This is a genomic window from Myxococcales bacterium (assembly GCA_012517325.1).
Classification (GTDB): domain Bacteria; phylum Lernaellota; class Lernaellaia; order Lernaellales; family Lernaellaceae; genus JAAYVF01.
On the sequence record JAAYVF010000025.1, the window covers coordinates 1 to 115,343 of the forward strand.

95 protein-coding genes and 2 pseudogenes (1 of these 97 running past the window's edge) are annotated in these 115,343 nt (G+C 63.2%); 61 read left to right on the forward strand and 36 right to left on the reverse strand.

All coding sequences use genetic code 11. The annotated features are described in order from the left end of the window. The 3 genes from GX444_04820 to GX444_04830 all read left to right on the forward strand — a co-directional run. Positions 1 to 846: hypothetical protein (locus GX444_04820; protein ID NLH47911.1), on the forward strand; the 846-nt coding region annotated here is incomplete at its 5' end. 20 nt (positions 847 to 866) lie between these two features. Beyond that, the gene (locus tag GX444_04825; GenBank protein NLH47912.1) at positions 867 to 1,850 is read left to right on the forward strand and encodes a peptidylprolyl isomerase; all 984 of its coding nucleotides are present in this window, start codon (positions 867 to 869) and stop codon (positions 1,848 to 1,850) included. A 9-nt stretch (positions 1,851 to 1,859) separates the two neighbouring features. Next, on the forward strand, positions 1,860 to 2,855 hold the full coding sequence (locus GX444_04830; GenBank protein NLH47913.1) for a hypothetical protein: 996 nt from the start codon (positions 1,860 to 1,862) through the stop codon (positions 2,853 to 2,855). 21 nt (positions 2,856 to 2,876) lie between these two features. Here GX444_04830 and GX444_04835 read toward each other — a convergent pair whose 3' ends face one another. After that, positions 2,877 to 4,331 (reverse strand): B12-binding domain-containing radical SAM protein, encoded by a 1,455-nt coding sequence (locus GX444_04835; protein NLH47914.1) that lies wholly within the window; start codon positions 4,329 to 4,331, stop codon positions 2,877 to 2,879. Positions 4,332 to 4,413: 82 nt separating this feature from the next. Between GX444_04835 and GX444_04840 the strand changes: the two genes are divergently transcribed. Next, the gene (locus GX444_04840; GenBank protein ID NLH47915.1) at positions 4,414 to 5,730 is read left to right on the forward strand and encodes an SGNH/GDSL hydrolase family protein; all 1,317 of its coding nucleotides are present in this window, start codon (positions 4,414 to 4,416) and stop codon (positions 5,728 to 5,730) included. Between the two features lie 158 nt (positions 5,731 to 5,888). Here GX444_04840 and GX444_04845 read toward each other — a convergent pair whose 3' ends face one another. Genes GX444_04845 through GX444_04865 form a run of 5 tightly spaced genes read right to left on the reverse strand, consistent with a single transcriptional unit; the run spans position 5,889 to position 12,887 of the window. Beyond that, complete coding sequence (locus GX444_04845; GenBank protein NLH47916.1) at positions 5,889 to 7,481, reverse strand: WD40 repeat domain-containing protein; 1,593 nt, start codon at positions 7,479 to 7,481, stop codon at positions 5,889 to 5,891. Positions 7,482 to 7,501: 20 nt separating this feature from the next. Beyond that, positions 7,502 to 8,890, reverse strand: a complete 1,389-nt coding sequence (locus GX444_04850; GenBank protein NLH47917.1) for a B12-binding domain-containing radical SAM protein — start codon at positions 8,888 to 8,890, stop codon at positions 7,502 to 7,504. Positions 8,891 to 8,929: 39 nt separating this feature from the next. Further along, positions 8,930 to 10,324 carry a B12-binding domain-containing radical SAM protein gene (locus GX444_04855; GenBank protein ID NLH47918.1) on the reverse strand — a complete coding sequence of 465 codons (1,395 nt, stop codon included), beginning with the start codon at positions 10,322 to 10,324 and terminating at the stop codon, positions 8,930 to 8,932. 23 nt (positions 10,325 to 10,347) lie between these two features. Continuing rightward, a complete protein-coding gene (locus GX444_04860; protein ID NLH47919.1) occupies positions 10,348 to 11,391 on the reverse strand; it encodes a radical SAM protein in 1,044 nt (347 codons plus the stop codon). Next, positions 11,388 to 12,887, reverse strand: a complete 1,500-nt coding sequence (locus GX444_04865; GenBank protein ID NLH47920.1) for a B12-binding domain-containing radical SAM protein — start codon at positions 12,885 to 12,887, stop codon at positions 11,388 to 11,390. The genes GX444_04860 and GX444_04865 overlap by 4 nt, the downstream gene beginning before the upstream one ends. A gap of 248 nt (positions 12,888 to 13,135) precedes the next feature. Here GX444_04865 and GX444_04870 point away from each other — a divergent pair, with 248 nt between their 5' ends. The 7 genes from GX444_04870 to GX444_04900 all read left to right on the forward strand — a co-directional run bounded on the left by GX444_04870 (position 13,136) and on the right by GX444_04900 (position 21,764). Beyond that, complete coding sequence (locus GX444_04870) at positions 13,136 to 14,524, forward strand: hypothetical protein (protein NLH47921.1); 1,389 nt, start codon at positions 13,136 to 13,138, stop codon at positions 14,522 to 14,524. Between the two features lie 176 nt (positions 14,525 to 14,700). Next, positions 14,701 to 16,422 (forward strand): hypothetical protein, encoded by a 1,722-nt coding sequence (locus tag GX444_04875; GenBank protein NLH47922.1) that lies wholly within the window; start codon positions 14,701 to 14,703, stop codon positions 16,420 to 16,422. 121 nt (positions 16,423 to 16,543) lie between these two features. Next, a complete protein-coding gene (locus GX444_04880; GenBank protein ID NLH47923.1) occupies positions 16,544 to 17,878 on the forward strand; it encodes a sodium:alanine symporter family protein in 1,335 nt (444 codons plus the stop codon). A 223-nt stretch (positions 17,879 to 18,101) separates the two neighbouring features. After that, on the forward strand, positions 18,102 to 19,133 hold the full coding sequence (locus tag GX444_04885; protein NLH47924.1) for a hypothetical protein: 1,032 nt from the start codon (positions 18,102 to 18,104) through the stop codon (positions 19,131 to 19,133). Positions 19,134 to 19,202: 69 nt separating this feature from the next. Further along, on the forward strand, positions 19,203 to 20,300 hold the full coding sequence (locus GX444_04890; protein ID NLH47925.1) for a S8 family peptidase: 1,098 nt from the start codon (positions 19,203 to 19,205) through the stop codon (positions 20,298 to 20,300). An 18-nt stretch (positions 20,301 to 20,318) separates the two neighbouring features. Further along, positions 20,319 to 21,020 (forward strand): hypothetical protein, encoded by a 702-nt coding sequence (locus GX444_04895; protein ID NLH47926.1) that lies wholly within the window; start codon positions 20,319 to 20,321, stop codon positions 21,018 to 21,020. Between the two features lie 534 nt (positions 21,021 to 21,554). Continuing rightward, entirely contained in the window at positions 21,555 to 21,764 is a 210-nt protein-coding gene (locus GX444_04900; protein ID NLH47927.1) for a hypothetical protein, read from the forward strand. A gap of 6 nt (positions 21,765 to 21,770) precedes the next feature. On the opposite strand, the gene GX444_04905 is transcribed toward GX444_04900, so the two are convergent. Further along, positions 21,771 to 23,207: a radical SAM protein gene (locus tag GX444_04905; GenBank protein ID NLH47928.1), complete on the reverse strand. Its 1,437-nt coding sequence runs from the start codon at positions 23,205 to 23,207 to the stop codon at positions 21,771 to 21,773. A gap of 138 nt (positions 23,208 to 23,345) precedes the next feature. Between GX444_04905 and GX444_04910 the strand changes: the two genes are divergently transcribed. Together GX444_04910 and GX444_04915 are read left to right on the forward strand one after the other, a co-directional pair. Next, entirely contained in the window at positions 23,346 to 24,737 is a 1,392-nt protein-coding gene (locus GX444_04910; GenBank protein NLH47929.1) for a B12-binding domain-containing radical SAM protein, read from the forward strand. Positions 24,738 to 24,800: 63 nt separating this feature from the next. After that, positions 24,801 to 26,222: a hypothetical protein gene (locus GX444_04915; protein ID NLH47930.1), complete on the forward strand. Its 1,422-nt coding sequence runs from the start codon at positions 24,801 to 24,803 to the stop codon at positions 26,220 to 26,222. A 7-nt stretch (positions 26,223 to 26,229) separates the two neighbouring features. On the opposite strand, the gene GX444_04920 is transcribed toward GX444_04915, so the two are convergent. Further along, positions 26,230 to 26,805 carry a hypothetical protein gene (locus tag GX444_04920; GenBank protein ID NLH47931.1) on the reverse strand — a complete coding sequence of 192 codons (576 nt, stop codon included), beginning with the start codon at positions 26,803 to 26,805 and terminating at the stop codon, positions 26,230 to 26,232. Positions 26,806 to 26,998: 193 nt separating this feature from the next. Between GX444_04920 and GX444_04925 the strand changes: the two genes are divergently transcribed. Then, complete coding sequence (locus tag GX444_04925) at positions 26,999 to 27,451, forward strand: Hsp20/alpha crystallin family protein (GenBank protein ID NLH47932.1); 453 nt, start codon at positions 26,999 to 27,001, stop codon at positions 27,449 to 27,451. A 441-nt stretch (positions 27,452 to 27,892) separates the two neighbouring features. Here the strand turns inward: GX444_04925 and GX444_04930 are convergent, their stop codons facing one another. The 9 genes and pseudogenes from GX444_04930 to GX444_04970 all read right to left on the reverse strand — a co-directional run bounded on the left by GX444_04930 (position 27,893) and on the right by GX444_04970 (position 40,053). Then, complete coding sequence (locus GX444_04930; GenBank protein NLH47933.1) at positions 27,893 to 28,651, reverse strand: KH domain-containing protein; 759 nt, start codon at positions 28,649 to 28,651, stop codon at positions 27,893 to 27,895. Continuing rightward, on the reverse strand, positions 28,644 to 30,464 hold the full coding sequence (yidC, locus tag GX444_04935) for a membrane protein insertase YidC (GenBank protein NLH47934.1): 1,821 nt from the start codon (positions 30,462 to 30,464) through the stop codon (positions 28,644 to 28,646). Before yidC ends, GX444_04930 begins: the two co-directional genes overlap by 8 nt. Before the next feature lie 9 nt (positions 30,465 to 30,473). Continuing rightward, on the reverse strand, positions 30,474 to 30,725 hold the full coding sequence (yidD, locus tag GX444_04940; GenBank protein NLH47935.1) for a membrane protein insertion efficiency factor YidD: 252 nt from the start codon (positions 30,723 to 30,725) through the stop codon (positions 30,474 to 30,476). A gap of 5 nt (positions 30,726 to 30,730) precedes the next feature. After that, positions 30,731 to 31,159: a ribonuclease P protein component gene (rnpA, locus tag GX444_04945; protein NLH47936.1), complete on the reverse strand. Its 429-nt coding sequence runs from the start codon at positions 31,157 to 31,159 to the stop codon at positions 30,731 to 30,733. Further along, complete coding sequence (rpmH, locus tag GX444_04950) at positions 31,099 to 31,248, reverse strand: 50S ribosomal protein L34 (protein ID NLH47937.1); 150 nt, start codon at positions 31,246 to 31,248, stop codon at positions 31,099 to 31,101. Before rpmH ends, rnpA begins: the two co-directional genes overlap by 61 nt. An 805-nt stretch (positions 31,249 to 32,053) precedes the next feature. Next, a pseudogene (locus GX444_04955) lies at positions 32,054 to 32,266 on the reverse strand (hypothetical protein). Positions 32,267 to 32,424: 158 nt separating this feature from the next. Then, entirely contained in the window at positions 32,425 to 34,023 is a 1,599-nt protein-coding gene (locus GX444_04960) for an alpha/beta hydrolase (protein ID NLH47938.1), read from the reverse strand. 117 nt (positions 34,024 to 34,140) lie between these two features. After that, positions 34,141 to 38,352: a PKD domain-containing protein gene (locus tag GX444_04965; GenBank protein NLH47939.1), complete on the reverse strand. Its 4,212-nt coding sequence runs from the start codon at positions 38,350 to 38,352 to the stop codon at positions 34,141 to 34,143. A 228-nt stretch (positions 38,353 to 38,580) separates the two neighbouring features. Further along, on the reverse strand, positions 38,581 to 40,053 hold the full coding sequence (locus tag GX444_04970; GenBank protein NLH47940.1) for an MFS transporter: 1,473 nt from the start codon (positions 40,051 to 40,053) through the stop codon (positions 38,581 to 38,583). A 210-nt stretch (positions 40,054 to 40,263) separates the two neighbouring features. Here GX444_04970 and GX444_04975 point away from each other — a divergent pair, with 210 nt between their 5' ends. Continuing rightward, positions 40,264 to 41,307: a DUF4325 domain-containing protein gene (locus GX444_04975; protein ID NLH47941.1), complete on the forward strand. Its 1,044-nt coding sequence runs from the start codon at positions 40,264 to 40,266 to the stop codon at positions 41,305 to 41,307. Here GX444_04975 and GX444_04980 read toward each other — a convergent pair. The 3 genes from GX444_04980 to GX444_04990 form a co-directional block, all read right to left on the reverse strand. Next, on the reverse strand, positions 41,304 to 43,406 hold the full coding sequence (locus tag GX444_04980; GenBank protein NLH47942.1) for a TonB-dependent receptor: 2,103 nt from the start codon (positions 43,404 to 43,406) through the stop codon (positions 41,304 to 41,306). The genes GX444_04975 and GX444_04980 overlap by 4 nt on opposite strands. Before the next feature lie 194 nt (positions 43,407 to 43,600). Further along, positions 43,601 to 44,458 (reverse strand): hypothetical protein, encoded by an 858-nt coding sequence (locus GX444_04985; GenBank protein ID NLH47943.1) that lies wholly within the window; start codon positions 44,456 to 44,458, stop codon positions 43,601 to 43,603. Positions 44,459 to 44,495: 37 nt separating this feature from the next. Continuing rightward, complete coding sequence (locus tag GX444_04990) at positions 44,496 to 45,008, reverse strand: hypothetical protein (protein NLH47944.1); 513 nt, start codon at positions 45,006 to 45,008, stop codon at positions 44,496 to 44,498. A 266-nt stretch (positions 45,009 to 45,274) separates the two neighbouring features. On the opposite strand from GX444_04990, the gene GX444_04995 reads away from it, so the two are divergent. Next, complete coding sequence (locus tag GX444_04995) at positions 45,275 to 46,564, forward strand: hypothetical protein (GenBank protein ID NLH47945.1); 1,290 nt, start codon at positions 45,275 to 45,277, stop codon at positions 46,562 to 46,564. Between the two features lie 78 nt (positions 46,565 to 46,642). Here the strand turns inward: GX444_04995 and mnmE are convergent, their stop codons facing one another. Next, entirely contained in the window at positions 46,643 to 48,001 is a 1,359-nt protein-coding gene (gene mnmE, locus GX444_05000) for a tRNA uridine-5-carboxymethylaminomethyl(34) synthesis GTPase MnmE (GenBank protein NLH47946.1), read from the reverse strand. 312 nt (positions 48,002 to 48,313) lie between these two features. On the opposite strand from mnmE, the gene rsmG reads away from it, so the two are divergent. The 13 genes from rsmG to GX444_05065 all read left to right on the forward strand — a co-directional run bounded on the left by rsmG (position 48,314) and on the right by GX444_05065 (position 59,403). Continuing rightward, complete coding sequence (gene rsmG, locus GX444_05005) at positions 48,314 to 48,958, forward strand: 16S rRNA (guanine(527)-N(7))-methyltransferase RsmG (protein NLH47947.1); 645 nt, start codon at positions 48,314 to 48,316, stop codon at positions 48,956 to 48,958. Positions 48,959 to 49,087: 129 nt separating this feature from the next. Next, on the forward strand, positions 49,088 to 49,897 hold the full coding sequence (locus tag GX444_05010) for a ParA family protein (protein ID NLH47948.1): 810 nt from the start codon (positions 49,088 to 49,090) through the stop codon (positions 49,895 to 49,897). After that, a complete protein-coding gene (locus GX444_05015) occupies positions 49,887 to 50,771 on the forward strand; it encodes a ParB/RepB/Spo0J family partition protein (GenBank protein ID NLH47949.1) in 885 nt (294 codons plus the stop codon). Before GX444_05010 ends, GX444_05015 begins: the two co-directional genes overlap by 11 nt. 180 nt (positions 50,772 to 50,951) lie before the next feature. Further along, positions 50,952 to 51,380: a polymer-forming cytoskeletal protein gene (locus GX444_05020; GenBank protein NLH47950.1), complete on the forward strand. Its 429-nt coding sequence runs from the start codon at positions 50,952 to 50,954 to the stop codon at positions 51,378 to 51,380. A gap of 181 nt (positions 51,381 to 51,561) precedes the next feature. Then, positions 51,562 to 52,983: a sodium:proton antiporter gene (locus GX444_05025; protein NLH47951.1), complete on the forward strand. Its 1,422-nt coding sequence runs from the start codon at positions 51,562 to 51,564 to the stop codon at positions 52,981 to 52,983. 10 nt (positions 52,984 to 52,993) lie between these two features. Continuing rightward, positions 52,994 to 53,563: a hypothetical protein gene (locus tag GX444_05030; GenBank protein ID NLH47952.1), complete on the forward strand. Its 570-nt coding sequence runs from the start codon at positions 52,994 to 52,996 to the stop codon at positions 53,561 to 53,563. Between the two features lie 19 nt (positions 53,564 to 53,582). Beyond that, entirely contained in the window at positions 53,583 to 54,014 is a 432-nt protein-coding gene (locus tag GX444_05035) for an ATP synthase F0 subunit B (GenBank protein ID NLH47953.1), read from the forward strand. After that, positions 54,011 to 54,589: an ATP synthase F0 subunit B gene (locus tag GX444_05040; GenBank protein ID NLH47954.1), complete on the forward strand. Its 579-nt coding sequence runs from the start codon at positions 54,011 to 54,013 to the stop codon at positions 54,587 to 54,589. The genes GX444_05035 and GX444_05040 overlap by 4 nt, the downstream gene beginning before the upstream one ends. Next, positions 54,586 to 55,131, forward strand: coding sequence for an ATP synthase F1 subunit delta (gene atpH / locus GX444_05045; GenBank protein ID NLH47955.1), 546 nt, complete (start codon positions 54,586 to 54,588; stop codon positions 55,129 to 55,131). The genes GX444_05040 and atpH overlap by 4 nt, the downstream gene beginning before the upstream one ends. 12 nt (positions 55,132 to 55,143) lie before the next feature. After that, the gene (locus GX444_05050; GenBank protein ID NLH47956.1) at positions 55,144 to 56,661 is read left to right on the forward strand and encodes a F0F1 ATP synthase subunit alpha; all 1,518 of its coding nucleotides are present in this window, start codon (positions 55,144 to 55,146) and stop codon (positions 56,659 to 56,661) included. A gap of 9 nt (positions 56,662 to 56,670) precedes the next feature. Continuing rightward, positions 56,671 to 57,546 carry an ATP synthase F1 subunit gamma gene (atpG, locus tag GX444_05055; protein ID NLH47957.1) on the forward strand — a complete coding sequence of 292 codons (876 nt, stop codon included), beginning with the start codon at positions 56,671 to 56,673 and terminating at the stop codon, positions 57,544 to 57,546. A gap of 18 nt (positions 57,547 to 57,564) precedes the next feature. After that, positions 57,565 to 58,974 carry a F0F1 ATP synthase subunit beta gene (gene atpD / locus GX444_05060; GenBank protein NLH47958.1) on the forward strand — a complete coding sequence of 470 codons (1,410 nt, stop codon included), beginning with the start codon at positions 57,565 to 57,567 and terminating at the stop codon, positions 58,972 to 58,974. A gap of 15 nt (positions 58,975 to 58,989) precedes the next feature. After that, positions 58,990 to 59,403 (forward strand): F0F1 ATP synthase subunit epsilon, encoded by a 414-nt coding sequence (locus GX444_05065; protein NLH47959.1) that lies wholly within the window; start codon positions 58,990 to 58,992, stop codon positions 59,401 to 59,403. Between the two features lie 160 nt (positions 59,404 to 59,563). Here the strand turns inward: GX444_05065 and GX444_05070 are convergent, their stop codons facing one another. From GX444_05070 to GX444_05085, 4 genes are all read right to left on the reverse strand, one after another. Beyond that, the gene (locus GX444_05070) at positions 59,564 to 60,481 is read right to left on the reverse strand and encodes a HEAT repeat domain-containing protein (protein ID NLH47960.1); all 918 of its coding nucleotides are present in this window, start codon (positions 60,479 to 60,481) and stop codon (positions 59,564 to 59,566) included. 161 nt (positions 60,482 to 60,642) lie between these two features. Then, positions 60,643 to 61,707 carry a hypothetical protein gene (locus GX444_05075; GenBank protein ID NLH47961.1) on the reverse strand — a complete coding sequence of 355 codons (1,065 nt, stop codon included), beginning with the start codon at positions 61,705 to 61,707 and terminating at the stop codon, positions 60,643 to 60,645. Between the two features lie 83 nt (positions 61,708 to 61,790). Beyond that, positions 61,791 to 62,672 carry an isoaspartyl peptidase/L-asparaginase gene (locus tag GX444_05080; protein ID NLH47962.1) on the reverse strand — a complete coding sequence of 294 codons (882 nt, stop codon included), beginning with the start codon at positions 62,670 to 62,672 and terminating at the stop codon, positions 61,791 to 61,793. A 17-nt stretch (positions 62,673 to 62,689) separates the two neighbouring features. Further along, positions 62,690 to 63,532 (reverse strand): hypothetical protein, encoded by an 843-nt coding sequence (locus tag GX444_05085; GenBank protein ID NLH47963.1) that lies wholly within the window; start codon positions 63,530 to 63,532, stop codon positions 62,690 to 62,692. 180 nt (positions 63,533 to 63,712) lie between these two features. Between GX444_05085 and GX444_05090 the strand changes: the two genes are divergently transcribed. The 6 genes and pseudogenes from GX444_05090 to GX444_05115 all read left to right on the forward strand — a co-directional run bounded on the left by GX444_05090 (position 63,713) and on the right by GX444_05115 (position 72,316). Then, entirely contained in the window at positions 63,713 to 64,069 is a 357-nt protein-coding gene (locus GX444_05090) for a LysR family transcriptional regulator (protein NLH47964.1), read from the forward strand. 26 nt (positions 64,070 to 64,095) lie between these two features. Continuing rightward, the gene (polA, locus tag GX444_05095) at positions 64,096 to 66,780 is read left to right on the forward strand and encodes a DNA polymerase I (GenBank protein NLH47965.1); all 2,685 of its coding nucleotides are present in this window, start codon (positions 64,096 to 64,098) and stop codon (positions 66,778 to 66,780) included. Next, a complete protein-coding gene (locus tag GX444_05100; GenBank protein NLH47966.1) occupies positions 66,781 to 67,746 on the forward strand; it encodes a hypothetical protein in 966 nt (321 codons plus the stop codon). Between the two features lie 9 nt (positions 67,747 to 67,755). Continuing rightward, positions 67,756 to 68,385, forward strand: coding sequence for a hypothetical protein (locus GX444_05105; protein ID NLH47967.1), 630 nt, complete (start codon positions 67,756 to 67,758; stop codon positions 68,383 to 68,385). Between the two features lie 411 nt (positions 68,386 to 68,796). Beyond that, positions 68,797 to 68,919 (forward strand): annotated as a pseudogene (locus GX444_05110) (ATPase). Positions 68,920 to 70,618: 1,699 nt separating this feature from the next. Next, positions 70,619 to 72,316: a S8 family serine peptidase gene (locus GX444_05115; protein NLH47968.1), complete on the forward strand. Its 1,698-nt coding sequence runs from the start codon at positions 70,619 to 70,621 to the stop codon at positions 72,314 to 72,316. On the opposite strand, the gene GX444_05120 is transcribed toward GX444_05115, so the two are convergent. After that, positions 72,234 to 73,001 (reverse strand): glycosyltransferase family 2 protein, encoded by a 768-nt coding sequence (locus GX444_05120; GenBank protein ID NLH47969.1) that lies wholly within the window; start codon positions 72,999 to 73,001, stop codon positions 72,234 to 72,236. The genes GX444_05115 and GX444_05120 overlap by 83 nt on opposite strands. A gap of 220 nt (positions 73,002 to 73,221) precedes the next feature. On the opposite strand from GX444_05120, the gene pilB reads away from it, so the two are divergent. The 11 genes from pilB (at position 73,222) to GX444_05175 (ending at position 85,346) form a co-directional block, all read left to right on the forward strand. After that, the gene (gene pilB / locus GX444_05125) at positions 73,222 to 74,961 is read left to right on the forward strand and encodes a type IV-A pilus assembly ATPase PilB (GenBank protein NLH47970.1); all 1,740 of its coding nucleotides are present in this window, start codon (positions 73,222 to 73,224) and stop codon (positions 74,959 to 74,961) included. 126 nt (positions 74,962 to 75,087) lie between these two features. Further along, complete coding sequence (locus GX444_05130; GenBank protein ID NLH47971.1) at positions 75,088 to 76,170, forward strand: type IV pilus twitching motility protein PilT; 1,083 nt, start codon at positions 75,088 to 75,090, stop codon at positions 76,168 to 76,170. Positions 76,171 to 76,215: 45 nt separating this feature from the next. After that, the gene (locus tag GX444_05135) at positions 76,216 to 77,421 is read left to right on the forward strand and encodes a type II secretion system F family protein (GenBank protein ID NLH47972.1); all 1,206 of its coding nucleotides are present in this window, start codon (positions 76,216 to 76,218) and stop codon (positions 77,419 to 77,421) included. Beyond that, positions 77,414 to 79,060 (forward strand): PAS domain-containing protein, encoded by a 1,647-nt coding sequence (locus tag GX444_05140; protein NLH47973.1) that lies wholly within the window; start codon positions 77,414 to 77,416, stop codon positions 79,058 to 79,060. Before GX444_05135 ends, GX444_05140 begins: the two co-directional genes overlap by 8 nt. A 191-nt stretch (positions 79,061 to 79,251) precedes the next feature. Then, positions 79,252 to 79,806, forward strand: coding sequence for a pyruvate synthase (locus tag GX444_05145; GenBank protein NLH47974.1), 555 nt, complete (start codon positions 79,252 to 79,254; stop codon positions 79,804 to 79,806). Further along, positions 79,803 to 80,123, forward strand: coding sequence for a 4Fe-4S binding protein (locus tag GX444_05150; protein NLH47975.1), 321 nt, complete (start codon positions 79,803 to 79,805; stop codon positions 80,121 to 80,123). The genes GX444_05145 and GX444_05150 overlap by 4 nt, the downstream gene beginning before the upstream one ends. An 11-nt stretch (positions 80,124 to 80,134) precedes the next feature. Beyond that, positions 80,135 to 81,316 carry a pyruvate ferredoxin oxidoreductase gene (gene porA, locus GX444_05155; GenBank protein NLH47976.1) on the forward strand — a complete coding sequence of 394 codons (1,182 nt, stop codon included), beginning with the start codon at positions 80,135 to 80,137 and terminating at the stop codon, positions 81,314 to 81,316. Further along, positions 81,313 to 82,281, forward strand: a complete 969-nt coding sequence (locus GX444_05160) for a pyruvate ferredoxin oxidoreductase (protein NLH47977.1) — start codon at positions 81,313 to 81,315, stop codon at positions 82,279 to 82,281. The genes porA and GX444_05160 overlap by 4 nt, the downstream gene beginning before the upstream one ends. Before the next feature lies 1 nt (position 82,282). Continuing rightward, positions 82,283 to 82,759 carry an NAD(P)H-dependent oxidoreductase subunit E gene (locus GX444_05165; protein ID NLH47978.1) on the forward strand — a complete coding sequence of 159 codons (477 nt, stop codon included), beginning with the start codon at positions 82,283 to 82,285 and terminating at the stop codon, positions 82,757 to 82,759. 4 nt (positions 82,760 to 82,763) lie between these two features. Beyond that, positions 82,764 to 84,617 carry a 4Fe-4S binding protein gene (locus GX444_05170; protein NLH47979.1) on the forward strand — a complete coding sequence of 618 codons (1,854 nt, stop codon included), beginning with the start codon at positions 82,764 to 82,766 and terminating at the stop codon, positions 84,615 to 84,617. A gap of 3 nt (positions 84,618 to 84,620) precedes the next feature. Continuing rightward, positions 84,621 to 85,346 (forward strand): 2Fe-2S iron-sulfur cluster binding domain-containing protein, encoded by a 726-nt coding sequence (locus GX444_05175; protein ID NLH47980.1) that lies wholly within the window; start codon positions 84,621 to 84,623, stop codon positions 85,344 to 85,346. 388 nt (positions 85,347 to 85,734) lie between these two features. Here the strand turns inward: GX444_05175 and GX444_05180 are convergent, their stop codons facing one another. The 5 genes from GX444_05180 to GX444_05200 all read right to left on the reverse strand — a co-directional run bounded on the left by GX444_05180 (position 85,735) and on the right by GX444_05200 (position 88,930). After that, positions 85,735 to 86,757 carry a flippase-like domain-containing protein gene (locus tag GX444_05180; protein ID NLH47981.1) on the reverse strand — a complete coding sequence of 341 codons (1,023 nt, stop codon included), beginning with the start codon at positions 86,755 to 86,757 and terminating at the stop codon, positions 85,735 to 85,737. Positions 86,758 to 86,787: 30 nt separating this feature from the next. Then, positions 86,788 to 87,651 carry a methyltransferase domain-containing protein gene (locus GX444_05185; protein ID NLH47982.1) on the reverse strand — a complete coding sequence of 288 codons (864 nt, stop codon included), beginning with the start codon at positions 87,649 to 87,651 and terminating at the stop codon, positions 86,788 to 86,790. 325 nt (positions 87,652 to 87,976) lie between these two features. Continuing rightward, positions 87,977 to 88,234 (reverse strand): hypothetical protein, encoded by a 258-nt coding sequence (locus GX444_05190; GenBank protein ID NLH47983.1) that lies wholly within the window; start codon positions 88,232 to 88,234, stop codon positions 87,977 to 87,979. Positions 88,235 to 88,241: 7 nt separating this feature from the next. Further along, positions 88,242 to 88,625, reverse strand: a complete 384-nt coding sequence (locus tag GX444_05195) for a hypothetical protein (GenBank protein ID NLH47984.1) — start codon at positions 88,623 to 88,625, stop codon at positions 88,242 to 88,244. 74 nt (positions 88,626 to 88,699) lie between these two features. Beyond that, complete coding sequence (locus tag GX444_05200; protein ID NLH47985.1) at positions 88,700 to 88,930, reverse strand: hypothetical protein; 231 nt, start codon at positions 88,928 to 88,930, stop codon at positions 88,700 to 88,702. A 125-nt stretch (positions 88,931 to 89,055) separates the two neighbouring features. On the opposite strand from GX444_05200, the gene GX444_05205 reads away from it, so the two are divergent. Further along, positions 89,056 to 89,796, forward strand: coding sequence for a hypothetical protein (locus GX444_05205; GenBank protein NLH47986.1), 741 nt, complete (start codon positions 89,056 to 89,058; stop codon positions 89,794 to 89,796). A gap of 104 nt (positions 89,797 to 89,900) precedes the next feature. Here the strand turns inward: GX444_05205 and GX444_05210 are convergent, their stop codons facing one another. Next, positions 89,901 to 90,866 carry a P1 family peptidase gene (locus tag GX444_05210; protein NLH47987.1) on the reverse strand — a complete coding sequence of 322 codons (966 nt, stop codon included), beginning with the start codon at positions 90,864 to 90,866 and terminating at the stop codon, positions 89,901 to 89,903. 50 nt (positions 90,867 to 90,916) lie between these two features. Here GX444_05210 and GX444_05215 point away from each other — a divergent pair, with 50 nt between their 5' ends. Next, entirely contained in the window at positions 90,917 to 92,356 is a 1,440-nt protein-coding gene (locus GX444_05215) for a hypothetical protein (GenBank protein ID NLH47988.1), read from the forward strand. 69 nt (positions 92,357 to 92,425) lie between these two features. Continuing rightward, positions 92,426 to 93,355, forward strand: coding sequence for a DUF4349 domain-containing protein (locus GX444_05220; GenBank protein ID NLH47989.1), 930 nt, complete (start codon positions 92,426 to 92,428; stop codon positions 93,353 to 93,355). Positions 93,356 to 93,997: 642 nt separating this feature from the next. On the opposite strand, the gene GX444_05225 is transcribed toward GX444_05220, so the two are convergent. Continuing rightward, entirely contained in the window at positions 93,998 to 95,713 is a 1,716-nt protein-coding gene (locus GX444_05225; protein NLH47990.1) for a TldD/PmbA family protein, read from the reverse strand. A gap of 141 nt (positions 95,714 to 95,854) precedes the next feature. Between GX444_05225 and GX444_05230 the strand changes: the two genes are divergently transcribed. The 4 genes from GX444_05230 (at position 95,855) to GX444_05245 (ending at position 100,954) form a co-directional block, all read left to right on the forward strand. Continuing rightward, positions 95,855 to 97,501, forward strand: coding sequence for a glycerol-3-phosphate dehydrogenase/oxidase (locus tag GX444_05230; protein NLH47991.1), 1,647 nt, complete (start codon positions 95,855 to 95,857; stop codon positions 97,499 to 97,501). 45 nt (positions 97,502 to 97,546) lie between these two features. Further along, positions 97,547 to 99,001 carry a hypothetical protein gene (locus GX444_05235; protein NLH47992.1) on the forward strand — a complete coding sequence of 485 codons (1,455 nt, stop codon included), beginning with the start codon at positions 97,547 to 97,549 and terminating at the stop codon, positions 98,999 to 99,001. Positions 99,002 to 99,100: 99 nt separating this feature from the next. Beyond that, entirely contained in the window at positions 99,101 to 99,694 is a 594-nt protein-coding gene (locus GX444_05240; GenBank protein ID NLH47993.1) for a hypothetical protein, read from the forward strand. A gap of 45 nt (positions 99,695 to 99,739) precedes the next feature. After that, complete coding sequence (locus GX444_05245) at positions 99,740 to 100,954, forward strand: aminopeptidase P family protein (GenBank protein NLH47994.1); 1,215 nt, start codon at positions 99,740 to 99,742, stop codon at positions 100,952 to 100,954. A 221-nt stretch (positions 100,955 to 101,175) separates the two neighbouring features. Here the strand turns inward: GX444_05245 and GX444_05250 are convergent, their stop codons facing one another. Continuing rightward, positions 101,176 to 103,302: a S8 family serine peptidase gene (locus GX444_05250; protein ID NLH47995.1), complete on the reverse strand. Its 2,127-nt coding sequence runs from the start codon at positions 103,300 to 103,302 to the stop codon at positions 101,176 to 101,178. Between the two features lie 153 nt (positions 103,303 to 103,455). On the opposite strand from GX444_05250, the gene GX444_05255 reads away from it, so the two are divergent. Then, positions 103,456 to 104,838, forward strand: a complete 1,383-nt coding sequence (locus tag GX444_05255; GenBank protein ID NLH47996.1) for a tryptophanase — start codon at positions 103,456 to 103,458, stop codon at positions 104,836 to 104,838. A 253-nt stretch (positions 104,839 to 105,091) separates the two neighbouring features. Beyond that, positions 105,092 to 106,351: a hypothetical protein gene (locus GX444_05260; protein ID NLH47997.1), complete on the forward strand. Its 1,260-nt coding sequence runs from the start codon at positions 105,092 to 105,094 to the stop codon at positions 106,349 to 106,351. Between the two features lie 130 nt (positions 106,352 to 106,481). On the opposite strand, the gene GX444_05265 is transcribed toward GX444_05260, so the two are convergent. Next, positions 106,482 to 107,849 (reverse strand): NAD(P)/FAD-dependent oxidoreductase, encoded by a 1,368-nt coding sequence (locus GX444_05265; protein NLH47998.1) that lies wholly within the window; start codon positions 107,847 to 107,849, stop codon positions 106,482 to 106,484. A gap of 194 nt (positions 107,850 to 108,043) precedes the next feature. Between GX444_05265 and GX444_05270 the strand changes: the two genes are divergently transcribed. The 4 genes from GX444_05270 to GX444_05285 all read left to right on the forward strand — a co-directional run bounded on the left by GX444_05270 (position 108,044) and on the right by GX444_05285 (position 112,033). Continuing rightward, positions 108,044 to 109,588 (forward strand): glycoside hydrolase family 5 protein, encoded by a 1,545-nt coding sequence (locus GX444_05270; GenBank protein ID NLH47999.1) that lies wholly within the window; start codon positions 108,044 to 108,046, stop codon positions 109,586 to 109,588. A gap of 85 nt (positions 109,589 to 109,673) precedes the next feature. After that, positions 109,674 to 109,898, forward strand: coding sequence for a type II toxin-antitoxin system Phd/YefM family antitoxin (locus GX444_05275; GenBank protein NLH48000.1), 225 nt, complete (start codon positions 109,674 to 109,676; stop codon positions 109,896 to 109,898). Beyond that, positions 109,886 to 110,269: a type II toxin-antitoxin system VapC family toxin gene (locus GX444_05280; GenBank protein NLH48001.1), complete on the forward strand. Its 384-nt coding sequence runs from the start codon at positions 109,886 to 109,888 to the stop codon at positions 110,267 to 110,269. The genes GX444_05275 and GX444_05280 overlap by 13 nt, the downstream gene beginning before the upstream one ends. Before the next feature lie 129 nt (positions 110,270 to 110,398). After that, positions 110,399 to 112,033, forward strand: a complete 1,635-nt coding sequence (locus tag GX444_05285) for a sodium:proton exchanger (protein NLH48002.1) — start codon at positions 110,399 to 110,401, stop codon at positions 112,031 to 112,033. Between the two features lie 13 nt (positions 112,034 to 112,046). Here the strand turns inward: GX444_05285 and corA are convergent, their stop codons facing one another. After that, on the reverse strand, positions 112,047 to 113,228 hold the full coding sequence (corA, locus tag GX444_05290; GenBank protein NLH48003.1) for a magnesium/cobalt transporter CorA: 1,182 nt from the start codon (positions 113,226 to 113,228) through the stop codon (positions 112,047 to 112,049). Positions 113,229 to 113,400: 172 nt separating this feature from the next. Between corA and GX444_05295 the strand changes: the two genes are divergently transcribed. Together GX444_05295 and GX444_05300 are read left to right on the forward strand one after the other, a co-directional pair. Beyond that, a complete protein-coding gene (locus GX444_05295; GenBank protein NLH48004.1) occupies positions 113,401 to 114,615 on the forward strand; it encodes an aminotransferase class V-fold PLP-dependent enzyme in 1,215 nt (404 codons plus the stop codon). Positions 114,616 to 114,676: 61 nt separating this feature from the next. Continuing rightward, positions 114,677 to 115,343 carry the 5' portion of a hypothetical protein gene (locus GX444_05300; protein ID NLH48005.1) on the forward strand. 908 nt of this gene lie beyond the right edge of the window, so only the first 667 of its 1,575 coding nucleotides appear in the window; it begins with the start codon at positions 114,677 to 114,679; its stop codon lies beyond the right edge, outside the window.

Below are 115,343 nucleotides of genomic sequence, written 5' to 3' on the forward strand. Positions count from 1 at the left end.
CTCGACAAGCTGGTCGAGGAAGATCTGTTCTACCAGGAAGCCCTGCGCCGCGGCCTGGACAAGGACGCCGAATTCACCAAACGGATCGAGCAGATCCGCCAGGGCATTCTCGCCAGCATGGTCAAAAAAGAGCTGTACGAGCAGGAATTTTCCGTCACCGAAAACGAGGTCAAGGACTACTACGAGAAGAACAAAGACAAGTTCATGACCCCGGAAACGGTGAAGGTGAAGCTGCTCCTGGTCCGCGTGAAGCGCAACGCCACGCCGGAAGAGGAAAAGCAGGCCAAGGCCAAGGCCGATCAGGCCGCGAAGGAACTGAAGTCCGGCGGCAACTGGGATAAGATCGTCGACAAATATTCCGACGACCGCGCCTCGAAGAAAAAGGGCGGCTTGCTGCCGAAAGTGCGCAAGGGTCTGCGGGGCGAGGAATTCGACGCCGTGGCGTTCGCCATGACCAAGCCGGGTCAGATCAGCGACGTTTTCCGCGATAAGCGCGGCTTCAACATCATCCAGTTCGAGGAAAAAGAAGACGCCAAGGTGAAGGACTTCGAGGAAGTTAAAAGCACCATCGACCGTCGCCTGAAGCAGGAAAAGCTGAAGGAAAAGATGGATTCCACGATGGCCGGTCTGCGTTCCAAGGCCAACGTGAAAATCAATGAAAACGTGCTGGACAGCATCCAGGTCGACGTGGGTCCGGAAGGCGCCGAAGGCGCCGGTGGCATGCCGGGCTTGCCGCAGATGGGCGGCCCGCAGGGCGCTCCGGCGGCTCCGGGCGCCATGCCCCCCGCTCCGCCGGCGGGCGGCGCTCCGGCTCCGGCTCCGGCTCCGGAATCCGAGGAGGAATAGTCATCGGATCCCAGGTTCGTTTGTCACGGGGTGGCGGCCGGCGACGGCGCCACCCCTTTTTCATCGGCCGCCGCGCCTTCCGGCTGGGTGGCTGGTGGCTTTTGTGTCTCTTGCTGGCCGCCTGTCGCGAGGATTTGACGTTGCCGGAAGGCACGTTGGCCCGGGTCAACGGAACGACGATCGCCGTCGCCGATTTCAACGCGCGCTTCGCGGCCGCCGGCCAGGCCGCGCTCTCGCCCCTGCCCGCGGATCGCGCGCCGCGGTTGGCGGTCGAACGCGCCTACCTCGATTCGCTGATCGATCAGGTGCTGCTTTATCAGGAAGCCGCCCGGCGCGGTTTGAAAGTCGACGAGGCGGCGGCCGCCGCCGAACTGCAGGCGATGCGCCAGGGTTGGCCGCGCGATTCGTTCGACCGCGAATTGTCCCGGCGGCCGGAAAGCGGCAATTGGCTGGCCGAGGAACTGCGCACCGCCGCGCTGGCCAAACAATTGCTCGCCCAGGTCGTCGAACCCGCCGTGGCGCTGACCGAGAACGAGCTGCAAGCCTACTATCAAAGCCACGCCGATCAATTCCGCCACGCCGAACAGGTGCACCTGCGGCAGATCGTCTGCCGCGACGGGATTCAGGCGACGATCGCCCTGACCCAGGTGCTGACCGGCGGCGACTTCGCGGCGGCGGCGCGGGAATATTCCATTGCTCCCGAGGCGGGGCGCGGCGGCGACCTGGGATTCATTTCGCGCGGCGAATTGCCGCCGGAGGTCGAGGAAGCGGCCTTCCGGTTGCCGGTCGGCGAGGTCAGCTCGATGGTCGAGACGCCGTTCGGGGTGCACATTTTGCAGGTGCTCGAGCAGTTGCCCGCTTCCGCCTTGACCTTCGCGCAGGCGCGGCCCACAATCGAGCGCACGCTGCGTCGGCAGCGGGCCGACGCGCGGTGGCGCGACTGGCTCGGCGAACTGCGGCGCGGCGCGAAAATCGACATCGACCTCCACCGTTTGCCGGGTTAGGAGAATAGGTTGCGCAAGGTTTTCCTTCTTTTGTTGGTGCTGTTGGCCCTGGCGGTTAACGCCGGCGCGGGCGAAACCGTGAACCGGATCGCCGCCGTCGTCGACAACCAGGTCATCACCGTCTTCGAAATCGAACAGATGGCCCTCCCGGTCATCGCCCAGGCCGCGCAGCAAAAACCCAACATGAGCGAGGCCGAAAAGCAGATCACCGCCGCGCAGATCAAACAGCAGCTTCTCGACACGATCATCGAGCAGAAACTGATCGAAAACGAGGTCGCCCGCCTGGGCATCGAGGTCACCGACCAGGAAATCGACACCTACGCCGAGCGGGTGAAGAAGGAAAACAGCCTCACCGACGAAACCCTGAAAATCGCCCTGTCGCGGCAGGGCCTGACGATGCAGGATTTCCGCGACCGCCTGAAAAAGGAAATCATGCGCGAGCAGTACGTCTCGTTCCGCATGCGCGACAAGCTGCGCGTCCGCGACGAGGACGTGCGGTCCTACTACAAGCTGCACCCCGACGAGTTCGCCGCCGAGCCCGTGGTGAAGATCGCCGAACTGCGCCTCAACGTGCCGCCCGACGCCGACGAAGCCGCGCTGCAGGCGGCCTTCGCCCGCATCAACGGCCTGTACGAGCGCCTGCTGGCCGGCGCCGACTTCGCCGAACTGGCGCGCGAAAACAGCCAGGGGCCGACCGCGGCCGACGGCGGCATGCTCGGCGAGTTCAAGCTCGACACCGAGCTGCAGGACGTCTACCGCAAGGCCGTGCTGCCCCTCGAACCGGGCCAGGTCTCGACCATCTACCGCGACCGCAACGGCTTCGCGATTCTCAAGCTGGTCGAAAAGAAAATGGGCAACGTGCTGCCCTATTCGCAAGTGAAGGAAAAAATCCGCTCGATTCTGCGCCGCGAACAGGCCGATCGCGAAATGGAGCGCCTGGCCGCGGAACTGCGCCGCAAATCCTTCGTCGACATCCGCGTCAATTTTCAAAAGGCAAGCGAATAGCCGATCGGCAAAAGCGCCGGCTTACGAAACGTCGAACAGGCGGCGGAAAAGCGCGGCCTCGGGCAGCAGCGCCAGACGGCCGCGCCGCAGGCGCCAGCGCGCGTAAGGGCGATAGCAACGGGCAAGGACGCGGTAAAGCGGGTTGGTATCGTACTGTTCGAGCTTGCGGTCGGCGAAGATGCTCAGGAAGTACAGCCGGCGGTGGCGTTCGCGGGTCGCCTCATCCTGCCAGGGCGTCGCGGCGGCACCGGAATGGAAATCGCGCCAGCCGTCGAGCCGGGCCGGCGGCGTAAAGCCCAACTTCACGGCCCGCGCGAATAATGCGGTGCCCGGATACGGCACTACCTGATAAAACGGCGACACCAGCGCGGCCGGGTTTTCATCCAGCAATTGCAGCGCCAGGTGGCGCGTCGCCGCGGTGTCCGCCGCGGTTTCATCCGGAAACCCCACCATGAAGTTGTACCACGGGCGAATGCCGATCGCGCCGAGCCGGCGGTTGAGGGCGACCACGCGGTCCAGGTCCAGCCGCTTGCCCATCGCTTCCAGGAGACGCGGCGAGCCGCTTTCGACGCCCATGTCCAGGCGCACGCAGCCGCTGCGGCGCAGCAACCGCAGATCCTCGTCGGCCAGTTGCGAAATCACCTGCCCGTGCGCCCCCTGCACCTGGTAGGTGAGCGCGCCGCCCGCCGCGGCGAGCCCCGCGGCAATTTCCAGCGCCCGTTCCACCCGGCCGAAATAGTTGTCGTCCACCAGCGACAGGTGGCCGACTTCCGGCCGCTCGCGCCGCAGCCGCGCCACCCGGTCGAGCACCGTCGCCGCCGACTGCCCGCGCCAGTGGTGTTGGTGGTAGACGGCGTTGTAGCAATAAGCGCATTGCGAAAAGCAGCCGCGCGAGGTTTCGAGGTAGAGGGTCGGCCGGCCGTTGGTGAGGAAGTAGGGCGCGGGGCCGGCCGCCGCGTATGGCACCTCGGGCAGCGCGTCGAGAGCGGCGAACGGCCGCTCCGGGTTGTGGACAATTTGCCCGTCGCGCTTGAAGCTCAGCCCCGCGATGCCGCCGGGATCGCCGCCGTCCGCCAGGCGGTCGGCCAACTCGGCGAGGGTGTGCTCGCCTTCACGGCGCACCACGTAGTCGATCGCCGGTTCGGCCAACACCTGATCGGGAAACAAGGTGGCGTGGATGCCGCCCCAGACGATCGGCGCGGGCGAGAGTTCGCGGGCGAAGCGTGTCGCCTCCAACGCGGAAAACAGTTGATTGCCGGTGATCGACGTGACGCCGATCAGCAGCGGCTGCTCGCGGATGAGAGCCCGCAGCGTATCGCGCCAGCCGCGGTCGGCGCGCTGATCCACCAGCCGTAGCGGATGGCGCGCGGCCGCCAGCCGCGCCGCGCTGAGCAGCGACAACGGCAGGGTCGGCCGCGTCTTGCCGCTGTCGAAGACGTTGGTGCGCGGCTGGATCAGAATCACCGGTCGTTCCATGCCGTCATCCTAGCACAAACGCGCTAGCCGCCCGAATGTCTCCTTTGTTGCATCGAGGGGTGGTTTTGCAATAATAGCCGCCATGCCTACCCATGGGCCGAACACCAGCCGCGGCGCCTTGATCATCACCGGCAGCTACCGGCTGCTGACGCTGTTTTTTCTGCCCTATGCCTTTCTCTATCTGACGATGTCACTCTGGGATTGGCACGCCTACGCCAAATGGCCGGCGCCCTTGCTGGTGACAGCCGCTTGGGCGCTGCTGATTTGGACGCACGCGGCGGGGTTTCGGCAAAGCCGCTACCTGTTTTTTCCGGCGCCGCCCGCCTGGTGGCCGGCGTGGCCGATCCGGGCCCGCGTGCCGCTCTTTCTGCTGGTCGGCGCGTTGATGGTGTTCTCGCTGCCGATCTCGGGCTACCTGACGTTCTTTTTCGCCTGCCTGCTGCAATTCTATCTGTTGTCGTCGCTGACGGCGGCGTGGTTTCCGCGCGCCGACCGCCGATCGCGCGGCGTTCCGGTTCGCGGCGCCGGGTTGTTGCTGGCGATCGGCCTGTTGTTGCTGACGGCCGAGGGAATGAATCGCACTTGGTGGTTCGGCATCTTTCGGCCCGACGCGACGGCGGGCGTCGCGTTGCGGCAAAACGATTGGTACGGCGTCAATGCGGACGGCTATCGCGGCCCGCGGCTAACCGCCGCGCCGGCCCCGGGTGTCCGCCGCCTGTTGTTTCTGGGCGATTCGTCCACGTTCGGCTTCGGCCTTCCCGCCGATCAGGCTTTCGCCCGCCTGACGGCCGCCTGCCTCGCGCGAAGCGGCGCGGGGAAATTCGAGGAGATCAACGGCGGCATTCCCGGCTACAACCTGCTGCAGACCGAGATCGCCTGGCAGCGGTTGCGCGGGCTCGCGCCGCGCGCGGTGGTGGCGATGGTCGGCTACCATCACGAGTCGCTGGGGCGGTTTCTCGCGCGGCAATCGTCGGCCGCGCAAGGCGCCGGTTGGCTGGCGCGGCTTTTTGCCGGTTCCGAAAAAATCGGCCTGACCCTGCCGACGACCGTCGGCATGTTGTCGCAATCCTGGCGGATCTGGGGCAGCGAATCGCCGGACCAGGCCGCCGACCGCGAAATTTTCCGGCAGACGCTCGAACGGTTGATCGCCACGATCGCCGGCGAGGGATTGCCGCTGGTGCTGGTGGCCTACCCGTCGCCGCAGATCGATCCGGAGGTCGCGCAGCAAATCGAGGAAACGGCCGCGGCGCACCAACTGCCCTGGATCGACTTGCGGCCGGAATTTTTCAACGCCGCGCCGCCGCTGTTGCAGCAAGACGAACTGCACCCCAACGCCGCCGGCCATCGGGCGATCGCCGCCGCGCTTTGCCGCCATTTCCAGGCACACCCGATTCCCTAGTTTTTCGGAACCACGAATGAACACGAAGTGGATTTTTTTAAGACCCTCATTCGCGGTGATTGTCCTCTCCCGGTGTGCCACACTTTCAACCGAGGAACGAGGTTGAAGGTGTGGTGAAAAGTTCTCTACCAATTCTGTCTTATTCGTGGTTTCTTTTTTTATTTATTCGCGTCGATTCGCGGCGGCAGTGCGTTGCCGAGCGCCTTTTCCGGATCGACGGCGAAGCCGCCTACGGCGCTCGTCGCGTACCATTGGCCGCTTTCGGCGTCGACCTGCACCCAGCGCAAACGCGGGCCGAGAAAGATTTTGCCGATCACTTTGCCTTGCGCGGGCGAATAGACGAACAGGTTGCCGCGGAAGTAGCTGCTGATCAGCACCAGCCGGCGGACCGGATCGAAGGCGAGGTTGCGCAGGCCGACTTCCAGTTGAACGTCGCCGAGCGGCTGCAGGGTGTCGAGGTCGAGCACGCGCATTTTGCCGCTGGTCGTCGAGCCCAGGTAAGCCCGGCGGCCCCACGGATCGATCGTGCTGAAGTGGAAGCCGATGTCGCCGAACCAACGATAGGTGCGGCGCGGCGCGAGCGAGGTCTTGTCATACGTCATCACCTGCCAGCCGACGGCGTAGGTGCCGCTGACGAAAATCTGGTCGCCGAGCGGGTCCGGCCAGACGTCGTCGGTCACCATGCCCGGTGCGGCCAGGCGCGACTTCGCCTTGAGCGAATGCCGTTCCGCCACGAAGACGTTCGGGCCGTAATCCTGCGAAACCAGCAACCGGTCGCTGAGCGGGTCGTAGTGGATGAAATTCAGATTGCGCGCGGTTTGGTGCAGCGGCCGGCTTTCGAGCCGGCAAGGCGGATCGAGCGACACCTTGACCAGATCGGTGACGGTGCCCACGTAGGCGACGTTCGGATCGTCGGGGTCGAACGCGAGGTTGTCGGTGGAGCGCGAATCCAGATCCAGCGACGCGGCGAGTTCCGGCGCGGCGGGCGAAAAAACGTTCAGCCGGCGGCAGGGATTCTGCGGTCCGGTGACGTACAGTTCGCGGCCCGGCACCTTGGCCAGATACATGACCTGCGAGCAGAACGTCTCGCGCGCCCGCGGGGTAAGGTAATCGTACAGCGCCCGAACGCCGGGTTGCGCCGTGACGCGCGGCAGCAGTTCGGGAAAGACGAAACTGTATTGAACGAACCCATAGGGATAAATCATCGCCGCGAACGCGGCGACGGCGACGGCCAAACGCGAAAAAGATTCCAGCCGCCGTTTGCGCGCCAGCCAAAACAGGCCCGCGCCGAGCGGCGGCCAGAGCGCCGCGCCGGCGATCGCCGCGATCCACGAATAGTGCCGCAAGGTCGCCGCGGCGAAGATCGCCGCCAGCAGGGTCGCCGCCGCCAGAACCGCGGCCAGCCGTTTTTCGCGATCGCCCAGCGGTAAAAACGCCGCCAGGCCGACGAGCACCGCCAGCCAGAAATAGGGCGGATTCGCCCAGCGGGCCATGTAGCCGAAAAGCAGGTGGGTCGTCAGCAGGACGATCCAGTACGGTACCGCCAGCACCCGGCCGAGCGGCGGCAGCCGGCGGTGAAGGCACAAGCCCAGCCAGCAGGCCGCCAGGCCCGCGCCGCCGATCAGCGCGGCGTTGAGACGCTGGTTGACGAGCCACTGGCCGAACCACGGCGCCCAGGCCGCGCCATAGATGGCCAGCGCCGCGCCGTAAAGCAGCGTCCGTTCCCAGGGCGGGCGTTTGGGGAAGAGCATGGCCGGATTATAACCCGCCGCTATTTCGATACCAGCTTCTTGAAGAAAAACATCGTCAAAAACAACAACAGGCGGGGACGGCCCGCGAAGCGCCGCAGCAGCCGCCAGAGGCGGCCCAGCCGCAGGTAGAAGTAGGGATAAGACCAGCGTCGCGCGCGATTGAGCACCTCCAGGGGGATCGGGCTGACGTTCAAATGCGTGTCCCAGAACGAATAGGCCGTCTCGCCGTCTGGCAGAACGACGCCGGATTTTTTGGCCATTTCGTAGAGCGTTGTGCCCTTGAACGGTGTGGCGCGGTAGAGGCCGAAGGTATCCAGGCGCGAGCGCGCGGCGAAGCGGATGGTGGCGCGCATCTCCGGTTCGGTTTCGGTCGGCAGGCCGATCATGAAATTGCCGTGGACCGAGATGCCCAGGTCGGTCGCCTTGGCGATCACCCGCCGCGCCTTCTCCAGGTCGAGGTTCTTGCCCATTTCCTTTTGCAGGCGCGGCGACGCGGTTTCCACGGCGATCATGATGCGGTAGACCCCGGCGTCGCGCATCAGGCGCAAAAGGCGGTCGTCGAGAAAATCGGCGCGCAGGCCGTTGGGGATGGCCAGGTCCAGCCGCAGATCCCGTTCCAGCACGCCGGTGAGAATTTCCTCGACCCGTTCCGGCCGGAAGTTGAACAGGTCGTCGATGATCATCAGGTCGGCCACCTGAAAGTCGCGCCGCAGCCGGGCGAACATCTCCACGACGTTGTCCGCCGAGCGCGCGCGGAATTTGTCGCCCATCGAGTGGTGGCACCAGGCGCACGAAAACGGGCAGCCGCGCGCCGTCTCTACCGCCATGTAGCGGTTCCGCTTCCCGATGACGCCGATGCGCGGCAGCCGCCCGTAGGCGTCCAGGTCGATCAGATCCCACGCCGGGTAGGGAAAGCGGTCCAGGTGTGGCTGCAATTCGCGCGGCGCGCTGCGCTCGATCCGGCCGTCGCGGCGAAACGCCAGCCCGGGCACCGCCTCCGGCACGCCGCCGGCCAGCGCGTCGAGCCACTCGCGCAGCGTGTTTTCGCCTTCACCGATCGCCGCGTAATCCACCGCCTGGTCGGCCAGGATTTCCTTCCACGATAAGGTGCTGTGAATGCCGCCGGCGATGACGGGTGTTTGCGGCGCAATGGCCTTGATCGCTTGCGCCAGCCGGTGCAGCGCGGGCGCGTCGACGCTGTGCGCGCCGATGCCGACGGCGTCGGGCTGGAATTCCCGAAACGCTTGCAGGGCCAGGTCGAGCCGCTGCCAATCCAGGCGCTGGTCGTAAAGGCGCACCTCGTCGCCCCGCGTCGCGCGTAGGTAAGCCGCCAGACACATCAAGCCCAGCGGCTGCGCCCGCTCGAGGTGCGTGTCGTGAACGGCCGCCTGGATCAGCAGAACCCGCATGAGGACCGCCGCCTTTCCGCCGGTTGCCGGCGGTTCAGGTTACCACAAGAAGGCCTTGCGAATCCAAATCGCGAACAGGCCCGGCAGTAGCCGGAAACGGTTGGGCAGCGCCCGCCAGATCGCCCACAGGCGGCGCGGCGACAGGTAGAACCGGCGGTAGGCCGCGCGCTTGAGCCGGTTGAGCGCGCCGTCGGGAATCCGCGAGACGTTGACGACGTTCGCCTTGTGAAATTCGTAGGTTTTCGGATCGTCGATGAGCCGCGCCCCGGCCTCCTTCGCCAGTCGGTACAGCTCGGTGCCGCGAAAGGGAATCACGCGGTAGAACGCCGCCGTGTGCAGCGCCGAGGCGACCGCCCAGTCCACCGTGGCGCGGGCCTCGGCCTCGACCTCGGTCGGAAAGCCCAGCATGAACGAGCCGTGCACCATGACGCCCTGGGCGCGGGTGAATTCGATGATGTGCCGCAGCTTCTCCAAGTTGTTGTTTTTGCCGATCAGCTCCTGCAGGCGCGGCGAGGCCGTTTCGACGGCGTACATGCAGCGGAACATACCGGCGCGTTGCAGCCAGCGCACGCCGTCCTCGGTCATCAGGTCGCCGCGCAGGCCGATCGGGAAACTCAGGCCGATCTTCAGCCCGCGCTCCAGGATCGCCTCGGCCAGTTGCCGCAGCCGCGCCTCGCTGGCGTTGAACAGGTCGTCCATGATCACGAAATCGCCGATGCCGAATCGGCGGACGAGGTCGGCCATTTCCTCGGCGACGTTCGCCGCGCTTCGCGCCCGCCAGCGCTTGCCGTGCACCTGGTGGCAATAGGCGCAGCGGTAGGGGCAGCCGCGGCTGGTGACGATCGCCGCGTAGCGCCGGTGGCGGTAGATGACGCCGCAGCGCGGCAGCCGGTAATAGGCTTCGAGGTCGAGCAGGTCGTACGCGGGGAAGGGCAGCGCGTCCAGGTCGTCGAGATACGGCGCGGCGTTGGTGTGCGCGAATTCGCCGTGCCGCGAAAAAACCAGGTTGGGAACGTCGGCCAGGGGCCGGTCGCCGCGCAGGTATTCGACGAAGCCGCCCAGCGCCGTTTCACCCTCGTGGATCACCAGGTAGTCGGCCGCCGTGCGCGCCAGCAATTCCTGTGGGTAGTGCGTCGCGTGCGGCCCGCCGATGAGCAGCGGCACCCCCGGCAGGGCCGTTTTCAAGGCCGCCGCCAACGCCTCGAGCGCCGGGGCGTCGGGCGTCATGCCGCTGATGCCGATCAGGTCGGGGCCGAACTCGCGCGCCGCCGCCACCACCGGCGCCGGCGACTGGATCCTGAGCTGCATGTCGAACAGACGCACGGTGCAGCCGTGGTGATGCCGCAGGTAGGCCGCCAGGTAGAGGATGCCCAGCGGCATGCTGCGTTCGGTTTCCGGCGCGTAGCCGGAGGCGTAAACCAGAAAAACCTTCACTTCGTCACTCCGGAGCGCCGTGTTCAGAACCGGGGAATCCGGGCGACCGGACACTCGCGGCAAAATTCGTGCAACTCGCCGGCGCGGAAACCCGCGCGGATCGCCTGCAGCGCCTCGCCGTTCCAGACCGCTTCCGCGTCGGCGCCGGCGGCCGCGAGGGCGAAGTCGCCCGGAAAGGCGCAGCAGGGAAAGTACCGGCCGTCCGCCAACAGCGTCAGATTCGTCCACGGCTGGGCGCAGGAAATCCGGCCCGGCGGATTTTGCATCAGGTGATGGCGGCGATCGAGCGGCAGCCAGGAGTCGTCCGGCAGAAAGCCGGTCGGCTTCAGATCGAGGTAGTCGGCCCCCCAACGCCGGGCCAGATCGCGCAAAACCGGCAGCTCCGGCTCGTTGAACCGCGTCACCAGCACTTGAAAAACCAGGTGCGGCGGCCGCCGGAGCGTCCGGCGTTTGGCGACGATCCGCTCGATGTTGCGCCGCAGGCGGTCGAAATCGGCGCGGGGTTTCATCCGGCGATAGGTTTCCGGCGTGGCCGCGTCGAGGTTGATCGTCAACAGGTCGAGCCCCGAGGAGAGCAGGTCCGCGTGATAGGCGTCGTCGTCGCGCTGCAGGTTCGTCGACAGGTAGGTGGCCGACCGCGCGCGGTGGGCGTGCGCGATCATCGCCGGCAGCTCGTCGTTCCAGGTCGGCTCGCCGAAGAAGTGAAAAAAGGTCAGCAGCAGGCGGTCGGCGAACGGGTCGAACCCGGCGCGAAACGCGGCCAGGCTGAGCTTCGCCGGGGCGCGGGGCGGCGCCAGGGTCTGCCAGCAGTAGGGACAGTTGACGTCGCACTCGCTGTCGGGATCGGCGCGAAACAGGTACGGGCGCGCCGCCGGCCGAACCGCGCGGCGACGATAGTCCCGTTCGGCGGCGAACAGGTTGGCGAACTTTTTCGCGCCGCCGTAGCGCCACGCCAATTCGGCCAGACGCGGTAGGCGGCGCAGATTGAACAGCGGCAGCGGCGCGTACGGCCGCGTCGTCGGCGTCAACGCGCCGGGATACGGCCGGCGGGGTGATGCGGGACTCATCGCCCGGCTCCCGGGCCGCCGTTGCGGACGCTCGGATAGCGGGCGAGCAGCAGGCCCGGCCAACGGCGGCGCAAGCGCCGCAACGCGACCAGGCGCAGCGTGAGCAGCGTCGTGCCGACCTGCCGCAGCGCGTAGCCCGGCAGGAATCGGAGCGACAGCCAGACGCGCCAGCGGCGCGGATTCAGGTAGAACGCGCGGTAGAGCCGGCCGGTCCAGCGGCCGAGTTCCGCCAGGCTCAGTTCGTTTTCGGCCGAGCGGAATTCCTCGGGCGAGGGATAGCAGCCGTGGCCGATTTCGCGCCAGATGTCGATGCCCCGGGCCTGCCGCGCCTGATCCAGCACGGCGGAGTCGATGATCGGCAGCGTCTGGATGAACTGCGCGAAGTCCAGCGGCAATTCCTTGACGAAGGCCAGGGTGCGGCCCAGGCTGGCGGCGGTTTCGCCGCGGTTGCCCACCATGAAAAAGCCGAAAACCATGATGTTCCGGGCGCGGATCCAGGCGACCGCCTGGCGCATCGTTTCCAGTTTCATCGGGCGCTGCAGGCCGGCGAGAATTTCCGGATCGCCGGATTCCAGGCCCAGGCTGATGCGCACGCAGCCGGCCCGCGCCAGCAGGTCGATCAGTTCGGGATCCACCAGGTCGGGCCGCGTCCGGATGGTGAAGGTCAGGTCCAGGCGGCGGCCGGCGAGCCGGCGGCAGAGGTCGAGGGCCCAGTCGCGTTTCGCCGTGAAGGTCGGGTCGAGGAAGGTGACCTCGCGGATGCCGTGGCGATGGACGCATTCGTCCAGTTCGTTCAGCACGCTGTCGACGCTGCGCCGGCGATACGGCACGTTCCGGTCCTGGCAATAGACGCATTGGTAGGGGCAGCCGTAGCTGGCGAACATCGTGGTGAACGGCCGGCGGTAGCTCAGGCTGGTCGAATAGAGCGCCGGATCGACCAGGTCGCGGGCCGGAAACGGCAGGGAATCCAGATCGCTCACCGGCGGCTCGTCCGGCGTCCGGCACACCCGGACGCCCTCGCGGTACAACAGGCCCGGCACCGCGTCAAACCCCGTGCCCCGCGCGAAGGCCGCGACCAGCGGCACGAGCGCCGCGTTGCCCTTGCCCGTCATCGCCGCGTCCACCGCGGGCTGCGCCATGGCGTCGTCGGGGTAGTGGCTGGGGAAATGGCCGCGCACGACCAGCGGCGCGCCCAGGCGGCGCTTCAATTCGCTCAAATCCGCGAAATTCCGGTACGAATTGTAGACGTTGACGCTGCCGACGATCAGTTCGGGCGCGAAGGCGGCCAGCCGCACGGCCGCCGACTCGATTTCCAGTTCCTCGGCCTCGGCGTCGAGCAGCGCGACCTCGTGGCCGGCTTGGCGCAATTGGGCGGCCAGCACCATCAGGCCATGCGGCGGGTAACGGGTCAGAAACGACGAATAAAAGCCGAGCGGAATGACGCCCAGCGAAAAGCGGACATAATGGATCGGCGGGCGGATCAGCAGCACCCTCATGACGGTCGGCCCCGGCGATGCACGATTTTCGTTCCCTCCCGAATTCGGCTCCAACTCCGGAAAAAACCGTACACGCGGGCGTCAGGCCAGGCAAGGCCTCGAAGAAAGTTCGGGGTGAGGGAACAACAGAATTGTTCCTCCCGGAATCCTTCGATCGCCCCCTGGATGCCAACGGATACAATCTGTGCTATTAAAGACGGTCGGTCGGCGGTGAGGAAGGCAAAAAACCTAGCGTTGGAGTGAAAACCATGAAACGTTCGCTCATCATCCTGGCCTTGTTCGCACTCGCTTTGCTGACGGCCATGCCGGCTTTCGCGGTCGATATTCAAGCCGTGCAAGCGGCGATTCGCGCCTCCGGCGCCCGCTGGACCGCCGGCGAAACCTCCGTTTCGCACCTGAGCGCGGCTGAAATGGCTGAAATCGCGAACCTGCCGCTCGAATCCCCCGAGATCGAGGGCGAGTACATCAGCGAATACCCGGGCCCGAAAAAAGCCGACGTGCCCCGCCACCTCGACTGGCGCGACAAGGACGGCAAGAATTTCATCACCGGCATCAAGGATCAGCACCCCTGCGGCTCCTGCGCCACCTTCAGCACCGTCGGTTTGGTCGAATCGTGGATGAAGCTGCTCAACGACAACGAGTTCATCGAGCCCGATCTGGCGGAACAGATCGTCTGGTCCTGCGCCGGCAAGGTGATGCCCCCGGCCACCTTCTTCCATACCCTGACCTGGTTGAAAAAGAGCGGCACCGCCGACGAGGCCTGCTATCCGTACCAGCAGTCGCAATGCGACGACAGCTCGCTGGGCCGGATGCCTTGCGACGACCGCTGCTCCGACTGGCAACAGCGCGTGACCAAGATCGGCGATTACCGCTTCTACATGTGGCCCAAACCCGACGCCTACGTGCAGGAACTGCAGAACGGCCCGATCGTCGCCGGCTTCATGGTGTTCGAGGATTTTGAAGCCTACACCGGCGGCATCTACGAGCACACCTACGGCTCGATGCTCGGCGGCCACGCCATCCAGATCGTCGGCTACGACTTGGACGAGGAATACTGGATCTGCAAAAACTCCTGGGGGGAGGACTGGGGCGAGAACGGCTTCTTCCGCGCCAAGTTCGACAGCGGTTTCCTGGGCTTCGGCTACCAGGGCGCGGCGATCACCGCCACCTACGACACCATCTGCGGCCAGGATCAGGCGCCGGAAATCGCCAACCTGCAGTTGACCGCGGCCTCGCTGCCCGAGAACGGCGACCTGGAAATCAGCTTCGGCTACTCCGATCACGAGGCCAATCTGGCCGGCGGCGAACTGTTCTACGCGGTGGATGAAGGCGACGCGACCCGCTACGTCGATCCGTTGCTCGACCTGACCGGCACGGTTTCGAAAGCGCCGGCGACGTTCACGCTGGCCGGGCCGTTCGCGCCGGGCGAGCACACGCTGACGGTTTACGTCGCCGACCTGTGCGGCGTGGCCAGCAACGAATTGAACGCCACCTTCACCGTCGCCGGCGAAATCGACGACGACAGCGCGGATGACGACGCGGCCGACGACGACGCGGCGGGCGACGATGACGGCGCGGGCGACGACGAGGCGACGGGCGACGACGACGATGACGACAACGGCGGCTGCGGCGCGTAAGCGCGGCCGTTCAGGCGAACCGAACCGGGAGGCGACGCGGGTCGCCTCCTTTTCTTTAAGGCGCCCGCTGGGTTGGATCACCTCTTTCCTTTTTCTTCGGGCGAGGATATGAAAAGAACCGAGTGGCGATAAACGGCAATCACGGCCGGGTCCGCCGGTCAAGGAACAGGAGAGGAATGATCGGTAACCCACCACGCACCAGGCTGCCGCGCGAGGCCGCTTTTCGGCGGTCGCTTCGCCGGAACATCCTGCTGCTGGGTTTGATCGTCCTCTCCCTGCTCTGGCGTGGCTATTTGGTTTTTCACTTGTCCTACAACCCCGACGAATTTTTTTCGGCGGGCGGCGCCGCTCGCCTGCAGCAGCGCCAGTTGCCGCTGCTCGACTATCCCGAAGGCAATCCACCGCTGTTTTACGGCGTTTTTTCACTGGCCTATCACTTTCTTCCCCTCGACGAGCGCCTGCTCGACCGGCTGCGGATAATCAATTGGTTCGTGGTCGTTTTTTGGTATCTGCTTTTCTTTCGGCTGGCTCGCCGGTTGTGGAACGACGAGGTCGCCTTTTGGTCGCTGGGCCTGCTGAGTTGCTTCGTTTTCATCACCTGGCGCACGGTTTTGTTTCGCCCCGATTCTTTCGGATTCCTGCTGTTGTGGCTTTCTTTTCTGGTTCTGTTGAACGATCGGCGGCCGTCGCGCCTGAGGCTTTTCCTGGCCGCCGGTTTGCAGGGATTGGCCGCGATGGCCTATCTGCCGCTGGCGTTCGCGATTCCAGCGACGGCGCTCTGGTTGTTTCGCCGGCGGGACGGCCGGTGGGAATGGGCGGCGGCCGGGCGCGCCGGATTTCTTTTTTTCTTCGGAGCGGCCGTCGGCGCGCTCGTCAGTTACGGGATCATTTTGAGAAGCCGGACGTTTGCCGGCTTGTCCGCGCAGCTAGCCGATTTTCGTTTCGATTCCGTTTACCAGCAGTCATTGACCGTTGATACCCGGGAAATTTTCCTGCAGGTTTTATTCGGCAATCCCCTGGCCTGGTTGTTGGTGCTGGCGGCTTTCGCGGCCGCCCTTTACGCCCGGGTCCGCGGCCGGGACGACGATCCGTTTCTGCTCTTTTTCCTGTTGCAGTTCGCGACGAGCCTGGCGGTTTTCCCCCTGCGGCGGCACGTTTACGAACAGCATTACTTCGGCCCAGCGGTTTACGGGTCGGTGCTGGCCGGAGTCGGGCTCGCGAAGGCTTTCCGGTTCTGGCAAAAGTCGGTTCATCCGGCGCGGGTTCTGTTCGCCGCGCCGGTCGTCGCCGTGTTGCTCGCGGCAACGGCGCTGGCCGGCACCTGGCGGGAATTCGACGGCTGGCGAAAGCTGGATGCGCAAGCGACGGCCGCCCGGGCGGAAGACCGGAAAACGGCCGCCGCGCAAGGCGACCGGTTCACCGTCGAACAGGCCCGCGACCTGTTGGCGCGGCGAGCGAACGCGTTTCATCCGTTTTATTATTTTTCGCGGACGGCTCGTCAGGCGCAGTTGCGTTTTATCCTGGCTCATTCCCGGCCGGACCATTTCGTTTTGACCGATTGGTATACCCCACCCTTCGGGAGGCTGCCGGTGGGGCAACATCATGGGCTGCTGATCGGCATCATTTACCGCCTGCCGAACACCGCCGCCGATCCGGCGTTGCTGGCGCTGATCCGGCGATACGACCCGACCTACGATCCGGCCGACCCCGACGAGGCGGCGCATTACCTCCGCTTGTTCGCGAGTCGACCGCCACGGGTCATCCTGCTGGAAGGCTCGCTGGCGCGGTTGTTCGTCGAGGCGGAACCCTTTCGCGCCTGGTTGGGCGCGCGGTACCAATTCATTTACGAGCCGGAAAGCGGCTCGCTCTTCGCGCTCGCCGCGGCGAATCCGGCCTGAGGCATCGCCGCGACACGCTTTTTCTTGTTTTTTCCCCTCGCCGCGGGTAATCTGACGCGAACGATTTCCCGATCAAAAACGTCCTTTTTCCGCCGCTTGGCGCGACCGTCGCGAGGGCCGCATGGATCAGATCAACGCCGCGTTGCAATGGCTCAACGGTTACCTGTGGGGCCCGCCGATGTTGGTGCTGCTGTTGGGCACCCATCTTTTCCTGACCGTCCGCTTGCGGTTCATCCAGCGGTATTTGGGTCTGGCCATCAAGCTGTCGTTCGCCAGGGACGAGGGCGGCGAGGGCGACGTCAGCCATTTCGGCGCGCTGACCACCGCGCTGGCGGCGACCATCGGCACGGGGAACATCGTCGGTGTGGCGACGGCCGTGTCGCTGGGCGGGCCGGGCGCCGTGTTGTGGTGCTGGCTGACGGGCGTGTTCGGCATCGCGACGAAATACGCCGAGGCGCTGTTGGCGGTCAAATACCGCGTGCGGACAGCCGACGGCACGATGCTCGGCGGCCCGATGTACGCGCTGGAAAAAGGCCTGGGCCAGAAGTGGCTGGCCGTGCTGTTTTCGGTATTCACCGCGATCGCCGCGTTCGGCATCGGCAACATGGTGCAGGCCAATTCGATTGCCGAATTGCTGCACGAGTCGACCGGCGTATCGCCGTGGCTGACCGGCGTCGTCATGACCCTGCTGGTCGGCGTCGTGATTCTCGGCGGCATCCGCTCGATCGCCCGCGTCTGCGAAAAGCTGGTGCCGTTCATGGCGATCGGCTATTTCATCGGTTGCCTGGCGATTCTCGCCCTGACCTATTCGACGGTGCCGGCTTCACTGGCGCTGATCTTCCGTTCGGCGTTCACCGGCCAGGCGGCGGCGGGCGGGTTCGCGGGGGCGACGGTGATGATGGCGGCGCGCTTCGGCGTGGCGCGCGGCCTGTTTTCCAACGAGGCCGGCCTCGGCTCGGCGCCGATCGTCGCGGCGGCGGCGCAGACGAGCCACCACGTGCGGCAGGCGCTGGTTTCCTCGACCGGCACGTTCTGGGACACCGTGGTGGTTTGCGCGATGACCGGCCTGGTGATCGTCAACTCGGGCGACTGGACCGGCGGCCTGAACGGCGCGCGGCTGACCAAGACCGCCTTTTCCCACATCCCCTACCTCGGCCCGGCGATCCTCACCTTCGGCCTGCTGACCTTCGTGTTCACCACGATCATCGGCTGGGAATACTACGGCGAGCGGGCGATGGAATACCTCTTCGGCAAAAAATCCATCCGGCCCTACCGCGTGGCGTGGGTTGTCGCGGTGCTGGTCGGCGCGGTCGCCACGCTGCCGGTCGTCTGGAACTTCGCCGACGCCGCCAACGCCCTGATGGCGATCCCCAACCTCGTCGCCCTGCTGCTGCTCAACGGCGTGATCCTCGCCGACACGCGGGATTACCTCTGGACGCACAAGAAGGAGCTGTAGGGGTGGCTCAATGGTTTAAGCTTTCCATTCCAAATATTTGCGGGCGAGGGGATGCCAATTTGTGTTTTAGATTCAAATAAATATGAATAGCAAAAATAAAACTATTGAAATAAATCGCAGATGAGGATAATATTCCATCAGAACCATTTGGAGGTGCCACCGATGATCCGTATTCATTCATTCATTCATTCGGCTGATTCTTCTTCTCCTGTTTGTTGCCGCGATGGCCTTCTTTGATCCGAAGGTTGCTTCCGCCCGTATGGTGCCGATCCCCAAAGAAAACGAAACGCTGATTTGGGATTCGGGCGAATGGTACGACGAGGAAACCAACGAAGCCGTTCAATTCACCGGCCCGCAAATCCTGCCGACGCGCCATCTTTCAACCGATGAATTGATCGATCTTTGTTACGAGGGCGATCCGGAAGCGGAGCGACTGGACGATTGCCTCGCGACCTTCGCGGCGGTCGAGCCGGACCCCTGGGCCGAGCGAAAAATCACCACGGACGATTACGCCATTTTAGAAGAATTGGGCGATGAGCCCGCGCTGGTGTTTCTGGAGTTGGCCCCGCTCGAAACCATGAGCGCGATCGATCGATTTCTGGAGACCCTTTACGTCGAACAAGAGCTTTTCGATTCCGGCGTGTTGAAAAAGGACGAGGTGTTGACCGAACTCATTGAGGACACGTTCGCCGTGCGAAGCGCTCGCTTCAACGAGATTCGAGACATCCTTGCCGAAATTCCCGGCGTGGTCGTCCGCGATCATTTGGTCGGTCTGGATTATGTGTTTGTTTCAATGCCAATGGACGCACTCGCTGAGGTGGAGCACTTACCGTGGGTGGACCGAATTCATGTGACCGATCCTTGGGAGGAAATCGAGGATTATTCCGCGGAACCGCCGGCGATTCTGGATCACATGCAGCTTGGCGATTACTACGTGCATGACGACGGCAGCGGGGGCTATGACGGCGAATACGACATGCCCGATCTGTATTGGAGCAATATCGTTGCCGCGGTATTGGATGGCAATGGTTTCAATGCGGATCATGTAGCCTTCAATGATCTCAGCACCGGTACGAGCAGGGTAAAACAATCCTTTGTTTGTGACGATGTGGGATGTGCCGAACTTTGGCCTCCGACAGCCATGACTGCCGATTTGAGTGCAACAAAACCATGGCATGGTACGGAAGTGGCGGGTATTTTAGCGGGCGATATCCGCGATGGCCAGGATTCCTATTGGACGACAACCGGCGAATGAATTTATCATTCCGGTCAGGCTCCTGAAGCCGAACTGGTGTTGATAAAATTCGAAAAGGACGCGGCTGGTATGATCATTTCAATAAATCGTTCCGTCTCCAGTCATGTTCACCTGATCAGCATCAGTGACGGTCGGCACTATGATGACGGTGACAATTATTCCTGCCATACAAATGCAGGTTTGGCTGTAGTGGCGAATACGGCTTTTAAAAATGGTATATTAACCGTTGCTTCCGCAGGTAACGACCCTGATCCGGCAAATCAATGCACGGTCTCTGCACCAGCACAAGCGCCGGGAGCGCTCGCTGTTGGCGGAATTGGAGATGGGACGGAATTATCAGCAAATGATTGGAATGATGCCGACCTATTTAGTTTAACTTCTCATGGGCCCGATAATTACTATGGCCTTCGTTGGCGTACGGTAATTGATTCAGTGGCTCCTGCCTACTTTCGGTATTACCCAAGTTATTCAGTTGACTCAGGCGTCAATGGTTACAATACACTTAATCCACCAGGAGGAGGAACGAGTTATGCCCAACCTCTCGTTGCTTCCGCCTTGGTCGATTCCATTCACTATATGCTGGAAGTTAAAGATGACTCACTTTTCCTGCTGCCAGGCGTTCAAAAAGCTTACATGCTGGAAATGGGTGATCGGGCGAATGGTCAGGTCTATGGCTATAATTTTTATTGGGGGGCCGGCCGCACCAGGGTTCGGCGCTTCGATGATGTCGGGATGGACGCTCCTTGGGGGCGCCTGAGTGGCTACGTGTGTGTGGGGGACAGCGATGAAGTCATCGTCGAAGTGAAAAATGGCCAACTACTTTCCGAAGCCGTCGACCGATTGAAGGCCTCGATCTGGTGGTTTACAGACAGCTACTCCAACCCAGTGCCCAACGATATCGATCTTTATCTTCAACGAAGCACCAACGGAACGACCTGGACGACGATTCGCAGCGATACCGGTTCCGATTTGAAGAAGCGGGTCTATTACACTCCAATGGGCGGGTATTACGCGCGCTTGAAAATCGTCGGTACGCAAGTAAACGGTTCCCACAACGATAATGGCGCTTGTTCATCGGGCCAGGCCAGAGTCTATTTCATCTGGATTTATGAGGACGACGCGCGCGATGATTACAACGGTCCGGGCGAAGAAATCGGCCAATTATAAGGAAAAAGGAGACTGATCATGCGGACGTACTTTCTGGCGGTACTAACGATTCTTCTTTTCATTTCATTTCTTGCCTGTGCTCAAGATAAAAACGATGATAACGCCACGGATGACGACGATTCGTCGCCGCCTTGTGAGCCCACTTGCTGGCAGCACAGCCCGGAACAAGCCACCGGTTCGCAGGATCAAATCGAAGAATGGGCGGCCGAATGCCAAAACGCCGATTCCGGTTGTGAAGGACGATATTGCGTGGCGACGAGGATGGAATTTCAAAACGCGCCTGATGATTTGAAGTACTCCGTACAATGTGAGTCTGGGGTATCTGAAGATTTGTACTGTGAATATTACTGGTCGGGAGGGGCTTCTTCCGAAAATAGTTGGCTTGGTCCGGATTATGGCTATCTGTCAAACAAGAACCTTTATGTGTGTGATCCTGACCCGGATGATGCCTGGACGGTCACTGGTTGGGCACAAATACCAGGTGGAAGCGGCAAAAAATGGACAAGTGAAAAAGTAGCGGATTCGTTGGCTCATGATATAACAATAACAGATTGCGAAGATATCGCCGATTTAAAAATCTGCATCCGCTCCTTCATTCCGCCGGACATTCACTGCACGCCCAAATTCGATACAATTAGTTATACTCAATTCGTCGGTTGCGAATCTCGCCAGGAACCGTTCAACCGGCCGTTGAATTGGCGTGACGTGATACCGGATTAAACATCATAACTCTATTGGGGAAGGATGAAATGCGGACGTACTTCCTGGCGGTACTAACGATTCTTCTTTTCATTTCTTGCCTGCGCTCAAGATAAAAATGATGATAACGCCACGGACGACGACGACTCATCGCCGCCTTGCGAGCCTACTTGCTGGCAGAACAGCCCGGAACAGGCCACCGGTTCGCAGGATCAAATCGAAGAATGGGTTAATGAATGTAAAAATGCCGATTCCGGTTGTGAAGGACGGTATTGCGTGGCAACGCGGTTGGAATTCCATGATGCCCCAGAGGATTTGATATATTCAATTCAATGTGAATCGGGATTTATCTCCGAGGAAGTGAATAACCAGTTTTGTAGTCATTATTCGACTGGAGGGTCAACCTGGGACAATCTCTGGTTAGGACCGGACTATGGGATGCTTGCTCCCTACAAAAATGGTTTTGTCTGCAACACGGTTGCCTATAGTGCTTGAACGGTAACTGGCTGGGCGCTGCAAGGGATTGGAAATACGACGGTTCAATGGACAAAAAAAATGATCAACGATGCCTTGATTCATGAAATCACCGACACGCCTTGCGAGGAAATCACCGATCTGCGGACCTGCATCCGCTCCTTTATTCCGCCGGACATTCATTGCACGCCGGTATTCAGCAAAATCGATTACGCGACCTTCATCGGCTGCGAAGCGAAGCAGGAACCCTTCGACCGGCCGTTAGGCTGGCGGGAAATGTACCAGGATTGATTCGGCTCAGGGAACGGTTTTTTCCCGGCCGCGTCCCGCCCACCACTCGCGCAGCAGAACGCGGAAACCGCGCCAGGCTATCCCAGCCTCGTGGCGCGGCCGGCGCAGCAACCGGCGCAGCCGTTGGGCGATATAGCCGCCGCGGAAGTAAAACGAGAAAACCGCGTCGCGCAGCACCTGCCGGGCCTCGGCCTCGGTGTAGGGCGCGGCGAACAATAGCGGCTCGCTCGTCACGAAGTAGTCTTCCCACCGCGTGTGGCGTAGCCGCCCCGCCGCGTCCAGTTCTGTGTACAACGTGCTGCCGGGCAGCGGCTTGAAGAGGTTGAAGGTCACCAGATCCGGCGAAATCCGTTTGGCATAGGTGATCGTCCGCTTCATGTCGGCGACCGTTTCCCACGGGAACCCGATGATGAAATTGACTTTGCATTCGAGGCCGATTCGTCTGGTCAGCCGTACGATCGCCGCGGCCCGCTCCAGGTCGAGCGGCTTGTTGATTCGCGCCAGGGTTTCGGGAACGCCCGATTCGATGCCGTAGGTGACGTGGTGGCAGCCGGCCCGTTGCATCAGGCGCAGCGTCGCCTCGTCGATCCGGTCTACCCGCGAGTAGCAAAGCCAGGTGATTTTCAGGTCCTGGGCGAGAAGAGCCGCGCAAAGCTCGTTGATCCGGGCGAGGTTGGTGGTCGGTGCCTCGTCCTCGAGCCGGAAATCGCGGATGCCCAGTTCGTCGCGGCAGTGCCGGACCTCGGCCAGGAAAGGCTCGATCCGGCGGTAGCGCAAGCGTTGTTGAAACACCGATTTGGAGCAGTAGGCGCAGCGGTAGGGGCAGCCGCGCGAGTACAGGATGCCCGACGAGGGCAGGCGGTAGTAATTGCCCGGATCGGGCACGTAACGCCGGTACGGAATCAGCCGCCGATCCGGAAACGGCAGGGTGTCGAGGTCGTCCAGCAACGGCCGCGGGGCGTTGAGGCGCACGGTTTCGCCGTCCCGGTAGGCCAGCCCGCGCACCTCGCCGAGCGCTCGGCCGTCGCGCCGCGCTTCCACCAGTTCGGCCAGCGTCACCTCGCCCTCGCCGATTGCCAGGTAATCGAAGGCCGCGAATTCGCGCAGGGTCCGTTCCGGCAGCGCCGAGGCGTGAAAGCCGCCTAACACCACCGGCGTGCTCGGCGCCAACCGCTTGGCGCGCGCCGCGATATCCGCCGCCAGCGCCACGTTGGGTGTGTAGGCCGAAATGCCGATCAGCTCCGGTTTGGTTTCGGCCAGCGTTTTTTCCAGCATCGGCGAGATGCGGCCGTGCCAGTCGAGGTCGAGGAGGCGCGCGGTCAACCCGCGGGTTTTCAGAAACGACGCCAGATAGCACAGCGACAGCGGGATTTCCTTGCCCGGCAGGTTGAAAAACGTGCCCTTCACGTTGGGCGTCTGTATCAACAGGACATCCAGCGGCATCGCGCCTGCCTCTTCCCTTCCTCCGGCGATCCAGGTTAAATTCGCGACTGCAAGGGCGCCGCGCCCATTATAAAAGCTCCTTTGTCTTTTACTACTCCCGGCCCGCGCAGGACCGGCTAGCGAATCGAGCGCCACCGGATGTCGAACGGCTTCAGACGAGACCGGCCGCCGCGCACGGCGTTGTGTTACCCGCCCACTCTGGCGGTGACGGTGATGCCGCCGCTCGGCCTGGGTTACCTGGCGGCTTGCGCCGAGGCGGCGGGCTTTCCGGTCGACCTGTACGATCTGGCCGGCGGCCGCTGGCGTCGCGCCGCGTTTCCGCAAATGATCGCGGCGCAGGATTACGACATCGTCGGGTTGAGCGTGATGACGCCCAATTACCAGACGGGGCGCGAACTGGCCCGGGCGATCCGCCGGGCGCACCCGCGGGTCAAGCTGGTGCTCGGCGGCCCGCACCCGTCGGTGTTTCCCGAGCGGTCCCTGCGCGAATTCGACGCCGATTTCGTCGTCGAGAAGGAAGCCGAGCGCACGTTTCCGGCCCTGTTGCAGTCGTTGGCGACCGGCGCGGACCCGGTCGGCCGAGTGCCCGGCGTCTGGGCCTGGCGCGACGGCAAGTTGGCGGGGCTGCCCGCGCCGCCGCCGCCGGAGTTGGACGAACTGCCCTGGCCGGCGTGGCACAAGCTGGCGCCGCACCGCTATCCGCCGATTCCGCACCAGCTCTTCGTGCGCGCCCTGCCCGTCGCCCCGATTTTGACCAGCCGGGGTTGTCCGATGGGCTGCTCGTTCTGCGCGACCAGCTACCTGTTCGGTAAAAAGATCCGCACCCGCGCCGTGGCCGACGTCGTCGAGGAAATGCGTTTTTTGCGCGATCGCTTCGGCATTCGCGAACTGCATTTCGAGGACGACAACCTGTGCCTGGACCGCCGGCACGCCGTCGCGCTGTTCGAGGCGCTCGCCCGCGCCCGCCTCGGCGTCTGGCTCAAATGTCCCAACGGCCTGCAGACCTCGGCCCTCGACCGCGAGCTGCTGCGCCTGCTGAAAGCGGCCGGCTGCTATCAGATTTCGCTGGGCATCGAAACCACCGCCGAAAGCGCCCTCGAACACGAACAGAAATTGCTGCCGGTCGCGGAGGTGTCGCGGGTCGTCGCGGAAGCCAAGAGCGTCGGCCTGGAAGTGCAGGGCCTGTTCGTCGTCGGCCTGCCCTACGATTCATCCGCCGGCGTGCACCGGACGGTGCGCGACGCGATCGCCATGGGGTTGGATCTGGCGCACTTCGGCGTCTTCATTCCGCTGCCCGGTTCGGAACGCGGCGACCTGCTGGCGGGCTGCGACGTCGGCACCGTCAACTTTTTCACCCCGCACGTCGCCTATCCGCACCTGTCGCCGCGCCGGCTCCGCGCCTTGCAGCGCTGGGCGATCCTGCGCTTCTACCTGCGGCCGCGCCCGGTCTGGAAATTGCTGACGCTGTTCAAATGGCGACAGCTCAAGGGCGTCGTCAACCTGTTCCGCCGCTATCTGCTGGGCTTTTAGGCGCGCCGCCGGCCCGCTATGATGAGCCCATCCCGGCAGCTTCAGACAGGCGGTAAATCCTCCATGCCGTTTCGCTTGTGCCGCTCGAAAACCGAGGCCGCGCTGTTTTTCGCGGTGTGGCTGGCCTGTCTTTTTTTCACCGATCTGACTTACAACACGAATTTCGATTCGCGCTATTACCTGGCCAAGGCGCTGGTCGAGCGCCGCTCATTCTGCCTCACCCCCGACCACGACCGCGTCGGCCCCGATCAGGCGCTGTACGACGGCCGCTACTATTCGGACAAACCGCCCGGTTCCGCCGTGCTGATGCTGCCGGCGTTTCTGCTGGCGCGCCTGCCGCTGAGCCTGCCGGGGTTGCCCGCGCGCGGCACCGAAAAATACGATCGCCTGCACGCCTGGTTCACTCGCGCGCTGTCGAGCTGCCTGCTGGCCGCGCTGGCCGTGGTGTTGTTCGCCCGACTGGCCGCACGCTACCTGGACGAGCCAGCCGCCCTTTTCGCCGCGTTGGCCGGCTACCTGACGACGACCGCCGTGGCGCAAGATACGCACGCCACGGGCGAGGTGTTTACGACCGCCCTCGTGCTCGCCTCCTTTCACCAATTGTTGCCCGAGACGGACCGACCCGGCCGGCCGCTGCTCGCCGGTCTGGCCGCCGCCGCCGCCGCGCTGGTCACCTATCAGGCGGCGCTGATCGCCGTGGGCGGGTTGCTCTACCTGGCGCTCGGCCGCGACCGCCGGGGCGCGCTCCGCTACCTGGCGCCGCTGGGCGCCGCGGCCTTTTTAATCCTGCTGTACAACCGCCTGCTCTTCGGCGGATGGTGGAATTTCCCGGTGCTGTTTTTCACCGATACGCTCGGCGATTCGGCCTTCACGACGAATTTCGAGTGGCCGTCGGCCGGCAAGCTGTATCAGATGCTGTTTTCGCCGTATCGCGGCATTTTCTTTTACAGCCCGTTTCTGCTGCTGACCCTGGCCGGCGCGCGCGATTTCTGCCGGCGCGACCGCGCGGCGGCGGCCGGTCTGGGCGGGGCGTTTTTCGCGGTGTTCGCGTTTTACCTGTTCAACCAGGGCTGGTACGCAGGGTGGGATTACGGCTGGCGCTACATTCTGATCGTGCAGCCGTTGTTCGCGCTGCCCGCCTGGACCTGGTTCGCCGGGCGCCGGCGCCACGGGCCGGAGATCATCCTGCTGGCCTGGGGCGGCGCGCTGGCGGCGATCGGCCTGCTGCCGTCGCTTTTCGATATCCCGTCGATCACCGATTTCCAGAATCCGATTTTTTTGCTGTGGTTGCCGAACCTGTTGCGGTTCGGCCCAGTGAGCGCGCTGACCGATTTCTGGTGGTGGGCGACCGGCGCGCCGCTCTCGCCCGCTTTGGCGTGGTCAAGCAGCCTGCTCGTGCTGGGCGGCCTCTGGGCGTTTTGCCTGTGCTTGGGATTTTCAGCCCGGCGCGAGCGGCAGGCCGAGCCGGAGAGCAAGCCGGATTGAGCCGCGGTCACTTTTCCCGAACTTGCAACAGCGAGCCTTTTTCGAGTTCGACGGTTAGGCCGTCCACCGACGGCTGGTACTGGATTTTGCGAACCGTCAGGGGTTCGGTGCCGAAGGCGACCTCGATGATCAGGGACGAACCCGTATGGCAAGTGCGAACCCAGATGGCCTTGTTGAGCCGGTCGTTCACCGGTTCGCGGCGCCCCAGGTTGCCCGGCAGGAGGATGCCCGACAGGTTCAGCGAATCGATGGTGGCGAATTTGTAATCGAGCGAGCGCAGTTGCCAGGGGTTGCCCTCGCCCAGCGACTGCCATTGTTTTTTGGTCTGGTTGTAGACGGCGATCACTTCGGCCAGGCCGCGGCTATGGCTAGTTTTGCTGTAAATCGCCGGCACCAGGGCCAGCAGGGTATCGCCCGTTTGGAAGCCGGGCACCGAGCCGCCGAGTTGAATGATGACGGGCAGGCGATCGATTTCGCGTTCGCTCAGCACCTCGAATTGTTTGGCGCAGCCGAACAACAGGCCGGTCAGAACCGCCAGGCAAAGAGCGCACCACACGCTCGGAACTTTTCGCCGTATTTTCATGGTAACGGACATCCCCCGCATTCTCGTTAAAAACCTAACTGATTCTCGCGACATGTCAAGAAAATTGATCGCGGACCGGACCCGCGGCGCGGTCGATTGACAGGCGCGGGGCGGTGCTTACTTTTCAGACAGCACGAGCGGACGGGTTGTTTTCCATGGACGGTCGAACGAACGGAAAAGGAGGAATCGGGCCATGACCATCATTCGCAAGGATTTGCGCGACGAAGCGGGGCGAAGCGAGCGTTACCCCGGCGGCGGTTGGTCGACCGCGCCTTTTTTCAATAACCGCGAAGCCGCCGAGGAAGACATGAGTTGCTGGCGGCCGGCGGTGGACGTGCTCGAAGAAAAAGAGGCGATCAAGCTGCTGGTCGAATTGCCGGGCCTGGATAAAAGCGACATCGCCGTCAACATCGATAACGGCATCCTCAGCATTTCGGGTAAACGCCAGGCGCCGGGCGACGCGGAACGGGCGAAATTCCTGCGCACGGAGCGCTGCTTCGGCTCGTTCTGCCGCAGCTTCAGCATCGGCAACCAGATCGACGTTGAAAAGATCGACGCCACGATGGACAAGGGCATGTTGACCCTGGTGCTGCCGTATCGCGAGGAAAGCAAGCCCAAGAGCATCGAGGTGAAGATCGGCGGCTAGCCGCCGAGCGTGAAAAAATCGCGCCGTCGTTCCGTGCGACAGTCGGAAACCACTGCGGGAACGACGGATAAAGTTCTCCCTCACCCCGGCTTCGCCACCCCTCTCCCACACGTTCCGGGGGAGAGGGGATTTTTAATAAAAACCCTCGCCGTCTTATTGATTGGCGCGACCAACCGTTCAACGACCGCGGCTTGTTTGAGATCCGCACCCTTCGAGACGGCCCAGGGCCTCCGAGAAGGGTGGCGGTTAAGGTGAGACGGCCAAAGGCCTCCTCAGCGCTGCGTAGTAGAAAGCCGTGTCCCTTCTGAGGAACGAAGTGTCTCGAAGGGCACGGACATTTGGTAGTATCAACAACCTTTCCCGCTTTGGTTTGGGCCACAAGGTAAGGTCAAAAAAAACGCCGGGTCATTGGCCCGGCGTTCGCTTTTCGACGACGGAGCTTTACTGGCGGTCGCGCGGCGGCCGGCGTTCGCGATCGTGACCGCGGCCGTTGTCGCGCGGCGGGTGGTTGTTGTTGCCGAAGATCTGGACGCGCTTGAGGTCGCCGTTGCCGATCGACTTGGTGCGCAGCTCGCCGTAGTTTTTGATCTCGGCGTGGACGATCTTGCGCATCGCGGCGTCGAGCATCTCGGTGCTTTGCGGCCGGCCGGAGGACAGCGCGCGCTGGGCCAGTTGGCGGCACTTGTCGCGAACGGCGTCGATGCGCCGCTCGTGGTATCGCTCGGAATCGACCAGAATCCGCTTGCCTTCCCAGCCCTGTTTCTGGGCCATCAGCGTCATCAAAAACTGGATCGCTTCCAAGGTCGAGCCCTTGCGGCCGATGAAGATGCCGCTGCCGTCGCCCTTGATATCCAGCACGAGCTGGTCGTCGTTTTCGTGCTGGTCCACCACCGCCTCGGGCAGAATCGTCGTCGCGATGTGCCGCAAGGCCGACACCGGATCGAAGCCGTTGCCGTTGCCGCCGGCGCGGACGGGCCGCGCCGGATGCTCGAACTTCAGGCCTTCCACGAGCGGATCGGACTTGAGCCGGGCGCTGATGCGCACCTTGCGGCCGAACAGCGCGGTCAGCGAACCGGGCTGGGAAAGGATCTCCACCTCGAGCAGATCCTTGTCGACGCCGAAATTCTGCGCCGCGGCGGCCACCGCCTCCTCGACGGTTTTACCGGAAAATTCGTAGCGGCTTTCCTGCTGGTCAGTCATTTGGTTTTTTTCCTCCCACCTTGACGGGTGCAGGGATCGGGTTCGGTAGGAAATACTTGTTGGTGATCACCTGCTGGATGATAGAAAGGATGTTGTTGGTCAGCCAATACACCACCAGGCCGGACGGGAAGCTCAGGAAGAGGAAGGTGAAGAGAATCGGCATCATCATCATGACCCGATTCTGCGCCGGATCGGCGGTGGACGGCGTCATTTTCTGGGAGATGAACATTGTCACGCCCATGAGGATCGGCGTGACGTAGTAGGGATCCTGGGCCGACAGATCCTGCAACCAGCCGAAGAACGGCGTGTGCCGCAGTTCGATCGAATAGCCCAGGGCGCGGTAGAACGCGATGAAGATCGGCAGTTGCAGCAGCATCGGCAGGCAGCCGCCGGCCGGGTTGACGTTGTGCGCGCGGTACAAGGCCATCATTTCCTGATTGAGCTTTTCCTTGTTGTCCTTGAGTTTTTCGCGCAGCTTGGCGATTTCGGGCTGCAGTTGCTGCATCTGCTTCATCGATTTGAAGCTCTTGTGCTGCAGCGGGAACATGAAAATCTTGATGATCACGGTGAGGATGAGGATCGCGACGCCGTAATTGCCCGTCACGCGCGCCAGGTAGACCAGCGCCACCATCAGGTAGCGGGCGATGATGTCGAACCAGCCGAAGTCGATCGACTTGTCGAAGCGGTATTTCGGGCCGTTGTTGCCGGCGGCGATGTATTCGCGCTGCTTGGGGCCGAGGTACGCCTTGAAGACCGCTTTTTTCGTCTCGTTCGGACCCAGCGTCAGCGCGCCGCCGAGCAACCGCGCTTCCATGACGTTCTGGCCGACGTCGCGGATCTTGGCCCGCGCGTTCTGCACCGCCAGCGTTTCCTGGTCGGGGCCGACGAGGGCGGCGAAGTAATTGTCGGCGAAGCCGGTCCAGAAGGCCGGGGCGTCGGCGATGTCGTCCGGCTTGACCTTGGAGATGTGCTGGGCCTTGAGGCTGCCCTCGAGATTGTTGACCTGCAGCATCTGGTTGTAGTCGCGGTAGAAGAAGCTCGACGTGTCCTCGATGATCTGCTCGTAAACCGCGCAGAACGGCTGCACCGTCACCGGTTGGTTCGAGGCGTTGGCGATCTGCATTTCGACGTCGACGTTGTAGGGCAGATCCTGGGGCTGCGTGCCCTGGATGGAAAAGCGCACGGTTTTGGTGACGGTCAGGGCGCCGCTGCTTTGCGACAGCACCCAATGGTCGGGCGCCTGCTGATCGACCCGCCACAAGCCGGTGCCGTCCAGGCCGGCCATGTCGTTCAGAGCGCAGACCAGTTGCGGTTGATCGGAGTAGGGGCGGGGTTTGACCTTCTTTTTGATCAGCGGCCGCTCGTAGGGCGCCAGGTCGACCTTTTTCCGTTCGGCGGCGGCCAGTTTTTTATCGGCGGTGGTGAGGTTGAAGTTCAGCAGTTCCCAATCCAGCAGACTGCCGCCGTCGCGGTTGGCGATCACGCCGCTGACCAGGGGCGTCGCCACCTTGCCCTGCGTGGGTTCGACGGGGGGCGGGGCCGGCGCGACGGGAGCCGCGGTTTCGCCAGTCGCCGGTTCGGCCGCCGCGGTCGCTTCGGCCGGCGGAGTCGGCGGCGCCGGCAAGGGCGGCGGAGTCTGGGTCGCCGGCGGCATGGCCGCCGGAGTTGCGGCGGGAGTCGGCGAGGTCGCGGCCGCTTGTTCGCCGGTGGGCGTCAGGTCTTGCTGCGGTTTCGGTTGCGGGGCGAAGAGCATCTGCCAGGCAAACAACACCGCCACCATCAGCAACATGGCGATAATAAAATTGCGGTCCATTCCGCTCCTTTACTGGCGCGCGGGAGGCACCGGGTCATCACCCCCACGAGCGAAGGGATGGCAGCGTAACAGTCGCCAGAGCGCCAAACCCCAGCCGCGGATCAGGCCGTGAATCTGGAGCGCCTCCAGCGCGTATTGCGAACACGTCGGCCGGTACCGGCAGTTGTTCCCGAGATAGGGGCTGATGGCCCGCTGGTAAAAGCGGATCATCCCCGCGCTCAGGCGCGTCAACCAACGAAGGACGAGCGGTTCGGTTGCCATCGCGTTCAAAGCGGGCTTTGGCCGGCATGGCGCGAAAAATACGGGGCGAAAACGGAATCCAGATCGGCCAACCGCCGCAGGCGGTTTTCCGGTCGGACGACCACCACGAGGTCGCGATCGGCCGAAAAGCGATCGCGGTGCAAGCGAAAATATTCGCGCAACAGCCGTTTGATCCGGTTGCGGCGGACCGCCTTGCCGACCTTGCGGCTCACGACCAGGCCGAGCCGCGGTCCGACGGCGGTGGTCGGGCATTCGATGAGAATCAAGCCGTCGGTCCGGAATCGGCGACCCTGCCCGGTGACGCGGGCAAAATCCCGCCGGCCGAGCAGGCGATCCCGTTTGGTCAATGTCCGCCGCGTCGCCCGCCCTGTCCTTATTTGCTCGGAATCGTCGCGGCCAACCGCTTGCGGCCCTTGGCGCGGCGGCGCTTCAATACCTGCCGGCCCGCCGCGGAAGCCATGCGGGCCCGAAAGCCGTGTTTCCGCACCCGGCGGAGATTGCTGGGTTGAAAAGTTCGTTTCATTCTTCACCTCGTTTAGCGTATCCCACGGTCGCGACTTTTTGCCCGCGCGAAATCCGGGGCTTGTTCGCATTGGGAATGAGTGGTGTTTCTTAGATAATTCAAGTGCTCTTGTCAAGGCGTTTTCACTTCAAAAATCCGGACTTGGACTCGTCATTCGCCGGCGCCGGATCCGGCGGATGCGGATATCTGGTGCTCCAAGCCCCGAAAACCACCAGATATAGTCCGTTTCGGGGCTTTTTTACCCCCGAGAAAAGAAAAACGCCCCCCAGGCGGGAGGCGTTGATCGGTTGATCGAATTTTAGAGAGGCATCACCATGATGCTGCCGCTGGCGTCGACCGAGCCGATGAAACCGGTCTTGCCGTCCGGATTGATCGTCACGTAACTGCCGTTGATAGAAGCCTCGGTGAATTCCACGTCTTCCAGGCTGGCGGTGAAGGCCGCGCCGTTCGTTTTGCCGATCTCGGTGACGTGCATCGTGCCGCCGGTCGAGATGTACAGCGCGTCGTAGACCATCGTCAGGCCCTGTTGCTTGGCGTTGACGTAAAGCAGAACGAAAGTGGTCAGGGTCTCAGCCTTGCCGCCGGTTTCGATCGTCAGGTCGTAGTCGCCCGCCACGGTGTCGCCGGCCAACTGCCAGCCGAACAACTGGTGCATCGTGCCGGTCATCGGATCGCTGGCTTGCGAAATCGAGAAGACGTCGTGGACCGACGCGTAAACGAATTGTTGGCAAAGCGCGCCGGTGCACGGTTCCCATGTTTCCTCGTTGAAGCCGCCGTCCACCCAGGGGTCGCCGGTCGGGGTCGTGTCGTCGTTATCGTCGTTGTCGTCGTCATCGTCGTCGGCCGGCGAAGCATCGTCATTGTCGTCATCATCATCGGCCGGGGAAGCGTCGTTGTCGTCGTCCGCCGCGGACGTGTCGTTGTCGTCGTCGTCATCGTCGCTGGAGCACGCGGCCAGAATGGCCAGGCCGCCCAGGGCCAAGAGCGCGACCAGCAATAAAATCCGCCATTTACCCATCAGTTTCATTTTCGCCTCGCCTCCGGATTGATCCTTAAATTTGAGAAAAAAGGCAATTGCACAACCAAAATACAATCCCAAATCCCGGGCGGGAGGTCAAGCCGCTCGCGCAACGAAGCGTATCGCTTTGTTTCCGGAAGGAATTTTTCCGGTCACCGTCACCAATTTTCGATCGGCAAAGGCGCGGCCAGGGTTTGCACGCAGGGTCGGGAAAACGGGTCGAACGGCTCGCGGAGCCAGTCGACCGCCAGTTGCCGGAGGCATTGTTGATCGGCGAGCGGGACGCCGGACTCGCGGCCGCCCAGGTCGAAGAGCACGGCGTGATCGGCGTTGACCGGCACCACGTAGCCGCCCGACAACCCCGCGGCGACGGCCTGAGCGGCGCCGGTCCACGGCGTGGCCTGGTCGAGACGCGGCGCGATCAGCAGTCCGGGCAAGGCCGTCGCCACCGGCGTTCGGTCGACTTGCGGCGGCGCGTCGTCAAGCCGGGCCAGTTCCTCGCAGTCGATCGCGGTCATCCACTCAATCTGGTCCAGCGGAATGTAAGGGGGACTGAGTTGCGACAGGACAAAGGTGGTGTCGGAAAAAACGTTCCAGCCGGGAAAATCGAGGCACATCGTGTTGTCGGAATACGGATCGAACACCAGCGTTTCGCCGTCGGTGCCCAGTTCCGTGGGCGGCTCGCGCAGGATCAGCGCCTCCTGGTGCCAAGCCTTCATCGCGGCCCAATCGTCCGCCGCGCCCGCCGCGAGCACCATCGGCCAGCGGGCCAGAAAACGCGGCTCGTCACCCAGGTGAAATAGGTCCATGGTGATTTCGCGGCCGGTCGGCGCACCGGCGGCGGCGGGGCCGTTGATGAATTCGTCGGTGGCCGCCCACAGCGCGGCGCCCGACGAGTAAGGGCAGTCCGCGACGGCGTCGCAGTCGGCGGCCAGGGTTTTCAGGATGCGGTCGAGGTCGTGTCGTCCGGTTCCCTGCGGGGCGAGCAGCGAGTCGAACAGGTAGGCCGCCACGTGAGCGTCGTCCAGCCGCAGGTACTCGAGAAACAGCCGCGTTCCGTAACTGTTGCCGTACAGTTTGATCGTGTCCAACCCGAGCGCCGCCCGCACCCGCGCGAAATCCCGCGCCGCGGCGGCGGTGGACAGCCGCGCCGGGGAAACGTCGGTCGGCAGCCCTTCGAGGCACTCGCGCACGAGGGCGCGGTATTCGTCCGGATCGGCGTACGGCCGGCCGAGCACGTCATCCGGGCAGACCAGCGGCGTGGACGACAGCGACGAACCGCGCGACTCGACGAACAGCAGGGTGAAGTTTTCGCGCAGTTCGACGTTCAGAAAACCCTCCGGCCACAGGCCGAGCAGAATGACGTTGCGCAGGTTCGGATCGGGGCCGCCCAGATGCACCGCCAACACGTCCGTTGCCGCGGCATCCGCCGCCGGCACGACGGCGAAACGCACCGCCAGCCGCCGGCCGTCGTCGTTTTCCCAATCGACCGGGGCTGCGACCGTGCCGCAGGCGGTGTCGGGCGGAATCAGCACGCGATATTCGAGCGGATAGAACTCGTTGCACGACACCCACTCGAGAGCCGGCGGCGCGGTATCGTCATCGTTGTCGTCGTTGTCGTTGTCATCGTCGTTGTCGTCGTCGCCAGCCGGTGAAGCGTCGTCGTTGTCGTCATCGTCAGCGGCCGAATCGGCGCCGGTTCCGCAGGCGCCGAGTAAAAGCGCCAGCATCAGCAATGGGTAAAGGGCGTTTTTCATGGCGTAAGTATTGTTCCATCGCCGCGGGCAAAGGGAAAGGGGAGAAAGGGGAGCGGCCGTTTAAAAAATCACGGGCGCCTCGGATGAGACGCCCGTGGGAAGTGGCAAGCGGGCGGATCAGCAGCCGCAGCCGGAATCGTCGTCGTTGTCGTCGTCGGTCTGGTCGTTGAACGCGTCGTCGTTGTCGTCATCGTCGTCCGCGATGGTGTCGTCGTCGCCGGGTTCGGTGACGGTGATGTAGGCGGTTTTGGTTTCCTCGTCGCTGCCGGCGGCGTTGGTGACCGTCAGCGAAACCTGATAGACGCCCGCCTTCTTGAAGGTGATCGACGGATTCTGCTCGTCGACGGTCGTCTGGTCGCCGCCTTCGGGGCCGTACGACCATTCCCAACCGGTGATGTCGCAACCGGCGGCGGCGACGGATTCGTCGGTGAACTGCACCGTCAGCGGCGCTTCGCCCGCGGTGACGTCCGCCGAGAAAGCAGCGACCGGCGCGCCGCATTCGACCGTGATGTAGCCGTCCTTGGTTTCGGTGTACGCCGCGCCGCCGTCCTGCATGGTGTAGGTCAGGCTGACGGTGTACGTGCCGGCGGCCGCGTAAGTGTGCGCCGGCTGGGCGGCGTCGCTGGTTTCGCCGTCGCCGAAGTCCCATTCGACCTGCAGCGGTTCGCAGCCGGTCAGGTAGGTGGAAAGATCGCTGAATTGCACGGCCAGCGGGGCCTCGCCGGCGGTCTGGTCGGCCGAGAAATCGACCGTGGGCGCGGTGCATTCGGCGGTGATGAAATCATCCTTGGTCAGCGTATCGGAGCCATAGACGTTTTCGATCGTCACCGACACCGAATAGACGCCGACGGCCTCGTAGGTATGGGTCGGTTGGGCCTCGGTGGAGGTCTGGCCGTCGCCGAAATCCCACTCGTAGGACGAAACCAGGCCGCTGGTCTGCGCGGCGAACTTCACCGCCAGCGGCACCTCGCCGGTCGTGACGTCGGCGGTAATGTCGCTGACGGTCGGCGCGTCGGTGGAGGCCATGCCGACCAGTTCCAGGTTGTCGATGCCCCACCAGTAATCGTAATTACCGGTGTAGGTGAAGCGGAATTTGACGCTCGCCTGATTGTCGGCCCAGTCGCCGACCGGTAAATCTTCCAATCCGCTGCGGTCGACGGTATTCCAGTAGGCCACGCTGTTCCAGGTGGCGCCGTCGTCGTTGGAAATTTCGATCGATGCCGAATCGTCGCCGTAGCCGCTGACCCAGTTGAATTCGTGGGTCAGCAGCAGCCGCACGTCGGTATAGCCGGTGCAATCGATGGTTTCGGTGGTCAGCGAATCGTTCCACGGGGCGCCGGAGCCCGAGTTGTCGGAATCGGCCATGGCGAACAAACCGCTCCAGTAGCTGCTGGACCGGCCGCCCGGATTCTGGTCGCTCCAGGTGTAAAGCAGGCTGCCGCCGTTGACCGTATCCCAGGTGTCCGGAATGCCGTCGGGATCGAAATCCTCTTCCCAGATCGTCACCGCGCCGATCGTCATGGTCGCCGCCTCGACCGTGTTGGCATCCTGGTGGCCGAGCGAGTCGGTGGCGCGCACCACGTAGAAATATTCGACGAGGTTCGGCAGGTTGGCGTCCAGGTAGGTGGTGTTCGACACCGTGGCGAGCGGCACGGCGAAGGACTGGCCGCCGCTCGTTTCGGCCCGGTAAATCTGGTAGGTGATCGGCGGGGTCAGGTCGGTCGCGGCCGCCCACGACAAGGTCACCCGGTGATCGCCGCCCACGGCATTGGCGATCCCGGCGAAGGTCGGGGGCGCGGTGTCGGCGTAGGCGGTGTCGGTTTTATCGGCCGGCGAACCCGCGCCGGTGTCCTCGTCGTGATAGTAAACGGTGATGGTGTCGCCGTCGCCGACCGACAGCGCGCCGTCGCCCTTGCCCGGCGCTTCGGCGGTCAGGTCGATTTCACCGAAGAACGAGCCGGTCGGATCGCCCGCCACTTCGAGTTCGGTGCAGGTCACGTCCTCGCCGGCTGATTCGGTATCGCTGTCGATGTGCAGCACGAAGGTGCCCAGACCGGTCAGGTCGATGTCGGACAGCGAAACCTGGACGGTGCTGTTTTCCACGTAAACGTGATGATCCAGGCGCACGATGCCGTCGGAAATCGCCCCGACCAGGATGTCGGTTTCGTAGGGACGGTAGGAATGGCGGGTGATCGTCAGGTGCACGTCGGCGATGTCGGTGACGGGTCCGTCAAAGGCGATGTGCGCCGTGCCGCCGCTGCTGTAGCCCTTGCCCAGAATCAGGCCGTTTTGCACCAGGGCGACGCGCGCACCGTCGGCGTCGACCTCCACGTCGAAGCCGGTGGCGCCCATCGGCATCAGCGGCAGGTGCGAGACGGTCAGCGTGCCGGGGACGCCCGCCCACATTTCCATGGTCGGATCGCCGAACCAGTGGAACTCGGTGATGGCGGGGATCTCGTAGGGATCGCCGGAATAGTAATGGTCGAGGTAGATCTTGCCGTAGGTCAGGACGATGCCCATGCGCCATTCGGGGTCATTGGGGCCCGAGATCGGCCAGTCGGGTTCGAAGTCCGGCCACATGGAATCCAGCCAGGCCCAGAACATGCGGTCGTTGCGACCGGAGTAGCTGACGCGGGTCGAGCCGATGATGCCCACCGAACCGCCGTTGGGATTGCGTTCCCAACCCTCGGTGAAGCACTCGGAATGGGAAGCGCCGGCGGTCTCGTTGTCGAAATAGCCGGTCAGGCAGTTGACCGACCAGACCACCGGCTGCAGGTCGCCGTTGGCCAGCGCCTGCACGTCGCTCAGGTAGTAGGACGGATCGGACCAGCCGATTTCCTCGCCGTGGTCGCGGTGGGTGAGGAACACCGTGCCGGCGTTGACCGCGGCCGTGATGTCCGCCGCGTCGCCATCCCAGGCGAAGCCGTTGGCCCGCAGCAGGTCCGGCGGAATGTTGACCGAGTCGTAGCCGGTCGCCGACCACCAACTGGGCGTCCAGTTGTAATAGGTCTGTTCCCAATAAAGCGGCGAGTAGTACGAGTCGGTGGTATAGATGCGGTGCGCCGTGAACGGGCTGTCGGGCATGACGTGGTTGAACCACTGATACACTTCCTCGGTGGTCCGCAGGAAACGCCGCTCCTCGTAGCCGTCGAAAGCCGGCTGGAAATAGGCCGCGGTATAGGCATTGGTATAGTAGCTGTCGTTGACGATCGGATCGCGCTCGTAGTTGATGATGTCGTTGACGTGCTTTTGTGCCTCGGCCAGCGTATCGACGCTGATGCGCGCGCCGGCGATGTCGGGCCAGACGTCGCCGCCGTCCACCTGCACGAAGTGGATGTCCGAGCCGATGTACTCGCCGTAATCGTAAACCTGATAGCAGGGATTGATGAATTCGGAGTCGCCGAAGAAGAGAATGAATTCCGGCGCCGGATCCCAGGTGTCGTAAGCCTCCTGCACCCACGCCTTCACTTCGCTGCAGGTGAGGCCGGAGTCGTCGGTGGTGTAAACCTCGATGTCATAGCCCTGCAGGATTTTCCAGTCGGCCAGATCCTGCGCCGCGTCGACCAGGTGCGGCGCGCTGAGGATGACGAATTCCGCGCCGGTCGGGCTCTTGCCCGTCAACGCCGGGCGCGGTTCGTTGGCGAAGGCCTGGTGATTCATCGCCGTGTCGTACAGGCTTTGGAAGGCGTCGCCGCGGCGGTCGCTGAAAAAGACGCCCTTGCCGCCGGCGAATTGGATTTTGACCTCCAGGTCGTTGAGCAGCTCGGCTTCCCGGTCGACCGGGTTGTACTGCACCGGATACAGATCGAGGCGGATCAGCCGCAGACCGCGCAACGTGAACGGGCCTTCCACGGAATACAGCCGGCCCGGGAACAAGGCCTTGCTGTCGTAACATCCCTCGTCGTAAGAGAAATCCGGGTCCGGTTCGCCCGCGCAGTCGGTCGGCGGAATCTGCGCCGGCAGATGACGGACGCCCTTGAGCGTCCGCCGGTCGTCGACCGTGACGGTGACGCTCGGGGTCGCGCCCTGCGGCACCGCGATCCAGCGCGTGTAAACCGGCAATTGCGGCTCGCCCGGGGTGGAATGCATCGCCGCGCCTGGGAAGTCGATCTGTTGCCAGGTTTCGCCGGCCAGCTCGAGGGCGGTGATCTGGTAGGCGGGAATGTGAAGCCGGAAAGCGAAATCGGCGGCCGAGTTGTCGTGGATTTGAATCGCCGGTTGCCGTGCGGCGATCGACCCGTCGTATTTGACCCATTGGCGGCCGGCGAGGGCCAGCGTGGCGAACAACAAAAACGCTGCGGTAACGCCGATCAGGATGAAACGCTTCACCGGTGTCTCCGTTCGTGGTTCGTGCCTCGTTCACTAGGGCGTCCGATTCGAGCGGACATACTTTTCCAACATTTAAGTATAATTTATTTAACGGAGGTTAGGCAATCAGCGATTGCGCGGCCGGTGCGGCAGGACGGATCGGTCGGCGCCCACGGTACTTGTCACTCTGAACTTGTTTCAAGCTCTGAGTCACAGAAACCGAAACCAGTTCGATCTGACGGGTCGATGCTATTTTTCGATGGGGTAGTGCCGGAAGGTGACGTACCCCAGGAACATGATGGCCGCCGCCACGACCAGCGAGGCCAGCACGCCGTACGGGCGGTCCGGCGTGGCACCCCACCAATCGTTCATCAGCGGCACGATGAAGTAGGCGATGCCCGAGGCCGGCTTGGAGATCAGGCCTTCCATGCCGTTGTACATCGCCTCGCGGCGGTAGCCGGTCAGCTTTTCGTCCCAGTCGATGACGTCGGTCAGCACCGGCCGTTGCAGCACGAAGATCACGCTCACCGCGAAGGCGCAGAGGAACAGCACGACGATGGCGTGCGCGAAGCCGATGTAGGTAAAGGACATCGACGCGCCGAACAACGAGGCGATCCACGAAATCGGATAGCCCAGGAACGGGAAGTGGCGCGTCAGGGCCAGCAGGAGCAGGCAGAACCCGAACCAGACCATGCTCAGGTTGAAGACGTGCTTTTTGCCGCGCTTGGTCGCCATCCGCGACACGAAGGGGAACATCAGCGCCGCGCCGATCAGCACCACGCCCTGGAGGTAGCCCGCGTAACCCGGATCGAGCCCGAGAATCTTGTCGACCAGGAAGGGCAGCGAGGCCATGATCACGTCGACCGACATGCGGATCGCCGCCGAGGCGGTGACGTACGTGGGGAAAGTCGGGTTTTTAAACGACTGGACCACCGATTCCAGGAAGCCGAAGTGAACCTGCTTGATCTCCGCGGCCGGCTTTTCCTTGATTTTCCAGATGCTCAAATAGAAGGTGAACGCGAAGAAAATGCCCATCAACAGGCCGGTGACCTCGAACGAGTTGTCCAGCCGGATCGGGCCGAGGGTCAGCCCCGAGGCGAACACCGTGATCATCGCGCCGACGCCCACCGCGCCCAGCACCGAGCCGAGCACGTCGGAATACGCCATGTATTCCGAAACCTTGATGCGCTCGTTGTTGTAAGGAGTGATTTCCGGCAGCAGCGAAAGGTACGGCGCCACGACCGCCGTGTACATGATCCAGAAACCCGTGTGCGTCACCAGCAGCCAGACGAAATTCGGCGTGAACTCCACCCCGGCGACGCTGAACCACGTCGTGCCCGGGCCGGTGCGGTCGGGCGGGAAGAAAATGACCATCGAAAACAGCATGAGCAGCGGTGTGCCGAAGATGATCCACGGCTTGCGACGCCCCCAGCGGAAGGAATACTTGTCCGACAGGTGGCCGACCGTCGGCTCGGCGAAGGCCTCGAGCAGGCGCGGAATCAGGCCGCCCATCGACATCGCGCCGGCCGAAACGAGCATCAGCGTCGAGCCCGAGGCGCTGTCCCGACCGGTGTAGAAATAGATCAGCCACGAGGCGATCAACGCCGGCGACAGGGAGACCGACAACTGGCCGAGCGCGTAGGTGAACTTCTGAAAGAAGCTCAGACAGGTCTGATTCTCGTCGGCGACGATTCCGGTTTCGACGGCGGGTTGCTGTTCCATGGTTCCTCGCGGTCAACTTGTTTTTCAGCGGCTGATTTTCGGTAAATCGTGCGGAGTGTACGCCGGAAAAAAACGAAGATCAAATTTGAAGTGCGGTTCAGAATGGTTTTGGACGAAGGCGTGATTTTTTCAAAGAGGTTGACAATGGTTTGACATCAATTGACAATTAATTTATATAAGGTTGACAAACAACATTTCTGGGGTTGTTAAATGGTCGGAGTCAGGGTACATGGCGAGGAGATCCGGACCTATATCCTGGAAAACGTCGAAAAGCATCCGCGGGATATTGCGCGGCGCACGGCCGAGAAATTCGGTATTACCCGGCAAGCGGTCAATAAGCATCTGAAACGATTGCTGGCCGAAGGGGCACTGGTCGAATCCGGCCGAACGCGGAATCGCACCTATCGACCGGCATCGCTTGCTCAATGGACCAAAATCTATCCGATCGCGCCGGGTTTGGAAGAGGGCGCGGTCTGGTTTCATGATATCAAGCCGCATTTCGAACCATTGCCCGCCAATGTCATCGACATCTGGCAATATGGCTTCACGGAAATGTTCAACAATGCGATTGAACACTCCAATGGACAAAGCATCACGGTGAACATTGAAAAAGGGGCGGCGGCGATTCGGATTTTGGTTTTGGATGACGGCATCGGAATTTTCAAAAAGATACAGAACGCATTAGGCCTATTGGATGAACGGCATGCCGTTTTGGAGCTGTCCAAGGGAAAACTGACGACGGACGCCAAGCGGCACTCCGGTGAAGGGATCTTTTTTACCAGTCGGCTGTTCGACGAGTTCGGCATTTTTTCAGGTAATGTTGTTTTTCGCCATCAGTTCGGCGAGAAGAGGGATTGGATTATGGAACCGGATCAATGGAGACAGGGAACCGCGGTTTATCTCCAACTCAGTAACCATAGCGTCCGCACGACGCGGGAGATTTTCGACGCCTTCACCACCGGAAGCGATTACGGCTTTGATAAAACGAGCGTTCCCGTCAGGCTGGCGCGCGAAGGCGACGAAAACCTGATCTCCCGTTCGCAAGCCAAGCGGCTGCTCGCGCGGCTCGAATTGTTTCAGACGATCGTGTTCGATTTTGCAGGCGTTGAGATGATCGGCCAGGCGTTCGCGGACGAGATTTTCCGCGTTTTCGCCCGGGAGCACCCGCGGATGGAGTTGCTCGCGATCAACGCGGGCGCGGACGTGCAAAAAATGATTTCACGGGCGAAGGCGGCCACCGCGCCGGCGGATTAAAGCGAAAGCTTTAACTCGCCGTAGTAACCGGTCGGCGGCAGGTCGTTGTCGCCGTCGCCCTCGCGGTCCCACCAATAGCCGAGCCAGTTGTCGACCCGGAAGCCCAGTTCGACGTGTTTGCCGAGGGTTTTGTAGACGCGGGCGTTGGTCTGCCAGCGGTATTTGGCCTTGTACCAGAGCCCGCCCATGCCGATGTAATCGCGCGGCGACTGGTACTGGGCGCCGACGAAGCCGCCCAGGCCCCAAGGCGTGTAATCGACGAACAATTGCGAGGCGGCGTTGTGTTCCGGCACCGTGCCGAGCGACGTGTCCTCGTCCAGGTCGAAGGTCCTGGTGTAGGTGTAGTTGAGCGACCAGCGCACGTAGTCGATGGGAAACAGGGTGAGCGCGGTTTCGCCGCCGATGATCCGCGCCCGCTTGAGGTTGACGCAGGTCATCAGCGGGAAGCCGGCCAGGTAATTGTCGGCGATGATCTGCTGGTAGATCATGTCCTGCAGTTCGTATTGGAAATAGCCGACCGAGGCGTGGGCGAACTTGCCGAAAAGCTGTTCGATCTCGGCGTTCCAACCGACGGCGGCTTCGGGTTTGAGATCCTCGTTGCCGCGCAGGAAATAGCCGGTATGACGGAAAATCGGCCGGTAGAGTTGCGAAAGGGTCGGCTCGCGGAAGGCGCGGCCGATGCTGGCCCGGAAGGCGTGGTTGCCCGGCAGTTTGACCAGCGTCGAAAACTTCGGGTTGACCGTCGTGCCCCATTCGGGATGGTTGTCCACCCGCACACCCGGCACCAGCGACCAGACGCGGTCGAAGAAAAACATCTCGTCCTGCGCGAAGGCCGAAAGCACGGTCTGATAAGCGTTGTAGGCCTGGCGCGAATCGACCAGGCTGCTTTCCTCGAACGCCGAATAGTCGATACGCTCGTGCCGCCAGGAAAGGCCGCCGGAGAGCAGGTTCCAGTCGGTCAGGGCGCCGTTGCCGGCCAGTTCGCCGTTGTACTCGTCGCCGCGGGTGGTGTTGCCCTTGTTGACGAGACCGCGGATGAACTCGGGCGGCGGAAACGGGTTGTAGGTGTAGGTCGTCGAATATTCGCGGTAGCGGAACGTCCGGTGGAAGTAGGCGGCCATGCCGCTCAGGCCGAAGCGGCCGGCCGACAATTCGCCGCGCACCTGGCCGGACAACTGGGTTTTATCGTCGCTGACGTTGCCGTCGTCGGTGTCGCTGAACTGGTTGTCTTCCCAGTGATAGCGCGATTCGGCGGTCCAGGTCAGGTACGATCCCGACTGCACGCGCACCTTGCCGAACAGGTCGTTGGTTTCGTAGGGATGGCCGTCGTTGTTGGGCTCGGGTTTGGTGTCCACGACGCCCTCGCCGATTTCGACGATCGGCCGCGCGGCGTTGGCGTCGATCCAGCCGCCGGATTGCTCGCGGTTGAAATTGGCCACCCAGCCGACCGGCCCCGCGCCCCAGCTGTGAAACGCGTTGCCGCCAAACGTGTTGAAACTGCCGCCCCACAAATTAAGTTCGCCCTTGGGTTCGGTCGAGGGATCGCGGGTCAGGATGTTGATGACGCCGCCGATCGCGTCGGAGCCGTAGAGCGAACTGCTGGGCCCTTTGACGACCTCGATCCGCCGGATGAGTTGCGAGGGAATCAACTCCAGGTCGGGCGCGCGCATCGTCCAGGGCAGGCGTTGGCCGTCGATCAACACCAGAATGCGGTCGGTGGGCAGGCCCTGCAGATTGATGCCCGAGCCCGGGCCGCCGCGGCCGGACTGCTCGTAATCGTCGACGAACACCCCCGGCACCGTTTCCAGCGCGTCGCCGGCGTCGACCGCGCCGGATTTTTCCATTTCCTCCTGGGTGACGATGCTGGTGGCGACGGGCGCGTCGGAGAGGGCGTGCTTGGTGCGCGTGCCGGTCACGACGACCTCGTCGCCGGCGCGGTAGACCGGAACGGCCGCTTCAGCTTCGTCCGCGCCCGGTTCCGGCGTCGTGTCGGAATCGTCCTCCTCGGCTCGAGCGTCAATAGCCGCGCCGAGCGAAAAAGCGAACAGCAGGCTCAGAGCCAGAATCGCCAGCCAGATCGATCCAACGCCACGATTCAATTTCAAACCCCGTCAGGATATAAGGCCGTGCAAAATTGTTTTTTCAAAGGGTGCCACGGTCTTCGATCGACCAAGATCGATGGCCGTGCGAGAGATTCCGGTTGTCAGATGAGCACGGCCATGAACCCGCGATTATTCGGGTTCAAGACCGTGGCACCCCCTGATTGTCTGATTCGTTTGTCGTCAGCGGTCGATCACGGATCGACCAGCGTCACGTCCACCGTGGTCAATTGACCGGAGGTGATCGTGGTAAAGGGCACGTTCATGGCCCAGTTGTTCGGGTCCACCGAAAAATTGATGCTCTCGCCGTCGTTCGGATTGGTGTCGAGGAACGCCACGATGCGCCAGTCGCCGGTGAAATCCGTTTCGATTTCGTAATCGAACGGGAAACCGGTCCCGGGCACGTCCACCTTCGCGCTGTGATCGGGGGCCATCATCGGCAGGCCTTTCCAAAAGCCGAAAACCACCTGCGCGCCCGTCGCCGAGCCCGCGTAGGTCAGCGTGCCGTGAATGCCGGTTTTCGCCGCCGTGTCGTCGTCGTTGTCGTCGTTGTCATCGTTGTCGTTGTCGTCGTTGTCGTCGTCGCCGAGTTCGTCCGGATCCAGAAACGTCAGATCGATGCCGGGGTTGTCGCCCGCCACGATCGTCGTCGCCGCGGTCGGAATGGCCATCGGGTCGAGGCCCGGCGTCATGCCGACGCGATCTTCGGGGTCGACGTCGATGATCGCCAGCACGTAATAGGTGCCCGTGCGGTCCACACCGACCGTGAAATCGAAGGGAAACCCGGTTTCCGGGATATCGATGTAGACGTAGTAGAGCGGCGCGGCGGTCATCGGCCAGACGTCGTTGATGGCGATCATCACCTTGGATTTCGCGGTGGCCGCGTCGCCATCGTAATAAAGGGTGCCGCTGAGGGTGGCCGGATAGTCGGCCCAGGGATCGCCGTTGTCGTCGTTGTCGTTGTCGTCGTCGTCGCCCGAGCAGGCCACGGTCAGGGCCGCGAGGCCGGCGATCGCCGTCAACAGAATGAACAACCAAATTTTCAATTTCATCGTCCGACTCCTTTTCCTCGTTCTATCTCATTGAGCCCTATTCATCGGTGTCGTCGTCGAGCCACCAAAAATCGACGTCCTCGGGGTCGAGCAGCACGAAATTGCGCACATTGACCCCGGCTTGAATGGTGGTCATGGCCTCGCCCTCGTCGGGCAAGTCCATCGGATCCACTTCCGAGTTCATCATCAGGTTGACGTCGTTCTGATCGACGTCCAGAAACGCCGCCAGGTAGAAGGATTTGCCTTCGACGTACTGGTCGAGGTCGAATTCGTACTGCACCGGAAAGACGCCGTCGAAGTTCGGTACCTCGTAGTAGCGGATCGGCGGGGCGGTCATCGGCCATTCGTCGATCAGCCCGACGACCAACCGCGTGCCGTAAGCCTCGCCTTCGTATTGAATGACGCCGGTCAGCGTTCCGATGGTTTTGCCCAGATCCGTCGGATCCTCGCCGCCCTCGGTCACCTCATAACCGCTGCCGCAACCCAGGGCGAGTCCGGCGAGCAAAACGAACGCGGCGACGAGCCGCGCGACTTTCGGTTGAATGGACATCGTCCGACTTCTCCTTGCCGATGAAGACCCTTGAGTACCCGTTGCACCAGGCGATCTCCCGGGTCGAGCGGCCGGATTTTAAGTCTAACTAGTTTGAAAAAACAAGAGAAAAAATCAGACTAGGCAAAATAGCATTACTTGAAGAATAGAGTTGGATAAAGCCCCCCGGCGCCGCCGGCCGGTAAGATATTTGCTTTTTCCATTCTATTCAATATATTGCTCTCACTGCGTCGGATCGAAGGCTTTGTTTGTCCAAGAGGCGGGAAATGAAAGCAAGGTGGAATTATCCGCGATTATTGTTCTGGACCGTCGGGCTGGCGCTCCTGTTTTTCGACCTCGGTTGCGACGGCGATTCCGCTCCGGATCAAGACGAGACATCGTCGGTCGGCGACGAGGCGACCGCGCCCGCCGACCCCGGATCGAATCCGGGGCAGGCTCAAACCGGCGATGACGACGATCGCGATCGCGACGCCAAAGGCGACCACGGCGAGTACGGCAACGACGACGGTCCGTCGTTCGACGACGGCGAACCCGATCCGCCGCCGCCCGCGCATCTCTGGGCGGTTTGCGGCACCCGCGACCTGCGTCACCAATCCGCCGAAACAGGCGGTTTTTTTCTGCACTACCAAAACGAAACCTGGGAGGTCGTCGAACCGCCGGTCACGATGGGTTCGCTGCAATACCTGTCCGTCGAAACGCCGCGGCACGGCCTCGCGGCCGACGGGCAAACGCTGCTGCGCTTCGACGGCCAGGCCTGGACGGTCGACGAGGAGTACGGGGAAACCGTGACGGGCGTGACCATCTTCGGCGTACTGGCGACCGCCGACGCCGATTGGGTTTTCGGTTACGGCGCGGACTACTTTCCGGTCGTTTACCGTTATCGCGACGGGCTCTGGCAGGAGAGCGACACGTCGCAATTGCCGTCCGGCTATCTGACCCGGCCGGTCGACGCCGCCGGCACGATCCGGGCCGTGCTCATCAACATGGATAATTGGCCGGTTACTTCCGTCATTGTGCGTTACGACGAGTCGGCCGGGCAGTGGGTGACCGAATTGGCCTTGCCCAGTATCTGGATCACTCAACTGGCCTTTGCCGGCGCCGATTGGGGTCTCGCGGCCGGCACCCTGGTTTTTCCGCCGATCTCCTACAATTTGCCGCTGATTTATCAAGGTGGAACCTGGCATTTCGCGGCGCGTTTTCCCGCCGCAATCTCGTCGAGTCCGGCGTTGTCGGCGGTGGCGACGAACCGGCCCGGGAGCGGTTTCGTTTTCGGCTACGAAGCGATGAAAGTCTGGATTTACTATTCCGTTATTTACAACCTGGACGGCCGTTCCTGGAGAGAGGACGGCGGTTTCTGGAATCGAGTCATTGTTTCGGCGCAAATGGGCGCCGACGGCGTTGTCTGGGCCGCCGGTTATAATCTCACCCAGAATTCCGTTCCGCTACGGGGAATGGTCGCCTACCGCGTTCATGGTCGCTGGAATCAAGCGGATCTGCCGACCGTAACCCGGCCGAATTGGGGCGTTTGGGATCTGGCGATTTTATCGGGGAAGTGAAGATCGGACGCATAACGATTCTATTTCAAGGGTGGTTTTTTATTCCGCATTCGCCATTCCGCATTCCGCATTATTCATTCACTTTCCTACGCAGAACCGCGCGAAGATCGTATCGAGCACCTGGTCGGGCGTGGTTTCGCCGATGATTTCGCCGAGCGCGGCGGCGGCCTCGCGCAGTTCCAGCGCCGCCAGTTCGGATTTGTCGCCGGCCGTCGCCAGATCGCGCGCCGCCGCGAGATTCAGCCGCGCCTTTTCCGCCAGATTGCGGTGCCGTACGGCGGCAAGGAGCGCTTCGTTGTCGGCGCCGTCCGCGCCGAGCAATTGGACCAGTCGCCGGCGCAGTTCTTCCCCGTTCGTGCCTTCCTTGGCGCTGACGGCCAGGTCGCCGAGGCCGGCGAACGAGGCGTCGGGCGCCGCCAGATCGAGCTTGTTCCAGACCACCAGCCGGGGCACGGCGGCGAACTCGGCCAGCCATTGCCGGTCGTCGGCGGTGACGCCCACCGCGCCGTCGATGAGATAGATCGCCAGATCGGCGGCGGCGATGGTTTCGCGCGCCCAGGCCACGCCCGCGCGCTCGACGTCGTGTTCGGTCTGCCGCAGGCCGGCGGTGTCGACGAGCCGCAGTGGCAGACCCTCGATGACGACCTCGGCCTCGATCGGGTCGCGCGTCGTTCCGGCCGTTTCGTGCACCAGCGCCCGGCGCGCGCCGGCCAGCCGGTTGAACAGGCTCGATTTGCCCGCGTTGGGCCTGCCGGCCAACGCCACCACCGCCCCTTGCGCCAGCGTGCGCGCCCGCTGATGCCCGGCCAGCAGCGCCGCGACGCCCGCGTCGGCGGCGGCGATCGCCGCGAGCATCTCGCGCCGGTCGAGCGGGCCGATATCCTCGTCGGGGAAATCGATTTCCGCCTCGGCCAGGGCCAGGGCCTCGGTCAGCCGATCGCGGATTCGGCCGACGCGCTCGGACAACGCGCCGGTCAGGCGACGCCGCGCCGCGCGCGCCGCGGCGAGGCTGCGCGCTTCGATCAATTCCGCTACGGCCTCGGCCTGCGACAAATCGAGGCGCCCGCCCAGAAAGGCGCGGCGGGTGTATTCGCCGGGTTCGGCGATCCGGCCGCCATGGGCGGTCAGCGCCGCCAGCAGGGTTTCGACCACAACCGGGCTGCCGTGCAAATGGAACTCCACCACCGGTTCGGCCGTATAACTGGATTTCGCTGGAAAATAGACGAACAGCGCCTCGTCGAGCGGCTGTTTTTCGCCGTCGAGCACCGTTCCGAGCACCATTTGCCGGGGCGGCGGGGTGTGCGCCGGCGTGTGCGGCCGGAAGAATTTGCGCCCGATCGCCAGCGCGTCCGGACCCGAAAGGCGCACGATCGCCACCCCGGCCCGGCCCCGGGCCGTGGCCAACGCGGCAATGGTATCGCGACGGTCGGGCAACATGGCGGTTAATGTGCAGCAACCGACGCGGAATGCAAGCGAGGATTTACCGCCTCGCACCACGAATCGACGCAGAGGCTCTACAAAGCGTTTCGACTTGGGTTCATTCGCGGTTAAAAACCACGCCTTTTTCCCGCGTTCCGCGGGAGAAAGACGTGGCACACCAACACTCTTTTTTCATATTAAGACAGAATCGGAACCGCGAATGAACGCGAATGGGAAAACAATGGCTGTTTTTGGTTTATTCGCGTTTCATCGTGGTTTTAACCCCGGCATCTTTACCCGCGCGAGAATGTTGTTCATAGTGGGCCGGTCATGACCCACAAACCAAACCGAGCCAAACGCCAGGCGAAATCGTTCGCCGCCGCCTATCGCGAAATCGGCGTTCCGGGCGGATTGCCCGCCGCGGCCGAGGACTGTTTTACGGCCTGGTACGAGCTGCTGCTCAAATGGAACCGCACCACCAACCTGACGCGGATCACCGAGCCGGCCGACGCAGTGGCGGTGCATCTGCTCGACGCCTTGCCGCTGGCGCGCCTGCTGCCGCCGGAAAGCGATTTGCTCGATATCGGCTCGGGCGCCGGTTCGCCGGGCCTGGTGGTCGCCGCCTTGCGGCCCGACGTTCGGGTGACCTGCAGCGAAAGCGTCACCAAAAAAAGTTCCTTTTTAATGCAGGCCGCCCACGCCATGGGGTTGGCCAACGTCCGCGTCGCTGCCGCGCGGGCCGAGATGCTGGCCGAACGATTCGCGTTCGTCGGCGCCAAGGCGGTCGCCGAGCCGGCGATGTTGATCGACCGGTTCGCCCATTTGCTGCGGCCCGGCGGCACTTGGGTATTTTTCGTAACCACTCGACAAGAAACGGTTTTACCGGATGGCTACCGGGTCGCGGAAACCGTCGATTACCGGCTGCCCGGCGAGCACGGCCGGCGGCGCCTGCTGGTCGTTCGCCGGAATGAATGACCATTCATTTCGGCCTTGTGAAAGGCCGGCGGAAATGCTACAAGGAAGCCCTTTATGAATGGCTTTCTTTTCTGCTTTGCGGATGGCCGCGCGGGGCGGCCGGCAATCGCCGACTAACGGGGGACTCGCTTGGGCGGGATACTCGCCATCGCCAATCAAAAAGGCGGCGTGGGCAAGACCACGACCGCGATCAACCTGGCGTCGGCGCTGGCCATGGCGGCCCGCAAGGTGCTGCTGGTCGATTTCGATCCGCAAGGCAACACCACCAGCGGCCTGGGCGTCAACCGCGCCGAACTCGCCCACCACGTCTATCACATCCTGATCAACGGTTTCCCGATTGCCGACGCGGTGGTGCCCACGGCGATCAAAAACCTGCATTTGCTGCCGGCCGGGCGCGATCTGACCGGCGCGGAAATCGAGCTGGGCGAAAAACCCGAGTGGGAATACGCGCTGGCCGATAAGCTGCGCCCCTTCGCGGCCGACTACGATTTCGTGCTGATCGACTGCCCGCCGAGCCTCGGCCGCCTGACGCTCAACGCCTTCGTCGCCGCCGACGGCGTACTCGTGCCGTTGCAATGCGAATACTACGCGATGGAAGGCCTGTCGCAACTCCTCGAAACCATCGCCGCGATCCGCGAGGGCCTGAATCCGCGCCTGCGGCCGATGGGCATTGTGCTGACCATGTTCGACGCCCGCACCAACCTGTCGCGCCAGGTGGCCGACGAGGTCAAAAAATATTTTCCCGACCTGGTGTTCGAGGCGGTGATTCCGCGCAGCGTCCGGCTGGCGGAAGCGCCGAGCCACGGCATCCCGGTTTTTCTGCACGACATCCGTTCGAGCGGCGCGGGCGCCTACCTGGACCTGAGCCGCGAACTGCTGCAACGCTGGCCGGCGGCGGAAACGGCGCCAGCGGAAGGAGCGAGCGGCCATGACGGATAAAAAGCGCGCCCTGGGCCGCGGTTTCGACGCCCTGGTGGATCCGACGCGGGCCCGCCCGGCGGTCGAGGCGCGCGCCGGCGGCAACGTGTTGCAGGTAGCCGTCGACCGCATCAAGCCCAATCGCTACCAGCCGCGGCAGCGCTTCGACGACGTCGCCCTGCAGGCGCTCGCCGCCAGCGTGAAGCGCGACGGCGTGTTGCAGCCGCTGGCGGTGCGCCGCCACCACGCCGAGGACGCCGACTACGAGCTGATCGCCGGCGAGCGGCGGCTGCGCGCGGCCAAGCTGGCCGGTCTGCGGGAAGTGCCGTGCCACGTGATCGACGCCGGCGAGGAGGGGCTCGGCATCCTCTCGCTGGTCGAAAACCTGATGCGCGAGGATCTCAACGTGCTGGACGAGGCCGAGGCGTACCAGCAGCTGATCGACGTCTTCAGCCTGACGCAGGAACAGATCGGCGAACGGGTCGGCCGCAGCCGGGCGCACGTCGCCAACACCCTGCGGTTGCTGGCCCTGCCGGAGTTGATCCGCGCCTACCTGGCGACGGGCGAATTGACGCCGGGCCACGCGCGGGCGCTTTTGGCGCTGGACCGCGACGACGAAAAACTGGCCGTGGCCCAGGAAGTGCTGGCGCGGCAGCTTTCGGTGCGCGAAACCGAGGCGCTGGTGAAAACCGCGGCGCGGGCGCTGCGCCGGATGAAGAACGGCAAGCTGCCGAAGCCGGAACGGGTCCATCCGCACCACCATTTGGCGGAGGATTTGAAGGTGCGGCTGGGCACGAAAGTCCGGCTGACGGGCGGCAAGCAAAAGGGATCGATCGAGATTTTTTACTATACCGAGGACGAGTTGACCCGGTTGGCGGATTTGCTGATCAAGTGACCGCCGAACCGACCGAACTTGACAATTTGGTCCGCATAGGCTACCGAAAAGCGGCATCCAGACCGCGGGCCATGTTAATGCAATCAAAGGGGTTACCCCATGCTGGGACGTAAAGAGCGCGAAGAACCCGGTGATCAGCCTCAGTTCGTCTCGGGGCCGGTGACAAGGGAGGTACCAAGAATGGCGCAGGATCACGAAGTCGGCACTCTGCCTAAACCCAATACCTTTATCGGCAAAGGCAGCGAATTTGTCGGCAAGCTGTCTTTCGACGGCACCGTCCGCATCGACGGTAAAATCGAGGGCGAAATTTTCTCCAAGGGAACGTTGATTGTCGGCCCGGACGCGGAAATTTCCGCCAAGATCATGGTCGACACGGTGCATTTGTCGGGTCTCGTGCGCGGCAACATCAGCGCCGCGAAAAAGATCGTGATGAAGGCGCCGGGCAAATTATACGGCAACATCCGGACTCCGGTTTTGGTAGTGGAAGAAGGCGTCATCTTCGAGGGTAATTGCAAAATGGAAGGGTCTACTCAAACCGAGGCGGCCGCGCCGGAATTGAAACTGGGCACCCGGGATTATCGCGAACCGACGACTTCGAAGACGGAATAAACAACTGGCGTAGCGCAACGACACCGATCTCGCTGGCCCTACGCGAAGTGGGTGCATGGTGAAAGTCAGGGCTCTTTTCTTGGCCTTCCTGCTCTGCTTGGTTGCTTCGTTCAGCTGGGCTCAACAAACTTCCGTTACAAATTTCACATCGCCGGCCGCCGAGAATTCGGCGGCGCCGGCGATGGCGCCTGAAGGCGCCGCGGAAGCCGCGCCGGCGCATGGCGTTTCCGGGAGTCTTTTGCCCCTCTGGTCGGCCCTGCCCTTCGCGGGCATCCTGCTGTCCATCGCGTTGTTACCCCTGTTCGCGCCCCATTTCTGGCATCACCACTTCGGCAAGGTTTCCGCGTTCTGGGCGCTGATCTTCGCCGTGCCGTTCCTCATTCAATACCGGGGCGCGGCGCTGTACGACCTGGCGCATATCTGTCTGATCGATTACCTCCCCTTCATCATCTTGTTATGGGGATTGTTCACCGTCGCCGGCGGCATGATCGTGCGCGGCCGGTTGCGCGGCAGCCCCGGCGTCAACCTGGTCATGCTGGTCATCGGAACCGTTCTGGCCAGTTGGGTCGGCACGACCGGCGCCAGTATGCTTTTAATTCGGCCCGTGTTGCGCGCCAACGCCTGGCGGCGCCACAAGGTCCACGTGATCTGCTTCTTCATCTTCTTGGTCTCCAACATCGGCGGCAGCCTGACGCCGTTGGGCGATCCGCCGCTTTTCCTGGGTTTCATTCACGGGGTCGATTTCTTCTGGACCCTGCATCTGCTGCCGGTGACCGGATTCGTGGCGGCGACGCTGTTGATTCTGTTTTATGCCCTGGACACCTATTACTATCGAAAAGAAGAGCGGTTGCCGGCTGACGAGGGCGCCGCGGAGCCGCTCCGGGTCGACGGCCTGCTGAATCTGGTGTTCTTCGGCGGCATCATGGGCGGTGTCCTGTTTTCCGGATTGGTCGATCTGGGCAAATTCGAGCTGGCCGGCATTCACATCGCTTTTTCCAGTCTGGTGCGCGACGGCGTGATTCTCTGCATGGGCGGTCTGAGCTTGTACGCCACCCAAAAGCAGTTGCGCGCCGACAACGGTTTTTCCTGGGGGCCGATCCAGGAAGTCGCGATTTTGTTCGCGGGCATTTTCGCCACGATCATCCCGGCGCTCAGCATCTTGAAGGCGGGCAGCCATGGGGCGGCCGCGCCGCTGATCAACGCGGTGGACAAGCCGTGGCATTTTTTCTGGGTCGCCGGCGGCCTGTCGAGTTTTCTCGACAACGCGCCGACCTACCTGACGTTTTTCACCACCGCGATCGGCAAGCTGTGCCCGCCGGGCATGCCCGAAAAAGTGGCGGCGGGCGTGTTGATGGGCAAAGCGGCGGTTCTGGCGCAGTACCCCGGCGTGGAAAACGGCTTCCGATACCTCGAAGCGATCAGCGCGGGGGCGGTGTTCATGGGCGCCAACACGTACATCGGCAACGCGCCCAATTTCATGGTCAAGTCGATCGCCGAGGAAGCCGGAGTAAAAATGCCCTCGTTCTTCGGTTACATGTTCAAGTACTCGATCCCGATCCTGGTGACGACCTTCATTCTCACGACAGTCATTTTTTTCGTGTAGGAGAACGGCCATGACCCGCGCATACATCGAACTGACGCTCGAAGGCTCCGGCGAATATCTGCACGGGTTTTTCGCCGGCTTCGCCGCCGGCCGCGGCCGGCGGTTCGAGACGATTTTTGGTGGCGAAGCGGGTTTCGCCGCCGAGGGGGCCGGGCAAAAGATCAAACACGCTCTCGGGCTGGGCGGCGAGATTCACCATGTGCTCGTCGACGGCGAGGCGGCCGCGGCGTTGCGCGAGGCGCTGGCCACGGTCCGGGTGACGATCCGCGCCGAGCGGGAAGTCGAAGCGGCCCACTTCGACTACCGGTTTGCGATCTTCAATCCGGAGATCGCCGGGCGTCTGCTGGCCGCGTTGCGGGATCTGCCCGCGGGCGTGCGCCTGATCGGTCACGAGCAGAATCAGGACACGGACCCCGCGGCCCGCGGCGTCGAGCTGTACTCGCCCGCGCACGACTACGAATTGCGGGGTCACGGGCGCGCCGAGGGCCCGGTGGACAAAATCGTCGGTTTGTATCAAATATTGAGCGGCTTCGAGCAAGTCGAACTGGATTCAATGCACGTTACGTATCGCAACCGATAAACGGAAGGAAAATTTTTTCATGGATAAGATGGCGTTGAACTGGACGCTCATCGCGCAGCTTGTCATGTTCCTCGCGGCGATGGGCATCCTCTCGCGGTTCCTGTTCAAGCCGATGCTGGCCGTGCTGGCCCGTCGGGAAGAGCTGACCGAAAAGCCCCATGAAGACGCGGAAAAGCTCAAGGTCGACGCCGTCGCCGCCCGCCAAACCGTCGAGGAACAGCTCGTGCGGACGCGCCGCGACGCCGAAAAGCTGCGGCTCGAACTGCTCGGCCGGGCGACCAACCAGGAGCGCGACGTGCTCGCCGGCGCGCGGAGTCAGGCCGCGAAAATCAACGAGCAGACCCGCGGCGAACTCGACGCCTCGATCGCCCAGGTCCGGCAGCGCCTCGTCGCCGAGGCCGACGAACTGGCCGAACTGCTCACCAACAAATTACTGGAGATCCAACGATGAAACGGTCGTGGCTCTGGCTGCCGGCGGTCCTGCTGCTTCTGGCGACGGCCGCGCCGGTTCTGGCCGCCGAGGAAGAAGGTTTTCTGGAAGCGCATAAGATGCTGATCGAAAACCTGACCGCCCTCGTCAATTTCCTGATCTTCCTCTACATCATCGTCCGGTTCGCCGGGCCGAAGATGAAAGCCTATTTCGACAACAGCGCCGGCGAATACACCGCCAAGGTGACCGAGGCCGCGAAGGTGCTGGCCGACGCGCAACAGCTGCACGAGGAATGGACGTCGCGGCGCACGAAGCTGGAACAGGAAGTCGAGCGCATCAAGCACGACGTTCAGGCCATGGCCGAAGCGCAGGCCCGCGAAATCCTGGCCAACGCCCAGCGGACCGCCGAGCGCATCATCGCCGACACCAAGCGGTCGGCCGAGGGCGAACTGCTCAAGGCCAAGGAAGAGCTGCGCGCCGAACTGGTCGAGCAATTGCTCGCCGACACCGAGAAAAAACTGCAAAGCCGGCTGTCGCCCTCCCACCAACACATGTTGATCGAAGAGGCCATCAAGAAACTGGAGGCGAGCCAATGAGCAGCAACGTATTGGGACGCCGTTACGCCGGGGCGCTGCTGGACCTGGGAATCCGGGACGGCCACGCCGAACCGTACAGCGGCCAGCTCGAGGCGGCGGCCGCCGCCCTGGGCGCCGGCCCCGCCAAGAAAGTCCTGACCAGCCCGCTGTACGACCTGGAATTCAAGAAAAAGCTGATCGACCAGGTGACCGGGCCGCTCGGGCTGGCCGCGCCGGTCGCCAACCTGCTGCGGCTGTTGCTGGACAAGCACCGGATCGGTTTTCTGACCGACATCGCCGCCAGTTACCGCGAGTTGCTCGACGGCTACCTGGGCCTGATGCGGGCCACGGTCTACACGGCGGTGCCGCTCGACGGCGCGGCGCTGGGCCGGCTGCGGGTGCTGCTGCAGCGCAAGATGGGCCACCGGGTGGAACTGACCGCCAAGACCGATCCGGCGATCATCGGCGGCCTGCGGGTTCACGTCGGTTCCAAGGTTTTCGATATGACGATCACCAATCATTTATCGCGCTTGCGCGGGATGTTAAAACACCAGGTTTTGTAGGGGATTTCGCCGATGCAAATTAAAGCGGAAGAAATCAGGGAAGTAATCGCGAAGCAGATTGCCGATTACGGCAAAGAGGTCGACACCGCCGAGACCGGCATCGTTCTATCGGTCGGCGACGGCATCGCCCGTCTGCACGGACTCGAAAACGCGATGGCCAACGAGTTGCTCGAATTTCCGGGCGGGGTCATGGGCATGACCCTCAACCTGGAAGAGGACAACGTCGGCGCCGTCATCCTCGGGTCGGACCTCGAAATCAAGGAAGGCATGACGGTCAAGCGGACCGGCAAGATCGTGCAAGTGCCGGTCGGCAAGGCGATGCTCGGCCGCGTGGTCAACGCGCTGGGCATCCCGATCGACGGCAAGGGCCCGATCCAGACCGACGACTACCGGAAGCTCGAGATCAAGGCCCCCGGCATCGTCTACCGGCAACCGGTGCATCAACCGTTGCAAACGGGCATCAAGGCCATCGACTCGATGATCCCCATCGGTCGCGGCCAGCGCGAGTTGATCATCGGCGACCGCCAGACCGGCAAGACGGCGATCGCGATGGACACGATCATCAACCAGAAGAACACCGACGTGCACTGCATCTACGTCGCCACGGGCCAGAAAATGTCCACCGTCGCCCAGGTGGTCAACCGGCTCGAAAAATACGGCGCGATGGAATACACGACGATCGTCGTGGCCTCCGCGTCCGACCCGGCCCCGATGCAGTTCATCAGCCCGTACACCGGCTGCACGCTGGGCGAGTATTTCCGCGACAACGGCATGCACGCGGTCATCTTCTACGACGACCTCTCCAAGCAGGCCGCCGCGTACCGCCAGCTCTCGTTGCTGCTCCGCCGGCCGCCGGGCCGCGAAGCGTTCCCCGGCGACATCTTCTATCTGCACTCGCGGTTGCTCGAGCGCGCCGCGAAGATGAGCGACGCAATGGGCGGCGGCAGCCTCACCGCGCTGCCGATCATCGAAACCCAGGCGGGCGACATCTCGGCCTACATTCCGACCAACGTCATCTCCATCACCGACGGCCAGATCTTCCTCGAAACCGACCTGTTCTACTCGGGCATCCGGCCCGCCGTGAACGCCGGTCTGTCGGTTTCCCGCGTCGGCGGCAACGCGCAGATCAAAGCCATGAAGCAAGTCGCCGGTTCGCTCCGCATGGACCTGGCGCAATACCGCGAAATGGCGGCCTTCGCCCAGTTCGGCTCCGACCTGGACAAGGCGACGCTGGCCCAGTTGGCCCGCGGCGAACGCATGATGGAAATCCTGAAGCAGCCCCAGTACACCCCGCTGCCGGTCGAAAAGCAGGTCGTGCTGATCTTCGCCGGCGTCCGCGGTCTGCTGGACGACATTCCCCTGGATCAGCTCCAGCGCTACGAGCAGGAACTGTACCGGTACTTCGAGGAACGGCATTCCGAGCTGTACGCCAAGATTCGCGAGGAAAAGACCATCTCGAAGGACACCGAGGAAGTGCTGCGCAAGGTCATTCGGGAGTTCACCGACTTGTTCAAGGCCTCCACGAACTAGGGAGCGGCCATGGCGACGCTGAAAAGCATTAAAACACGCATCACCAGCGTGAAGAACACGCACAAGATCACCAAGGCCATGAAAATGGTCGCGGCGGCCAAGTTGCGCGGTTCCGAGGAACGGCTGCGCGCCGGCCGGCCCTACGCCGAACGGCTCGACGAGGTCATCGGCAACCTGTACCGCCGCACCGAAACCGAAGGCTTCCCCTTGCTGGAAGGCAAAAAGGAAGTCAAGAAAATCGAATTGCTGGTGATCACCTCCGACCGCGGGTTGTGCGGCAGTTTCAACAGCAACATCCTGCGCTACGCGTGGCAGACGCGGCGCAAGCTCGTCGCGGAAGGCAAGGAAGTCAGCATCAGCGTGATCGGCCGCAAGGCGGCGGATTTCTTCCGTTACCGCGACGTCGCGGCGCGACAGAAGTACCTCAACATCCTGGGTGATCACAACTACGGCCTGGCGATCCGCATCGGCGACGAGATGGTCGAGGCCTTCCAGAACGACACGGTCGACGAAGTCCGCCTGGTCTACAACGAATTCGTGTCGGCGATCGCGCAACGGATCGTCGACCGGCCGCTGGTGCCGGTCATTCTGCAGAGCCTGGAGCGCCCGGCGGGCATGGAGGCGATCGTCGATTACCGGTTCGAGCCGCAGCGCGAGGCGGTGCTGGCCGAACTGCTGCCGATGCAGATCCACTACCAGCTCTTCAAGGCGTTTCTGGAAAGCTACGCGGCGGAAATGGGCGCGCGGATGAGCGCGATGGACGCGGCGACGACCAACGCGGAAGAGATGATCGGCAAGCTGACGCTGCAGTACAACCGGGCGCGGCAGGCCGCGATCACCAATGAATTGATGGAAATTATCAACGGGGCGAATGCCATATCCTAACCGAGGAGAAGGGTCGAGATGAGCGACAGGCAACCAACCGGAAAAATCACGCAGGTCATCGGCGCGGTCGTCGACGTTCGGTTCGACGATTATTTGCCGCCGATCTACAGCGCCCTCCGGGTTACCAATCCGTCGATCAACGACAAGGACTGGAACCTGGTGCTCGAAATCGCGCAGCACTTGGGCGAGCACACCGTCCGCACCATCGCGATGGACACCACCGACGGTTTGATGCGCGGCCAGCCCGTGCTGGACACCGGCGGCCCGATCCTGGTGCCGGTGGGCCCGGCCACCCTGGGCCGCATCATCAACGTCATCGGCGAGCCGGTGGACGAAGCGGGCCCGGTGGTCACCGACAAGTACTACCCGATCCACCGCCACGCGCCGACGTACCTGGACCAGGACGTGGAGACCTCGGCGCTGGAAACGGGCATCAAGGTCGTCGACTTGCTGGCGCCTTATTCCCGCGGCGGCAAGATCGGCTTGTTCGGCGGCGCCGGCGTCGGCAAGACGGTGTTGATCATGGAACTGATCCACAACATCGCCATGCACCACGGCGGCTATTCGGTGTTCGGCGGCGTCGGCGAGCGCACCCGCGAAGGCAACGACCTGTGGCTCGAAATGAAGCAGTCCGGCGTTATCGCCAAGACCGCCCTCGTTTACGGCCAGATGAACGAACCCCCCGGCGCCCGCGCCCGCGTCGGCCTGACCGCGCTGACGGCGGCCGAATACTTCCGCGACGAGGAAGGCCAGGACGTGTTGCTGTTCATCGACAACATCTTCCGTTTCACCCAGGCCGGTTCCGAAGTGTCCGCGTTGCTCGGCCGCATCCCGAGCGCCGTCGGTTACCAACCGACCCTGGCCACGGACTTGGGCGAGTTGCAGGAACGCATCACCTCGACCAAGAAGGGTTCGATCACGTCCGTGCAGGCGATTTACGTGCCCGCCGACGACTTGACCGACCCGGCCCCGGCGACCACCTTCGCCCACTTGGACGCGACCACCGTTCTGTCGCGGCAGATCGCCGAATTGGGCATCTACCCGGCCGTGGATCCGCTGGACTCCACCAGCCGCATCCTCGACCCGCGCATCGTCGGCGACGAGCACTACAAGGTGGCCCGCGAAGTGCAGCGCATCCTGCAAAAGTACAAGGACCTGCAGGACATCATTGCGATTCTCGGCATGGACGAGCTCTCCGAGGAAGACCGGCTGACGGTGTCGCGCGCCCGCAAAATGCAGCGCTTCCTGTCGCAGCCGTTCTTCGTCGCCGCCGAGTTCACCGGCCGCGAAGGGAAATACGTCAAGCTGTCCGACAGCATCTCCGGATTCAAGAAGATCATCGCCGGCGAGATGGACGACATTCCCGAGCAGGCCTTCTACATGGTCGGCACCATCGACGAGGTCTTCGAAAAGGCCAAGACCCTTTAAGCTGGGAGTCGCGTCATGGCGGATACAATTACGGTCAAACTGGTCACCCCGCACCGCCTGTTGTTCGACGACAAGGCGACCAGCGTGGTCGGTCCGGGTAAAAACGGCGAATTCGGCGTGCTGCCGGGACACGATCCCTGGTTTCTCGGCCTTGGCATGGGACTGTTGGTCATCACCAGCCCGAACGGCGACGTGAAACGCTATTTCCTCAACGGCGGCTTTTGCCAGATCGACGACGACAACGTAGTCATCCTGGCCGAGGTCTGCGAACCGTCGAGCGAGATCGACGTCGAGCGGGCCCTGGCGGCCAAGAAGCGCGCCGAGGAGCGACTGAAGTCGGCCGGCAAGGATGAGACCCTCGACTACGTCCGGGCCGAAATGGCGATGCGCCGGGCCTTGCACCGGCTGGAAATCAACGACAACAAATAAACGATCTCGACACCCGTTGATCCCCGCCGCCCCCGAGGGCGGCGGTTTTTTTTTCGCCACCAAAAATGGGGACACCTTACTATTTGTTGGTTTTCTGAAGGTAGAAAGGGGCGATTTCAAAAAAATTGGTAGGGTGATCCCGAATGGCCCCCAGCCGCGTTCACGGAGTCGGCGCTGTCCCAAGCTGCCGAATTCGCTCTTTGACCCGAGGTACGAAATTTTCGATGTCGATCGGCGGGTTGTTGCAGTCCCAACCATGCACCTCGCACAAAGCCTCGGCGGCGCGCAAGGAAACGCCGGGGTCTTGAATGGTCACGCCGTCTTCGTGCGTCGTCGATGGCGGATCGTCAAGCATCGTTACCAGATAGGCGTGCGCCTTCCGATCGCCCAACTTCGCCAGACCCCAGGCGGCGAAAACCAAATCGGTACGATTACGCGTGGAATCTTGAAAAATCTTTTCGAAAAACGACCGCGCAGCGGGCTGGCCATAGCCGGCCAGCGCCGGTAAAACGCCGGGAACGTCGCCCAATGACAAGAGCACCGGGAAGTTCACCGGCTCCTTCATCGCGCCGGCGGAGGTGATCGCGCAAATTCGCACAAAGGAATCCGGATCGGCGGCCATCAACGGGTTCAACAACGAGGCATATTGCGTCAGTTTGTGGTTACCGACGGCCTGCGCGGCGGTGGCGCGAACTTCGGGATCCGGGTCGCGTAGCGCCCGGCCCACGCGCTCGGCCGCGTCGGGCAGATCGGCCAGATACGAAAGGACCTCGATGGTCTCTTTCTGGCGACGTTTGTCGTCGCCGGCCGCTTGATCGAGGGCGGTGACGATCCCCGCTCGCGGCAAGGCGGCCAGGCGCTCGCCGAGAGCGTCGTAAATCATCTCGGCCTCCTCGTTGGTCGAGGCGGCGCGCGCGGCGATCAGGCGATCCAAAATGGTGCGCAATTCGGCGACTCGAGCGTCCGGCGCGGGCGCGGTCACGGGCGCGGACGCGGACACGGCCGACAGGTTCTCACGATGACAGGAAGTCAGGAAAATCGACAAACACAAAATTCCGACGCAAATCGCCCGGCGCATCAGTCACCGCCCCCGCTCTTATACTTTAAACACAAACTTAGCCAGGTTATGACACTGCTGTCCATGGAATTCACAGGGAATTCGGAGGACGCTACCAATTCGAGGTCACAATATTATTTTTTTTCACGAACACGGATCAATAGGATGGTGAAACGAATTAATTATTGCGCGGCGGCACGGTAGGCGTCGTAGTAGAGAATGGCCGCGAAGAGCGCGTCGACGATCCGCTTTTGCACGTCGGGCCGGAACAGCAGCGCGGCTTCCTGCGGGTTGCTCATGAAGCCGACCTCGATCAGCACCGCCGGCATTTGCGCGCCCGCCAGCACGAAGAACGGCGCCTGCTTGACGCCGCGGTTGTCGATTTTCATCGCCAGATCCAGCCGCGCCTGCAACGCCACCGCCAGCCGCTCGGAGGCCGTCAGGTTTTCGGTGCGGATCATGTCGCCGAGAATCGCCTCCAAGTCGCCGCCGGACGTCTCGAACGACGGCGCCGCGCCGTCGGCGATCTCCGCGCCGTTTTCGAGGGCGGCCAGGCGGGCGGCGCGATCGTCCGACGATTTCAAGGAGAGGAAATACACCTCGAAGCCCGTCGCCGCGTGGCTGTAGGCGCCGTTGGCGTGAATCGAAATGAACAGGTCGGCGCCCTCGCGATTGGCGGTGTTGGTGCGTTCCGGCAACGGGATGAACGTATCGTCGCGGCGGGTCAGAATGATCGCGGCGTCGGTCTCGCGGGTGAAGCGGTCGGCCAACTGGCGGACCAGGGCCAGGTTGACGTCCTTCTCGCGATGCCCGGCCGGGCTGCGCGCGCCGGGATCGTGGCCGCCGTGGCCCGCGTCCAGCACGATTTTATGCAAGCTCAGCAGATGATGCCGTTCGCCCGCCAGATCGGTGACGAGCTGCGATTCGATCAGGGGCGGCGGCGCGGCCGACAATTCGGCGAAGGTCATGGGCCGGCCCGTCAATTGCGGCCAGGCGCGCTCGAAAAAAGCGAGCGGCACGAAGAGCCGGCCGGCCAGGAAACGCGGCGTCGCGCCCAGCGGCACGACCTGGCCGTTGACCAGGGCGTAATCGGAAAAGGCGGAAAGCGCGGCCAACTTGTCCTCCCAGCGAATGGTCAGCCGCCGGCCGGCGGCGTTCCACACCGTGGTGGCACCCAGGGCTTGCAGCAGCGATTCGGCAGGCAGATAAATGACGTCGCCGACGCGGTACGCCGCTCCGACGGGCACCTCTTTGTCGCCGCACCGCGCCGTGCCCGCGCTCTCGGCGCTCCACCCGACGGTCGCGCCGGCAATCAGGCAAAGCGCCGCGATTATGGATATTGCAGTTCGCAGAAGGTCAGTCCCTCGGTGTTGAAGGCGTGGCCGATGCGGCCCGCCCGATCGATGCAAATGACGCCCGCGTGGCCCCGGACCTGCCCGATTTCCTCGATCGCCAGCCGGCAGGCTTCGCCGGCCGGCAAGCCGCCGCGCACGTGGTCGGCGACGGTCTTGGCCAGGCAGACCTTGATGATGTACTCGCCCGTGCCGGTGCAACTGACGCCCGCGTGCGGATTGGCGTAGGTGCCGCAGCCGATCAACGGCACGTCGCCCACGCGGCCCGGCAGGTCGACCATCAGGCCGCCGGTGCTGGTGCCGGCCGCTAAAAAGCCGTTATCGTCCATCGCCACGCACCCGACGGTGCCGAGGGTTTCCTCGGTTTTTACCTGCTGCCGCAGCGATTTGATCAGATCGAGCCGGTTTTCGCGCAGGAAGCGTTTGCGCAGTTGCAGCCACAGCTCCAATTTTTCCATGGTGCGCGGATCGTAGGATTCGAAACCCTCGGAGCGCGCGAATTCGGTGGCGAGGTCGCCCTCCAACACCGAATGCACCGACAGCTCCATCAGTTTGCGGGCCACCTGGATCGGGTTTTTCACGTCGTGGATGCCGATCACCGAACCGACGTTGAGGTGTTGGTCCATGATCGACGCGTCCATCCGGACCATGCCGTCGAGCTGCACGTAGCTGCCCGTGCCGGCGTTGAGCAGCGGATCGTCCTCCAGCAGCGAAATCGCCGCCTCGACGGCTTCGACCGCCGGGCGGCCCGCCCGCAGCAGGATCATTCCGACTTCGGCGGCCTTCCGAACCACCGAATTTTTTTCATCGTAGCGGGGCCCTTTCTGACCGGCGCCGCCGTGGCACACAATGCGCAACATGACCGACTTCTGCCTCCTTATTCGAAAACCGTCTGCAAATCGATTTCAAAAACCTGCTGATGTTCCTCGACGACGACCGTATGCCGAATCTGGTATTCACCGTAGCGCACCACCAGCTCATGCTCGCCCGGCGACAGAAAAAGCGTCGCGCCCTCGTCGCCGGAGGTCATGACGCTCTGGTCCGGAAAGTCGACCGGCGACACTTCCGCGCCCGCCAGGGCGACCGGTCCGACCCGGACGATGACGCGCACTTGCGATTCGTCGAGCGATTGGCGCTCGCGCGACGCCAACCGTCGGCTGATCTCGATTGCCGATTCGGTGATCGGACCGACGTAAAAAGGCGCGGCGGTCTGGCGGGGCGCTGGAACGCTTTCGGGCGCCTCGCGGGGCAGCCCCGTCTCGCTGCTCGCGACCTGCAGTTCCAGGCGGATAAACCGGCCGATGTGGACTTGCCGGCTTGCTTCGCCGTCCTCGCTGAACGCCTTGAACGGCGCGGCCAGGTCGTCGAGCAGGCTTTCGAACTCGGCCTCGGTGACTCCCCTGGCCAGGCGCAACGACCGCAAATTGTGGTTGAGCAGGATGAACAGAAACGCGCCGACCGCCAATTGGTCCTGATTGGCCGGGGTCAGCGGCCGGCCGTTGGCCATTAAGATCCCGTGCAATTCGGCGAATTCGAGCGTGCCGCGCGCGCCGAACATCTCGGGCAACAGGTCGTACAACAGGCGCGTGTTCTTCGCGACCAGCCGGTTGCTGCGCGAATAGCGGGCCAGGTGGGCCAACACGCCGACCCACTGCTCGATGAATTGGACGATCCGGTTTTCCGACACCGGCTCGTCGGTTGTCCGCGCTTGATCGCTCACCCGTCGCTTCCTTCTTTTGCCGTCGCGCCCGCCCCGGGCGTGACACGATTCGCCAGCCGATCTTAGTGAGCGCGTTCGGAAACTGTCAACGACGAATCCGGCCGCCCCGCCGCCGGGTTGTTCGCGCGCCGTCCGACTCGGTATAGTAAGCCTCGGGATGTCGACTACCGGGGGATGACGATGACCGAAAAGAATTTTCATTTGCGGATCAAGATCTGGCTCGAGGATGAAAAAGGAGCCATCGTCTTCGGCCGCGGGCGGATGCGCCTGCTCGAGATGATCGAAAGCACCGGTTCGCTGCTGCGCGCCGCCGAGGAAATGAAAATGAGTTATCGCAGCGCCTGGGGTCGCCTGAAAAGCACCGAACAACTCCTCGGCCATCCGGTGATCGAACAGCTTCCCGGCCAGGGCCGGCGCGGCGGTTCGCGCCTGACGCCGCTGGGAAAGAGCCTGCTGGACAAATATCGGCGCCTGTCGGCGGAACTGGAGCGCGCCGGCCGCCAGGTTTTCGACGAGGTTTCCCTCGTCGAGGATTGACGCCGCGGGCCGCGTGATGAAGGACCATGAATCAACCACTCAAGCAATTGTTGCTGATTGACGGCAGCGGCTACATTTTCCGCGCCTTTTTCGCCATCCGCTCGCTGACGACCTCGACGGGGCTGCCGACCAACGCGGTCTACGGCGTGGCGACGATGCTCGACAAAACCTTGCGCGAGTTGCAGCCCGCGGACGTCGCGGTCTGTTTCGACACCAAGGCCAAAACCTTCCGCCACGAGCTGTTTCCGGATTACAAGGCCAACCGGCCGGAACCGCCCGCCGCCCTGGTGCCGCAATTCGCGCTGATTCACGAACTGGTGCGCCTGCGCGGGCTGCCGATGCTGACCCTCGACGGCTGGGAGGCCGACGATCTGATCGGCACCCTGGCGCGGCAGGCCGCGGCCGCGGATTTCGCGGTGACGATCGTCAGCGGCGACAAGGATCTGATGCAATTGGTGACGGACCGCGTCCGCATCTACGATCCGATGAAGGACAAGTGGTTCGGCCCGGCGGAGGTGCGGGAACGGTTCGGCGTGCCGCCCGAGCGGGTGATCGACGTGCTGGGCCTGGCCGGCGACTCGTCCGACAACATTCCGGGCGTGCCGGGGGTCGGCGAGAAAACCGCGATCAAGCTCATGGCCGAGTACGGCGATCTGGAAGCCGTCCTGGCGGCGGCCGGCGGCATCAAGGGCAAATTGGGCGAAAAGCTCGCCCTGTTCGCCGCGCAGGCGCGCCTGTCCCGCGAATTGGCCACGATCCGCACCGACGCGCCGCTGCCGGTCGACGCCGAGCACCTGACGCCCGGCGAGCCCGATATCGCCGGGCTGCGCGCGCTGTACGAAAAACTGGAATTCCATTCGCAGCTCGCCGCCCTGCCCCAGGCCGCGACCGCGACGATCGACCGCGACCGTTACCGGACGGTGCTTACCGAAAACGACTTGCGCGAACTGGTGAAAAAGCTGGCCGCCGCGCCCGGCTTCGCTTTCGACACCGAAACCAACTCGCTTTCGCCCACGGCCGCCGACCTGGTGGGCCTCAGTTTCTGTTGCGACGAAGCCGAGGCCTTTTACGTGCCCGTCGGCCATCGGTACCTGGGCATGCCGGCGCAACTGCCGCGCGAACGCGTGCTGGAAGCCTTGCGGCCGCTCCTGACCGACCCGGCCAAACCCAAATGGGGGCAGAACGCCAAGTACGACCTGCTCGTGCTGGAAAACTACGGCCTGCGCGTCGCCGGCCTGGCCGGCGACACCATGATCGCCGATTACCTGCTGGCGCCGGGGCGCGGCGGTCATTCGCTCGATGCGCTCGCCCAGCGCTGGCTCGGCCACACCACGATCAAGTTCGGCGACGTGACCGGCTCGGGCCGGCAGCGCCGCACGTTCGACGAGGTGGATCTGGACAACGCCACGCGTTACGCGGCCGAGGACGCCCACGTCACCTGGCTGCTGCACGAGCGGATCGAGAACGAACTGCGCCGGGACGAGCCGGTCTGGAAGCTGTACCGCGAAATGGAGCTGCCGCTGATCGACGTGCTGGCGGCGATGGAACGGGCCGGTGTGGCGATCGACGTACCGTACTTCGCCGCGCTGGCGGTGGAGATGGACGAACGGATTCAGCGGGTGGCGGAAAAAATCCAGGCCGCCGCGGGCGAAGCCTTCAACCTCAACAGCCCGGCCCAGATCGGGCAGGTGCTGTTCGAACGGCTGGGCATCAAGGGCACGAAAAAAACCAAAACCGGCTATTCCACCGACGCCCAGGTGCTGGAAAAACTGGCCGAGGAAGGCCACGAGGTGCCGCGCCTGCTGCTTGAATACCGTGGCCTGGCGAAGCTGAAAGGGACCTACGTCGACGCGCTGCCGAAGCTGATCAATCCCCGCACCGGCCGCATCCACACCAGTTTCAACCAGACCATCGCCGCCACCGGCCGCCTGTCGTCGAGCGATCCGAACCTGCAAAACATCCCGATCCGCGGCGAGGACGGCCGCCGCATCCGCCAGGGCTTCGTGCCGGCGCCCGGCAAGCGGTTTTTGGCCGCCGACTACAGCCAGATCGAATTGCGCCTCGCGGCGCACCTGTCGGGCGACGAGCTGATGATCGCCGCGTTCCGCGCCGGCGAGGACGTGCACACGCGCACCGCCGCCGAGATCATGGGCGTGTTTCCCGCCCTGGTGACGCCGGAAATGCGGTCGGCGGCCAAGACCGTCAACTTCGGCGTGCTGTACGGGATGAGCGCCTTCCGCCTGGGGCGCGACCTTGGCATCGGCACGAAAAAGGCGCAGGAGTTCATCGACCACTACTTCGCCCGCTATCCCAAGCTGAAGGGCTGGCTCGAGGCGACCGTGCGCGAGGCGCACGAAAAAGGCGGCGTCCGCACGCTCTTCGGCCGCTGGCGCCCGCTGCCCGAGCTCGACAGCCCCGACGCGAACGTCCGCGCCGGCGCCGAACGCGCGGCCATCAACACGCCCGTGCAGGGCGCGGCCGCCGACCTGATCAAGCTGGCCATGTTGCGCCTGCACGAACGGATCCGCGCCGAAAAGCTGCCGCTGTCGATGATCCTGCAGGTGCACGACGAACTCGTGTTCGAGGTCGATCCCGAGGCGCAGGACCGGTGCCGGGAAGTGATCCGCCGCGAAATGGAAAACGTGCTGTCGCTGTCGGTGCCGCTCGTGGTCGAAATCAACGGCGGCGACAACTGGCGGGAGGCCCACTAGATGCGTCCGACCTACCGCGGTTTCCCCGTTTTCAAATTGGCGCTGCTCGTTCTGGGCCTGCTCGCGGTGCTGTTCGTGCGCGCCTATCTGAAAGAAAAAGTGCGGGAGTACGATGCCGCCCCGCCGGCGGCGGTCGCGCCGGCGGCCGCGCCCGCGGCGACGCCCGCCGACGACCCGATCGTCGCTCCGCCCGCCGAGGATCAACCGGAGGACGCGACGCCGGACCGCCCGCCGGTGCGGTTTCCGGAGCCGGCCGACGAAATGCAAAAGCAGTTCATGGACCGCCTGCGCAACACGGTTTCGTTCGTCTTCGACGGCGACACGGTGATGACCGCCGACGGCCGCCGGATCCGCTATCTCGGCGTCAACGCCCCGGAGAAAAACGAACCGTATTTCCAGGAAGCCACCGACCTGAACCGCCGGCTGGTCGAGATGAAATCCGTCCAGTTCACGCCCTGCGCGAAACGGCCGCGGGACAAGTACGACCGCGAGCTGGCCGCCGCTTTTGTCGAGGGCGCCGCGGTCGAGGAGCAGCTCTTGACCGCCGGATTGGCCGCGCCGTTCGACGACCCGCAATGCGTGCCCGATTGCCGGAAGAACTGGAACCTGTTCCTCGACGCCTACCGTAAAAAACGCGGGATGTTCCGCGACGCCCCCGACGAGCCGACGCCGGCGGTGATTGCCGACCGCCTGATCGGCCAATACGGCCTGGTCGTCGGGGTCGTCGACAACGTGCGCGAAACCTCGGCCGCCTATCACCTGAACTTCGGTTCCGACTGGACGACCGACTTCACCGTCACGATCGGCCGCGAGTTTCTGGAACCGTTCTTGCGCGATAAATTGGCGCCGCACAACCTGACCGGCCTGGAATTGACGGTGTTCGGCAAGGTCGTCGCTTCCTACGGGCCGCACATCTTCGCCGACTGCCCGGCGCAAATCGTTCACGTGGCCGCGCCGCGGCGATAAAGGAGGCTGGTGATCGATCGCCGGTTTCTGCTTCTCCTCATTCTGCTGGCGCTGGCCGGCGGCTGCGCCACCAAAGCCACCGACTATTACCCGCTCGCCGTCGGCAACGCCTGGACCTACGACATCGCCGAGGAAGGCGGCGGCCGGCGGCAGACGACCGAAATCGTCTATCGGCGCCAATACAACAAATACTATTTCAATAACGGCGAAATTCTGCTGATCGCCGGCGATCGATCGCTGGTCAACGCGAAAGGCGTCACCGTTCTGGAAAATATCCTGCGCCCGGGTTACCAATGGTTCGACAACGAAATGGAATTCCGGGTCGCCGCGGTCGACCGGCCGCTCGATGTGCCGGCGGGGCGTTTCAACCGGACCGTGGAGGTGACCTGGACGTCGAAATTTCCGGGCGATCGGCCGATCGATTCCAAAACGCCGCCGACCCTGAATCCCGGTCCGAATCCGCGGATCTTCATTTACCGCACCACTTACGCCCGCGGCATCGGCAAGGTGCGGGAAGAACTGACGACCATTCAACCCGACGGAACCCGGACGCTCGAGTTCGTCGCGGTTTTGACCGGCTACAGAATCCGCGACGGCAAGGCTTTCCGGACCGGCGGCCTGCCGCCACCCTCCAAATAAAATAATGCCGGCGTTTGCGTTTCCCGTTTTTTCGACGCTAACATGTTGTTATTGAATGTTGATTCAATAGAAAATCGTTTTTTCGCTTGACTACGCTCCGGAAGAGTTTTATTCTCTTTCTCGAGTGGGGGCGCTCTTTAGCGCCCCTTCTGTTTTTTACCGATTTTTCCTGTTAAATCGGTTTACTCCAGGGGATGACTTGGGGAACAACCCGATACCGACCAGCCCGAACGGAACTACGGCAAACCGTCGTGGTGCGGTTTGCTATCACGTCGAACCAAAGTCCATTAATCCTTTCAATCACCAAAAAGGAGAAAGAGGATGAAGAGCAAACTGTATCTGATCCTGTTCGTCCTGCTCCTCGGCCTGGGCATGCTATTGACGGCGTGCGGTGGCGGGGGCGATGACGACGACGACAGCGCCGCGATCGACGACGACGACGATTCGGGCGTTGACGACGACGATGACGACAACGATGACAACGACGACAACGATGACAACGACGACAATGACGACAACGACGATAACGACGACGCGACGCCGGACAACGAATACGCGCCGGTCACCTGCACCCTGCCCGACCCGGAAACCCTGGGCGAGGGCGTGACCATCGGCGGCGGCGCCATCTCCACCACCGTGACCGCCTACGTCTTCGACGACGCGACCTGCGCGCCGTTGACCGACGCGACCGTCAACGGCGTGGCGACCGACGCGGACGGCAAAGCGGTCGTGACGCCGGACAAGGCGGCGGGCATCGTCACGGCGAGCGCTCCCAATCACTGGTCCTGGTCCTACAAAGCCGACGCGGCCGTGATGTATTTCCGCCTGCGCGGTTCGGTGACCGGCTCCTGGTCCGATTCCGCCTCCGGCACCTTCACCGATGGCGGCTCGGATCTGAACGTCGAAAATCCGCAAGCGGACTACAACATCGGCAACCTGGGCACGTTGCTCAGCACCCCGATCTACATCGGCGGCGTGATCCCCGGCCTGAGCCGCAACACGCTGCTCTCGACCGATGTCGATCACCTGATTCCGGAAGCCGAATTCGACCTGACCTACGACTACGAAGGCGCGGAAACGATCGCCCTGCCGGCGAACATTTTCCTGCCGACCCTGGACGTCAGCTTGAATCTGATCGGCTTGTTGAACGCTTCGGCCAGCGCCAGCAACGAAAATTACGTGGTGCCGGTCAACTCCGATTGGGACGCGAACCCCCTCGAGGGCTTCGTGGCCAGCGCGACGATCGGCGAAGCCCTGAGCCTCCAGGCCCTGCTGGACCTGATCCCGGTGATCATCGGCGGCGGCGACATCATGGAAGCGATCCTGGGCTTGATCGAGCCGATCCTGAATGACGCGTTGCAGTTCGAGTATCACGGCGCCAACCCCTCGTGGGACGGCACCGGCGCCCCGGACATCGCCGTTTCGGACAACATCGAATCGACCCAGAGCGTCGATCTGCAGTTGAACAACGCCGATGCCGGGTTCGATTACCTGGCCATCCTGATGGGCGAAATCCCGAACCGGGCCTTCTGGCCGATGGGTATCCGCCTGGTGAGCAGCAACGCGGCTGAATTCCCGGCCGCGCCGGTCGTCGACAGCGATTACGCGCTGCTGGTCGCCAAGACCAACGCGCTGGACGTGCTGGGCGGCAGCGGTGACCCGGTCACCTTGAACCTCGCGCTGAAATTCGCCGAAGACCTGACCGAATGGGACGGTGGCGTCCAAGTGGACGACAACACCGATTACCTGCCGGAATTCGCCAACACCACCGAATACACCGCCGGTGGCGTGGTGAACTGGGATCTGGTGAAAAAAGCCGGTAAGGCCAATCCCGATGCGTACGTGATCGTCGTGGTCCCGGATTCCGGCGAGCCGAGCGCAGCCATCGCCTTCGTGCCGGGCACCGACAGCTCCTTCGACGCCGCCGGTAACTTCGGTTACACCCCGAGCGACGCCGACGTGGTAGTCATCGCGGGCCTGGATTTGCCGGAAGGCGTGGACATCAACGAGTTCGATCCGACCAGCCTGATCGGCTACAACAGCAGCGCGATCAGCCTCTGGACGAACTACGACCTGGCGAGCCTGATTCCGATCAAATAGGCGTTTGCGCCGGTAGTGTGCATGACCCGGTTCCCCCCGCGGGGAACCGGGTTTTTTAACAACCGGCCGTCCCTTGCGCGAATCGCGGATCGCACTATGTTATGGGGGTCGGTTCGGTAGGCGAGAAAAGACGATGCGGTCACGAATTCTGGCGGTTTGTTGCCTGGCGGTGCTGCTGTTGCCGGTTTTTACCGGCCTCGCGGCAGCTTTCGAAACAGTCTTGTATAACCGGATGCCGGTCGCGGCGGGTCAGGCCCTGATCGCCGTCGCGCCGCGGCATTCGCGCGCGGCCGCGGTGCGGGCGTTGTCGGCGGACGGATTTCGCGTGATCCGCGCCAGTACCCCTGACGGGCAGGTATTGTCGCCCGCGAGCTGGCTACACGACGCCAAAGCCGGCGAACGGTTCCTGGTGGTGGAATTCGATCCGGCCCGGCCGATCGACGAAGCCTTGGCGGCCCTGGCCGAAACGCCGGGCATCGTGGCGGCAGCGCCGAATCAGGTGTTTTATCCCGCCTTCGTCCCGAACGATCCGTTTTACCAATCGCACCAAAGCTATCTGCGTGAAATGTACCTGGAAAAAGCGTGGGACCTGTCGCGCGGCGACCAGGTCAAAGTCGCCGTCGTGGACACCGGCTACATTCTGGAAGGGTTGACCGACGGGGTGATCAACCTGCTCGACGGTTACGATTTCGCCGACAACGACGATAACGTTTCCGACACCATCGGCCACGGCACCCAGGTGGCCAACGTCATCGCCCATGCCACCAACAACGGCATCGGCGCGGCGGGCGTGGCGCCCGGCGCGCGCATTCTGCCCTGCAAGGTCTTCCGTGACGGCGAGGAAGGCGCGCTGGAAAGCGACATCCTGGCCGCCGTGGATTGGGCCGTGCAGCAGGGCGCCCAGGTCATCAACATGAGCCTGGGCGGCGGCGGGTACGATTCCTTCTCCGCCGAAACGATGAGCGACGCCGTCGCCGCCAACGTCGTCGTGGTCGCGGCTTCCGGCAACGAGGGTGCCGGCAGCGTCAGCTACCCGGCGGCTTACGAGGGCGTCATCGCCGTCGGCAGTTGCGACACGCACGCCATCGGCGATTTTCCGACGCGCAGCAGCTTTTCCAATTACGGCGACGCGCTCGATTTCGTGGCGCCCGGCAACGCCATCATCGGCGAAACCGACTACGGGCAGGGCATCGGCTTTTACGTCGCCTCCGGCACCAGCCTCGCCTCGCCGATGTTCGCGGGCGCGGCGGCGCTGCTGATCGACGTCGCCGGCGACGGTTACACCGTCGAAGGCATCCGCAAAGTGTTTCAGCAGACGGCCAATCGCGATCCGGATGCGGGTTGGGACGACGAACTGGGGTGGGGCGAAATCAACGTCCAGGCCGCGATGGAAGCCATCTCCGGCCCGATTCCGAACGATCCGCCCATCGTGCACATCATCGCCAAACCGCTGGCCGGCGCCGCGCCGCTGACGGTCACCTTCACCGGCGGCGCTTCGGATTCGGACGGTTCCATCGCCTCCTATTTATGGTCGTTCTCCTCGGGAGAAACCTACTACCTCCTGCAGTTCGACCACACCTTCACCAAGCCCGGCGAATATACCGTCTACCTGACCGCGAGCGATGACAGCGGCGAATCGGCTTCCGATCACGTGGTCATCACGGTGACCCCGGGCGACGATAACGCCGATTCGAAAAGCGACCGCGGCTGCGGCGTCGCCGGCGGGGCCGGCTGGGCCGATTTGGCGATTATGCCGGCTTTGTTGGCGGTTTGGTCTCTGGCAATGGGGCGGCGTCGGCGCCGGGCGGCAGAAAAAGCCGGTATTTCTTGAAGCCCAGGCGATGCAGCCAATACTGGCCGACCACCTTTAGGTTTTCCCACCCGTAACGCAGCGAGCGGCGGAAATTGATGCTCGAGGCTTCTTCCATATACCGCACCGGGACGGGGATTTCCGCGATTTTGAAGCCGAAGTGGACGACCTGGACCAGAAATTGGGCGTCGAAGGCGAAATCATTGCTGTTTTCGCGCCAGGGGATGGTTTCCAGCACCCGGCGGCTGTAGGCCCGATAACCGGTGTGGTACTCGGAAAGATTCAGGCCGAGAAAGACGTTTTCGGTAATGGTCAGGAAGCGGTTGGCGAGATATTTCCAGATCGGCATGCCGCCGGCCAGGGCCTCGGCGCGGGTCCGGATGCGGCTGCCGAGCATGACGTCGAAATAGCCGTCGACGATGAACCGGATCAGTTGCCCGGCCAGTCGGCTGTCGTATTGGTAGTCGGGATGGATCATGATGACCGCATCGGCTCCGCGCTTGAGGGCTTCGGTATAGCAAGTTTTTTGATTGCCGCCGTATCCCGCATTGTGCACGTGCTCGATGACCGTCAGACCGAGCCGGCGCGCCTCGGCGACCGTGGCGTCCCGGCTGCCGTCGTCCACCAGAATAATTTCGTCGGCCAGGCCTTCCGGCAAATCGCGCAAGGTGGGTTCGAGCGTCGCCGCGGCATTGTAAGCCGGCATCACCACGATGACTTTCTTTCCGTTCATTCGTCGCGTCCCGTTTTTTGGATTTTGACCGCCATTTCTCTTTTTCGATTGACAATATATGATGATATCCGGTTTTATCAAATTGTTAAACCGGGCAACGGCGACTTGACAGCCGGCAGAGCCGGCAGTTACATTCGACTCCGTTAAAATGACGGGGAGTCCAGGGGTAGCCTATCAGTCGGAGGTTCCTTGAATGAGTCCTGAACCGAAAAATGTCAAAGGTTCGAACGCGACGGATGAAAAGCTCGGCGAACTGTTGGTTCGCGAGGATCTGATCAGCCCCGATCAGTTGGAAACGGCCCTCGCCGAACAAAAAGTTTCCGGCGGTCGCCTCTCGTACCACTTGTCCCGCTTGGGCTATCTGGAAGAGAGCGAATTGGCGGACATTCTGTCGCGGCAGTACAACGTTCCCTCGATCAACTTGTCCGAATTCGAAATCGATCAGGAAGTCATCAAGTTGATTCCGCGCGACGTGGCGGAAAAATACAAAGTGATTCCGATCAGCAAGGCGGACAATTCCCTGATCGTCGCCATGGCCGACCCGTCGAACATCATCGCCATCGACGACATCAAATTTCTCACCGGATTCAACATCGAAGCGGTGGTGGCCACGGAAGATTCGATCATGGCCGCCATCGAAAAATACTACGACACCGACACCTCCGAGGATTTCGACAAGGTGATGACGGAATTCGAGGACGAGGAACTGGAGTTGATCTCGACCGAGGAAGACATCAACTTCAAGGAACTCGAGAAAGCCGCCGAGGACGCGCCGGTCGTCAAACTCGTGAACCTGATCCTTTCCGACGCGATCAAAAAAGGCGCGTCGGATATTCACGTCGAACCCTACGAAAAAAGCTTCCGCGTCCGGTACCGCATCGACGGCGTGCTGCACAAGGTGATGGATCCGCCGCGCAAACTGCAAAACGCCATCATCTCCCGCTTGAAGATCATGGCGGAACTGGACATCGCCGAACGCCGGTTGCCGCAGGACGGCCGCATCCGCCTGAAGACGGCCAAGGGCAAGGAGATGGACTTCCGCGTTTCCTCCGTGCCGACCATCTTCGGCGAAAAAATCGTGCTGCGGCTCCTCGACAAGGACAGCCTGCAACTCGACATGACCAAGCTGGGCTTCGAGGAAGCGCCGCTGAAGTGGTTCAAGGAAGCGATCCACAAACCCTTCGGCATGGTGCTGGTCACCGGCCCCACCGGTTCCGGCAAAACGACCACGCTGTACTCGGCCCTCACCGAACTGAACACGGTGCACGAAAACATCAGCACCGCGGAAGACCCGGTCGAATACACGCTCAAGGGCGTCAACCAGGTGCAAATGCACGACGCCATCGGCCTGAACTTCGCCGCCGCACTCCGCTCCTTCCTCCGGCAAGACCCGGACATCATCATGGTCGGCGAAATCCGCGACTACGAAACGGCCGAAATCGCGGTCAAAGCGGCCCTCACCGGCCACTTGGTGCTCTCGACGTTGCACACCAACGACGCGCCTTCCAGCATCAGCCGTCTGCTGAACATGGGTATCGAGCCCTTCCTGGTCACCGCCTCGGTGGTGCTGATCCAGGCGCAACGGTTGGTCCGAAAAATCTGCGGTTCGTGCCGCGAACTGGTCGATGTCAGCCCGCAAGTGCTCAAGGACGTGCAGGTGGCCGACGAGCTGGCCCATTCCATGCAATGCTCCAAGGGCGCCGGCTGCATGAAGTGCTCCAAGACCGGCTACCGAGGCCGCATCGCGTTGTTCGAAGTCATGCCGTTGTGGGAAGAAATCAAGGAATTTATTCTCAACGGCGCGTCGACGACCGAAATCAAGCGCGAATCCATTCGTCTGGGCATGAAGACCATGCGCCAGGCCGGCATCACCAAAATCGGCGAAGGCGTGACGACGGTCGAAGAAGTGGTGCGCGTCACCGCTCCGGATTGATGAACCAACCATGACGGTTGTTTCGCGGTACCGCGCCGGGATGGTTGCTGGTCGCCGCGTTTCGGATGCTCGGGCCGGCGCGACCGAAGGTCGCCGGCCGAAGTATCATGCTGGGAGAATTCACCGGTGGTAGATCTACATCAGTTGCTCAAACTCATGGTCGAAAAAAACGCCAGCGACCTGCACGTGACGACCGGGACTCCGCCGCAACTGCGCGTCGACGGGCGCCTGACGCCGGTCAACATGCCGCAGCTTACCGCTTCCGACACCAAGCGCCTGTGCTACTCGGTGCTGACCGAAAACCAGCGGCGCACGTTCGAAGAGGAAAACGAGCTGGATCTGTCGTTCGGCGTCAAGGGCCTGTCGCGGTTCCGCGCCAACATCTACAAACAGCGCGGCGCCGTGGCCGGGGCGTTCCGGATCATCCCTTTCAAAACGTTTTCCTTTCAGGAACTGGGCCTGCCGAACGTCATCTCGGATCTGGTCAACCGTCCCGCGGGCCTGATTCTGGTCACCGGGACCACGGGCTGCGGCAAGTCCACGACCCTGACCAGCATCATCGACAAAATCAACATGACCCGGAACCAGCACATCATCACGGTCGAGGACCCGATCGAGTACCTGCACGCCCACAAGGGCTGCATCGTCAATCAGCGCGAGGTCCATTCCGATACCGAAAGCTTCACCCGCGCCCTGAAATACGTGCTGCGCGAGGATCCGGACATCGTGCTCATCGGCGAAATGCGCGACAAGGAAACCATCGAATCCGCATTGAACATCGCCGAAACCGGCCACCTGACCTTCGCCACCCTGCACACCAGCTCGGCGGTGCAGACGATCAACCGCATCATCGACGTCTTCCCGCAGCACCAGCAGCAACAGGTGCGCGCCCAGTTGTCGATGGTGCTCGAGGGCGTCATCTGCCAGCAGTTGTTGCCGCGGGCCAGCGGCGTCGGCCGGGTGCTGGCGGTGGAAATCATGATTCCCAACGCGGCGATTCGGAACCTGATCCGCGAGGACAAGGTTCACCAGATTTACAGCCAGATGCAGGTGGGTCAGGCCAAGTGGGGCATGTTGACGATGAACCAGTCGCTGGTCGATCTGTACCGTCGCGGCCTGATCACCTTGAAAGAGGCGCAGGGGCGGAGCGCCGACCTGGAAGAATTCAATATGATGTTGGAAGGAAAAACTCCACCCAAGCGCGGCTAAAATATGTTAGGCTTCGCGTGAAATCCCATTCGGGAGGTTGGCAAGATGCCGGTTTATAAGTGGGAAGGTAAAAGCCGCACGGGGCAGATCATCAAAGGCGAGATGGAAGCCCCGAACGAGGACGCGGTCGTTCAAAAATTGCGCGGGCAGCAGATTCTGGCCAGCCGGATCAAGCCCGTCGGCAAGAAGGCCTTCAACATTACGATCGGCAAGGAAAAGATCACCGAACGCGACGTGGTGGTTTTTTCCCGGCAGTTCGCCACGATGATCGACGCCGGTCTGCCGCTGGTGCAATGCCTTGAAATTCTCATCAGCCAGCAGGACAACAAGACCTTCGCCAAGATCCTCTCGGAAGTCAAAGGCGATGTCGAAGCCGGTTCGACCTTCGCCAAGGCCCTGGGCAAGCACCCCGAGGTTTTCGACCAGTTGTATGTCGCGTTGGTCGCCGCCGGTGAAGTCGGCGGTATTCTCGACACCATCATGAACCGCCTGTCGGCCTACATCGAAAAATCGATGAAACTGAAAAAGAAGGTCAAGGGCGCGCTGGTCTACCCGTCCATCGTCATGACCGTGGCCATGGGCGTCGCGGCGGTATTGTTGATCTGGGTCATCCCCGTGTTCAAAAAGATGTTCGAGGACTTCGGCGGCGCCCTTCCCGGACCGACCCAATTCCTCGTCAACATCTCCGAATTCCTGCGCGGCTATTGGTTCATCGTTTTCCCGGCCATCTTCGGCTTGTACTTCCTCTACAAATACCTGTCCAACACCGAGAAGGGCAGAGTCATCAAAGACGACATCTCCTTGAAACTGCCCGTCTTCGGCGAATTGCTGCGCAAGGTGGCCGTCGCCAAGTTCACCCGAACCCTCGGCACGATGATCACCTCCGGCGTCCCGATTCTCGACGGCTTGGAAATCGTCGCCAAAACGGCCGGCAACAAAACGATCGAAGCCGCCATCATGAAAACCAAGGACCGGATCGCCGAAGGTAAAACCATCGCCGAACCGCTCCTCGAATCCGGCGTGTTCCCCGCGATGGTCTGCCAGATGATCACCGTCGGCGAAGCCACCGGCGCCCTCGACGTCATGCTGGCGAAAATCGCCGACTTTTACGACGACGAGGTCGACATGGCCACGACCAACCTGACCACCCTGCTCGAACCCATCATGATGGTGTTCCTGGGCCTGATGGTCGGTGGTATGTTGATCGCCATGTACCTGCCGATCTTCAAGCTCGTGACGGTCATTGGTTAACAAACCCACGACCGCCGCCACTTTACGTTCGGACGAACAACTACCCTCCGTCGAGCGGGAACAGATCCTGCAATGGCTCGCTTTTCTGCGGGTTGTCGTCGCTTTTTTCATTCTCGGCACCACCTACTTTCTCTACCGCTCGCAATCGCTGATCGTTCCCTACAGCCTGATCGGCGTGAACGTGCTGGTCACCCTGCTGTCGGCGGTCATGATCGAGCGCCAGGCGAACAACCGCCTGTTCGTCTACTTTCAGATCTACTGGGATTTCGCGTTCGTCAGCGGGCTGGTGTATTTCACCGGCGGCTTTGACAGCCTATTCAGCTTTTTGTACATCCTGACGATCATCTTCGCCGCCATTCTGACCAGCCGCCTCCATACCAATCTCATCGTCCTGGGCTGCACTTTCGTTTATTCCCTGATCCTGGTGCTGCAATACCTGCGGGTGGTCAATCCGCTCAACCTCGATCCGCTGGAGGTGGCGCTGCCCAGCGCCAGCGAGGTGACCGTCAAGTGCCTGCTCAACGCCCTGGCGTTTTTCAGTTCGGGCTTGCTGGCCAGCTACCTGGCGGCCCGCAGCAAGGAAGCGGCCCGGCAGATCGAACAGCAGCGGCAGGCGATGGACGACTTGCGCAAGCTCAACGACAGCATCGTCCAGTCGCTGCCGATCGGGTTGATCACGGTGGACGCGGACGGCGTCATCACCTTCGCCAACCGCAACGTCAACGCCATGCTGGGCCGCGAGAACGGAACCTGCCGGGGCCTGAACCTGGCGGAATTGTTACCCGCGTTGAGCGATCTGGGTTCCCACGAAAAAAACCAGGAAATCGAGCGGCTGTCGGTCCATCGGCAAAAACAGATCCTGGCGCTGACCTTCGCCGATCTGCAGGACACGATGGGCCGCGTCACCGGCCGCATGATCACCATGCAGGACGTCACGGCCCTGCGCGAGCTGGAACAGGTGGCCAAATACACCGACCGCCAGACCGCGATCGCCAAGCTCGCCGCCGGCATCGCCCATGAAATCCGCAATCCGTTGGCCAGCATGTCCGGTTCCATTCAATTGCTGCAAAGCGAATTGACGCTCGAACCGATCCACGCGCACCTGATGAACATCGTCTTGCGCGAAACCGACCGGCTCAACAATTTGATCAATGATTTTCTGGCCTATGCGCGCCCCACCCAGCGCAAGGACGCCGTCACCGACTTGTCGGCCGTCATCGCCGAGCAACTGGGCGTCCTGGTCAACGATCCGGCTTTTCACGAGGGGATCATCCTCAAGAAAAACCTTGAAAAAGACCTGATTTGCCGCTTCGATCCCGCGCAAGTACGCCAAATTCTTTGGAATTTGTTCCTCAACGCGCTGCAAGCCATGGAAGAGACCGGGGGCACGCTGACGGTTTCCGCCCGTCGTTCCGAACGTCATAGCGGTTTTATCGAAATCGAGATCCAGGACACCGGCAAGGGGATTCCGAGCGAATATCTCGGTTCCATCTTCGATCCGTTCTTCACCACCAAGGAAAAAGGCACCGGCCTGGGGCTGACCATCGCCTATCGGATTGTCGAAAACCATGACGGCAAAATTTTCGTCGATTCGACTCCCGATCGCGGGACCTCGTTTCATGTGCTGATTCCCGGCTGAAAAAGCTTTTTGAAATCAGAACTTATTAATCCCATTGTTCTAATGTAATAACATTTTCATGCCCCTTGACAGCGGCAGGCCGAAGAACTAGTATTCGCCCCGCGAAAAAGCGCAACCCGGGCCGTTCGCAAAAGACGGAGGTACGCCTTTTGCGAATATACCCGGCGTGCGCCTTAGGAAAGGGGTCATTAATGATCGAAATTCGTTTTCACGGTCGCGGAGGTCAAGGCGCCGTGACCAGCGCGGAACTGCTGGCCCAAGCGGCAATCGCCGAGGGCAAGTACGCACAGGCCTTCCCCAGCTTCGGTCCCGAACGGCGCGGCGCGCCGGTTCTGGCTTACGCGCGGATCGACGACAAACCGATCCGGCTGCGCCAGGCGATCTATGAGCCCAATCTGGCCATCGTGCTTGAAGAAGCGTTGATGAACATCGTCGACGTCGAATCGGGCATGGGCGACAAGGGCATCGTCGTGGTCAATACCCACAAGTCGATCGCGGAACTGCGCAAGCGCTACAAACTCAAGGGCCTGGTCTGGCGCGTCGACGCCACCAAGCTCGCCTTGGAAATCCTCGGCCGGCCGATCACCAACACCACCATGCTCGGCGCGTTGATCCGGGCCTCCAATTGCGTGGAACTGAAAAGTATGGAAGCTCCGCTCATGGAGCGGTTCGGCAAAATCGGCCCGCGCAACCTCGAAGTGCTCAAACGCGCTCACGCGGAGTCCGTCTCGGAGGATGCCCAATGAAGACCAAGTTGTTTCCCGCCTGGACCGAGGTGACCCTCGGTTGCGTGGTCCCCGAACCCGGCACCGCCGTCGAATACAAGACCGGTGATTGGCGCAGCTTCTATCCGAAGACCGACGAGACCAAGTGCGTCGCCTGCGGCCTCTGCTGGATCCTCTGCCCCGACGACTCCCGCCGGTTGGTCAAGCGCCAGAAGGCCGTCCCGGGCTCGTTGTATGACACCTACTTCGATTTCAACTTCAACTACTGCAAAGGCTGCGGCATCTGCGCCGCGGAATGCCCCACCCAGGCGATCGTCATGTTGGAGGAGGTCAAATAATGAAGAACCGGATGGAAGTGGGCAAACCGCTCGGCATCGAGGTCTCGATCGCCCAGGCCGAGGTGGTGGCGCAATGCGACGTGGATTGCATTGCGGCCTATCCGATCACGCCGCAGACCCACATCGTGGAGCACCTGTCGGAAATCGTTAATAACGGCGAACTGGAAGCCGCCTATATCCCCGTGGAATCCGAGCACTCGGCGATGAGCGCCTGCATCGGCACCGCGGCGGTCGGCGCGCGCACCTTCACCGCCACCTGCAGCCAGGGCCTGGCCCTGATGCACGAAATACTCTACATCGCCTCGGCCATGCGGTACCCGATCGTCATGTCGTGCGTGAACCGGGCGCTCTCGGGCCCGATCAACATCTGGGGCGACCAGAGCGACATCATGGCCGAACGCGATACCGGCTGGATTCAGATCTTCACCGAAAACGGCCAGGAAGTGTGCGATCAGACGATCTGCGCCTTCCGCATCGCCGAGGATCACCGGGTCCTGTTGCCGACCATCGTCAATATGGACGGCTTCCAGATGAGCCACGTGATCGAGCCGATCGTCTTTTACGATACGGCCAAGATCCGCGAATTCGTCGGCGTCTACCAGCCGCTGCAGCGCCTCGACCCGCGCGAGCCGATGATGTTCGGCCCGGTCGGCATTCCCGAGGTCTACACCGAAACCAAGAAAAAGCACGACGACGTGCTGATCAAAAGCCAGGCGGTCATCGAGGAAGTGTGGGCCGAATTCGCGAAAAAATTCGGCCGCGCCTACCACGCGGTGGAAACCTACCGCGCCGATGACGCCGAGTATCTGCTGCTCACCGTGGGCGGCCTGAGCGAAACCGCCTCGGTGGCCATCGACCGGCTGCGCGAGCAGGGCGTCAAGGTCGGCCAGATCAAATTGCGCCTGTGGCGGCCGTTCCCCTTCGCCCAGATCAAGGCGGCGCTGGAAGGCGTGAAAGGCGTGTTCGTGTTCGACCGTTGCCTGACCACCGGCGGCACCGGCGGCCCGTTCGGCACGGAAATCAAGGCGAGCCTGTACAATCTGGCCAAGCGGCCCGTCCTGGTCAATTTCGTCGGCGGCCTCGGCGGCCGCGACGTCACGGTCGCCAATTTCCGCGACATGGTGCTCAAGGGCATCGGCTACGTCGAGCAGGGACAGGCGCCGGTCTACGAAATGGTGGGGGTGCGCGAATGAACGAGATCAACTACGGAGTCTACGCCTCGCGGATGTTGCCCAAGGAGGAGCTCTTCGTGCACGGCCATCGGGCCTGCCAGGGCTGCATTCCGGCGCTGATGCTGCGCCAGATCACCAAGGCCACCGGCCGCGACCTGATCGTCTGCAACGCCACCGGCTGCATGGAAATCATCGCCAGCCCGTATCCCTTCAACGCCTGGCGGGTGCCCTGGATCCACGTGGCGTTCGAAAACACCGCCGCCGTGGCGTCGGGCGTCAGCTCGGGCATCGAAATCCTCAAGCAGAAAAAGCGCTTCTACCACGATTACCCGGGCAAGATCGCGGTGATGGGCATCGGCGGCGACGGCGGCACGATGGACATCGGCATCCAGGCGCTTTCCGGCGCGCTGGAGCGCGGCCACGACATGTTCTACGTCTGCTACGACAACGAAGCCTACATGAACACCGGCATTCAGCGTTCGTCGGGCACCCCGTTGGGCGCCTCGACGACCACCAGCCCGGCCGGCAAGGCCGTTCCGGGTCAGGTGACCTGGAAGAAAAACTTCGCGGAGATCGCCGCGGCGCACAACATTCCGTACGTCGCCACGGCGTGCCCGAGCTACCCGTTCGACCTGATGCGCAAGGTCAAGAAAGCGGCCGAGGTCAACGGCCCGGCCGTGTTGCACGTGTTCGCGCCTTGCCCCACCGGCTGGCGGTGCGAGGCCAATTCGGGCATCAAGCTGGGACGGTTGGCGGTGGAAGCCGGCATCTTCCCGCTCTACGAAGTGATCAACGGCAAATACACGATCAACCTCGATATCGAGACCGTCAAGAAATCGGTCGAGGATCCGGTGGCTGAAATCACCAATTACTTCTTCCAACAGGGCCGCTTCCGTCACCTGAAGACCAAGGAAGAGCTGCTGAACCAGATTCGTGATCGGGTTCGCGCGGAATGGGCCAAGTTGAAAGTCAAAGCGGAGTTGTGACATGTGTGCGGCAGTTTTCGAGAAGAGTAAAATCGATCTGATCATCGACAAGTACGGGAATCATCCGTCCAACCTGATTCTCGTGCTCCAAGATATTCAGGCGCTGTATCGCTATTTGCCTGAAGATGCCCTGCTGTACCTGAGCGACCGGCTCGGCGTGCCCGTCTCGCGCATCTTCAACGTCGCGACCTTCTACAAGGCCTTCAGCCTGAAGCCCAAGGGCAAACACGAAGTCCATGTCTGCATGGGCACCGCCTGCCACGTGCGCGGCGCCAAGCTGATCCTGGACACCGTCTCCCGCGAACTGGGGATCGGGGCCGGCGACACGTCGACCGATCTCAAGTACTCGCTGGATACCGTGAATTGCCTGGGTAGCTGCGCGTTGGGGCCGCTGGTGGTGGTGGATCAGGAATACATCGGCCACGCCACCTCGCAAAAGATGAAGAAGATCATCGACAACCTGAAGAAAGAGGAATAGCGATATGGAACGGCTCACCAGCTATGCGGCACTGGAAGAGTTACGGCGGAAACTGATCGCCGCGCGCGACCCGCAGCGACCGATGATCGCGGTCTGCGCCGGCACCGGGTGCATCGGCTGCGGCGCGACGCACGTCGTCGCGGCGTTCCAGCAAGAACTGGAACAGCGCGGCCTGAAAGAGAAAGTCGATTTCCGCGCCACCGGCTGCCACGGCTATTGCGAACGCGGCACCTTGGTGGTCATCCATCCGCAAAAAGTGTTCTACCAGACGGTCAAGGCGGAAGACGTCCCCGAGATCATCGAACGGACGGTTCTCAAGGGCGAGATCATCGAGCGGCTGCAATATTCGGCCGGCCCGGATCAGCCGAAAGTCATGCACGAGCACGACGTGCCGTTCTACAAGAATCAGCAGCGGCTGGTTTTCTCGATGAACGGCTTCATCGATCCGACCTCCATTGAAGATTACCTCGCGATGGGCGGTTACGCCGCGCTGGCCAAGGCGCTGCAGAATCCCCATCCCGAATCGATCATCGACGAAGTGAAAAAAGCCGGCCTGCGGGGCCGGGGCGGCGGCGGCTTCCCGACCGGCGTCAAGTGGGAGTCGTGCCGCCAGGCGAAGGGCGAGCCGAAATACGTGCTGTGCAACGCCGACGAAGGCGACCCCGGCGCGTACATGGACCGCTCGCTGCTCGAGGGCAATCCGCACCTGGTGCTCGAAGGCATGCTCATCGGCGCCTACGCCATCGGTTCGCACGACGGTTACATCTACGTGCGCAACGAATACCCGCTGGCGGTCAAGCACACGATGATCGCGCTGGAAAAGATGCGCGAGCTGGGCTTGCTGGGCGAGAACATCCTGGGTTCGGGATACTCGTTCGACGTCAAGGTCAGCCGCGGCGGCGGCGCGTTCGTCTGCGGCGAATCGACGGCGCTGATGGCGTCGCTCGAGGGCCTGCCCGGCGAACCGCGCGCCAAATACGTGCACACGATCGAACACGGCCTCTACGACAAGCCCAGCAACCTCAACAACGTCGAGACCTGGGCCAACGTGCCGTACATCGTGCTGCACGGCGCCGACGAATACCGCAAGATCGGCACCGCCGGCAGCCCGGGCACCAAGATCTTCTCGCTGGTCGGCAAGGTCAACAACACCGGCCTGATCGAAGTGCCGATGGGCATCACGCTGCGCGACATCATCTTCAAGATCGGCGGCGGCATCCCCAAGAACAAGAAGTTCAAGGCCGTGCAGACCGGCGGCCCGTCAGGCGGCTGCATTCCCGAATCGTTCCTCGACCTGCCCGTCGATTTCGACAAACTGTACGAGGTCGGCTCGATGATGGGCTCCGGCGGTTTGATCGTCATGGACGAGGAAACCTGCATGGTCGACGTAGCCCGTTACTTCACCGCCTTCCTCTGCGACGAAAGCTGCGGCAAATGCGTGCCGTGCCGCGAAGGCCTGATGCAGCTGCGCAATATCCTGCAGGACATCTGCGACGGCAAGGGCCGGCCCGGCGACCTCGAACTGATCGAGGAACTGGGCGAGACGGTCACCGCCTGCAGCCTGTGCGCCCTCGGCCAGACGGCCACCAACCCCGTGCTGTCCACCCTGCGGTTCTTCCGCGACGAATACCTGGCGCACATCGAACAGCACCGCTGCCCGGCCGGCAACTGCAAGGCGCTGATCACCTACCGGATCGACGCCGAAAAGTGTATCGCCTGCGGCGCCTGCAAACGCGCCTGCCCTTCCGAAGCGGTCGTCGGCGCCAAGAAAGTCAAGCATTCCATTCTCGTCGACAAGTGCATCAAGTGCGGTCAATGCTACGAGGTGTGCCCAACCGACGCGGTTATCAAGGAGTGAGCGATGGCCGAGCTGATTAAAATCACCGTCAACGGCAAGGAAATTGCCGTGCCCTACGATACCCCGCTCATCGACGCCTGCCGCGAGGCGGGAGCGCGCGTGCCGACCTTGTGCCACAACGAAAACCTGCCCGCCTACGGCGTCTGCCGTATCTGCTCGGTGGAAGTCAACGAAGGCCGCCGGACCCGCATCGTCCCGTCCTGCGTTTACACGGTGCGCAAGGAAGTAAAGGTCGAAACCGACACCGACCGCATCCGCCGCCATCGCGCCATGTTGCTTAAATTGCTGCTGGCGCGCTGCCCGGAGGTGGAAGTCGTTAAAAAACTGGCCGCCGAGTACGGCGTCGCCGCGGCGCCGGAACGGTTCGTCAAACGCAACGACGACTGCATCCTGTGCGGCCTGTGCGTGCAGACCTGCCGGAACATCGTCGGCGTGGCGGCCCTGGCTTTCGAAAGCCGCGGCACCGACCGCAAGGTGGCCGTCCCGTTCGACAAGGAAAACCCGGTGTGCATCGCCTGCGGCGCCTGCGCCTACATTTGCCCGACGCAGTGCATCGACTTCCACGACGAAAAGGGCGTCCGCCATTTGGACAAATGGCACCGCCAGGCCGAGATGATGGTTTGCGAAAAGTGCGGCAAGTACTGGCTGCCCGACGCCTTCCAGAACGAGATGGCCCACCGCATGGGCCTCGATCCGGCTTCGTTCAAGGTGTGCCCGGACTGCCGGTAAATTATTCGATTCGACGATCCGTCAAAGCGGGGCCTTCACGGTCCCGCTTATTTTTACTTTCCAACGTGCCACTCTTCCAGCCGAGGGACGAGGCGCAAGGTGAGCCCAAATTTATTCCGCCAATTCTGTCTTATTCGCGTTCATTTGTGGTTAAAAACCACGCCTTTCTCCCGCGTTCCGCGGGAAAAAGACGTGGCACACCAACACTCTTTTGCACACCAACCCCCCCTTTTAAACCAGGACAGAAATGGAACCGCGAATAAACGCGAATGAACGCGAATGGGAAAACAATGGTTGTTTTCTAATTTGTGCCCTTCATTCGCGGTGATTGACCCCACTTTCAACCGAGGAACGAGGCGGAAGGTGTGCCGATTTGGCTTCTTTGCGGTTATGGGCGGGGTTCGTGTTTCCGGGCCAGTTCCGTCTCGAGTTCGCTCGCCGCGTCGCCGAACCGCTTTTGGAACCGCAGCAGCACGACCGCGCCGACGAACACCGCGAACCACAGGGTCGCCAGGCGGATGATCAGCGTCGCGGCCGCCGCCGGGGCCTTGGTCAGCACCGCCGGGCCCATCAACGCCGCGGTCTGCAACATGGTCAGCATGCTGCCCTCGGTCAGGCCCAGGCCGCCCGGGCTGGCGACGCCGATGATCGTGCCCAGGGCGTAGATGAAACACGCCGCGAGCAGCGACGGGTCGGGCGTGAAGGCGCGGATTGCGATCCAGAACCCCAGGCATTCGCAGAGCCAGGCGCAAAGCGACAGAAACGTGGCGACCGTCAGCGGCAGCAGGCGCACCAGGCGGTTGATCGACTCGTAAAGGTTGTGCATTTTGCCGCCGATCCGGGCCAGCGGTTTCCAGCGTTCGAGCAGCGCGATGACGCCCAGGCAAAGCCGGCGGTTGCTCATCACCAGCACGAAGGCCGCCAGGATCGCCGCCACCACGCCCAGGATCGTCAGGCTCGAATCCGACACGGTGAACACCAGCAGGCCGGCCACGCTGATCAGCACCAGCGAAATGAAATCGGTGATCCGCTCCGCCACGATGATCGGCGCCGACACGGTCAACGGCGTGCCGTTGCGCTGCTTGAGCAGCACGCTTTTGAGCAGCTCGCCGATCTTGCCCGGGCTGATGGTCATGATCAGGCCGGCGAGAAAAATCACCAGGCTGTCGCCGCGCGCCAGCGGGATCTTCAGTTGGCCGAGGTAGAAATGCCATTTCAGAAAGCGCAGCAGGTAATTCGCGAAAGCCAGCAACAGCAACAGCGGAAACAGCAGCCAGGGAAAATCGCGCAAGGCGGTTTCCAGGTCGCGCCAGCCGGAATAAACCACCACCAGCACGTAAACCAGCCCGCCGATGGCGATGCCCGCGATCAGTTTGCCTTTCAAGCGGGCGATCAAGGTGTTGCCGGCCATTCAGTTCTCCGTGACATGAGGTTGACTAACTTAGGGAGTCGGGCGATCCGATGCAAGGGCGGACCGCCGCCAGACCGCCAGGTAGCCGACTTCGAGCAGCGGCAGGAAGCGATCGGCCGCGGCGGTGAGGCGCAACAGGCCGGCGTGGAGGCGGCGGCCCCAAGTCCAGCGCAGGTGATGTTCGCCCAGCCGATCCAGCCAGGCCGCCAGGCGCGGCGCCTGCCGGCGCGCGCGGGCGCGGTCGAAACCGAACGCCGCGTACAAGAGCGTCTTGCCCGCGTTGCGAAACACCCACGCCGGAAAGAACCAATGAAAATGAAACGACCAGCCCGTCAGGCCGCCGACCCGCCGCAGCTCCTCCGTCTCCAAACCCGCCTGCGCGGCCAACGCGCGCAGCGAACGTTCGGTGTAGCGCCGATAGCCGTGCGGGCCGTAGAGCGGAAACGACCAGACGGCGGGAACGGCGATCAGCGCGGCGGCGCCGGGTTTGAGCGTCCGGGCGAGGGCGCGCGCGGCGCGGCGGTCGTCGGCGAAATGTTCGAAGGCGGTGAGCGAAAGCACGAAGTCGAACTCCCGCCCGAGTCGGTCCGCCTCGTGCGCGTCCTGCACCAGTCGCCGGCCGGGAAACTCGGCGGGCAGTTCCAACGAGGCCTGCCAGCGCGCGTCGCTGATGTCGATACCGGTGTACGAACCGGTGACGCCGGCCTCGATGAAAAACAGCGCGTAACGGCCCGATCCGCAGCCCACGTCCAGCACGTCGGCGCGCGGCGGACAAAGGCGGGCGATCGCCGCCGGCACCATTCGCGTCAGCAGATAGCGGAACGGGCTGCCGGTATCGGCCTGCGCCGCCTTTTCTTGCGCCAACCGTCGCGCTTCGTCGTAGGAAATCGCCATGTCGTTTTCCGCCGGGGCTCCGGGTAATGAACGGCTTGGCAGCCGCGATCTCAGAATCGCACCCGGAAGGGTGCTCCTACCGTGTTGGTAAGAGCGGCTTGGTAGCCGCGATCTCAGAATCGCACCCGGAAGGGTGCTCCTACCGAATTGGCAAGAGCGGCTTGGCAGCCGCGATCTCAGAATCGCACCCGGAAGGGTGCTCCTACCGAATTGGTAAGAGCGGCTTAGCAGCCGCGATCTTAGAATCGCACCCGGAAGGGTGCTCCTACCGCTAAAACCAAATTCGCGCTTCGCGGTTTAGTATAAGGAAACGTTTTTCGCCTGGCTACTTGCCCGCCGGCGCCTTTTTGGGCCGGCCGGCCAGCCACTCCTCGATGAACCAGTGCGGCGGGTCGGGTTGCGCGACGAATTCCTCGCCCCACGGCCCGTAGGCCTTCGACAAGCGCAGTTGGTCCCACAGTCGCTTGGGATGCTCGGTTTGCCGCCACCAAAAGCGGCCGTCGATCAGGCCGCGCCAGCCCGCCGGCTCGGGAGTCAGCGCCGCGCCGGACATCTCACGGCCCGCCATCAATTCCGGTTTCATGATGGATCTACCTTTCTCCGGCCCCGGGCCGGCGATAGCGGCGGCGCAAGCAGAGCCGGGCGGCCGCCAGGCGTTTGTGCACGGCGGTTTTGCTCAAGCCCAGCCGCACCGCGATCTGCCGTTCGGACAATCCTTCGGTCACCAGCAGCCGCAACGCCTCGCGCCGCCCGGGAGTCAGGTCCGCGAGCAGCGGTTCCAGCTCGGGCGCGAAGCCGCTGGGCAACCATTCCGCCAGCGTGACGGTCGTGCGGCGTCCGCACAAAATCTGGATGAATTCCGGCGAGACCAGCCGCTCGCGGCGGTGGCTTTGGCCGGTGACGGCCGCCAGTTCCCGCGTCAACTCGCGGCAAGGAACGCGACAGACGGCCCGGCGCGAACAAGCAAAGCACATGACGTCCTCCCGACCGTTCGGCGCGGCTGCCGAACGGCGAAAAGGCCGCCGATGTGCGGGTGGGCCGTGGTGGTTTAGACCGCCTGGAGGCGGTAGGTGATGCCCAGCTTCAGCAGTTCGATCTTGCGCGGGTGAAAGTGCTCGTCGTAATGAACCTTCACCCCTTTGACGCGTGACCAGGCGTACCGGTCGGCCCAGTAGCATCCGCCGCTGATCGACACCCCCGGCGCGGTCGGCCGCGTGCCGACCAGGGCGCGGTAACGCGAAAAATCACTCATGATTTCCTGGATTTGCCGCTCGTCCATCATCCCCTCCAAAAGCCGGTCCGCGACCGGAAAACCCCATACAACGACTTTTTTTCTTGACAGGACTGTAATATAATAGTAGACATGTGTCAAGGAAAAAATCTATTTATGTAGAAAGAGCGAAAATGAACCCCGAAACCGGCAATTTTCCCGCGCGCCTGCAAGAAGAAATCGACCGCCAGGCCGGCGGCGTGGTGCGGCGCTTCGCCCGAGAGATCAACGTCAATCAGCAGGCGGTGCACAACTGGCTGGCCGGCGAGCGCCTGCCGGGGGCCAAGGCGCTGGCCGCGATGTGGGACACGTACCGCATCGATCCGCTGTGGCTGCTGACCGGCGAGCGGCGCGGTCATGGCCCGGTCACCCTGCGCATCGCCCCGCCCGCCGTGCCGCCCGGCGCCCGGCGGCAGACCGGCGCGTTTCTCGCCGAGGAAGTCGGGCGCGACCGTTTCGTCTCGGTGCCGCTGCTGGCCGACCGCATCGCGGCGGGCCGCCCGCGCGAGGTCAGCCCGGCCGACATCGAGGATTTCGCCATCATCTACGCCGACTGGCTGCCGCATCCCGACGAGGTCACCTGCGTGCGCGTCGCCGGCGATTCGATGTCGCCCATCCTGACCGACGGGGCCATTGTGGCCATCGACCATCGCCAGCGTGATCCGCGGGCGCTCAACGGCAAGATGGTCGCGTTCCGGCAAGACGGCGGGGCCTCGGTGAAGTGGTGCCGTTACGTTTCGCCCGATCTGGTGATGGGCCTGCCCGAGAACAAAGAAACCATGGAAAGCGGCGGGTTGCTGGTTTTCAAGAACGAGGACGTCAACGACTGCCTCGTCGGCCGCGTGGTCTGGTGGTGGGGGCTGCCGAGGGAATGAGGCGAAATGGGGAATGGGGAATGACGAATGGGGAATGCGAGGCCCAGTTAAGACATCGGTAACCGGCGTGAGGTAATCGCGGCAGCCGCTAAAAATTTAACGATTCAGCGCTTCTCCCGCGCGTCGGGCAGCAGGCCGAAGCCGTCGGCGCGGCGGACGGCGCGGACGATGGCTTCCGCGAGGGCCTCGGCGGCCAGTTGGCCGACGGCGGGGAGGTCGGCGGCCAGTTCGCCGCAGCCGAGGGCGAGCACCACGTCGCCGTCGAAGGGGCCGTGGCAGGGGCGCACGACGCGGGCGAGGCCGGTCTGCGCCATGCGCGCCACGAACTGCGCCTGGGTCTTGTCGAGCCGGGCGTTGGTCGCCACGACGGCGAGCACCGTGTTGTCGAGTTGAAAGCCGCGGTGTTCGCGCACGGCCTGTTTGGCCAGGACGCGGGCCGTGTCGGCGAAGCCGCCCCGTTTCACATCGCGCGCACCGGCGACGATCTCGCCGGTGGCCGGGTCGAGGATGTCGCCCCAGGCGTTGACCGCCGCGAGCGCGCCGACGATCAGGCCGTCCGCCGCGCGCTTCCGGCTCGCCGTGCCCAGTCCGCCCTTCATCGCTCCGTTGATTCCGAAAATCTTGCCGACCGTCGCGCCGTAGCCCGCGCCGACGCTGCCCTCCGCCACCGTCGTTCCCGCCGCGAGCACCGCCCGGCGGGCCAGTTCGGGGGTCGGTCGCGCGCCGCTGTGGCCGAAGCCCAGGTCGAACAGGGCCATTGTGGGGACGATCGGCACCGGGCGACCGGGCGACGGCATGCCGACGCCGCGTGCCGCCAGTTCGTCCATCACCCCCGCCGCGCAATCCAGGCCGAAGGCGCTGCCGCCGGCGAGCACCACCGCGTCGACGCGCGACAGCAAATGTTCGGTCAGCAGCGAATCGCACTGGCGCGTGCTGATCGCCGCGCCGCGCCGGTCGATCGAACCCACGGCGGGCGGGTCGCACCGCAGCACGGTTACGCCGGTGCGGCCGGTTTCATCGTGCGCGTGGCCGACCGTCAGGCCCGGTACGTCGGTGATTTGGCTTGTCATGAAATACGCCCCCGCTTGTTTGCCGGATACTCTAACCCTATAGTCGGCCCATGGGCAAATCACGCTGGTTTTGGGCGATTTTCGCGCTGTTTCTCGGCGTGCGCCTGTGGGCCTTCGCGGCCGGCGACAACGGCATCGACTTTCACCACAACGCCTTCGACCGGCCGCTGTACGTCGAACGGCAGGTCGCGCGCGGCGATTTCCGCCCCGACCCGGTTTACCCGCCCGTCCACTTCTACCTGCTGGCCGCGCTGCGGCTGATTTCCACCGACCTGGAATACGCGCCGCGCCTGCTGTCGCTATTGTGCGCGCTGCTGTCGTTCGTGCCACTCTGGCGGCTGACTCGGCGCTGGTTCGGCGACGCCGCGGCGGCGTGGGCCGGGTTGGCGTACGCGCTGTTTCCGCTGGGGGTGCGCGTCGCGGTGGTGTCGCTCGAGGTCGCGCCCTACCTGCTGTTTCTGGCCTTGGCGTTCGAGCGCCTGGCAGCGGCCTGGCAGACCCGCGCAACCGACCGCCGGGCCGAATGGACGGGGGTGATCTGGCTGTCGCTGGCGGCGGCGACCCGCTTCGAAGGATGGATTTTTCTGCCTCTCGTGGCGTTGCTGGCGCTTTGGCGCGATCGCACGGCCGGCCTGCGCACCGTGGTGCTGTGCGCCGTTTTTCCGGTGGCGTGGCTCGGCTATCAATGGCTGATCACCGGCCGCCCGTTCTACTTCCTGGCGGTCAGCGGCGAAATCAGCCGGGTGCACATGGCGGCGGTTCCGCTGGCGGAACGCTTGCTGGCCTGGCCGCGGATCGTCCTGGGCGCCACGAATCCGCTGGTGACGTTGGCGGCCTTGGGCGGCTTTGTTCTGCCCGCCGCGCGGCGCAACGGCGGCTGGCTGATACTGCTGTTTGTCGTGAGCCTGGCGGTTTTCACCGCTCGCACGGCACTGGGTGCAGCCGGGTTCAACGAAACGAAATACGCGGCGGCGCTGGGCCTGATGTTGCTGCCGTTCGCCGGGTTGGGCGCGGCGACGGTTCTGGCGAAGCTGGCCGCCGACCAGCGCCCGCTCGGGGCCGCGGCGGTGGCCCTGGCCTGCGGCGCGATCTCGCTGTTCCAGATCGCCGGCGACAACGCCCGCTTTCGCGCCGATCCGGATTTGCGGGCCGTCGCCGCGTGGCTGGCCGAAAATCGCGGCGATCGCGCCGTCGTCATCGGCACCCGCGACCAGGGCTTCCTGTTTCTCGTCGGCCGCATTCCGCCGCAAGCCCGGCTGCTCGCCTCGACCGACGATCAGACCGGCCGCATCGACCTGAACGAGCTGCAAAAAGCCCTGCGCGCGCCCGGCGAAAAATTGCTGGTCTACGACACCATTCCCGACGGGATGGATTTTTTCCCGGTGCTGAAGCTGCCGCCGGGCGGCGAGGCGGACGCGCTGGGCGGCCATTTCACCCCCTTGCGGCAACAAGGCCCCTACACCATTTACGCGGTCCGCGAGTTGCCGTAAAAAAAAGCAGAACATTCATCGCGAAGTGTTGTCTAATCGTCACGGAACCACCTGCTGCGGGAGGACTTCATGCGCGCCAAGGCTCTGCGAATATTACTCGTCGTCGCGTTGCTCGGGCTGTTGTTGGCTTGCGGCAAGGCTTCCTTCAAAGCCGCCGAACCGGAAATGACGAAAGCGGCGACGCTCGTCGCCGATAAAATGGCCGAGGAGCAGAACGTGGCGGGCGCTCCGCCGGCGCCGGCCGCCGCGACGGTCGACGGCGACAATCCCGCGCCGAACGCCGAAAACCTGGCGACCAGGGGGCGCAAGCTGATCCGCGAGGGCGACGTGCAGTTGCAGGTGAAGGACGTCGAGACCTCCCGGACCAAGCTCGAGGAAATGACGGCCGCCGCCGGCGGTTTCGTCGCGGGGGTCAAGCATTCGCGCGTCGCCGGCGTGCAATCGCTGGAAATCACCCTGCGCCTGCCGACCGGCGGGTTCGTCGCGTTCGTCAAAAGCCTGGCGGTGCTGGGCACCGTCGAGTCCGAGAACGTCACGGTGACGGACGTGACCGATCAGTGGGTCGATCTGAACCGCCGCATCGAAACCAACGAGAAACTGGCGTCGCGCCTCGAGGAATTGATTCAGAACAAGAGCTACCAGTTCAAGGATCTGCTCGACGTCGAGCGCGAACTGGCGCGGCTGCGCCTGGATATCGAACGCCTGCAAGGCACCCTGCGTGGCCTGGACGACCGCATCGCGCTTTCGACGCTGCACCTCACCCTGCGGCAGGAAATCGTGCAGAAGATCGTGCCGCCCGACAGCGTCTTCGCGCCGCTGCTCAACGCGCTGGAAAACGCCGGCCCGAACTTCCAGAACAGCCTGCGCGCGATGATGCGCGCCGCCGGCGGCCTGATCACCCTGGTCATGGTGCTGCTCCCCTGGCTGATCCTGGCGCTGCTCTTCTTCGGCGTGCTGTGGCTGATCGTCAAACGGCAAAAACGGAAGCAGGGGAAATAGACACAGAGAACAATTTCGAATTTGGAATTTCGAATTGGGAATTGGGAATGCGGAGTGCGCCCGAGCGCCCGAGCCGCCCCGGTCCGGTTACGGAAAATTAATGGTCGTCTTTCCGTGCGCCGGCCGGAATCCACGTATCTGCTTACCTTGGTGCTTCATGCCGTAGGCATGATTGAATCTAGCCCAGCGTTTCAACGCTGGGTTTCGGTTCGCGCCATTTTTCTTCGTGCCGTAGGTACGTCCGCATGATCTCCCACATTTTTCGTTGTGAACCGTGCTTCGAGGCACGTCCCTAATGGGACGAAACAATCCGCGGCATTCATACCCAGCGTTGAAACGCTGGGCTAGGTTCAATCGTCCCTGACGGGACGTTAGGAAATTATAAAAACCCTCGCCGTCTTTTCGTGCGAAAGCCGGAATCCACAACGTCATGCCGACGCCCACCAACCCGTCATGCCGAACTTGTTTCGGCATTTGAGCTTCAGACCCTGAAACAAGTTCAGGGTGACGGATTGGTATTGTTCAGGGTGACGATTGGTGTCCGCTCGGCATGGCCATCGATCCGGACGGATCGAAGACCATGGCACCCCGGATTGAATCGCACCCATCGAGTCGGCCAAGGGCTCTCGTCGCGGCAAAAAATCACTTATCCGCATACGGCGGCGGCAGGACGGGCGGCTTGGTTGGTTTGTCCTGGACGCGTTGGATTTCGATTTCGCTGACCAGCAGGCTGGGCGCGATGACGCTGACCGGCACGAAGCCCGATTCGGCGCCGCAGTAGCCGTTGAAGAGCCCCGGATCGTCGCCCGCGGCTTCAACCTTGCCGATCGACAGCAGCGGGGTGCCGACGAGTTCCGCGCCGCGCACCAGTTCTTCCCGGCCCGTTTGCGCGTCGACCCGGTACAGCAGAACCGGCCGGTTGGCGAACGCCTGGAAGTTGAACTGGTCGGTCGCCGTCTCGCCGCCCATGCCCTGCCGCAGCCAGAGGCCGTAGGGCTTGCCCTTCCGGCGGGCCAGTTCCAGCAGTTTGTCCTTCAGTTGGGCGACGGGCACGGTGTCGTGGGCCTCAATGATCAGGTTGCTCATGCGGCTCATCGGGGCGTGCAGCGGATCGGCGCGGCCGTGGCCGTTGCTGTGATCGGCCTGGCGGATCGGCCGGCGCGAACGCAGGAAATCGCGGAGCACGCCGCGCTCCACCAGGGTCACGCGCTGGGCGGGAACGCCTTCCTGATCGAAATCGTAATAGCCGTTGAGGTCGGCGGCGCCGAACCGGCGGAGCGTCGGGTCGTCGATGACGCTGAGGAACTCCGGTAGGATTTTCCTGCCGACTTTTTCCTTGAAGGTCTGTCCCTCGTCGACGCCGCGCGTCCGGTCGCCTTCCAGCCGGTGGCCGATGGCCTCGTGGAAGAAGATGCCGCTGACGGTCGGGTCGAGGATCGCGGGGCCGTCGTAGGGATCGAGAACCGGCGCGGCGCGCAACGCGACGAGCTGCTCGGCCATCGCGCGCACCGCGGCGATAATTTCCTGTTTGGTCGGCAATCCCGCCTCGCTGCGGGCATAGCGCGAATAGTAGTCGGTCACCGTCAGGCCGTCGTCGGTGAGGGCGCGCGCCTGGGCGTAAAACATGAAATAGAAGGACGGCACGCGCAATTCGGTGCCTTCGCTGTTGAGCAGGTATTCCACGCCGGAGTGCGTTTGCAGCATGGCCTGCGAATCGAGCAGCGCCGGGTACTTCTTCAACTCGGCGCTGGCCTCGCGCAGCACTTCCTTCCAGAATTTTTTATCGAGTTTGACCGGCTGATCGGGGGCGGAATGCCGGACGGGTTTTTCGCGAGTGAAGTCGTGCAGTTCGCCGTCGGGATTTTCGCGGTAGACGGCGCGGGCGCGCTTGTTCAGGTAGGCGGCCGACGCGTTCTTGAAACGCAGATCCGTCAAGCGCCACAACTGCGTGCGGATCGCGTCGGTGTCGTCCTCGATCGGCAGGTCGATGTAATCGAGGTAATTGAAGGTATCCTGGTCGGGATCGAACGAGTCGAATTCCGACCGGTCGGAGGTGTTGTCCAGCGCGTAATCGCCGACGCGCACCTCGACGTAGGCCTTGCGTTCCCGCCCGCCGCTTTCGCTGAGTTCGGCGCCGAGGATCGCGTCGGCGCGGTAGTTGTCGTTTTCGACCAGCCGGTAGGCGACGAAATAGGGCTTGGCGTAATCGGGCAGCGACAGCCGCGCCATCGTCCGTTCGAGCTCGGCGCGCATCGCCGCGAGCAATTGGTTCTGCCCGGCCGGCGCCGCCGCCCGCGTTCCCGACCACAGAACGGCGGCCAGCGCCGCCAGCGCGATTCCCATCCAGACACGTCGCATGCTTGCCTCCCGCGGTGCGCGGCTGTTTCGGCCACGATAGCGAAGCGGCCGGCGCTTGTCGACACGCGGGCGCCGTGCGCCGGTTTGACGCGGTGCGGCATCCCACCTATATTAACCGTTGAAATCGCCAAGAGGTGAACGATGAAGCGCGATCTGAAGCGGATGTCTCAATCTCCCCTCGACGTTCTGTTTATCGGCGGTGGTATCACGGGGGCGGCGGCGGTGTACGACGCGGCCCAGCGCGGGCTGCGGGCCGCGCTGGTCGAAAAGCACGATTTCGGCTGGGCGACCAGCGCCGCGACGAGCAAGCTGGTGCACGGCGGCCTGCGCTACCTGAAAAATCTCGAGTTCGGGCTGGTGCGCGAAAGCCTGCGCGAGCGCCGCATCCTCGAACTGATCGCCCCGCACCTGGTGTATCCGCTGCCGTTCCTGGTGCCGACCTACCGCGGCACTTCCAACAATCTGCCGATGATCGGCGCCGGCATGTTGCTCTACGAACTGCTCAGCTACGACAAGGCCCGCCTCGCCGACCACGAGCGCCAGGTGCCGTCGTTCCGCCTGCTGTCGAAGAAAACCGTGCTGGCCGAGGAGCCGGGGGTCGATCCGACCGGCCTGTCGGGCGGCGCGATCTACTACGATTGCCAGATGCACAGCCCCGACCGGCTGACGCTCGAATTCGTGCTGGCCGCCGCCGGCCTGGGCGCGCAGATCGCCAACTACGCCCAGGTCGATTCGCTGCTCAAGGAAAACGACCGCGTCGTCGGCGCCCGGGTCCGCGACGTGCTGTCCGGCGAAACGTGCGAAGTGCGCGCCCCGATCGTCGTCAACGTCGCCGGCCCTTGGGCCGATTTCGTCTCCGAAATGGCGCTGGGCGGCGAAAAGAAAAGCCTCATCCGCAGCCAGGGCATCCACCTGATTTTCCGGCCGGTGATCAAAAACCACGCCGTGGTGCTGCGGACGCGCGGCGGCCGCCACTTCTTCCTCATCCCCTGGCGCGGCCTGACGCTGGCCGGCACCACCGACACCCGCTTCGAGGGCCATCCCGACGAATACCGCGTCAGCCGCGCGGCGGTCGACGACTTCATCCGCGAGATCAACGAGGTCTTCCCCTCGGCGCAATTGAAGTTCGAAGACATTTGCTGGACCTACGGCGGCCTGCGGCCGATCGTCGAGGATGAGACCGACGTCGAGGTCGAGGTTTACAAGGCCAGCCGCAAATACGAGATCTACGACCACGCGCGCGAGGACAAGCTCGAGGGCTTCGTCACGGTCATTGGCGGCAAATACACGACCAGCCGCCGCCTGGCCGAAACCCTGCTGGACCTGGTGGAAAAGAAACTCGGCCGCGCCGTGACGCCGTGCCGCACCGCGCGCGCCCCCCTGCCCGGCGGTGATTTCGGCCGTTGGCGCGATTTCCTGACCGAAGGCGCCCGCCGCCATCCCGAGATCGGCGCCGACATGCTGCAACAACTCAGTCTGGACTACGGCGCCCGCCGCGAAAACGTGCTCGCCCGCCTGGCCGACGAACGCCTGGCGAAGCGGCTCGACGAGCGGCATCCGATTCCGGCCGCGGCGGCGGTGGAAGCGGTGGAAACCGAGATGGCGCAGACGCTGCAGGACATCGTCTGGCGGCGGACCGGGCTGGGCACCACCGGCCAGCTCGACGAGGCGGCGCTGGCCGCGGTTGCATCCCTGGCCGGAGAGCGATTAGGTTGGGATGCGGCGCGGCGGCAGCGGGAAATCGATTCGGTGCAGGAACGCCTCGCGACGCATAACATCGCCGGCTGAACCGCTCGCCCGGCGGCGTTTATCTCAAGGTGGACCGTCGATCCCATGAGCCGAAAAGCCGATCGGGTGCCTTTCAGAGATAACGCGACCGCCGTGACAGGCAAGCCCCGGCCGCGCCGAGGCACCTTCTTTTTTTGCCTCGCCGCCGTGGTGCCGTTGCTGGGAATGACGGAACAGCTCGCGTCAGGCGAACGACAAATCCTTTTTTTCCGCGACTATTTTTTCGGCCTGCTGTGGATGACCGGCCTGATGCCGTTGTCCATGGCGTTCAACGACCCGCGCCGCTTGTTGAAAGCCGGCGCGGTTTTGTTGGTCGTCGCCCTGGTGGTCAGCCTTTGGCGCGCCCGGCGGTTCAACGCCGAATGGTGGGTTTCCGGTACTTTGACCGGAATGCTCTGGCTGCCGGTCGTTCTCCTGGCCTGGCTCGGCTACGCGTTCTGGTTTCTGTTCGCCGCCTGCGATCCACCGTTGGGCGCGGTCGGAGGCCTCCTTTTACTGGCCGGTTACTTCCTGACGCGCCGCCGAACTGGCTGGTGGCGGCGTCACGTCTGGCTCTGGCCGGCGTTCGTCGGACCGCTGGCGTTTCTCGCGCTCAATCTGGCCGACCACTACCGGGCGGAACCGGTGCCGCAAACCCGCCTTTCGCCGACGGCCGCCTACGAAGCCCAGCGGCGGAGTGGCACGGACTACATCGCCGACGCGGCCGCCGGCAAGGTGCTGATCGGGCAGGACGGCGATTATCGCCCCGTGCCGGGCACGAGCGGCACGCAGACGATGTTGCTGAGCGGGAGCGGTGACTTTTTCACCAACTATTGGCGGCAAGGCGCGCAAACGCTTGTCCGCCTGACCGCGGACGGGACCGAGACGATCGACCTTCCCGGCTGTGAAAAACCGCTGGGCATCGACCTGGACGAGGAACGCGGCTACCTGCTGGTCGCCTGCGAAACGTCCTGCACGATTCACCGGCTGGATTTGAATAGCGGCCGTCTGGGCAAGCCGCTTCCCGCGCCTTGCTACACCTACTACCTCAAGCTGGATCACCAACGGCAGCGCGCCTATGCCGCCGGTTATCTGATTCAGCCCGTCGTGATCGCCTTCGATCCGGCGACCATGACCGTGGTGAGCGAGCATCCGGCCGGCTTCATCAACGCGGGCCTGGAAATCGACGAGGCCGCCGGCCGGGTGTTCGTGGCCGACATCGGCGCGGCGAACATCCTGGTGTTCGACTCCGATTTGCGGTTGCTCGGCCGGATCGCCGCCGGCGTCGGGCCGCGCGATCTGGCGATCGACGCGAAGCGTGGCGTGCTGCTCGCCGGCAATTACTTTTCCGGCACGGTTGCGGTGATCGATCTGCAATCGCTGCGGGTCGTGCGCCGCCTGCGTATCGGCCGGTCCGGGCTGTTCCGGCGGCTGCGCGGCGTCAGCGTCGGCGACAATGGTTCCTGGCTGATCGCCGATCGCTCCGGCGTCTGGCGCGTCGATCCGGCGGACCGGCGCTGACTGGAAAAGGGACTTGTTGCCGCCGGTGCAGGCACGTTAAGATAGAGTTATCCGCTTGTCGGATGATGTGATTTTTCGTCGCTTACCACGAGGTCGGCCATGGAAGTGAAGGACGCCATCGCCAAGATCGAAGCCCGCATTCGCGAACTGAAGCGGGACTACGAACTGTTTTTCAAAGGCGATCTCCGCCGCGCGCCGCTCGCGGAACGGCATAAGCTGCAGGCGGCGATCGAGAAGCTGCAGCAGGTCCATATCACCAACACGCAAATCCGCTTCAAACTGCAAACGGTCGCCAGCCAGTTCTCCTCCTTCGCCCACTATTGGGACAGGATCATGGCCCAGATCGAAGCCGGAACCTACGCCCCCGACCGCTTCAAGGCCGACATGCGCGTCGGCAAACTCAGCGAGGTGCGCGAGGCCGCACAGCAAAGCGCCGTCGAGGAAAGCCGGGAGGCCAACCGCCAGCCGGCCCCGCCGGCGCCGCCGAAAGAAGCCGACGGCATCAAGGAACTCTACCGGCAGTTCGTCGAATCGCGCCGCCGCACCGGCGAGGGTGCCGACGTCAACTTCGAGGCCTTCGAACGATCCATCGAAAAGCAGCGGCCGGCGCTGGAAGCCAAGTTCGGCGGCAAGGTGCAATTCAAGGTGGTGGTCGAAGAGGGCAAGGCGAAAATCAAAGGCTTCACCGACTAGCCGGCAACCCCGCCACCGCGGAGCGGCGCTTCGCCGAGGAACACCATGTCCGTCGTTTCCGAGTTGAATCCGCCCCTCGTTCCGCCCGCGGAAATCGCCGCGCGCACGGCTCGATTTCAGGCCCGCCTGAGTGCCCAGGGCCTGCCGCTCGCGGTGATCTCGCACCCGGTCGACCTCTATTACCTCACCGGCACGATGCCCGACGGCTGGCTCATCGTTCCCGCCGCCGGCCGGCCGGAGTTACTCGTCCGTAAAAGCCTGTCGCGCGCCCGAAGCGAATCGCCGCTGGACGACGTACGGCCGTTTCTGGGGATTCGCGGTCTGGCCGACGAGCTGCTGGTCCGGCTCGGCGACGGCGCGACGAACGTCGGCCTCGACCTGGACGTGCTGCCGGCCGCGACCTTTCTGCGGCTGCAGGCGCTGTTGCCCGCTTACCGCTGGATCGACAGCGGCCCGTTGATCCGCCAGATCCGCGCCGTGAAATCGGCGTGGGAGGTGGAGCGCCATCGCCGGGCGGCGCGGCAGTATCTCGCCACATTTCAGGCGATCCGCGACAATTTGCGGGAAGGAACGACCGAACTCGAGCTGTCCTCGCTGGCCGAGGCGGCGATGCGGCGTGAGGGCCACCAGGGGCTGGTGCGGTTTCGCCGGTCGGGAATGGAATTGTGGTTCTGTCTCGTCGGCACGGGTTTGGGCCCGTCGTATCCGACGGCGTTCGACGGTCCGGTGGGCAGCGACGGCCTGCATCCGGCCTCGGGCCCCGTGGCCGGCCGGCGGCCGATCCGGCGCGGGGTGCCGGTCATGGCCGACATCGTCGGCAATCACGAGGGCTACCACGCCGACATCGCTCGCTTGTTCTGCCTCGGCGAGCCGCCCGACGAATTGAAGCGCGCCCACGATTTTTGCCGTACGGCGCTGCGCCGCATCGAAAACCTGATGCGGCCGGGAACGCCGTGCGACGAAATCCATCGGGAGATCAGCGCCTGGGCGAAAGCGCAGGGCGAACCGGAAGGCTTCATGGGTTACGGCGAAAACCGCGTCAAGTTTTTCGGCCACGGCATCGGCCTGGAATTGGACGAGTACCCGATTATCGCCGGCGGCTTCACGCTCGCACTGGAGCCCGGCATGGTGTTGGCGGTCGAGCCCAAGGCCTTTTACCCCGAACTCGGCCCCGCCGGCCTGGAAATGTGCTACGTCATCACCGAGCAGGGCCCCGAACCGCTGCTGGACTACCCCGAAGAAATTCAACTCGTGCCGTAAAACGAGGGATCGCGAAGCGCGGGAAAAAGGTGTGCTTTTTAACCGCGAATACACGCGAATGAACGCGAATAAGACAGGATTACCGGATTAAATTTCGGCACACCATCCACAGTCCGTTTTCCTTTTCGTATTCGGGCATGACCGCGCCATTTTTGGCGAGGGCGGTTAAAAACCAAGGGCGCCCCGAAAGAGGCGCCCTGGCAAACCATCAGGCGAGCGGATCAGCAGCCGCAGCCGCCACTGTCGTCGTCATCGTCGTCGTCGGCCGCGTCGTCGTCGTCATCGACGGGCGAAGCGTCGTCGTCGTCGGCCGGTGAGGCGTCATCGTCGTCCGGCGTGTTGTCGTCGTCGTCGGTATCCGGCGAATAGACCAGGCCGCTGTAAACGTAGCTGACGTCCTGCGGGCCCTGAGCGACGTCGTTGCCTTTGATGTGCACTTCGTAGTCGCCGGACGGCGCGTTGGCGATATAAACCTGTTCGGTGTTGTTCAGGTGGTCGGCGCCTTTGCCGGCGGGTTGGGCCGGGGCGGTCGGATCGAGCAGCCACGGATCGTATTGCGTTCCGTTCGGGCCGATGATCACCAGATCCAGGTCGTTCACCAGGTTGCCCTTGGCCTGGTAGGCGCCCGGCGGATCGGTCCAGACGATGGTCACTTTCACCGGGCCGGCGCCGGATTTCTTGAATTTGGCGACGAAGTCGTCGCCCTGCTCCACCGTGACCGTGTCGAAGGTGCCGGCGTGGATCAGGTCGAGCAGCGGCGGAATGCGCAGACCGCCGTAGCCGTAAGTGTAGTCGGGCCCCGGATTACCCAGGTCCACCGCGCTGTGGATGATGAAGCCCTTCATCAAGGCCGGGGGTGGATCGTCGCCGCCGATTTCCTTGTCCCAGTATTCCAGCGCCAGGGCGGTCGCGCCGGTGACGACCGGCGAGGCCTGGCTGGTGCCGCTCATGTCCATGTACATCGGCGTGCCGAACAGGGTGGCGCAGCTATGCGTGCCGATCATCGTCAGGCCCTGGTCTTTCTCGTGGCCCGGGGCGGCGATGTCGGGGCGCAGGCGGCCGTCGTCGGTCGGGCCGCGGCTCGAGAAGAAAGCGATTTCTTCGTCGAGCACGCTGGTCGCGCCGACCGAAATGGTGTTTTTCGCCGGCGAGGGCGGCGGGATCGTGTAGAAAGTGCCGGGGCAGCCGGAGGTCACTTCGTTGCCGGCGGCCCAGACGATGATCAGCGGCCGCGACCATTTGCCGCCGACCAGCTCGTCGATCAGCGCCGAGGTCATCGTGTAATCGCCCATCCAGGCGCATTTGGTGATCGGCTGGTTGGCGCCGAGGTTGGCGCCGATCGAATTGTTGGCGGTGCGCACGCCGTATTGCTCGATGGCCTTTTTGTAGGAAAGGTCGATGTCGCCGTTGTTTTGCACGAAGGGGAAGTTGCCGGGCAGCGCCGACGCGGTGATGTCCATCGAGACGATCGAAGCGCCCGGAGCCATGCCCGCGTAAGTGCCGTCGCTCATCGCGCCGTTGCCGGCCACGGTGCAGGAGACATGGTTGGCGTGGCCGGTGATGTCGGGCATGCCGGTCTGGCCCTGGGTGTAGCGGCCCTTCAGATCGGGGTGGATCGCGTCGCCGTCGGTCGTGGCCGGCACGATGCCGCCGTCGAAGATCAGCACCGGGACGCCGTCGCCGTTGACGCTGTAGGGCGGCTCGTGAACCGCGTTGGCGCGAACCAGGGCCCGGACCTTGTTGTTGCGGGGTTCCCAGGCCGGTTCGGGAATCGACACGTACTGCACGCCGTCCAGGTCGGCGAGTTGCCAGGCGTCCTCGGGCGCCGCGACCGTCACGTAGGCCAGGTCGATCGAATCGGCCATGGTGACGATTTCCGCGCCCGCCGAACGCAACAGTTCGGGCCGTTCCTTGACCGGAACGTCGGCGAAGAATTTCGCGACCAGCAGAACCTCGCCGGCGCCGACGTACGCGTATTCGTCGATGTCGCCGGCGACCAGGCGGGGCTGCATTTTATCTTCCGCTTCCAGCGGCGCGACCAGCCGGAAGGGCGAAAGCGCCTTGTTCGCGCCATAGCGGCGCGGTTCGATGTAGGCCAGGTAAGCGTGTTGCGGAATCGCGGCCAACAACCGGACACCCTGCGCGGCCAGGGCGTCGCGCTGCGCTGCGGTGGGCGTCTGGGCCAGTTGCACCAGGGCGTGCCGCCCGGACAACTCCGCCAGCGCCGACCAGGGCAGATCCGCGTCGCCGCCCGCGATCGTGCGGCTCTTCAACAGGACCGGCGCCCCCCAGGCGGTGGCGGCGCTCAGCAGGGCGGATAACAACAGAACGGTCAACAGCTTCTTCATCGCTTGTTCCCTCCGGACGACTTGATCGGCCATTGTAGAAAGGGTCTAAAAACAAGGCAATCCAGTCCGGATACAATTCGCCGCGGCCCGATTGCGGCCCCGAAAGCCGCGGTTTAAACTCCCCCTCGATTCAGCCACTGAGAGGAGAGAAAAATGCCGGATTGCAAGTGGCCCGCCTTCGAACCCTACAAAACGAAAATGGTCGAAAAAATCCCGATCACCACGCCCAGCCAGCGCCGCGCCGCGGCCGAGCGCGCCAATTACAACCTGTTCCGCCTTCGCGCCAACGAGGTGACGATCGACCTGCTCACCGACAGCGGCACCGCCGCGATGAGCGATCAGCAGTGGAGCCGGATGATGGTCGGCGACGAATCCTACGCCGGCGCCGAGAGTTTCCACCGGTTCCAGGATACGGTGCGCGGCATCACCGGCATGCAGGAAGTGCTGCCGACGCACCAGGGCCGGTCGGCGGAAAACCTGCTGTTCTCGGTGCTGGTCAAGCCGGGCGACCTCGTGCCCAACAACACCCACTTCGACACCACCGAGGCCAACGTAGCCGCCAAGGGGGCCAATCCGGTCAACGAACCCTGCAGCCAAGCGTTCGACATCTACCTCGACAAGCCCTTCAAGGGGAATATGGATGTCGCCGGCCTGGAAAAGATCCTCGCCGAAAATCCCGGTAAAGTGCCGCTGGTGATCATGACGGTCACCAACAACAGCGCCGGCGGCCAGCCGGTCAGCATGGCCAATATCCGCGAAACCAGCGAAGTGTGCCGCAAATACAAGGTGCCGTTCTTCCTCGATTGCGCCCGCTACGCCGAAAACTGCTGGTTCATCAAACACCGCGAAAAGGGCTACGAACGCAAATCGATCGAGGACATCGCCCACGAAATGTTCGGCTACGCCGACGGCGCGCTGATGAGCGCCAAGAAAGACGCCTACGTCAACATCGGCGGCTTTCTGGCGATGCGCGATCCCGAAACCAAGGCCCGCGTGACCGAACAGATGGTCGTCATCGAGGGGTTCGTCACTTACGGCGGCCTGGCCGGGCGCGACCTGGAAGCGATTGCCCAGGGCCTGCGCGAGGGGTTGGACGAGGACAACCTCACGGCCCGCATCCGGCAGGTGGCGTTTCTGCACCGGCGGCTGACCGAATTGGGCGTGCCGGCGCTGACCCCGCCGGGCGGCCACGGCGTTTACCTCGACGCGTTGAAGATTCTGCCGCACATTCCGCAAAAACATTTTCCCGGCCAGGCGCTGAGCGTGGCCCTCTACCTGGAAGGCGGCGTGCGCGCGGTGGAGATCGGTTCGGTGATGTTCGCCCACCCCGATCCGCAAACCGGCGAAATGGTCTTCCCGAAACTGGAAATGGTGCGGCTGGCGATTCCGCGCCGCGTTTACAGCGACAACCACATGGAACACGTCGCCCAGTCCTGCGCCGCGGTGATGGCCCACACGACGAAAATCCGCGGGATGCGCTTCACCTACGAGCCGCCGCGGCTGAAGCACTTCCTCGCCCATTTCGATTGGGTGTAAACGAGAAGAACGACCCGAAACGCCGCCGGATCCGGCGGCGGCGAGGGTTAAGGCATACTCGGCACGATTTGCGGCCGGTTGGGAAAAAGCACTTTATGATATATTTATCTTTGGATACAAAAAAGTACTTGTGTGCCGGCGTGACGGGTGTTATAGATATTTGTTGTCAACGTAAGGATGGGCAAAGAGCGCGGAGCGACGGAACCGATCGGACGGCGGCTCGCGGCGCGGGCCGCTTTGGGAGGGCAGCGCGATGAAGGCGCGTCAGGCAGGATGGCTGATTCTCTTTTTTCTGCTTTCGATGCTTCTGCTTACCGGCTGCGGCGGCTCGTCCGGGAACGACGCGAGCGACAACGTTTCGGACGACGATGACGACGACAATGACGATAACGACAATGACGATAACGACAACGATAACGATAACGAAAATGACGACGACAACGATGACAATAACGACGACGATGATGACGACACGACACTGCCGCCGTTGGATTTCCCCGCCTTTGTGAACGATGGACATCTTTACGGTGTCGCTTGTTACATTAACTCATTTTTAATGAAAACCAATGGCTGGGAATCCATCGAAGCCCCGACAGCGTTTAATGACTGTAAAATGGTCGATTCGACGAGCGCGGTCTTTTCCCTTGCGGCTGTCGGCAACAGTCAGGTTTATCTATATTTTGACAGCGAATGGATGGATTTGAACTTTGCAGGACAGTTAGTCGAATATGCGATGCATCCGTTTGTTTTTTTCGATCGTGAAAACGGCTTTGCCGCTCATTATCGTTATACCTCGGGGATCTGGCAAAACTTCCCCGAGCTCGCGCGCGCGGATCCAATTGCGCCGAACGACGCGTTGCATACCGACAACGACCTTAGTTGTCTGTATCATTGGGACGGCTCGACCAGTCAGCAAATAACCTGCTTGACGGACCATCCGATCAACCAAGGTGTACCGCCAGAGGATATGCTGACGCTGCTGGCAATAAAGTATTTAGCCCTGGATGACATATGGATTGCGATGAACAATCAATTGTTATGGGCGCCGGTCTACTTCTCTCACTGGAACGGCACCGAATGGGACCAGACAATAGAAGTATTCAAATCGGCGGCGAACCTGGAGGAAATATATTTTCACTGGGAATTCCTTTCCGAAAGTGACGGTTGGGCGCTCACCAATGCTTCGGACGGGGAATGCGGCGAATATGCAGTGCTGATGAAATATCACGAAGGGGATTGGGAACAGATTGTCAAAGAGCAACCGACCGCCCATTACCTTGAGCCAGCTTGTAAACCAACTTTAGCGGAAGATATGTGTAATATTTTTAGCGTAGCGGCTGAGGAGGAAGTATGGATGCGTTGCGAGCGTCATTGGCGAAACTATCATGAGGATGTACCGTCGGAGCATCGGGATCCGTATTTTCTTCAATTTCGGGAAGGATACTTCAATTTTTGGAGTATGCATCCTTTCGAAAACGGGATTGTCGCAATGGATGTTAAAGCCAATCCATGACCTGCTCCCGATTTTTGTACCAGTCATGCTGATGGGGGGATAATCATTTTCCTTTGATCGGCATCAAGTTAGATTATAGAAAGACACAATCAGCAAGGCGGAGAAGAATAGTCCTTTCAGCCTCTTTTTTTTAAGGCAGCAGCCGGTCGGCCAGTTTTTTCCAGTCGGCGAAGGAACGCTCGTTCCATTCGCGGGGGAAATCGAGCCAGTGGCGGTGGACCAGCAGGGTCTTCGGGCCGCTGGCGAGGAAGCGCAGGCCGGTGAGCGGCGCCTTGCGCATGCCCCACAGCCTTTGCGGCAACGTCGCCGGGCTGATCGACAGCGGCTCGGCGGTCAGGGTGTGGGCCATGTCTTCCGGCTGCATGATGCCGTAGCGCATCAGCGGCTCGATGTCGCGCTCCGGGTCGAAGGTTTGCAGAAAGCGGCGGTTGGCGTCGTAAGTGGCCAGCACCGCGCCGCGCCCGCGTTGATAGGCAGCCAGCCACGGCCAGAGATTTGCGGTCGTGGCGGCACCGCCGTCGCGCAGGATTTCGGCGGCGTGCCGGGCCAGCGAGTGCCCGGCCAGCATGCCCGAGGCGATGCCGCTGGCATGCGACGGAATGACCATGCTGGCCGCTTCGCCGATCGCCGCGAACCCGTCGGCCACCAGCCGCGCGCCGGCGCGATGAATGCGGATCGGGTTGCCGCCGCGAAACACCTCGTCGGTCAGGAACCCCAACCGGTCCGCCAGTTGATCCAATACCTCGTCGTTGCTCGGCGGCGTGTACGGTTCCTGAATGCCGCTGAGCAGAAACGCGACCCCGCGTTCGACCGAAACGAAATAGCCCAGCGTACTGTAGGCGCCCTGCGTGCCGATCTGGTGGTGCGAATAGCCGTCGAAGAACCGGCCCTGCGCCGCCGCGGCCGCCGCGCGCTCGCGATCGAGGCGATACAGGCGGCTTTGCGCCAGCACGTGATCCTCCGGCCGGTCGACGAAATCCAGGCCCAGCCGTTCGGGCAGGCGGGAGAGCAGCGCCGCCGCGTGGCCGGTCGCGTCCACCACCAGCCGGGCGCGGATTTCGCGTTCGCGGCCGCGCCGATCGCGCAAGACGACACCGGCGACGCGGTCGCCCTCGACCAGCGGCGCGGCCGTCTGTTCGAACAACATTTCCACGCCGGCGGCCTTCGCATAACCGAGAAAGCGCCGCAGGACGCGGCGGAGTTGAAAGGAATGCAGCGGATGCCCCATGACCACCAGCGCTGGAAAACCAGCCGGGGTCAGCAGGTAGGAGCCTTTTTGCACGAAAATGAGTTCGTCGTCGCTCGGCGCGGGCACGTCGCAACGGGCGAACACGCCGCACTCAACCTCGACCAGACAGGTATGGCCGGTGTCGACCTCCGCCCTGGCCTCGATTAACAGAACGCGCAGGCCGGCCCGGGCGGCGGACAGGGCACCGATCACGCCGGCGGGTCCGGCGCCGGCGATCAACACGTCGTAAGGAGCGGGAACGCGAGCCATGGCACCTCCGAAGGAACGCGTGGAGCGGATTAAATAACACGATGCGTCAAAAAGGGGTAGGCCATTCGCCGGCCCGGTGGTCAAGGGTTCTTCCCGCGCCGGCGCCAGCCGACATTTCTTCTTTATCGTCTCCCTCTTCCGTGTAAAATGAAAAACCGCCGGCGCCGGATGGCCGCCGGCGAGGAGAAGCGATCATGCGCGAAAGAAAAATATTGTCGGTGCTGTTGCCGGTCCTGCTTTTTACTTTCGGCTTCTGCCTGCTGGCCTGCGACGACACGGCCGATTCCGCAGCCGATTCGAAACCGATTTCGGACGACGACGACAATGATGACAATGATAACAACGACAACGACGACAACGACGACAACGATAACGATGACAACGACGACACCACGCCGCTGCCGCCGCCGACCGTCAAAACGCTGAGCTGGATCACCGTGAAGGACAGGCGGCTGGTCGACGAGTACGGCCGGCACTGGCTGCCGAACGGTATCAACGCCCGCGTCGCGGGCTTGTTCGACGGCAACGATTATTGGAGCCAGGCGGTCGCCGAATACACCGATTGGGACGCGGCGGCGATGGTCCGCGACGGTTACAGTCTCTTTCGCCTGCCGATCAACTGGAGCGGCATCGAGCCGATCGAGGGCGAAATCGACGAGGCGTATCTGCAAAAAATCGACCAGGTGGTGGCCTGGGCGGGCGACGCCGGCCTGTACGTGCTGATCGACTTTCACCAGGACAAATACTCGAAGTACATCGGCGATGACGGCGCACCGCTGTGGGCGCACTACCCGCCCTACGTGCCGGGCGACGACAAGGTCGATATCTCGTGGCGGCTGGCGCTGGCGGTGTTCGCGTTTTTCACCGATTACCAGAACCTGCAGGAACGTTGGCTGCCCGCGTGGCAGGTGGTCGTCGCCCGCTACGCCGCGCTGCCGCAGGTGATCGGCTTCGAGCCCTACAACGAGCCGGAATCGATTTTGCCCGACTGGCTCTACGAATTTTATTACAAGGCGGCCAGCGGCCTGCGCGCTATCGACACCCGGCACACGCTCTGGCTGGAACCCGATGTGTTGCGCAACAACCTGCTGTGGGCGCCGCTGCGCCGCGAACCGTTTCCCGACGACAACCTCGTCTACGAACCGCACCTGTACCCGAATTTCATCGGCATGAATTACGAAACCGTCGACGAATGGCTCGAAGCCATCACCCCGACCTACGACCGGGCGCTCACCGAAGCCGCGTCGTGGGGCAATGCCGCGACGGTCGTCGGCGAGTGGGGCACGCATCCGGGCGACGCGTACGCGCCGGCGTATTTCGCCGCGACGCGGCGGTTGGCTGACGAGCGCGGCATCGGCCTGGCGTTCTGGGTCTGGAAGGAAAAAAGCAGCGGCAACTGGGGCCTGTTCGATTACGATCCGGACACCGACACCTGGACCCAACGCACCGGCCCGGGCATGGACGAGCTGCTGCGGCCGACGATCCTGGCCGTGCCGGGTCGCCTGATCGCCCAGACCTGGGACGCGGAAACCGGCGAACTGACCGTCGAGTTCGCGGCCGCCGGCGGGGAGGGCCCGCCGCTCGTCTACTTGCCGGAAGGCGTTTTCCCGGACGGCTTCACCGCCGATTTAAACGGCGAAAGCCTTTCCCTGACGGTCGATGACGAAACCCGCCGCGCCCTGGTACCCTGGGATGGCCAGGCGGGGGAATTCACCCTGACGATCCGAGCGACGGACTGAGCCGGTCGAGACGCCGGCGGTTGACACGGTTTGGTTGGGGTGCTATACGTACGTACGGAATGTACGTACGTAAAGGAAAAATGCCGTGACGATCTCGGCGACCGAATTGCGAGCCAATCTGTACCGGTTGTTGGACCGCGTCGTTCAAACGGGCGAACCGATCGAAATCAACCGGGGTGGGAAGATCATTCGCCTCGTTTTGGAAAAGCCGGCGGATAAAATGAACCGGTTGGAACCGCGGACCGGCTACCTGCAGTGCGACCCGGATGAACTCGTGCATCTGGATTGGTCCGATCAATGGAAACCCTGATCCATCTCGATACGCATGTCGTGGCCTGGCTTTATAGCGGTGACCGGGCGAGGCTGCGGCCGGTCTGGCGAACGCTCGGCAAGTCGGAATTGGCGATCTCGCCGGCCGTGCTGCTGGAACTGCAATATCTCTATGAAATCGGCCGGGTCGCCGCGCCGGCGGAAACGGTCCGCCAGGATCTGGTCGAACGAATTGGGCTTTGTCTGGCCGCTACCGCTTTTCCGCAAGTCGTCGGGGAAGCGCTGCGGCAGTCATGGACCCGCGATCCGTTTGATCGTCTCATCGTCGCCCAGGCGATCGTTGAAAAACGCCGCCTGCTGACCGCCGACGAGAACATCCAAAAGCACTGTCACGCGGCATATTGGCGATAGTTCCGCCTGGCGAGCAAACCCTGGATTTTAAACCCGCACCGGATTGATTATCGCCTAGCGAACGGTTTAATTGAAGGAAAGCCATCGTTTGATCGATCGGTTAGGGCGATCGGCGGGAAAGGCCTGTTCATGGATTTGTGGGTCATTCTGTCGGAAATGCTGCTCTTGCTCGGCGCGGCCTTCGTATTGGGGGCGGCGGCCGAGCGCCTGCGGCAAAGCGCAATCATCGGTTACCTGCTGGCCGGTTCGCTGCTCGGACCGTTTCTGTTCAATACCGAAGCGGTGTCGGGCATCGCCGAACTGGGCGTGTCGCTGCTGCTGTTTTCGCTCGGCCTCGAGTTTTCGCTGCGGCGCCTGCGCAGCCTGGGGCCGGTGGCGTTCGGCGGCGGCGCGGTGCAGGTGGTGGGCACGTTGGCGGTATTCGCGGGCGTAGCGGCGCTGTTTCGTTCGGGACCGGAAGCGCTGGTGATCGGCGCCATGGCGGCCTTGAGTTCGACGGCCGTGGTGCTGCGGGTCATCGCCGACCGTGGCGAAACCGATTCGGTGCGCGGCCGCAACGCCCTGGGCATCTTGCTGCTTCAGGACATGGCGGTCGTGCCGCTGGTGTTGTTGGTCACCATGCTGGGCACGAGCGGCGGCGAAGCCGGCGTGATCCGGCAACTCGGGCAGGCCGTCGCGGCGGCGGTCGTCCTGGCGGTGGTTTTTTACCTGTTGTTCTATCACCTGGTGCCGCGACTGCTGTTCGCCGGCGAGATGCAGCGGACCCGCGAACTGGTGATTCTGCTGACGATCCTGGCGGCGCTCGGTTCGGCCTGGGGCGCGCACGCCCTGGGGCTCTCGCCGGCGCTCGGCGCTTTCATCGCCGGCATGTTGCTGGGCGAATCGCCTTTCGCCTCGCAGATGAACGCCGATATCGGCACCCTCAAAACCCTGTGCGTCACGCTGTTTTTCGCCTCCATCGGCATGCTCGCCAAACCCGCGTTTTTGTTCTGGCATCTGCCGTTGGTGCTCGCCGTCGTGGCGATCGTGCTCGCGCTCAAAACGCTGGCCGCCTACGGGGCGCTGCGCCTCTTCCGCCAAAGCCGCCTGATTTCGCTGGCCACCGCGATCTCGCTGGCGCAGATCGGCGAATTCTCGTTCGTCCTGGCGACCACGGCGCAGCGCGAGGGAATCCTGCAGGGCGAGCTGTTCGATCTGCTGGTGGCCGTGACGATCGTCACCCTGTTCATCACCCCCTACCTCGTGGCGTACGCCCGACCGCTGGCCGAACGGCTGCTGCGCCGCCGGGCGAACGCCGGCGAGACGGAAGCGGCGGCGGATCCCGACGTGGCGCGGGTGTTGATCGTCGGTTTCGGTCCCGCGGGCCAGAGCGTCGCCGCGGCTTTGCGAAAGCACGAGATCCGTCCGGCGATCGTCGATCAGAATCCGCGCACGGTGCTGGTGGCCCGCGAGCAGGGTCTGCCGGCGTTTCTCGGCGACGCCGGCCACGGCGACGTGTTGTTGCACGCGGGGGTGCGGCGCGCCGAGATCGTCGCGGTGACTGTGCCCAATCCGCAAACGTCGCGCCAGATCATCGAATCGGTGCGCGCCCTGGCCGGCCCGAAAAAGGTCGTGGCGCGCGCCCGGTATCACGTTCTGCGCTGGGAGCCGGAAATCGCCGGCGCGACGGTCGTGGTCGACGAGGAAGAGCAAGTCGGCCTGAAGCTGGCCGAGGAAGTCGAACGGCTTTTACCGGAAATGGAACCGCGCTCGCCGGAGGATTGACCCGCCGCGGCGGTTAGCCGGTACGGCGGCGCGGCGCCGGCGGCAGCGGCGTTTTGCGGGCGATTTTCCGCTTCGGTTTCCGGGGCGTTCCCAACCAGCCCTTGGTTTTGAAGTAATAAAGCATGCCGACGGCCACGGCGATCATGATCGCCATGGCGAACGGATAGCCGAAAAACCAATTAAGCTCCGGCATGTTCAGCGGCGAAACCGCGGTATTGAAATTCATGCCGTAAATGCCGGCGACGAACGACAACGGGATGAAGATCGTCGCGATCATCGTCAGCACCTTCATCACTTCGTTCATCTGGTGGCTGAGCGAGAAGAAATACAGGTCCATCAGACTCTGCGCGATGTCGCGGTAGGTATCGGTGAGTTCGACGATTTTCAGCGTGTGATCCTGGCAGTCGCGCAGGTGGTCTTGCGTTTCGGGCGTGATCAGTTCGTCTTTTTCCCGCAGCAGGGAGCGGATGGCCTCGTCCAGCGGGCGGACGGCCCGGCGCAGGGTGAGCAATTCCAGCTTGCGCCGGTGGATCTGGGTGTAAAAACCGACGCGCGCCTTGTCCAGCAGCTTGCCCTCGAGCCGTTGCAGCCGCTCGCCGTAGCCGTCGAGCACCGGGAAGTAGAAGTCGATGACCGTATCCAGCAGGCAGTAAGCCAGGAAATCAGGGCCGGATTTACGCGCCTTGCCGCGGCCGGCCCGCAACCGGTCGCGCACTTCGGCGGCGTGGGGCGAGGACCGTTCCTCGAAGGTCAGCAGAAAGTCGGCGCCGATGAAAAAGCTGAGCTGATGCGTTTCAACCCGGTGGGCGCTGGACAGCGCACGCGCGACGATGAATCGCCCCGTGTCGTATTCCTCGGCCTTGATCCGCTGCGCGGTGTGCAGCACGTCCTCGACCACGAGGTGGTGCAGATGGAACAGGTCGCCCAGTTGCTGGACCACGCGCAGGTTGTAGAGGCCGGTGACGTGAACCCAGGTCACCGGGTATTTCCCCAGGTAGTTGCCGATCAGCGCCGGATCGACGATCAGTTTTTCGACGAATTCGTCGGGGCCGTACGCGACCAGATGGATGGAAGTCGATAACGGGCTGCCGCGCATCGGCGGCGGCGGCGCGGGTTCGGAGTCCTCCTCGAACAATTCGGCTTCGGAGTCGAGATGTTCGAGATCGAGTTCATTCGGATTGGGTGGTTCGGTCATGTCGTTCACCCTCATTTTCCGACTGGGAATGGTTGAAGGTGTACTATGAAAGAACGGCCGGAAACAAGAAAAAAGGCCGCGGTGGATGAAAAAACCGGCTTTTTCGGCCGGGGCGGCTGTCGCGGCGCGGCGTTTTGCCTAAAATAGGCGCCGCAAACGGAGAAAACACGCGATGAACCGACTAGCGAATTCGGCCGGCGAACCGGCCCGTCATTGGTTGCTCGATCCGGAAGTTTTGTTTCTCAACCACGGTTCGTTCGGCGCCTGCCCGGCGGCGGTGCTGGACAGACAGCAGGAATTGCGCCGGTTGATGGAGCGCGAACCGCTGGTGTTTCTCGATCGCGAATACTACGGGCGGCTCGACGAAGCGCGCACGGCCCTGGCGGCCTTCGTCGGGGCGTCGCCCGCGAACCTGGCCTTCGTGCCCAACGCCACCGCCGGCGTCAACGCGGTGGTGCGCTCGTTGCGTTTTCGCCCCGGCGACGAACTGCTGGTGACCGACCAGGCCTACAACGCCTGCAAAAACGCCCTGCACTACGTCGCCCGGCGCGACGGCGCGACGGTCGTCGTGGCGCCGTTGCCGTTTCCGGTCGCCGGGCCCGCCGTCGTGCGCGACGCCGTGCTGGCGAAGGTGACCGGCCGCACCCGCCTGGCGCTGATCGATCACATCACCAGCCCGACCGCGATCATCCTGCCGGTGGCCGAACTGGTCGCCGAACTCGGCCGGCGCGGCGTCGATACGCTGGTCGACGGCGCTCACGCCCCCGGCATGGTGCCGCTGGCGCTCGAGGCGCTGGGCGCGGCCTATTACACCGGCAATTGTCACAAATGGCTCTGCGCGCCGAAGGGCGCGGCCTTTTTGCACGTCCGCGCCGACCGCCAACAAGACCTGCACCCGCTGACCATCAGCCACGGCTACAACGCGCCGGTCGGCGACGGCGAGCGTTTCCAGGTCGAATTCGCCTGGACCGGCACCTTCGACCCGACGCCCTATCTGTGCGTGCCCGAGGCGATCCGCTTCCTGGAACGCCTCGCGCCCGGCGGCTGGCCCGAAATCATGGAGCGCAATCATCGTCTGGCGGTGGCCGGCCGGCGGATTCTCACGGCGGCCCTGGGGATTCCCGCGCCCTGCCCCGAGGAGATGCTCGGCTCGATGGCCGCTTTGCCGTTGCCCGACAGCCCCGAGGAAATCAGCCCGGACTTCCGGCGCGTGCCGCCCTTGCAGGAAAAACTGTTCGCGCGCTACGGCATCGAGATTCCGATCATTCCGTGGCCGGCGCCGCCCCGCCGCCTGATCCGGCTTTCGGCGCAGCTCTACAATACCGAGGAGCAGTATCACCGGCTGGCCGCGGCGGTCGGCGAGTTGCTGTCCGCGGAAGCGCGTTGATTTGACTTTCCGTCGGCGCCGGCCGGATACTCGACCGGATTCGAAAGAAAGGGACCGCGAAATGGCGCCGGATCGAGGGCCGAGTGAAAAGCCGGCCGGAAAAAGCGACCGTCCGACCCTCGTGCTCGCCGGGTGGGTGACGCTGTTTCTGCTGCTGACGCTGGTCGGGGCGTGGCGCGTTTTGCCCACGCCGTTCTCGGGGCCGCATTCGGGCGTCTCGGCCCATTTTTGCGTCATGGCGCGGACCTTCGCCCACGACGGCCTCGCGGCGCGCGGTTTCGTGCCGCTCCAGAACAATCCGCCCTATGGCCGCGAGTTGGATCTCTCGACGCACTGGCCGCCGTTGTTCACGATTTTGTTGAGCCTGTTGTTTCAGGTGTTCGGCGCGACCGAACTGACGGCGCGCGGCTTCATGCTGCTGATTCTGCTGGGCAACGCGACGCTGATTTTTTTGTTGTTGCGCCGAGTCGACGGGACGCCGGCGGGCTTGCTCGGCGTACTGGCGTTTCTGGCCCAGCCGATCGTGATGATGTTCGGCCTGCTGGTGATCCACCTGCACCTGGCGATTTTTTTCACGCTGGCCGCCGGCTATTGCCTGCTGAACGTCGAGCGCGACGGTCGCCGGTGGGGCTTCGCGGCGGTCGGGCTGGCCTATCTGGCGGTCTGGACTTCCTGGGAGCCGCTGCTGTTTTTCTTTTGCCTGTGGCTCGCCGGTTGGTGGTTTCAGG

Bases quoted from the DNA above. Each gene is read 5' to 3' on its own strand.
- GX444_05180 (NLH47981.1), bottom strand. From the start codon at position 86,757: ATGGCCGGCAACACCTTGATCGCCCGCTTGAAAGGCAAACTGATCGCG.
- GX444_05065 (NLH47959.1), top strand. From the start codon at position 58,990: ATGGCGGATACAATTACGGTCAAACTGGTCACCCCGCACCGCCTGTTG.
- GX444_04995 (NLH47945.1), top strand. From the start codon at position 45,275: ATGAAAGCAAGGTGGAATTATCCGCGATTATTGTTCTGGACCGTCGGG.
- GX444_04915 (NLH47930.1), top strand. From the start codon at position 24,801: ATGCCGTTTCGCTTGTGCCGCTCGAAAACCGAGGCCGCGCTGTTTTTC.
- yidD (NLH47935.1), bottom strand. From the start codon at position 30,725: ATGGCAACCGAACCGCTCGTCCTTCGTTGGTTGACGCGCCTGAGCGCG.
- GX444_05165 (NLH47978.1), top strand. From the start codon at position 82,283: ATGTGTGCGGCAGTTTTCGAGAAGAGTAAAATCGATCTGATCATCGAC.
- GX444_04865 (NLH47920.1), bottom strand. From the start codon at position 12,887: ATGAGGGTGCTGCTGATCCGCCCGCCGATCCATTATGTCCGCTTTTCG.
- GX444_04930 (NLH47933.1), bottom strand. From the start codon at position 28,651: ATGACTGACCAGCAGGAAAGCCGCTACGAATTTTCCGGTAAAACCGTC.
- GX444_05295 (NLH48004.1), top strand. From the start codon at position 113,401: ATGAACCGACTAGCGAATTCGGCCGGCGAACCGGCCCGTCATTGGTTG.
- atpG (NLH47957.1), top strand. From the start codon at position 56,671: ATGGCGACGCTGAAAAGCATTAAAACACGCATCACCAGCGTGAAGAAC.
- GX444_05100 (NLH47966.1), top strand. From the start codon at position 66,781: ATGCGTCCGACCTACCGCGGTTTCCCCGTTTTCAAATTGGCGCTGCTC.
- GX444_05230 (NLH47991.1), top strand. From the start codon at position 95,855: ATGAAGCGCGATCTGAAGCGGATGTCTCAATCTCCCCTCGACGTTCTG.
- GX444_05030 (NLH47952.1), top strand. From the start codon at position 52,994: ATGACCCGCGCATACATCGAACTGACGCTCGAAGGCTCCGGCGAATAT.
- GX444_04905 (NLH47928.1), bottom strand. From the start codon at position 23,207: ATGCCGCTGGATGTCCTGTTGATACAGACGCCCAACGTGAAGGGCACG.
- GX444_05245 (NLH47994.1), top strand. From the start codon at position 99,740: ATGTCCGTCGTTTCCGAGTTGAATCCGCCCCTCGTTCCGCCCGCGGAA.
- GX444_04890 (NLH47925.1), top strand. From the start codon at position 19,203: ATGATCATTTCAATAAATCGTTCCGTCTCCAGTCATGTTCACCTGATC.
- porA (NLH47976.1), top strand. From the start codon at position 80,135: ATGGAAGTGGGCAAACCGCTCGGCATCGAGGTCTCGATCGCCCAGGCC.
- GX444_05240 (NLH47993.1), top strand. From the start codon at position 99,101: ATGGAAGTGAAGGACGCCATCGCCAAGATCGAAGCCCGCATTCGCGAA.
- GX444_05255 (NLH47996.1), top strand. From the start codon at position 103,456: ATGCCGGATTGCAAGTGGCCCGCCTTCGAACCCTACAAAACGAAAATG.
- GX444_05115 (NLH47968.1), top strand. From the start codon at position 70,619: ATGCGGTCACGAATTCTGGCGGTTTGTTGCCTGGCGGTGCTGCTGTTG.
- GX444_05050 (NLH47956.1), top strand. From the start codon at position 55,144: ATGCAAATTAAAGCGGAAGAAATCAGGGAAGTAATCGCGAAGCAGATT.
- GX444_05225 (NLH47990.1), bottom strand. From the start codon at position 95,713: ATGCGACGTGTCTGGATGGGAATCGCGCTGGCGGCGCTGGCCGCCGTT.
- GX444_05160 (NLH47977.1), top strand. From the start codon at position 81,313: ATGAACGAGATCAACTACGGAGTCTACGCCTCGCGGATGTTGCCCAAG.
- GX444_05220 (NLH47989.1), top strand. From the start codon at position 92,426: ATGCGCGCCAAGGCTCTGCGAATATTACTCGTCGTCGCGTTGCTCGGG.
- GX444_05260 (NLH47997.1), top strand. From the start codon at position 105,092: ATGAAGGCGCGTCAGGCAGGATGGCTGATTCTCTTTTTTCTGCTTTCG.
- GX444_05145 (NLH47974.1), top strand. From the start codon at position 79,252: ATGATCGAAATTCGTTTTCACGGTCGCGGAGGTCAAGGCGCCGTGACC.
- polA (NLH47965.1), top strand. From the start codon at position 64,096: ATGAATCAACCACTCAAGCAATTGTTGCTGATTGACGGCAGCGGCTAC.
- pilB (NLH47970.1), top strand. From the start codon at position 73,222: ATGAGTCCTGAACCGAAAAATGTCAAAGGTTCGAACGCGACGGATGAA.
- GX444_05170 (NLH47979.1), top strand. From the start codon at position 82,764: ATGGAACGGCTCACCAGCTATGCGGCACTGGAAGAGTTACGGCGGAAA.
- GX444_05280 (NLH48001.1), top strand. From the start codon at position 109,886: ATGGAAACCCTGATCCATCTCGATACGCATGTCGTGGCCTGGCTTTAT.
- GX444_05285 (NLH48002.1), top strand. From the start codon at position 110,399: ATGGATTTGTGGGTCATTCTGTCGGAAATGCTGCTCTTGCTCGGCGCG.
- GX444_05195 (NLH47984.1), bottom strand. From the start codon at position 88,625: ATGTGCTTTGCTTGTTCGCGCCGGGCCGTCTGTCGCGTTCCTTGCCGC.
- GX444_05025 (NLH47951.1), top strand. From the start codon at position 51,562: ATGGCGCCTGAAGGCGCCGCGGAAGCCGCGCCGGCGCATGGCGTTTCC.
- GX444_04880 (NLH47923.1), top strand. From the start codon at position 16,544: ATGGATCAGATCAACGCCGCGTTGCAATGGCTCAACGGTTACCTGTGG.
- GX444_04840 (NLH47915.1), top strand. From the start codon at position 4,414: ATGCCTACCCATGGGCCGAACACCAGCCGCGGCGCCTTGATCATCACC.
- GX444_05185 (NLH47982.1), bottom strand. From the start codon at position 87,651: ATGGCGATTTCCTACGACGAAGCGCGACGGTTGGCGCAAGAAAAGGCG.
- GX444_05265 (NLH47998.1), bottom strand. From the start codon at position 107,849: ATGGCTCGCGTTCCCGCTCCTTACGACGTGTTGATCGCCGGCGCCGGA.
- GX444_05135 (NLH47972.1), top strand. From the start codon at position 76,216: ATGCCGGTTTATAAGTGGGAAGGTAAAAGCCGCACGGGGCAGATCATC.
- GX444_04860 (NLH47919.1), bottom strand. From the start codon at position 11,391: ATGAGTCCCGCATCACCCCGCCGGCCGTATCCCGGCGCGTTGACGCCG.
- GX444_05270 (NLH47999.1), top strand. From the start codon at position 108,044: ATGCGCGAAAGAAAAATATTGTCGGTGCTGTTGCCGGTCCTGCTTTTT.
- GX444_05250 (NLH47995.1), bottom strand. From the start codon at position 103,302: ATGAAGAAGCTGTTGACCGTTCTGTTGTTATCCGCCCTGCTGAGCGCC.
- GX444_04910 (NLH47929.1), top strand. From the start codon at position 23,346: ATGTCGAACGGCTTCAGACGAGACCGGCCGCCGCGCACGGCGTTGTGT.
- mnmE (NLH47946.1), bottom strand. From the start codon at position 48,001: ATGTTGCCCGACCGTCGCGATACCATTGCCGCGTTGGCCACGGCCCGG.
- GX444_04870 (NLH47921.1), top strand. From the start codon at position 13,136: ATGAAACGTTCGCTCATCATCCTGGCCTTGTTCGCACTCGCTTTGCTG.
- GX444_04875 (NLH47922.1), top strand. From the start codon at position 14,701: ATGATCGGTAACCCACCACGCACCAGGCTGCCGCGCGAGGCCGCTTTT.
- GX444_05040 (NLH47954.1), top strand. From the start codon at position 54,011: ATGAAACGGTCGTGGCTCTGGCTGCCGGCGGTCCTGCTGCTTCTGGCG.
- corA (NLH48003.1), bottom strand. From the start codon at position 113,228: ATGACCGAACCACCCAATCCGAATGAACTCGATCTCGAACATCTCGAC.
- GX444_04975 (NLH47941.1), top strand. From the start codon at position 40,264: ATGGTCGGAGTCAGGGTACATGGCGAGGAGATCCGGACCTATATCCTG.
- GX444_05205 (NLH47986.1), top strand. From the start codon at position 89,056: ATGAACCCCGAAACCGGCAATTTTCCCGCGCGCCTGCAAGAAGAAATC.
- rpmH (NLH47937.1), bottom strand. From the start codon at position 31,248: ATGAAACGAACTTTTCAACCCAGCAATCTCCGCCGGGTGCGGAAACAC.
- GX444_05020 (NLH47950.1), top strand. From the start codon at position 50,952: ATGGCGCAGGATCACGAAGTCGGCACTCTGCCTAAACCCAATACCTTT.
- atpH (NLH47955.1), top strand. From the start codon at position 54,586: ATGAGCAGCAACGTATTGGGACGCCGTTACGCCGGGGCGCTGCTGGAC.
- GX444_04835 (NLH47914.1), bottom strand. From the start codon at position 4,331: ATGGAACGACCGGTGATTCTGATCCAGCCGCGCACCAACGTCTTCGAC.
- GX444_05215 (NLH47988.1), top strand. From the start codon at position 90,917: ATGGGCAAATCACGCTGGTTTTGGGCGATTTTCGCGCTGTTTCTCGGC.
- GX444_04885 (NLH47924.1), top strand. From the start codon at position 18,102: ATGGCCTTCTTTGATCCGAAGGTTGCTTCCGCCCGTATGGTGCCGATC.
- yidC (NLH47934.1), bottom strand. From the start codon at position 30,464: ATGGACCGCAATTTTATTATCGCCATGTTGCTGATGGTGGCGGTGTTG.
- GX444_05210 (NLH47987.1), bottom strand. From the start codon at position 90,866: ATGACAAGCCAAATCACCGACGTACCGGGCCTGACGGTCGGCCACGCG.
- GX444_04845 (NLH47916.1), bottom strand. From the start codon at position 7,481: ATGCTCTTCCCCAAACGCCCGCCCTGGGAACGGACGCTGCTTTACGGC.
- GX444_04970 (NLH47940.1), bottom strand. From the start codon at position 40,053: ATGGAACAGCAACCCGCCGTCGAAACCGGAATCGTCGCCGACGAGAAT.
- GX444_04990 (NLH47944.1), bottom strand. From the start codon at position 45,008: ATGTCCATTCAACCGAAAGTCGCGCGGCTCGTCGCCGCGTTCGTTTTG.
- GX444_05035 (NLH47953.1), top strand. From the start codon at position 53,583: ATGGATAAGATGGCGTTGAACTGGACGCTCATCGCGCAGCTTGTCATG.
- GX444_04960 (NLH47938.1), bottom strand. From the start codon at position 34,023: ATGAAAAACGCCCTTTACCCATTGCTGATGCTGGCGCTTTTACTCGGC.
- GX444_04925 (NLH47932.1), top strand. From the start codon at position 26,999: ATGACCATCATTCGCAAGGATTTGCGCGACGAAGCGGGGCGAAGCGAG.
- GX444_05235 (NLH47992.1), top strand. From the start codon at position 97,547: ATGAGCCGAAAAGCCGATCGGGTGCCTTTCAGAGATAACGCGACCGCC.
- rsmG (NLH47947.1), top strand. From the start codon at position 48,314: ATGACCCACAAACCAAACCGAGCCAAACGCCAGGCGAAATCGTTCGCC.
- GX444_04920 (NLH47931.1), bottom strand. From the start codon at position 26,805: ATGAAAATACGGCGAAAAGTTCCGAGCGTGTGGTGCGCTCTTTGCCTG.
- GX444_05190 (NLH47983.1), bottom strand. From the start codon at position 88,234: ATGAAACCGGAATTGATGGCGGGCCGTGAGATGTCCGGCGCGGCGCTG.
- GX444_04985 (NLH47943.1), bottom strand. From the start codon at position 44,458: ATGAAATTGAAAATTTGGTTGTTCATTCTGTTGACGGCGATCGCCGGC.
- GX444_04900 (NLH47927.1), top strand. From the start codon at position 21,555: ATGATCAACGATGCCTTGATTCATGAAATCACCGACACGCCTTGCGAG.
- GX444_05120 (NLH47969.1), bottom strand. From the start codon at position 73,001: ATGCCGGCTTACAATGCCGCGGCGACGCTCGAACCCACCTTGCGCGAT.
- GX444_05070 (NLH47960.1), bottom strand. From the start codon at position 60,481: ATGCGCCGGGCGATTTGCGTCGGAATTTTGTGTTTGTCGATTTTCCTG.
- atpD (NLH47958.1), top strand. From the start codon at position 57,565: ATGAGCGACAGGCAACCAACCGGAAAAATCACGCAGGTCATCGGCGCG.
- GX444_05150 (NLH47975.1), top strand. From the start codon at position 79,803: ATGAAGACCAAGTTGTTTCCCGCCTGGACCGAGGTGACCCTCGGTTGC.
- GX444_05090 (NLH47964.1), top strand. From the start codon at position 63,713: ATGACCGAAAAGAATTTTCATTTGCGGATCAAGATCTGGCTCGAGGAT.
- GX444_04895 (NLH47926.1), top strand. From the start codon at position 20,319: ATGCGGACGTACTTTCTGGCGGTACTAACGATTCTTCTTTTCATTTCA.
- GX444_04850 (NLH47917.1), bottom strand. From the start codon at position 8,890: ATGCGGGTTCTGCTGATCCAGGCGGCCGTTCACGACACGCACCTCGAG.
- GX444_05015 (NLH47949.1), top strand. From the start codon at position 49,887: ATGACGGATAAAAAGCGCGCCCTGGGCCGCGGTTTCGACGCCCTGGTG.
- GX444_05080 (NLH47962.1), bottom strand. From the start codon at position 62,672: ATGTTGCGCATTGTGTGCCACGGCGGCGCCGGTCAGAAAGGGCCCCGC.
- GX444_05200 (NLH47985.1), bottom strand. From the start codon at position 88,930: ATGGACGAGCGGCAAATCCAGGAAATCATGAGTGATTTTTCGCGTTAC.
- GX444_05175 (NLH47980.1), top strand. From the start codon at position 84,621: ATGGCCGAGCTGATTAAAATCACCGTCAACGGCAAGGAAATTGCCGTG.